This window comes from Bacillus sp. MBGLi79, from assembly GCF_002953915.1.
In genome coordinates, this window is sequence record NZ_CP026521.1 from 3928652 (window position 1) to 4025275 (window position 96624).

At 45.4% G+C, this 96624-nt stretch carries 88 protein-coding genes, 1 tRNA gene, 2 pseudogenes and 1 other annotated feature; of the genes and pseudogenes, 18 read left to right on the top strand and 73 right to left on the bottom strand.

Features of this window, described 5'->3' with window-relative positions; translation table 11 throughout:
• The 7 genes and pseudogenes from eno to araE form a co-directional block, all read right to left on the bottom strand.
• Positions 1–642: pseudogene (gene eno, locus C1T29_RS20120) on the bottom strand (phosphopyruvate hydratase); the annotation flags it as partial.
• 29 nt (positions 643–671) lie between these two features.
• Complete coding sequence (gene gpmI / locus C1T29_RS20125; protein WP_071582418.1) at positions 672–2207, bottom strand: 2,3-bisphosphoglycerate-independent phosphoglycerate mutase; 1536 nt, start codon at positions 2205–2207, stop codon at positions 672–674.
• Positions 2200–2961: a triose-phosphate isomerase gene (gene tpiA / locus C1T29_RS20130; protein WP_103749369.1), complete on the bottom strand. Its 762-nt coding sequence runs from the start codon at positions 2959–2961 to the stop codon at positions 2200–2202. Before tpiA ends, gpmI begins: the two co-directional genes overlap by 8 nt.
• Positions 2962–2991: 30 nt before the next feature.
• Positions 2992–4176 carry a phosphoglycerate kinase gene (pgk, locus tag C1T29_RS20135; RefSeq protein WP_040081789.1) on the bottom strand — a complete coding sequence of 395 codons (1185 nt, stop codon included), beginning with the start codon at positions 4174–4176 and terminating at the stop codon, positions 2992–2994.
• A 317-nt stretch (positions 4177–4493) separates the two neighbouring features.
• Positions 4494–5501: a type I glyceraldehyde-3-phosphate dehydrogenase gene (gap, locus tag C1T29_RS20140; RefSeq protein WP_003219957.1), complete on the bottom strand. Its 1008-nt coding sequence runs from the start codon at positions 5499–5501 to the stop codon at positions 4494–4496.
• A gap of 46 nt (positions 5502–5547) precedes the next feature.
• A complete protein-coding gene (cggR, locus tag C1T29_RS20145) occupies positions 5548–6570 on the bottom strand; it encodes a gapA transcriptional regulator CggR (protein ID WP_103749368.1) in 1023 nt (340 codons plus the stop codon).
• Between the two features lie 297 nt (positions 6571–6867).
• Positions 6868–8262 (bottom strand): arabinose-proton symporter AraE, encoded by a 1395-nt coding sequence (gene araE, locus C1T29_RS20150; protein ID WP_014665419.1) that lies wholly within the window; start codon positions 8260–8262, stop codon positions 6868–6870.
• A gap of 204 nt (positions 8263–8466) precedes the next feature.
• Here araE and araR point away from each other — a divergent pair, with 204 nt between their 5' ends.
• Positions 8467–9555, top strand: coding sequence for an arabinose utilization transcriptional regulator AraR (araR, locus tag C1T29_RS20155; RefSeq protein WP_142393702.1), 1089 nt, complete (start codon positions 8467–8469; stop codon positions 9553–9555).
• A gap of 48 nt (positions 9556–9603) precedes the next feature.
• On the opposite strand, the gene C1T29_RS20160 is transcribed toward araR, so the two are convergent.
• Both C1T29_RS20160 and C1T29_RS20165 read right to left on the bottom strand, forming a co-directional pair.
• The gene (locus tag C1T29_RS20160; protein WP_103749367.1) at positions 9604–10614 is read right to left on the bottom strand and encodes an LLM class flavin-dependent oxidoreductase; all 1011 of its coding nucleotides are present in this window, start codon (positions 10612–10614) and stop codon (positions 9604–9606) included.
• A gap of 156 nt (positions 10615–10770) precedes the next feature.
• Positions 10771–11649 carry a LysR family transcriptional regulator gene (locus C1T29_RS20165; RefSeq protein ID WP_095431916.1) on the bottom strand — a complete coding sequence of 293 codons (879 nt, stop codon included), beginning with the start codon at positions 11647–11649 and terminating at the stop codon, positions 10771–10773.
• A 99-nt stretch (positions 11650–11748) separates the two neighbouring features.
• On the opposite strand from C1T29_RS20165, the gene C1T29_RS20170 reads away from it, so the two are divergent.
• Positions 11749–12666, top strand: a complete 918-nt coding sequence (locus C1T29_RS20170) for a DMT family transporter (protein WP_095431917.1) — start codon at positions 11749–11751, stop codon at positions 12664–12666.
• Positions 12667–12706: 40 nt separating this feature from the next.
• On the opposite strand, the gene C1T29_RS20175 is transcribed toward C1T29_RS20170, so the two are convergent.
• From C1T29_RS20175 to C1T29_RS20225, 11 genes are all read right to left on the bottom strand, one after another.
• Positions 12707–14050 (bottom strand): amino acid permease, encoded by a 1344-nt coding sequence (locus tag C1T29_RS20175; protein WP_014665424.1) that lies wholly within the window; start codon positions 14048–14050, stop codon positions 12707–12709.
• A 68-nt stretch (positions 14051–14118) separates the two neighbouring features.
• Positions 14119–14354 (bottom strand) — a binding site (T-box leader).
• 97 nt (positions 14355–14451) lie between these two features.
• A complete protein-coding gene (locus C1T29_RS20180; RefSeq protein ID WP_103749366.1) occupies positions 14452–15486 on the bottom strand; it encodes a glycosyl hydrolase family 18 protein in 1035 nt (344 codons plus the stop codon).
• Between the two features lie 109 nt (positions 15487–15595).
• Complete coding sequence (gene lutC, locus C1T29_RS20185; protein WP_103749365.1) at positions 15596–16318, bottom strand: lactate utilization protein LutC; 723 nt, start codon at positions 16316–16318, stop codon at positions 15596–15598.
• Positions 16318–17757: a lactate utilization iron-sulfur protein LutB gene (lutB, locus tag C1T29_RS20190; RefSeq protein ID WP_014665427.1), complete on the bottom strand. Its 1440-nt coding sequence runs from the start codon at positions 17755–17757 to the stop codon at positions 16318–16320. The genes lutC and lutB overlap by 1 nt, the downstream gene beginning before the upstream one ends.
• A gap of 26 nt (positions 17758–17783) precedes the next feature.
• Positions 17784–18500 (bottom strand): lactate utilization iron-sulfur protein LutA, encoded by a 717-nt coding sequence (lutA, locus tag C1T29_RS20195; protein ID WP_014665428.1) that lies wholly within the window; start codon positions 18498–18500, stop codon positions 17784–17786.
• A gap of 174 nt (positions 18501–18674) precedes the next feature.
• Entirely contained in the window at positions 18675–19292 is a 618-nt protein-coding gene (locus C1T29_RS20200) for a DUF2812 domain-containing protein (protein WP_103749364.1), read from the bottom strand.
• Complete coding sequence (locus tag C1T29_RS20205; protein WP_041333190.1) at positions 19289–19618, bottom strand: PadR family transcriptional regulator; 330 nt, start codon at positions 19616–19618, stop codon at positions 19289–19291. The genes C1T29_RS20200 and C1T29_RS20205 overlap by 4 nt, the downstream gene beginning before the upstream one ends.
• A 122-nt stretch (positions 19619–19740) precedes the next feature.
• On the bottom strand, positions 19741–20343 hold the full coding sequence (yvfU, locus tag C1T29_RS20210) for a two-component system response regulator YvfU (RefSeq protein WP_095431918.1): 603 nt from the start codon (positions 20341–20343) through the stop codon (positions 19741–19743).
• Between the two features lie 16 nt (positions 20344–20359).
• Positions 20360–21475, bottom strand: a complete 1116-nt coding sequence (yvfT, locus tag C1T29_RS20215; protein ID WP_141237722.1) for a two-component system sensor histidine kinase YvfT — start codon at positions 21473–21475, stop codon at positions 20360–20362.
• 3 nt (positions 21476–21478) lie between these two features.
• Positions 21479–22216 (bottom strand): ABC transporter permease, encoded by a 738-nt coding sequence (locus C1T29_RS20220; RefSeq protein WP_014665431.1) that lies wholly within the window; start codon positions 22214–22216, stop codon positions 21479–21481.
• Positions 22217–23122 carry an ABC transporter ATP-binding protein gene (locus C1T29_RS20225; RefSeq protein WP_095431919.1) on the bottom strand — a complete coding sequence of 302 codons (906 nt, stop codon included), beginning with the start codon at positions 23120–23122 and terminating at the stop codon, positions 22217–22219.
• A 284-nt stretch (positions 23123–23406) separates the two neighbouring features.
• Between C1T29_RS20225 and rsbQ the strand changes: the two genes are divergently transcribed.
• Together rsbQ and rsbP are read left to right on the top strand one after the other, a co-directional pair.
• Positions 23407–24216 (top strand): sigma factor SigB/phosphatase RsbP regulator RsbQ, encoded by an 810-nt coding sequence (rsbQ, locus tag C1T29_RS20230; RefSeq protein WP_095431920.1) that lies wholly within the window; start codon positions 23407–23409, stop codon positions 24214–24216.
• A 34-nt stretch (positions 24217–24250) separates the two neighbouring features.
• The gene (gene rsbP / locus C1T29_RS20235) at positions 24251–25462 is read left to right on the top strand and encodes a phosphoserine phosphatase RsbP (RefSeq protein ID WP_103749363.1); all 1212 of its coding nucleotides are present in this window, start codon (positions 24251–24253) and stop codon (positions 25460–25462) included.
• 53 nt (positions 25463–25515) lie between these two features.
• Here rsbP and ganB read toward each other — a convergent pair whose 3' ends face one another.
• The 7 genes from ganB to lutR all read right to left on the bottom strand — a co-directional run bounded on the left by ganB (position 25516) and on the right by lutR (position 34420).
• A complete protein-coding gene (gene ganB, locus C1T29_RS20240) occupies positions 25516–26805 on the bottom strand; it encodes an arabinogalactan endo-beta-1,4-galactanase (protein ID WP_103749362.1) in 1290 nt (429 codons plus the stop codon).
• Between the two features lie 78 nt (positions 26806–26883).
• On the bottom strand, positions 26884–28947 hold the full coding sequence (gene ganA, locus C1T29_RS20245) for a beta-galactosidase GanA (protein ID WP_103749361.1): 2064 nt from the start codon (positions 28945–28947) through the stop codon (positions 26884–26886).
• Between the two features lie 18 nt (positions 28948–28965).
• Positions 28966–29817: a galactooligosaccharide ABC transporter permease GanQ gene (gene ganQ, locus C1T29_RS20250; RefSeq protein WP_103749360.1), complete on the bottom strand. Its 852-nt coding sequence runs from the start codon at positions 29815–29817 to the stop codon at positions 28966–28968.
• A 3-nt stretch (positions 29818–29820) separates the two neighbouring features.
• The gene (gene ganP / locus C1T29_RS20255; protein WP_103749359.1) at positions 29821–31077 is read right to left on the bottom strand and encodes a galactooligosaccharide ABC transporter permease GanP; all 1257 of its coding nucleotides are present in this window, start codon (positions 31075–31077) and stop codon (positions 29821–29823) included.
• A 39-nt stretch (positions 31078–31116) separates the two neighbouring features.
• Complete coding sequence (gene ganS / locus C1T29_RS20260; RefSeq protein WP_103749358.1) at positions 31117–32382, bottom strand: arabinogalactan oligomer ABC transporter substrate-binding protein GanS; 1266 nt, start codon at positions 32380–32382, stop codon at positions 31117–31119.
• Positions 32383–32523: 141 nt separating this feature from the next.
• Entirely contained in the window at positions 32524–33516 is a 993-nt protein-coding gene (gene ganR / locus C1T29_RS20265; protein WP_095432028.1) for a galactan degradation operon transcriptional regulator GanR, read from the bottom strand.
• Between the two features lie 181 nt (positions 33517–33697).
• Entirely contained in the window at positions 33698–34420 is a 723-nt protein-coding gene (gene lutR, locus C1T29_RS20270; RefSeq protein ID WP_095431925.1) for an L-lactate utilization/bacilysin biosynthesis transcriptional regulator LutR, read from the bottom strand.
• Between the two features lie 227 nt (positions 34421–34647).
• Here lutR and lutP point away from each other — a divergent pair, with 227 nt between their 5' ends.
• Positions 34648–36339: an L-lactate permease LutP gene (gene lutP / locus C1T29_RS20275; protein ID WP_014665442.1), complete on the top strand. Its 1692-nt coding sequence runs from the start codon at positions 34648–34650 to the stop codon at positions 36337–36339.
• Between the two features lie 26 nt (positions 36340–36365).
• Here the strand turns inward: lutP and rpoN are convergent, their stop codons facing one another.
• On the bottom strand, positions 36366–37676 hold the full coding sequence (rpoN, locus tag C1T29_RS20280; protein WP_040081761.1) for an RNA polymerase factor sigma-54: 1311 nt from the start codon (positions 37674–37676) through the stop codon (positions 36366–36368).
• 78 nt (positions 37677–37754) lie between these two features.
• Between rpoN and yvfG the strand changes: the two genes are divergently transcribed.
• On the top strand, positions 37755–37973 hold the full coding sequence (gene yvfG / locus C1T29_RS20285; RefSeq protein WP_003219905.1) for a protein YvfG: 219 nt from the start codon (positions 37755–37757) through the stop codon (positions 37971–37973).
• Positions 37974–37982: 9 nt separating this feature from the next.
• Here the strand turns inward: yvfG and C1T29_RS20290 are convergent, their stop codons facing one another.
• From C1T29_RS20290 to C1T29_RS20360, 15 genes are all read right to left on the bottom strand, one after another.
• On the bottom strand, positions 37983–38951 hold the full coding sequence (locus tag C1T29_RS20290; protein WP_103749357.1) for a polysaccharide pyruvyl transferase family protein: 969 nt from the start codon (positions 38949–38951) through the stop codon (positions 37983–37985).
• The gene (locus C1T29_RS20295; protein WP_103749356.1) at positions 38930–40096 is read right to left on the bottom strand and encodes a DegT/DnrJ/EryC1/StrS family aminotransferase; all 1167 of its coding nucleotides are present in this window, start codon (positions 40094–40096) and stop codon (positions 38930–38932) included. Before C1T29_RS20295 ends, C1T29_RS20290 begins: the two co-directional genes overlap by 22 nt.
• Positions 40097–40100: 4 nt before the next feature.
• Positions 40101–40751, bottom strand: coding sequence for an acetyltransferase (locus tag C1T29_RS20300; RefSeq protein ID WP_095431929.1), 651 nt, complete (start codon positions 40749–40751; stop codon positions 40101–40103).
• Positions 40748–41356 carry a sugar transferase gene (locus tag C1T29_RS20305; protein ID WP_014480945.1) on the bottom strand — a complete coding sequence of 203 codons (609 nt, stop codon included), beginning with the start codon at positions 41354–41356 and terminating at the stop codon, positions 40748–40750. The genes C1T29_RS20300 and C1T29_RS20305 overlap by 4 nt, the downstream gene beginning before the upstream one ends.
• Positions 41353–42870 carry an MATE family efflux transporter gene (locus tag C1T29_RS20310; protein WP_103749355.1) on the bottom strand — a complete coding sequence of 506 codons (1518 nt, stop codon included), beginning with the start codon at positions 42868–42870 and terminating at the stop codon, positions 41353–41355. Before C1T29_RS20310 ends, C1T29_RS20305 begins: the two co-directional genes overlap by 4 nt.
• Entirely contained in the window at positions 42867–43901 is a 1035-nt protein-coding gene (locus C1T29_RS20315; RefSeq protein ID WP_103749354.1) for a glycosyltransferase, read from the bottom strand. The genes C1T29_RS20310 and C1T29_RS20315 overlap by 4 nt, the downstream gene beginning before the upstream one ends.
• Positions 43898–44974, bottom strand: coding sequence for a polysaccharide pyruvyl transferase family protein (locus C1T29_RS20320; protein ID WP_103749353.1), 1077 nt, complete (start codon positions 44972–44974; stop codon positions 43898–43900). The genes C1T29_RS20315 and C1T29_RS20320 overlap by 4 nt, the downstream gene beginning before the upstream one ends.
• Positions 44975–44978: 4 nt before the next feature.
• Positions 44979–46013 carry a glycosyltransferase family 2 protein gene (locus C1T29_RS20325; protein WP_095431934.1) on the bottom strand — a complete coding sequence of 345 codons (1035 nt, stop codon included), beginning with the start codon at positions 46011–46013 and terminating at the stop codon, positions 44979–44981.
• 24 nt (positions 46014–46037) lie between these two features.
• Positions 46038–47141: a biofilm exopolysaccharide biosynthesis protein EpsG gene (epsG, locus tag C1T29_RS20330; protein ID WP_095431935.1), complete on the bottom strand. Its 1104-nt coding sequence runs from the start codon at positions 47139–47141 to the stop codon at positions 46038–46040.
• A complete protein-coding gene (locus tag C1T29_RS20335; protein WP_103749352.1) occupies positions 47138–48292 on the bottom strand; it encodes a glycosyltransferase family 1 protein in 1155 nt (384 codons plus the stop codon). Before C1T29_RS20335 ends, epsG begins: the two co-directional genes overlap by 4 nt.
• Entirely contained in the window at positions 48285–49121 is an 837-nt protein-coding gene (epsE, locus tag C1T29_RS20340; RefSeq protein ID WP_071582394.1) for a glycosyltransferase EpsE, read from the bottom strand. The genes C1T29_RS20335 and epsE overlap by 8 nt, the downstream gene beginning before the upstream one ends.
• Positions 49118–50263, bottom strand: a complete 1146-nt coding sequence (locus tag C1T29_RS20345; protein WP_103749351.1) for a glycosyltransferase family 4 protein — start codon at positions 50261–50263, stop codon at positions 49118–49120. The genes epsE and C1T29_RS20345 overlap by 4 nt, the downstream gene beginning before the upstream one ends.
• A gap of 11 nt (positions 50264–50274) precedes the next feature.
• Positions 50275–52095: a polysaccharide biosynthesis protein gene (locus tag C1T29_RS20350; protein WP_189396844.1), complete on the bottom strand. Its 1821-nt coding sequence runs from the start codon at positions 52093–52095 to the stop codon at positions 50275–50277.
• Positions 52096–52329: 234 nt separating this feature from the next.
• Entirely contained in the window at positions 52330–53013 is a 684-nt protein-coding gene (epsB, locus tag C1T29_RS20355) for a protein tyrosine kinase EpsB (protein ID WP_040081747.1), read from the bottom strand.
• Between the two features lie 5 nt (positions 53014–53018).
• Positions 53019–53723, bottom strand: a complete 705-nt coding sequence (locus C1T29_RS20360) for a YveK family protein (protein WP_103749349.1) — start codon at positions 53721–53723, stop codon at positions 53019–53021.
• Between the two features lie 245 nt (positions 53724–53968).
• Between C1T29_RS20360 and slrR the strand changes: the two genes are divergently transcribed.
• Positions 53969–54427: an HTH-type transcriptional regulator SlrR gene (slrR, locus tag C1T29_RS20365; RefSeq protein ID WP_095431939.1), complete on the top strand. Its 459-nt coding sequence runs from the start codon at positions 53969–53971 to the stop codon at positions 54425–54427.
• A 75-nt stretch (positions 54428–54502) separates the two neighbouring features.
• The gene (locus C1T29_RS20370) at positions 54503–55972 is read left to right on the top strand and encodes a para-nitrobenzyl esterase (protein WP_095431940.1); all 1470 of its coding nucleotides are present in this window, start codon (positions 54503–54505) and stop codon (positions 55970–55972) included.
• 166 nt (positions 55973–56138) lie between these two features.
• Here C1T29_RS20370 and padC read toward each other — a convergent pair whose 3' ends face one another.
• The 4 genes and pseudogenes from padC to C1T29_RS20390 all read right to left on the bottom strand — a co-directional run bounded on the left by padC (position 56139) and on the right by C1T29_RS20390 (position 59284).
• Complete coding sequence (gene padC / locus C1T29_RS20375; RefSeq protein WP_069838674.1) at positions 56139–56624, bottom strand: phenolic acid decarboxylase; 486 nt, start codon at positions 56622–56624, stop codon at positions 56139–56141.
• 22 nt (positions 56625–56646) lie between these two features.
• Positions 56647–57103 (bottom strand): annotated as a pseudogene (locus C1T29_RS20380) (DUF3237 domain-containing protein).
• 129 nt (positions 57104–57232) lie between these two features.
• Positions 57233–57913 carry an aspartate/glutamate racemase family protein gene (locus C1T29_RS20385; RefSeq protein ID WP_071582389.1) on the bottom strand — a complete coding sequence of 227 codons (681 nt, stop codon included), beginning with the start codon at positions 57911–57913 and terminating at the stop codon, positions 57233–57235.
• Positions 57914–59284 carry a serine hydrolase gene (locus C1T29_RS20390; protein ID WP_095431941.1) on the bottom strand — a complete coding sequence of 457 codons (1371 nt, stop codon included), beginning with the start codon at positions 59282–59284 and terminating at the stop codon, positions 57914–57916.
• Positions 59285–59822: 538 nt separating this feature from the next.
• On the opposite strand from C1T29_RS20390, the gene sacB reads away from it, so the two are divergent.
• The 6 genes from sacB (at position 59823) to C1T29_RS20420 (ending at position 65958) form a co-directional block, all read left to right on the top strand.
• A complete protein-coding gene (sacB, locus tag C1T29_RS20395) occupies positions 59823–61241 on the top strand; it encodes a levansucrase (RefSeq protein ID WP_103749348.1) in 1419 nt (472 codons plus the stop codon).
• 79 nt (positions 61242–61320) lie between these two features.
• On the top strand, positions 61321–62871 hold the full coding sequence (gene levB / locus C1T29_RS20400) for a 2,6-beta-fructan 6-levanbiohydrolase (protein WP_095431942.1): 1551 nt from the start codon (positions 61321–61323) through the stop codon (positions 62869–62871).
• Positions 62872–62978: 107 nt separating this feature from the next.
• On the top strand, positions 62979–64541 hold the full coding sequence (aspP, locus tag C1T29_RS20405; protein WP_103749347.1) for an aspartate/proton symporter AspP: 1563 nt from the start codon (positions 62979–62981) through the stop codon (positions 64539–64541).
• 95 nt (positions 64542–64636) lie between these two features.
• Entirely contained in the window at positions 64637–65221 is a 585-nt protein-coding gene (locus C1T29_RS20410; protein ID WP_103749346.1) for a TetR/AcrR family transcriptional regulator, read from the top strand.
• An 81-nt stretch (positions 65222–65302) separates the two neighbouring features.
• Complete coding sequence (locus tag C1T29_RS20415; protein WP_095431943.1) at positions 65303–65638, top strand: DMT family transporter; 336 nt, start codon at positions 65303–65305, stop codon at positions 65636–65638.
• Complete coding sequence (locus tag C1T29_RS20420; protein ID WP_069150367.1) at positions 65638–65958, top strand: DMT family transporter; 321 nt, start codon at positions 65638–65640, stop codon at positions 65956–65958. Before C1T29_RS20415 ends, C1T29_RS20420 begins: the two co-directional genes overlap by 1 nt.
• A 35-nt stretch (positions 65959–65993) precedes the next feature.
• Here C1T29_RS20420 and C1T29_RS20425 read toward each other — a convergent pair whose 3' ends face one another.
• Complete coding sequence (locus C1T29_RS20425) at positions 65994–66506, bottom strand: DUF3231 family protein (RefSeq protein ID WP_069838667.1); 513 nt, start codon at positions 66504–66506, stop codon at positions 65994–65996.
• A 151-nt stretch (positions 66507–66657) separates the two neighbouring features.
• Positions 66658–66733, bottom strand: a tRNA-Arg gene (locus C1T29_RS20430).
• A 269-nt stretch (positions 66734–67002) separates the two neighbouring features.
• Between C1T29_RS20430 and clpP the strand changes: the two genes are divergently transcribed.
• Complete coding sequence (clpP, locus tag C1T29_RS20435; protein ID WP_014665471.1) at positions 67003–67593, top strand: ATP-dependent Clp endopeptidase proteolytic subunit ClpP; 591 nt, start codon at positions 67003–67005, stop codon at positions 67591–67593.
• Positions 67594–67638: 45 nt separating this feature from the next.
• Here the strand turns inward: clpP and pgmB are convergent, their stop codons facing one another.
• From pgmB to C1T29_RS20485, 10 genes are all read right to left on the bottom strand, one after another.
• The gene (pgmB, locus tag C1T29_RS20440; protein ID WP_095431944.1) at positions 67639–68313 is read right to left on the bottom strand and encodes a beta-phosphoglucomutase; all 675 of its coding nucleotides are present in this window, start codon (positions 68311–68313) and stop codon (positions 67639–67641) included.
• Positions 68310–69995, bottom strand: coding sequence for an oligo-1,6-glucosidase (malL, locus tag C1T29_RS20445; protein WP_095431945.1), 1686 nt, complete (start codon positions 69993–69995; stop codon positions 68310–68312). Before malL ends, pgmB begins: the two co-directional genes overlap by 4 nt.
• Complete coding sequence (locus C1T29_RS20450) at positions 69988–72261, bottom strand: glycoside hydrolase family 65 protein (protein WP_095431946.1); 2274 nt, start codon at positions 72259–72261, stop codon at positions 69988–69990. Before C1T29_RS20450 ends, malL begins: the two co-directional genes overlap by 8 nt.
• Positions 72239–73123 carry a DUF1189 domain-containing protein gene (locus C1T29_RS20455; protein ID WP_103749345.1) on the bottom strand — a complete coding sequence of 295 codons (885 nt, stop codon included), beginning with the start codon at positions 73121–73123 and terminating at the stop codon, positions 72239–72241. Before C1T29_RS20455 ends, C1T29_RS20450 begins: the two co-directional genes overlap by 23 nt.
• A gap of 4 nt (positions 73124–73127) precedes the next feature.
• The gene (gene mdxG, locus C1T29_RS20460; protein ID WP_095431948.1) at positions 73128–73964 is read right to left on the bottom strand and encodes a maltodextrin ABC transporter permease MdxG; all 837 of its coding nucleotides are present in this window, start codon (positions 73962–73964) and stop codon (positions 73128–73130) included.
• Complete coding sequence (gene mdxF, locus C1T29_RS20465) at positions 73965–75272, bottom strand: maltodextrin ABC transporter permease MdxF (protein ID WP_103749344.1); 1308 nt, start codon at positions 75270–75272, stop codon at positions 73965–73967.
• A 38-nt stretch (positions 75273–75310) separates the two neighbouring features.
• A complete protein-coding gene (mdxE, locus tag C1T29_RS20470) occupies positions 75311–76564 on the bottom strand; it encodes a maltodextrin ABC transporter substrate-binding protein MdxE (RefSeq protein WP_103749343.1) in 1254 nt (417 codons plus the stop codon).
• 95 nt (positions 76565–76659) lie between these two features.
• Positions 76660–78429 carry a maltogenic alpha-amylase gene (gene mdxD, locus C1T29_RS20475; protein WP_103749342.1) on the bottom strand — a complete coding sequence of 590 codons (1770 nt, stop codon included), beginning with the start codon at positions 78427–78429 and terminating at the stop codon, positions 76660–76662.
• 112 nt (positions 78430–78541) lie between these two features.
• On the bottom strand, positions 78542–79492 hold the full coding sequence (locus tag C1T29_RS20480; protein ID WP_103749341.1) for a LacI family DNA-binding transcriptional regulator: 951 nt from the start codon (positions 79490–79492) through the stop codon (positions 78542–78544).
• 199 nt (positions 79493–79691) lie between these two features.
• Positions 79692–80267, bottom strand: coding sequence for an LOG family protein (locus tag C1T29_RS20485; RefSeq protein WP_103749340.1), 576 nt, complete (start codon positions 80265–80267; stop codon positions 79692–79694).
• A gap of 116 nt (positions 80268–80383) precedes the next feature.
• Between C1T29_RS20485 and C1T29_RS20490 the strand changes: the two genes are divergently transcribed.
• Complete coding sequence (locus C1T29_RS20490) at positions 80384–80704, top strand: MazG nucleotide pyrophosphohydrolase domain-containing protein (RefSeq protein ID WP_103749339.1); 321 nt, start codon at positions 80384–80386, stop codon at positions 80702–80704.
• 27 nt (positions 80705–80731) lie between these two features.
• On the opposite strand, the gene C1T29_RS20495 is transcribed toward C1T29_RS20490, so the two are convergent.
• Positions 80732–82324, bottom strand: a complete 1593-nt coding sequence (locus C1T29_RS20495; protein WP_103749338.1) for a SulP family inorganic anion transporter — start codon at positions 82322–82324, stop codon at positions 80732–80734.
• An 18-nt stretch (positions 82325–82342) separates the two neighbouring features.
• Positions 82343–82936, bottom strand: coding sequence for a beta-class carbonic anhydrase (locus C1T29_RS20500; protein WP_103749337.1), 594 nt, complete (start codon positions 82934–82936; stop codon positions 82343–82345).
• Between the two features lie 382 nt (positions 82937–83318).
• Between C1T29_RS20500 and C1T29_RS20505 the strand changes: the two genes are divergently transcribed.
• On the top strand, positions 83319–84296 hold the full coding sequence (locus tag C1T29_RS20505) for a 2-hydroxyacid dehydrogenase (RefSeq protein ID WP_103749336.1): 978 nt from the start codon (positions 83319–83321) through the stop codon (positions 84294–84296).
• 36 nt (positions 84297–84332) lie between these two features.
• On the opposite strand, the gene psdB is transcribed toward C1T29_RS20505, so the two are convergent.
• The 4 genes from psdB to psdR all read right to left on the bottom strand — a co-directional run bounded on the left by psdB (position 84333) and on the right by psdR (position 88887).
• Entirely contained in the window at positions 84333–86273 is a 1941-nt protein-coding gene (gene psdB, locus C1T29_RS20510) for a lantibiotic ABC transporter permease PsdB (RefSeq protein WP_103749335.1), read from the bottom strand.
• Positions 86248–87027 carry a lantibiotic ABC transporter ATP-binding protein PsdA gene (psdA, locus tag C1T29_RS20515; protein WP_103749334.1) on the bottom strand — a complete coding sequence of 260 codons (780 nt, stop codon included), beginning with the start codon at positions 87025–87027 and terminating at the stop codon, positions 86248–86250. The genes psdB and psdA overlap by 26 nt, the downstream gene beginning before the upstream one ends.
• 82 nt (positions 87028–87109) lie before the next feature.
• Entirely contained in the window at positions 87110–88180 is a 1071-nt protein-coding gene (gene psdS / locus C1T29_RS20520) for a two-component sensor histidine kinase PsdS (RefSeq protein ID WP_103749333.1), read from the bottom strand.
• The gene (gene psdR, locus C1T29_RS20525) at positions 88174–88887 is read right to left on the bottom strand and encodes a two-component system response regulator PsdR (protein WP_103749332.1); all 714 of its coding nucleotides are present in this window, start codon (positions 88885–88887) and stop codon (positions 88174–88176) included. Before psdR ends, psdS begins: the two co-directional genes overlap by 7 nt.
• 146 nt (positions 88888–89033) lie before the next feature.
• Here psdR and C1T29_RS20530 point away from each other — a divergent pair, with 146 nt between their 5' ends.
• Complete coding sequence (locus tag C1T29_RS20530; protein ID WP_014665489.1) at positions 89034–89243, top strand: hypothetical protein; 210 nt, start codon at positions 89034–89036, stop codon at positions 89241–89243.
• 35 nt (positions 89244–89278) lie between these two features.
• Here the strand turns inward: C1T29_RS20530 and C1T29_RS20535 are convergent, their stop codons facing one another.
• The 8 genes from C1T29_RS20535 to cwlO all read right to left on the bottom strand — a co-directional run bounded on the left by C1T29_RS20535 (position 89279) and on the right by cwlO (position 96525).
• Complete coding sequence (locus tag C1T29_RS20535) at positions 89279–90043, bottom strand: arylamine N-acetyltransferase family protein (RefSeq protein ID WP_103749331.1); 765 nt, start codon at positions 90041–90043, stop codon at positions 89279–89281.
• The gene (locus C1T29_RS20540; RefSeq protein ID WP_003219835.1) at positions 90044–90301 is read right to left on the bottom strand and encodes an HPr family phosphocarrier protein; all 258 of its coding nucleotides are present in this window, start codon (positions 90299–90301) and stop codon (positions 90044–90046) included. It lies immediately after the preceding gene.
• Between the two features lie 23 nt (positions 90302–90324).
• Positions 90325–91275, bottom strand: coding sequence for a DNA-binding protein WhiA (gene whiA / locus C1T29_RS20545; RefSeq protein ID WP_003243775.1), 951 nt, complete (start codon positions 91273–91275; stop codon positions 90325–90327).
• Between the two features lie 22 nt (positions 91276–91297).
• A complete protein-coding gene (gene mgfK / locus C1T29_RS20550) occupies positions 91298–92251 on the bottom strand; it encodes a gluconeogenesis morphogenetic factor (RefSeq protein WP_103749384.1) in 954 nt (317 codons plus the stop codon).
• Between the two features lies 1 nt (position 92252).
• Positions 92253–93140: an RNase adapter RapZ gene (rapZ, locus tag C1T29_RS20555; protein WP_003235371.1), complete on the bottom strand. Its 888-nt coding sequence runs from the start codon at positions 93138–93140 to the stop codon at positions 92253–92255.
• 24 nt (positions 93141–93164) lie between these two features.
• Complete coding sequence (locus C1T29_RS20560) at positions 93165–93641, bottom strand: 8-oxo-dGTP diphosphatase (protein ID WP_080478281.1); 477 nt, start codon at positions 93639–93641, stop codon at positions 93165–93167.
• A 318-nt stretch (positions 93642–93959) separates the two neighbouring features.
• A complete protein-coding gene (gene trxB, locus C1T29_RS20565) occupies positions 93960–94910 on the bottom strand; it encodes a thioredoxin-disulfide reductase (RefSeq protein WP_003228139.1) in 951 nt (316 codons plus the stop codon).
• 205 nt (positions 94911–95115) lie between these two features.
• On the bottom strand, positions 95116–96525 hold the full coding sequence (gene cwlO, locus C1T29_RS20570; protein WP_103749330.1) for a peptidoglycan DL-endopeptidase CwlO: 1410 nt from the start codon (positions 96523–96525) through the stop codon (positions 95116–95118).
• Positions 96526–96624 lie beyond the last annotated feature (99 nt).

Below are 96624 nucleotides of genomic sequence, written 5' to 3' on the forward strand. Positions count from 1 at the left end.
AGAACCAAGGTTTGGAGCGAATCCGCCTTCATCACCTACAGCTGTGTTCATTCCTTTAGCAGAAAGAACTGATTTCAGGCTGTGGAAGATTTGAGCGCCCATGCGAAGTGCTTCACGGAAGTTAGGAGCACCTACAGGCATGATCATGAATTCTTGAATATCCACGTTATTATCAGCATGCTCTCCGCCGTTTACGATGTTCATCATCGGTACAGGAAGAGTTTTTGAGTTGAATCCTCCAAGGTATTGGTAAAGAGGAATCTGTAAGAAATCAGCAGCAGCACGCGCACAAGCCATAGATACGCCAAGGATTGCGTTCGCACCAAGTTTGCCTTTGTTTTCAGTGCCGTCAAGCTCGATTAAAAGCTGATCGATTGCGTTTTGTTCAGTTACATCAAAGCCAAGAAGCTCTGGAGCAATGATTTCGTTTACGTTGTTAACAGCTGTTAACACGCCTTTTCCAAGGTAACGGTCTTTGTCGCCGTCACGAAGCTCAACCGCTTCGTATTCACCTGTAGAAGCTCCGCTTGGCACTAACGCGCGGCCGAAAGCTCCTGTTTCTGTATATACTTCAACTTCAACTGTTGGGTTGCCGCGGGAGTCTAATACTTCGCGTGCATAAACATCAACAATGTATGGCATGAGTTTTGTCTCTCCTTTTGATTTTCAAATTATTTTTGAATTAAAGATGTTCCTGTCATTTCTTTCGGTTTTTCAACACCGAGAAGGTCTAATAACGTTGGTGCAAGGTCTCCTAGGATTCCGCCTTCACGCAGCGTAACGCCTTCTTTCGTTACAATCACAGGGACTGGGTTTGTTGTATGCGCAGTGTGCGGTTCGCCTGATTCTGTAATCAGAATGTCAGCATTACCGTGATCAGCGGTAATGATGGCGTGTCCGCCTTTAGCGAGAATCGCGTCAACGACTTCGCCTAAGCATTCGTCCACTGCTTCAATTGCTTTAATTGTTGGTTCAACCATTCCGGAGTGGCCGACCATATCAGGGTTTGCGAAGTTCAGAATGATCGCGTCATGCTTGTCAGCTTCAATTTCTTTGACAAGCGCGTCTTTCACTTCATACGCACTCATTTCAGGCTTCAAGTCATACGTTGCAACTTTAGGCGAGTTGATGAGAATACGCTCTTCACCCGGGAATTCAGCTTCACGGCCGCCGCTCATAAAGAACGTGACGTGCGGATACTTTTCAGTCTCTGCAATTCGAAGCTGTTTTAATCCGTGCTGAGATAATACTTCTCCGACTGTGTTATCAAGATTTATCGGTTTAAACGCTACATAGCCGTCAACTGTTTCACTAAAGTGAGTCAGGCAGACGAAATACAGGTTCTTTGGATAATTCTCGCCGCGGTCGAAATCGCGGAAGTCTTTGTTTGTGAACGTGTTGGAAATCTGGATGGCGCGGTCCGGTCTGAAATTATAGAAAATCACAGAATCGCCGTCTTGGATTTTCGCAACAGGCTCACCGTTTTCTTTTGTGATGACAGATGGAATCACGAATTCATCGTAGATACCATTTGCATATGAATCATCAACAACATCCAGGGCGCTGCGGTAAGATGGGCCTTCGCCGTACGCCATTGCGCGGTACGCTTTTTCTACACGGTCCCAGCGTTTGTCGCGGTCCATAGAGTAGTAACGTCCGGAAATGCTGGCGATTTCACCCACACCGATTTCCTTGATTTGATCGTTCAATTGGTTGATGTACGTTTTCGCTGTCTGCGGACCAACATCACGGCCGTCAAGGAAGCCATGGATATAAACCTTTGTCAGCCCTTCTTTTTTCGCAAGCTTTAACAGTGCGAATAAATGGTTGATATGGCTGTGCACGCCTCCGTCAGATAAAAGACCGAACAGGTGCAAGGCTTTGTTGTTTTCTTTCGCGTTGCTGATCGCGTCAAGGAATGTTTGATTGCGTTCGAACTCTCCTTCACGAATGGCAACATTTACGCGTGTTAAGCTTTGGTACACAATACGTCCCGCACCGATATTTAAGTGACCTACTTCGGAGTTCCCCATTTGCCCTTCAGGAAGACCTACAGCCTCGCCTGAAGCAGTCAATGTTTGATGAGGATACTGGTTCCAATAGCGGTCAAAATTCGGTTTTTTCGCTAAAGCGACAGCGTTCCCTACTGTTTCGTTACGTAATCCGAACCCATCAAGAATGATGAGTGCAGCTGGTTTTTTACTCATATTGACCTTCCTCCAATAATTGAACGAATGACTGTGGCTCAAGGCTCGCGCCGCCGACCAAAGCACCGTCAATATCGGACTCTGCCATATATTCTTTAATGTTTGCAGGCTTTACGCTTCCGCCATATTGGATGCGAAGCTTGTCTGCAGCTTCTTGGCTGAAGCTTTCAGCGACGGTTTTACGGATATGCGCACACACGTCATTCGCATCTTTCGCTGTAGAAGATTTGCCTGTTCCGATTGCCCAGATTGGCTCATACGCAATAACAGAAGCAGCAACTTGTTCTTCAGAAAGGCCAGCAAGGCCTTTTTTCACTTGGTCAGCAACAAGATCATTTGTTTTGTCGGCTTCACGCTCTTCAAGCGTTTCACCTACACAGATGATCGGCACAATGCCGTGTTTGAAAGCTGCGTGTGCTTTTTTGTTAACTGTTTCATCAGTTTCAGCGAACATTTCACGGCGCTCAGAGTGGCCGATGACGCAGTAGTCAACGCCAAGGTCTTTCAGAGCAACCGGGCTGATTTCGCCTGTGAACGCGCCGCTTTCTTCGAAGTGCATGTTTTGAGCGCCGACTTTTAGGTCAGTGCCTTTAACAGCAGAAGCAAGCTTTTCTAAGAAAAGTGCTGGCGCGCAAACAACAGCTTCAGCTTTGTCTGCTGCTGGAATGGAAGATTTCACTTCTTCAACGAAGCTGACAGCTTCGCCGAGTGTTTTGTTCATTTTCCAGTTACCGGCGATAATTGGTTTTCTCATCTGTTCCACTTCCTTATAGCAGTTTTGAGATTATTTATCGTTCAGTGCAGCTACCCCTGGAAGCTCTTTGCCTTCCATAAACTCAAGGGATGCGCCGCCGCCTGTTGAAATGTGGCTCATTTTGTCAGCAAGGCCGAATTTTTCAACCGCTGCCGCAGAGTCTCCTCCGCCGATGACAGAGTATGTATCTTTCGCCTCTGCCAATGCTTCCGCAACCGCTTTTGTTCCTTGAGCGAACAAGTCGATTTCGAATACGCCCATCGGTCCGTTCCACACGACAAGTTTGCTGTTTTTGATGACGTCAGCATACGTTTCGCGTGTTTTCGTACCAATGTCGATAGCTTCTAAATCACTAGGGATTTCAGAGATCGGCACAATTTTCACGTTTGCATCGTTAGAGAAATCATCTGCAACGAGTACATCTTCAGGCATGTAGAAGTTAACGCCTTTTTCTTTAGCGCGGTCCATAAATGATTTCGCAAGCTCGATTTTATCTTCTTCAAGAAGAGATTTACCGACTTCATAGCCAAGCGCTTTTACGAAAGTATAAGCAAGACCTCCGCCGATGATCAGGTTGTCTACTTTATCAAGAAGACTTTCGATAACACCGATTTTATCTTTTACTTTCGCTCCGCCGATGATCGCCGTGAACGGGCGGTCAGGGTTAGAAACCGCTTTTCCGAGTACATCAAGCTCTTTTTCCATTAAGAAACCTGCAACTGCTGGCAGATGCTCGGCAATTCCAGCTGTAGATGCGTGAGCACGGTGGGCAGCACCGAATGCGTCATTTACATATACATCTGCAAGCTCAGCAAATGCTTTTGCAAGCTCAGGATCATTTTTCTCTTCACCAGGATAGAAACGTACGTTTTCCAATACAAGAACGTCTCCGTCCTTCATCTCGGAAATTTGTGCTTTTACAGCATCGCCGTAAGCTTCATCCGCTTTTTTCACTTCTTTGCCAAGCAGTTCGCCGAGACGTGCAGCGACAGGAGTTAAACGAAGCTCCTCAACTACTTCGCCTTTCGGGCGGCCTAAGTGGCTCGCAAGAAGGACTTTTGCGCCTTGTTCTGCAAGGTGTTTGATTGTTGGAAGCGCAGCACGGATACGTGTATCGTCTGTTACTTCCCCGTCTTTCATTGGAACGTTAAAGTCAACGCGGCAGAATACAACTTTGCCTTTTACGTCGATGTCTTTGAGAGTTTTCTTATTCATGCCTAGGAGATCCTCCTTCAAAATGGTTTGCATACAGCACGAAAAACGTGAAACCGTCTGGTCAAGCGATAACGCCGCTAGGGCAGTTCGCAGTCTTTTTTCGGCACAGGGCAGTTCGTCTAAAAGCCAGGGCAGCGGCCTTAGGCGAAAGCGCCGGCAAAGCTGCTAAAAACGCGGTCGTTTCTCTTTCACAGAGCGTTTTCTGAAAGCCGGTCTTCATGGAAAAAGGGAAAGGGAGTCCGTCCCCTTCCCTTGTCCGCTTTCATTATAGCGCTTCTATTCAAAAGAACCAAGTCAGGTCCTTTTTCAGCTATAAATTAAAGACCTTTTTTTGCGATGTAAGCTGCAAGGTCAACAACGCGGTTAGAGTAGCCGCTTTCGTTATCGTACCAAGAGATTACTTTTACCATGCTGCCTTCCATAACCATTGTAGAAAGAGCATCGATTGTAGAAGAGTTTTTGTTTCCGTTGTAGTCGCCAGAAACTAATGGCTCTTCGCTGTAGCCAAGGATTCCTTTAAGGTCGCCTTCAGCTGCTTCTTTAAGAGCTGCATTTACTTCTTCAGCTGTTACTTCTTGGTTCAGTTCAGCAACCAAGTCAACTAGAGAAACGTTTGGAGTTGGAACACGCATTGCTCCACCGTTCAGTTTGCCTTTTAGTTCAGGAAGAACTAGAGAAACTGCTTTAGCAGCACCAGTTGATGTTGGGATGATGTTTTCAGCTGCTGCACGCGCACGACGGTAGTCTTTGTGCGGAAGATCAAGGATTTGCTGATCGTTTGTGTAAGAGTGAACAGTTGTCATCATACCGCGTTTGATGCCGAATTTATCGTTAAGTACTTTTGCAAACGGCGCAAGGCAGTTTGTTGTGCAAGATGCGTTAGAGATAACATCGTGGTTAGCCGCATCGTATTTATCTTCGTTAACACCCATAACGATTGTGATATCTTCTTCGTTAGCAGGAGCAGAGATGATTACTTTTTTCGCGCCAGCTTCTAAGTGTTTCGCAGCGTCTGCGCGTTTTGTGAAGAAACCAGTAGATTCAACTACGATTTCAACGCCTTGTTTGCCCCAGCTAAGTTTAGCAGGATCGCGTTCTGCAGAAACTTCAATTGTTTTGCCGTTAACAACAAGGTTGTTACCGTCAACTGAAACTTCAGCGTCTAATTTTCCGTGTACAGAATCATATTGTAAAAGGTGAGCCAGCATGTTAGCATCTGTTAAATCGTTAACCGCTACTACCTCAACTTCAGGATTGTTTAATGCTGCGCGGAATACGTTACGTCCAATACGACCAAAACCGTTAATACCGACTTTTACTGCCATGATTGTTTCCTCCTTTAAATAAGTGAGAGATATTTATATTGAGGGATTATTCATCCCTTAATAACTTCTTTGCGGCTCCTTCGTCTGTGACGAGAACCGTGTTGCGCGGCTTTTTAAAGTAAGCCTCGATCGCCTCGGCTTTTGATGATCCGCCCGCTACCGCAATAATATCGGGAATGGCGTCTATGTCATCCAGCTGCATTCCGACAGAATGCACTTTGTGGACCACTTCGCCGTCCGCATTAAAATAGTAGCCAAACGCTTCAGTCACCGCGGCGTTATCATCTATTTTCTTCAAGTCTTCTAAAGGCGTGTTTCTGCGCTGAGCCATAGTTTTAGCTTCGCCGATTCCGTGAACCAGCATACTCGCCGATTTAATGGTGTTCAGCACCTCTTTGACAGAAGGCTCTTCAATAATAGATGAATAGGCGCCTTGTGACAGCTGTCCCGGAACAAACAAAAGCCGGTAAGTGCCTGAAGCCTTCTCCGCCATATGCGCGCATATGGTGTTCGCCTGGTTTTTCACGTCTTCGCCTAAACCGCCTCTTGCAGGCACAAACAAAAGCTCGCGGTTTTTAGAATCCGGCGTCATCATTTCGGCGACAGCTTCAATTGTCGTACCGCCAGTTACAGCGACGATATTTTTGCCTGAAAATCTTTTTTTCATACATGCGACAGCCGCTCTACCCATTTCTTTTTTGACCCATGGAGAGTGATCGCTGTCTCCGGATACGATAATGACATCCTTTAGATTTAAACGTTCTTTTAATGTCTTTTCCAAAAGCGTCAAACCTAAAACATCTTTCATCGTATCTTCCAGAACAGAAAGCAGTTCATAGCCCTCTTCTGTCAATGTCATGCCGTTTGTCTTAATATCGACCAGGTTCTGTTCCTTTAAAAACTGAACCTCGCCCCTCAGCACACGCTCGCTGATTTCGAGACTGGCAGACAGGCTTCTTCGCCCGATGGGTTCTGTCAGCCTGATATACTGCAAGATTTCAAACCTCTTTTGCATAACGAGCAGAAGATCAGGCAATAATTTTTTTTGAGCTTGTATTAACTGGTTCATGACTCAAACGTTCCTTCCTTTTTTGCTGGACATTATATGTCCCGCTATGACAAAAAACGTCCCATCATAGCCAAAAAAAATCATTTCTGCTTTCTTTAATTATTTTAACAGGGTGGAATTGTTTATTCAACTGTTAAGAGCCAATTCATCGACAATATTCGCAGAGTTTTCATGCCGCGGCGTTTTAACTAGCACTATTTTTTCCTATATATCTTTATCTTATACAGAAATCGCCAAATGGTGCATCCCAATATAAACAGCCCTTCTCATAGAAAGGGCTGTTCTTTTAAAGCGTTTTCATTTTATCCAGAGCTTTTCAATTTCTTCAAGCGATTTGTTCTTCGTTTCCGGGCAGATTGTTACGACAAACAGGAAGCAAAGGATGTTAATCACCGCGAAGATCCAGAATGTATAGGCGAGCCCGAACGAATCAATCATCATTGGCACAAACTGTCCGATCGCCCAGTTTGCTCCCCATAAAAAGATGGTCGCAATGCCCGCGGCCCGCGCACGCAGATGGTTCGGGAAGATTTCAGAAATCATAATCCATGTGATCGGTCCAACCGAAACACAGAAAGCAGCGACAAAACCTAATATAAGGATGATCATCATGATCCCGCTTGTTAACTCAAAATAAAACGACGTCCCGATTAAAATCATAAAAATAGCCATAAAAGCAGAACCGATGGACATCAGTTTTTTCCGTCCGACTTTATCAATCAGCAACACCGCAATAACGGTAAAGATGACTTCTACAACTCCAACGATACAAGTCGTCACGAATCCGGCGTTTTGCCCGAATCCCATCATTTTAAAGATTTCCGGCCCGTAGTAAGTAATGGCGTTCATGCCGATGACTTGGTTAAACAGCGCCAGCAGGATTCCAATGACAAGCGCCTTTCTGAGACCCGGCTTAAACAGCTGGGAGAGCGACCCCATTTGTTCTATTTTTAAAGAGTTCTCAATGTTCTTTAATTCTTCTTTTGCAACAGTTTCTCCATTAATACGTGTCAGAATCTTTAAAGCTTCGTTTGTTTTGCCCGCTTTCGCCAGCCATCTCGGACTTTCCGGGACGACGAGCAGGACAAGGAAAAAGATGACGGACGGCACCATTCCATAAGCAAGCATCCATCTCCAGCCGGTGTGGACGCCCCATTCGTATGTTCCGGACCGCTGCACAGCCAGATTAATAAAGTATGTTGCGGAAATACCCAGGATCGTAAAGAGCTGATATAAGGATGATAAACTTCCGCGTATGGCGGGCGGCGCTGCTTCTGTAATGTACGTAACAGAAAGCGATGATCCCATCCCGATTCCCAGGCCCCCGATAATCCTTGCAATGATCAAAGTGGACACGTCTTGAGAAAGCGCTGAAACGATTGCTGATATCGCAAATAACAAAGCGGCTGTCATTAAAATTTTTCTCCGGCCGAATCTGTCACTTAAAAATCCGGATATCCCGACGCCCACAACTCCTCCAATCATAATGCTTGAAATGACAAGTCCCTCCATAAACGGACTCAGGCTGTATAAATCTTTCAGAAAACCAATGGCGCCAGAAATCACTGCCGTGTCATAGCCATACAATAAGCCGCCAAGCCCCGCCGCGCATGAGATTAAAATAACAAATCCCATTGAATGGCTTCTTGTTACAGGAACATTTGGTTCTAATTGAGTTGGAGTATTCTTCATTTCCCTGCCCTCCCGAAATGTTGAGTAAAGCGTTTTCATTTCAATCTGCAATTGTACGTACTTATATTAAAATTTAACGAAAATTACATTTAATTAGTACGTACAAATATAGAATAATCTTGTTTGCATTTTCTGTCAATGTTTTCTTACAAAGAACGCTGTGATATACTAAAATTTGTCCGTATACATTTTGGAGGAATGGATATGTTACCAAAATACGCGCAAGTAAAAGAAGAAATTAGTTCATGGATTAATCAAGGCAAAATACTGCCCGATCAAAAAATCCCTACCGAAAACGAATTAATGCAGCAATTCGGCGTCAGCCGGCATACCATTCGCAAAGCGATCGGAGACCTCGTATCACAAGGTCTGCTGTACAGCGTGCAAGGCGGAGGCACCTTCGTCGCTTCACGCTCTGCGAAGTCAGCGCTGCATTCCAATAAAACGATCGGTGTTTTGACAACCTACATATCAGACTATATTTTCCCGAGCATTATTAGAGGAATCGAGTCCTATTTAAGCGAGCAGGGATACTCTATGCTTTTGACAAGCACAAACAACAACCCGGACAATGAAAGAAGAGGCTTAGAAAACCTGCTGTCCCAGCATATTGACGGACTCATCGTAGAACCGACAAAAAGCGCCCTGCAAACCCCAAACATCGGCTACTATCTAAACTTGGAGAAAAACGGCATTCCCTTTGCGATGATTAACGCGTCATATGCCGAGCTTGCCGCACCGAGTTTTACCTTGGATGATGTGAAAGGCGGCATGATGGCGGCGGAGCATTTGCTTTCTCTCGGCCACACGCACATGATGGGTATTTTCAAAGCTGATGACACACAAGGCGTGAAACGGATGAACGGATTTATACAGGCGCACCGGGAGCGTGATTTGTTCCCCTCTCCAGATATGATTGTGACATTTACAACGGAAGAAAAAGAATCAAAACTGCTGGAGAAAGTGAAGGCCACACTGGAGAAAAACAGCAATCATATGCCGACAGCCATTCTTTGTTATAACGATGAAATTGCGCTGAAGGTGATTGATATGCTGCGGGAGATGGATTTAAAAGTGCCGGAGGATATGTCTATCGTCGGGTATGATGATTCACATTTCGCCCAAATCTCCGAAGTGAAACTAACCTCTGTCAAGCACCCGAAATCCGTGCTCGGTAAAGCGGCGGCGAAATATGTGATTGACTCCCTTGAGCATAAAAAGCCAAAGCAAGAGGATGTTATATTTGAGCCTGAGTTGATCATTCGCCAGTCCGCACGAAAACTGAATGAATAACAAAAGCAATGTATGGGTCTCCCCGCTACATTGCTTTTGTTATAGCTGTTATCTGTTTTTCCAAACATCAGCGATGATTTCAAACGAACGCATTCTGTCAGCGTGTTCATAGGTTTCTGAGTTAACCATAATTTCGTCAGCCTGTGTCGTTTTGACGAAGTCTTCAAGCTTCGCCTTCACTTCTTCCGGCCCTCCGACAATCGTGGAGCTTAGCTGCTCATTGACCATCGCTTTTTCATACGGGCTCCAGATTTGGTCCATATCCTCAACAGGCGGCTTCAGCTGGTTCGGCGTACCGCGGACAAGATCAAGAAATCTTTGATAATGTGAAGTCGCAAGGTGCTGCGCTTTCTCGTTTGTATCTGCCGCGATAATGGTGACACCGACCATTGCATACGGTTCGTCGAGCACGTCTGACGGCGTGAAGGAATTGCGGTACAGCTCCAAGGCAGGAACCGTATTCGCCGGCGAGAAATGAGCGGCGAAGGCAAACGGAAGACCTAGTTCACCTGCAAGGCGGGCGCTGAAGCCGCTTGAGCCCAGCAGCCAAATCGGCACATCTATGCCCTCTCCGGGAATGGCGCGGACTTGATTGCGCACATTTCCTTTCGGTTTAAAGTAATTGCGGAGTTCCTCTAATTGTTCAGGAAAATCTTCACCGCTGTTGATGTTTCTGCGGAGCGCTCTTGCTGTCAATTGGTCCGTTCCCGGCGCACGTCCGAGCCCCAGGTCAATCCGCCCGGGATACAATGTTTCGAGTGTGCCGAATTGTTCAGCAATGATTAATGAAGAGTGGTTCGGGAGCATAATGCCGCCGGAACCGACGCGGATTTTCTTAGTGCCTCCGGCAATATGGCCAATCAAAACTGCGGTGGCAGAGCTTGCCACACCTTCTATATTATGATGCTCAGCAAGCCAGTAACGGTGATAGCCCCATTCCTCCGCACGGCGCGCCAAGTCCATGCTGTTTCGGAATGATTCCGCGATCGTTCCTCCCTGAACAACCGGAGATAAATTCAAGACAGAAAGCAAGGTATCTTTGCGTTGGTTGTTAGACATATTGTTCTCCTTTGCAAATGTGTTATCAGGAAACAGCCCAAAGCTGTCAGGTCATGATCGAATGTACTTCTATCACACCATAACACAACTGCATTCAGGAATAAAAGAATTTGATTCGATGAAATTCGAACAATATAAAACGTACGGTTTGGGACGTTATTCTGCTCCAAACAGCTCCTTAGCCATCTCAATAAAGAGCTTAGCCGCCAGAGAAGCCTCCTTCAGCGACGGAACAGCAAGCTGCACATCACGGTATACCTGCGGGTCCAACTCTCTGGTCACCACATGCTCCGGCAGCGGCATGTGCGACATGGACATTTCTGATAAAATCGCGAGACCCAGTCCTTCTTTGACCATACTGATCGAGGTGTTCATGTTATAGACCGTGAAAGCGGCGTTCAGCGTAGCGCCCGCTTGCCTGAACATATCGTGAAAAGGTGATTCATAGCCGCCGTCGCAGACGATCATCGGTTCATCATCGAGATCTTTCAGCGTAATGGCTGAACGGCTGCAAAGCGGGTGATCATCCCTGAGCACGACTGCCATTTTGTCTTTTTTCAAATGAATGTACTCCATCTCCTCTGTTGGATACAGAAGAATGCCGACATCTATCATCCGCGTGTGAAGCCACTCCTTGACTTCATTTACAGTTCCCTCGTGCAGCACAAGCTCCAGTTTCGGATATTTTTGTTTAAATTCACTGATCAGCTTCGGCATAAAATAAGCCGAGGCAGTTGAGAATGTGCCAATATGGATTGTACCCAGTTCAAGCCCTTTTTCCGCGGCTGCGACCTGCTCAACTTTTTCAATGCCTTTTAAGACTTCCCTGATGTGTACTAAGATCTGTTTTCCCGTATCAGTCAGCATCAGGCCATTGCGGCGGTCACGAATAATCAGCTTTACATCAAGCTCAGCTTCGATTGCAGAAATCGCATGGCTGACAGCCGGCTGTGTCATGTTCAGCGCCTGACCCGCTTTTGTAAAGCTTCCCGTTTCAGCTATTTTGACGAAAACCTTTAATTGTGTAATAGTCATAACAATTTACTTATGCTCCTCATAAAAAAGATTCATTTTATTTATCTTATGTTCTACCGTATCATATGATGGAAAAGTTCTACAAGGAGTGAATGAACAATGAAGCAGCTCTCAAAAACGCGGACAGCTCTCCTGCTCGCATTTCTCGTCATCATGTGGGGCGTCAATTGGCCGCTGTCCAAAGCCGCGCTCGCCTATTCGCCGCCCTTATTATTCGCGGGCATCCGAACGCTGATCGGCGGGCTTTTATTAGTCATTGTCGCACTGCCGCGTTTTCATAAATTACGTTTAAAAGAAACGTGGCCGATTTATCTTGTTTCTGCACTTTTAAATATTACGTTATTCTACGGCCTGCAAACGATCGGGCTGAATTATCTTCCGGCCGGCCTGTTTTCTGCAATCGTCTTCTTTCAGCCTGTTCTGATGGGGGTATTTTCTTGGCTGTGGCTCGGCGAATCTATGTTTGTATTGAAAGTGATCGGGCTCATCCTCGGTTTTGCGGGAGTAGCCGTCATTAGTGCCGCGGGCTTTGACGGGCATATTTCTGTCATTGGGGTTCTGCTGGCGCTTGGCTCCGCAATCAGCTGGGCGCTCGGAACAGTATATATGAAAAAAACAGGCAGCCGCGTCGATTCCATCTGGATGGTCGCCTTGCAGCTGACGATCGGCAGCGTGTTTCTGCTTATATCCGGTCTTTGGACAGAAAGCTTTTCCGCGATCCAATGGACAGCTCCGTTTATCACGAGCCTGCTGTTCATCTCTGTATTCGTTATCGCACTCGGTTGGCTTATCTTTTTTACACTTGTCGGTTCAGGAGAAGCAAGCAAGGTCGCATCTTATACGTTTTTGATTCCGCTCATATCGATCGTAGCCAGCTCCATTTTCCTGCATGAACCGCTCACCCTTAGCCTCTTGGCAGGGCTGCTGCTGATTGTCACAAGCATCTGTCTCGTGAATACAAACTCAAAAGCGCAGAAAGCAGCGGCGATTGGCATAAATGAGAAAGCTGCACAATAATAAAAACCCTCTTGCCGGATGCGGCGAGAGGGTTTCTTATTTACTGATGCTTGCGCCCTTTGACCAAATATGCAACGGTAATCAAAAGGTAGATCGCCGCAGTAATGCCGGTAATGACAATTGACGTTGTCATTACGACCCCGATCAGAATGGCGAGTAATGCCACAATCGCAAACCATGTCGTGTACGGGAACCATTTTACATAATAAGCCGGTTTTTCCGTTTGCTGTTTTCTCGATTTCAAATGAGCGAATCCGATGATCAGCCAAATGAATAAAACGGTATATCCCAATGATCCCATTAAATAATTAAATGTTTGGCTTCCCGCGAACAGAGAAATCAACACTCCAATATAGAGAGAAGAAGTGCACATCAGAATTGCAAACATCGGTACGTTTTTTGATGAAAGCTTCGAGAAGACCTTCGGAAGCCTTCCGTCACTTGCCTGTGTATACAAAATGCGTGATGATCCGTATAAACCTGAATTCATAGAAGAAATGATCGCCAGCAGGATAACTGCGTTCATGATATGATCAGCGCCCGGAATGCCTACCATTTTAAAGACCATCACGAAAGGACTTTCCGGAACGGAATTGACTTGGTTCCACGGAATCAGGCTGACGATGATGAAAAACGGCAGCAGGTAAAACGCGACAATCCGTGTCAGTGTGCTGCGGACAGCTTTCGGGACAACCTTTTCTGGATTTTTTGTTTCAGCAAGTGTCACTCCGATAATTTCTGTACCGCCGTAAGAGTAGATGACGACAAGCATCGCCGTAATCAGCCCTGTGCCGCCGTGCGGGAAAAATCCGCCGTGCTCTGTCAGGTTTGAAAATCCGGCAGCTGTATGATCACCGAATGATACGAATAAAAGCAATAACCCTAAAATAATAAAGACAATAATAACGGTAATCTTGATCATGGCCAGCCAATATTCAGTTTCGGCGAAGATTTTAACAGAAAGCAAGTTTACGATCGTGACGATAAGAGAAATCCCCAATGCCAGCACCCAAATCGGGCAGCCCGGGAGCCAGTATTGAATAAAGATCGCAGCTACAACAGCTTCAGCCGCAATGTTGAGCACCCACATTTTCCAGTATATCCAGTCCAAGAAATAAGCGGCGTAATTCCCTAACACCTGCTGGACAAGGTCCCTGAAGGTTCTGGCGTTGCGGTTTCGAACAGCCATTTCCGCGAGCCCCTGCATAATAAACAGCAAAATAATTCCGCCGAGCAGGTATGCGATAATGACAGATGGCCCTGCCACATCGATCGCTGAGCTGCTCCCTTTAAATAAACCTGCGCCGATTGCTCCGCCCAGCGCCATCATCATAATATGGCGGGACGTCATCGTGCGTTTTAACGTTTGATTGTCGTTTTTCATCCTCTTCTACCTCTCCTTCTCGTTTTCAAAAACAAAAAAGCCCGCCGCCCCTTATCTAATCTAATAGATAAAGAGACGACGAGCCTTCGGCTGACCGCGGTACCACTCTTGTTGATTCTTCATGAAGAATCCTGCTTTTGACCTGTAACGAAGGTTAGCCGTTAAAACATAGGGAATATTCAATCTATTCCGTTCCGTCTTACCACTCCCGGGCGAGTTCAAAGAAAAATCAGGCTGCGTCGCACCACCCCGCAGCTCTCTGTTCTGATTACTTTCTTTTACTGCTCCCAATCTATGCGTTTTAGTTTTCTGAAAAACTCAAATTTTATGATCTGAATATATTAACATAATATACGTGCTTCTCTTTTCCCTGTCAATAACTTCAGAGAAAAAAGAAACTGTTATTTTGTCCCTTTTTGAATGGCTTTCCAAAAGGATTCTGACTCGTTTCCTAATGCGTAGACTGAAACACCTGCTATTTTATATTGCTTTGCCAAATGGCTTTTCGTTTGAACGGTTTTTTCGTTTTCATACCACACGACATGTTTATGCTTCTTTTTGTCAACATAAGAGAACGTCATCGAACCTGTTTTTTTGTTGAATGCAGGCTTTGCTTTTTGCTTTTGGATGAGGGATTTGAGTTCATTCCATTCCCTCACAGAGCTTCCGCTTCCGTCTTTTACATCCCAATCATAGCCGTACGCGGGGATGCCCATGATGACTTTATTGGCTTTGATCTTTTTGACTGAAAACTGCAGAGAGCTTTTGATCCAGTTTGTGCTTGCCACTGATCCTGGCTCACCCCAAATGCCGTGTTCGTCGTAGGTCATGACTTGTACGAAGTCGGCATATTTGCCGATTTTCGCATAATCATACGGCCAGCTCCAGTCATCATTTTTATCATCAGTGCTTTTGGCAGGAACGGATACCATTGTTTGAATATGTTTCTTTTTCAAAGCCTGTGAGACATCTTGAATAAAACGTGAGTATTTAGATCGGTCTTCTGGATTCACTGCTTCAAAATCGATATTGATACCGTAGTATGAGTGCTTTTTCGCCAAAGATATGAGCTGATCAGTGAACCGTTTTTTCGCTGTTTTATTACTCATGACCCGACTTGCCAAATCTCCGTCAAAGTCATAAATGGCATCATTATAGTTTGAAATGACAGCCCATGTCTTGATTTTTTTCTTTTTCGCATATGTCAGCTGCTTGCTTGGCGCATCGCCAATGATTTGTCCGTTTTTTTCAAACGCAAATGTATCGGTTGCGATGGCATTCATGTATGTATGATATTTCGTAAGAGAATTGTATGAAGCCGTATCCCCAGTCGTGTAGCCTAATGTCATACCGGCTGCCTTCGCTTCTCCTTTTGTATACATAAACAGAACAATCGCAATCGCCAGTGAAACCGCTATGATCAGCCATTTTTTCATCACATTTCCTCCTGTATCAAGTCATACTCTTCTCATCGGCCAAAAAATTGGAAGTTGAAGTTTTTTTTCAAGCAAAAAGCCCGGCATATGCCTGCCGGGCTTCCTGAGTTTAGCGGTCAGAGACGAGAATATAGGCTGCCTTTACTGGTCCGTGCACTCCTACAACTAAATCCATTTCAATATCGGCTGAGTTGCTCGGTCCGGTAATGTAGTTGATACATGAAGGAACAGTGACACCGTCTGCAATGTTTTGGCGGATGATATCACTGGCTTGTGTCATTCTTGGCACAATGCTTGATTTCGGCACGATCGCAATATAAGTCGTAGGCAGAAGACTGACAGATCGGCCGATGTCTTTTGAGGAGAAGAGGACAACCGTCCCCGACTCAGCCAATGTAATTTCGCTGAATGTAATCCCTACATTGGCTTGCTCCGCTTTTTTGATATTTTCCTCGCCTTTGTCAGCATCCCACTCCCAGACTGGCGTTCCCTCACTCGGCAAGTCCTTGGTGAGCAGGCTTTTCAGTCCGTATGCTTCAAAGCGGGGGTCCTTCGGAATGATGACAGGGCCTCCGGAGAAGCGGCTGACTTGCTCGCGCAGGGCATCGTAAAGGCCGGTTGAATCCGTTTCAATCAGCTCTGTATGGATTTTGACACAATGGTTTTTGAGCACTGTGACTAAGTCATCCGCTGAATATCCTTCAAGTGTTTTATATTGCGGCTGATGCGCCCACTCAGGAACTGCCACGCCCCCTGTTCTTCTTTCACGGCCCAGGCTGGATGCGATTCGGTTTAAAAAGCTCTCTTGATTCTGAATGGTTCCCTTCGTCATCACTGCTCCTCCTTCGTGCGTTCACTTGTTTCTCTGTCTGCAAACCAGTCTCTGAATCTCGATTTATGCGGTGCCGGGAAGTCGCGGATCTGTGTCCAGCTTTTGAGCGGGCCGGGACCCTTCGAAATTTTTTCGTCCTCTGTAAAAGGTGTCATGGCGGCCGGCGCCCATTTTGAGCCCATTTTGTATAGTGACAAGGAGGATGCGCCAAGTCCGAACGCTTTCATCGCAAGCTTTTCACTGATCGGCGCTCTGCCTTCTTTTTCGACGATGTTTTGGCGATGCTTGAGAAGGAGCTCGTGCAGCGGAATTTTGACCGGGCAGGCTTCTGTACAAGCAGCGCACAGTGAAGAAGCGTACGGCAGCTCCTTATAATCGTCATAACCGCCGAGCAATGGCGATAAAACCGCTCCGATCGGCCCCGAGTAGATTGAGCCGTATGAATGTCCGCCGACATGGCGGTACACAGGGCAGACATTGATACAGGCGGCACAGCGGATACATTGCAGCACAGACTGGAATTCCGTTCCTAGGATGTTGGATCGCCCATTGTCAACGATGACAAGATGGAATTCTTCTGGACCATCCACTTCACCTTCCAGCTTCGGACCCGTCAAAGCTGTAATATAACTTGTCAGCCGCTGTCCGACAGCACTTCTTGTCAGCATGCTGACAAGCACTTCAAATTCAGAAAATGACGGGACAATCCGTTCCATTCCCATGACGGTAATTTGTGTTTTCGGCAAGGTGCTCACAAGCCGTCCATTTCCTTCATTGGTCACAAGGCTGACAGAACCCGTGTCCGCAATGGCGAAGTTACAGCCGGTAATGCCGATATCCGCTTCCAGAAACTTTTTCCGGAGAATGGCACGCGCATGCATGACAAGCTCTTCCGGTTTTTCTGTATGTTGATAGTCCAGCCTTTCTTTAAACACATCGCGTATCTGCTCTTTATTTTTATGAAGGGCGGGCGCGACGATATGTGACGGCGGATCGTGATCATCAATCTGCAAAATATACTCGCCGAGGTCGGTTTCGACGACTTCACAGCCTTCCTTCTCCAGCACCTCATTCAGATTGATTTCCTCTGTAACCATTGATTTTGATTTTACGATTTTCTTCCCGTTCTTCTTTTGAATGACGTCGCGAATATAAGAAGACGCCTCTTCCGCTGTTTCCGCGAAATAGACATGTCCGCCTCTTTTCGCCACATTTTCGGCAAGCTGTCCGAGATAGAAATCAAGGTTTTCAAGGACATGCTGCCTGATTTCCTCTGATAAAGAGCGCCACTCCTCCCAGTTTCCCAGTTCTTCTGCCGCCTCTAGGCGCCGCGTCCGCAGACGCTCCTGTGCACCTGAAACAGCGCCTCTCATAAATTCATTATCAATCCCCTGTGATACCCGCTCTTTAAAAGCGTCAGTACCGATTTTCATCGCCATGATCCTTTCCCCCTCTGAATCCAGTTTTATCTGCTGTTGAGCACTTCGGCGATGTGCATCACTTTGACATTCTTATCTTTTCGGTCAAGCCGTCCCCCGATATTCATCAAACAGCCGCAGTCAGCGCCGATCAGCACCTCTGCTCCCGTTTCCTCCACACATTCGACTTTTTCATCAACCATCTGCTCTGAAATCTGCGCCATTTTGACGGAGAACGTTCCTCCGAATCCGCAGCAGTTATGTTTGCCTGGAAGCTCTGTAAACTGCAGTCCCTTTACATGGCTCAACAGCTTCATCGGCTCCTCCCGAACCCCGAGCAGCCTTGTCATATGGCACGACGTATGTAAGGTCGCTTTTGTATGAAGGGTCGCGCCGACATCCTCTACCCCAAGGACGTTCACGATAAAATCTGTCAGTTCATACGTTTTATCCGCCAGCTTTTGCGCTTTATCGGCCCATTTCGGATCATCCGCAAACAAGTGCGGGTATTCCCGGAACATCGTTGTGCAGGAACCGGAAGGACTGACAACATATTCGGAATCCTGAAACGTTTCGATCATCCGTTTCATTGCTTTTTTGGCGTCATGTACATAGCCGCTGTTGTAAGCCGGCTGCCCGCAGCAAATCTGCCCCTCCGGAAAATCAACCTCGCACCCAAGCCGCTCCAGCAGCTCAACCGTTGCTTTTCCGACATTTGTTTGAAACATATCAACAAGACAAGTGACAAAAAGTGAGACTTTCATGATGAACCCCTCTCTCATCCCCAATATATGATCAGGTCATCTGATGACCTGAGTTAAAATAACTATATGAATATCGTACACTATTCTGATAATGGAAGGGAAGGGTTTTCTAAACATCTAGGCAATAAAAAACGCCTGTTCCACTGGACAGACGTTCATAGCACTACACACTTTTTAATGGCCATACAGGCACTTTCTGTATTTTTTAAATGTTTTTACAAATGAATAAAAGAAGCTAAGAGCGCTAAGGAGAACAATCCAGCCCGCTCCCCCTCTCATCAGTGCAATAGGTGTTTCAAATAAAAAGGCTTTGATAAAAGCTGCTCCCGTCTTATCCCACAGGCCCGGCGTATAATACAAACTCTGGGGACTGATAAATAAATCAGCAGTCAAACCATTGGTAGTAAAGAGGATCAGGATGAAGGATAAGAATATAAAAGAAAGTGCAAAGTACAATTGCAATAGGCGTTTATATCTTCCCGCTCTGGATTCTGTATCAGAAAAAATATCGTCTGATGCACTGGCTTTCTCTTTTCTAAAATAATGCAGCCCTTGTGAACTGAAAAGATGCTTCCATCCGCTGTCTTCAAAGAGAGTTCGATAATCAGTAAAATCTCCCGGATGTTTAAAGGTGCGATAGTCTATTTTGACGGTAGAATTGTCAGACGATGTTTCATCTGAAAAACAATAGGATAAAAAAACTTTCCCTTTTAATTCGCACCCCTTATCTGCCATCTTATTCAGCCATTGTTCCTCACGGTCTATGTCCATAAAATATCTGTATTTCTTCATATGGTCTCCCCCTTTTTATTTACTTCCTGCCTCGTTATGTCAACCAGCCGCTCCATCCTCTCCATATCCTTCCACAACACATTTCTTCCGAGTTCAGTGATGATATATGTTTTTCTGCGGCGATCTTCACTTGGATAAGGCTCTATCAATTGATGCTTCAATAAGTTTTCGATTGCGCCATAAAGAGTTCCAGGCGCCATTTTAACTCTTCCGCCGCTAAGATCTTCAATATTTTTCATAATGATGTAGCCGTGAGCAGGATGTAACAAAGATAAAAGAACATAGTAAACAGTCTCAGTCAGCGGCAAATGCTTATTTTCATTCATATAACAGCCTCCAATATTCAGTATAACTGTATAATCCCATCATATACAGTTATACTGAATATTACAATCATAAATGACCAGATAAACACAAAAAAACCTGGCTATAAATAACCAGGTTTCCATTAGATCCAGCCCTTTTCCTCAGCAATGCTGGCGGCTTCTGTCCGATTTTTCGCATGAAGCTTTTGGATGATTTCTGAGATATAGTTTCGGACTGTGCCTTGAGATAGATAGAGCTCCAGCGTAATGTCTTTTGTTGTCTTGCCTAAAGCCGCAAGCCTCAGAATTTCTTGCTCTCTAGCGGTTAGCGGATTTTCGTCTCGCATCATATTAAACGTAAGCTCGGGGCTGAAGACACGTTTTCCCTCTACACATTTTCGAATGGCATCGGCCAGATCGTCAATTTCTCCGTCTTTCAGCAGATAGCCATGCGCACCGGCTTTTACCGCACGTTCAAAATATCCGGGGCGGGCAAAAGTAGTTAAAATTATGACCTTGCTGACGCAGCCTTTTTTCATTAATTCCTCTGCCACATCCAGTCCGCTTCGAACCGGCATTTCAATGTCCATGATGCATACATCCGGCTCCAGCTTCAAAATAGCATGTAGCGCCTCTTCCCCGTTTAATGCTTGTCCGATGACTGTCATATCCTCTTCTAAATCAAGCAAAGATCCCAAAGCGCCTAAAAGCATTCGCTGGTCCTCAGCAATAAACAGACGAATCATTCTTTTCGTCCTCCAATCATTCTGCTTTTTTAATCAGCGGAATCGTCAGAGTCACAACCGTTCCGTTATGATCTGAAACTGTTAATCCCCCTTCAATGAGCATGAGCCGTTCTTCCATTCCCCGCAGGCCATTCCCAAAGGTTTTCTCCTTCGCTGCTCCCTTTCCGTCATCCCGTATCACGATCCTCATTTTGCCAGCAAACTGAGAAATGGTGATGGCGCAGTGAGTTGCTTTGCTGTGCTTGATGATGTTAGTCACTGCTTCCCGCATACACATACTGATAATATTTTGAGTGACGGGAGATATCGCTGAAAAGTCGTCGGCTCCTTCGTATTGAAAGGTAATGTTCCCCGCCCTTAAAATGTGCTGAATGTTTACGAGCTCCTCTGTTATCGTGACCGTCCTCATATCAGAAACCAGCTCTCGGACTTGCTTGAGTGCGGCTCGCGAGCTGGTTTCCATTTCTTTTGCCTCATGCTTGGTCCGTTCTGGATCAGATGCAGCCAACCGCTGAATGAGCTGGCTTTTTAATGTAAGCAGCGACAAGGTATGGCCAAGAGTATCGTGAAGATCACGGGCGATTCGAACACGCTCCTCTCTTTTAGAGAGTTCTTTTATCTGTTCGTTGGCTTGTGCCAGCTTAGCTTCAAGCTCAATTCTCCGAAACATAGAACGAATGCCGAATGGAGAAATGAGCATGATGACGAGAAACGGGAGAACAGAAAAAAGCTCCCGGAGCGTGACTGAATTCACGATAAATTGGTATAGGCATGGAAAAAGCAGGATAAAGATTAAAGCGCAGAACGCACGGTTAAAATTCGTTTTCTCTTTGTAATAACCAACAAAGTTTGCCGGGAAAAAACCTAAGTATATATAGGTGATATTGTAAAACACACTATATATCAAAATAACCGCCATTTGCATGATAAGCCAATACGTAAACGAAGCTCTGCCCACGCAGCAGAATAACTGGCGATATGCCGCGATAAATAGAAGCAGGATGCCATATCCAATGACCTGTTTGATGCCTGATTCTTTCAATAAAGAGAGGAACGGCATAATGGTGTACACCAGAAAGATATAAGGGAAAAACCCGAATTGCTTCGGGAAAATTGATATTGCCTTTTTCATGTATTACACCGCTTCTTGTTTTCTTCTAATATATTTAGATAGTAGCATGAAGAACATCATATAAGCGATTAATATCAGGATATTTTTCCAATCCGGACTCCCGCCCCGCACTAGTTCCCACGCGCCGCTCCCGAAATGATAAGACGGAAGCCACTGGCCAATGTTCTGCATCATGTCAGGCATGACCTCAAACGGCATCCACATCCCCCCGCCTAAAGCCAGCAGCATATAAAGCACATTACTGATTCCGGCCGCTGTTTCTACTTTTCTCATGAGGCCGATTAGTGTGCCTAATGCTAAAAAAGGCAATGCGCCAAACAAAATCCACAGTCCGCTCATCATCCATTCAAACGGTGACAAGGCAATGTCATTGATCATTGCGCCGAACAGAAAAATGACGGTAATCGATAAAACGTGAATGACACTTTGTCCGATCATCTGAGCTAATAAATAGATATGATCTGGAAGAGGTGTAAGGCGGATAAAGGCAGTCCAGCCTTGTGACCGTTCTTGAACCATACGGATGCCCAGTGTCATGATAGAGGAACCCATCACGCTGAAGACTGTCATTGACATTAAGTAATGGGCGTCCCATGCACGTTGGTCGGGAACGTTGGTATTCACTACATTGGTAAAGAGATAATAAAAGACTATTGGCATGATCAGCGACCAAAGCACAAAATACTTGTTCCTAAGCACCCTTTTCATTTCAGCTATGCTTTGCTTCTGCAGCATGTTCACTCACATCGCCTCCCTGTTTCCGTCAGCCAGCCGGCGAAATGCCTCATCGAGCGTCCCGTGTTCAATTCGAATATCCCGTGCTGGGATGTTTTCTTGAAAGATCAACGCCAACACTTTGTCTGTATTTGATGTTTGGATGATGATTCTTTGATGCCTGCGGAACACTCGCTCTACTTCCGGGTGCCGAGACAGCTTTTCCAACGATTCATCTGAATGGAGCGCAAAGGAAACAGACTGTTTTTGAATTCTTGAGCGGATTTGCATCGGTGAGTCATCTGCCACAAGCCGTCCATCAGCAAAAAATAAGATTCGCTGTGCGGCATCGTCTGCTTCCTGTAAATAATGCGTTGAAAAAATAATCGTTTTTCCTTGGTCCGACAGTCCGTGAATGGTCTGCCAGAATCGATGTCTTGATGAAGTGTCCATGCCGACTGTCGGTTCATCAAATATAAGCAGCTCCGGATTCCCGGCAAGAGCCAAAGCAAAGCTTAAACGGCGTTTTTGTCCTCCGGATAATTTTTCTGCTTTTGTTTTCAAATCTTCTTTTGTGAGTGCTGTTAACGAAACGAGTTCGTTCAAGGACAATGGATTCGGATAATAGCTTCGAAAGAGTTCGAGAATTTCATTCACCTTGAGGCCCGGCATGACACTTACTTCCTGAAGCATCACGCCTATTTGTTCGCGAACCTGTTGATCATCGGGAACCCGGTTAAATAGTTTGATTTCTCCCTCGCTTGGTTTCAGCAATCCTAATATCATAGAGATGACAGTCGTCTTCCCTGCCCCATTCGGTCCGAGAATGGCTGCGATTTCTCCTTTTTTCATGCTGAAGCTGATGTTGTTTACAGCTGTTTTATGCTGGAACTGTTTTGTCACATTGCTTACTGATACTGCCTCATTCATCACTTGAGCACCTCCTGATGGCTTACATTGATTGTAAAATGGCTGAGCAGCTGTTGTTAGTATGGGGTGTCATGATGATAGAGTGACAAATGTCATATTCTTTCTCACCGTTAGTGTCTAGGCAATCCATCCTCTGCATCTTCCAATTCAATCACCTTTTCTATGCCGCATGTCCCCTTTCTTTTAAACTGCTATGACTTTCATAGAAAGTACACTCTTCAAACCGTCCGAGTGTTATGATAGACACATTGAACTTTATATTACTTTCCGGCTGAAAGGAGCCAATCATGAACGAAGCGATTTTGTCTAGAAATCATGTGATGGTGAAAGGCAGCGGCAAAGCATCTATCATGTTCGCACCCGGTTTTGGATGCGATCAAAGCGTGTGGAATGCCGTGGCACCGGCCTTTGAAGAAGAGCACCGGGTCATTTTATTTGATTACGTCGGTTCGGGACATTCAGATTTGCGCGCATATGACCTGAATCGCTACCAGACACTTGACGGCTATGCCCAAGATGTCCTTGATGTTTGTGACGCTTTAGATCTGGAGGAAACCGTGTTTGTGGGGCACTCCGTCGGAGCCGTGATTGGGATGCTTGCATCCATCCGCCGCCCGGAGCTTTTTTCCCAACTGGTGATGGTAGGGCCTTCTCCTTGCTATTTGAATGATCCTCCTGAGTATTACGGAGGATTTGAAGAGGAGCAGCTCCTTGGTTTGCTGGAGATGATGGAGAAAAACTATATCGGCTGGGCAACTGTATTTGCGGCAACCGTTCTGAATCAGCCAGATCGGCCTGAAATTAAGGAAGAGCTTGAAAGCCGTTTTTGTTCTACTGATCCTGTCATTGCCCGCCAATTCGCGAAAGCGGCGTTTTTTTCTGATCACCGGGAGGATCTTTCGAAGGTAACGGTTCCCTCTCTTATTCTCCAGTGTGCAGATGATATCATCGCACCTGCAACAGTAGGTAAGTATATGCATCAGCATCTGCCTTATAGCAGTCTGAAACAAATGGAGGCTCGCGGTCATTGCCCTCATATGAGCCATCCAGATGAGACGATACAGCTGATCGGCGATTATTTAAAAGCACACGTGTGATAGCGGAACGAAAGGGATAGAGGTGACCCTCTTAATGGACAAACAATTGAATGATGCACCATGCGGTTTCCTCACTTTGTCAGAAGAGGGGTCGATCTTAGCTGCCAACCGTACCCTTATCAAGATTCTGGGTTATGGGGCGGAGCAGGTTATCGGCCAGCATATGAATACGATGTTGACCGTTCCCGCACAGCTTTTCTGCCAGCTTTATTTTTTTCCGCTTTTGAAATTGGAGCATCACATCGAAGAATTATACATTTCCCTGAAAGCAAGAGATGGAGAAGAAGTCCCCGTCCTTATCAATGCTATTGCGAGACACAGTAGCGGGGCTTCTGTCTTCGATTGTGTTCTCATTCCAATGCGGAAGCGAAATGAATATGAAAATGAGCTGCTGATAGCCAGAAACGCGGCTCAAGAAGCTTTGCTTGCTAAACAGAAAGCCAATGCGGAGTTAGAAATTGCCTTGGAAACGCTGAAGGCAAAACAAGAAGAGCTTCTTGAGATCAACAAACAAAATCAACAATTTAAATTAAACACCAAAAGAGAGCTTGAACTCGCCAGAAAGATCCAGAAAAACTCGTTGACTGAACCGATTGTAAACGATCAGGTTCAGATTGGATCTTATTACAATGCATCGAGTGAATTGTCAGGTGATCTTTACGGATTTTATCAAATCGATGAACACCGTTACGGCATTATTATCCTTGATGTGATGGGGCACGGGATTTCATCGGCATTGATTACGATGTCACTTCATCCTTTGTTTCAGCGCCAGATCACGCAAGGTCTCAGTCCCGTTAACGTCATGAAAGAATTAGACCGGCACCTTCACAGCTTGTTTCAAAATGATGAGGAAGCAAGACATTATTGCACTGCTATTTATCTTGAGATTGATATAGCAAGGCAAAGCATTGATTATGTCAACGCAGGACATCCGCCGGCACTATGGCAGGACGACAGCGGAACTCAACAACTGCTTCACGCGACCTCGCCTCCGATCGGGATGTTTGAAGACTTAGTGTTTCAGTCAAGCAGCCTTTCATATACAGATGGCGGAAGACTGCTTCTATACACAGATGGCGTGATGGATCCTACGGCTTCATGCTATTTATTTGATTTACTAAAAGAGCATCCTGATTCGCCGATCACTGACCTGAAGGAGAAAATCCTTACATCACTCCAGCATCAAAAGGAAGCTCATCATAAGAGTGATGATGAATGTTTTATATTAGTTGATGTAAAATAAAATGATCCATGAGACATAACAATGAATTGTTACATCTCATGGATTTTTTTGTTTCAGCGTTTCTTTGGAATATGGCCTGATTCCGCATATTGAAACACCTGCAAGGAAGGCAGCGGATGTCCATTAAAATCAAACAAAGCTTGATTATCTACAGCACTTCCCCCATACCACTTCCCAGCGTCTTCAGGGTCATATTCAGCAGCATAGCTGGAGGCCCACCCTGACCCGTATGTTTCCCATAACACTTTGTTTTTCTCTATCTGTGTCTTCGGCCCGACTGGAATCCACGCCGGCTCCCAATAGAAAACGCCAAGTCCTGCTTTGCCCGTATTCGCCACTGCCTCCATTACATCTCTTACTGCAGTTGCCTGGCCTTGAACAGAAATGGGATATGGCAGCGTCTGTCCGCTTTTTGGCGCTGTATTTCCATGCCCATCGCCATCCTCAGCGGTATAGGTGTACGACGTCTCCGCCACCATGACTTTTTTGCCGTACGTATCGGCAACAGCCTTCAGCACGGAGGTCAAATTTTGTAATGTGCCATGCCAGAAAGGATAATAGGAGCTCGCGAACACATCATAATCTACTTTGTTTTTGCTGAGTGTTTCTGCAATAAATGAATACCTTCCAGCCGTTTCAGGATTGGTAAAATGCAGGGCGACCAAAATGCCTGAATTTGTCTCCCTGACCGCTCGGCTTCCTTCTTTAAATAATTGGCACATCTTCGTCCAATCGGTTTCGCCGGCAAATCCTCCTGTTGTTTCATTTCCGACCTGAACCATGCCGATGTCAACGCCTTCCTTGATCATCTTTTGCAGACTTTGTTTCGTATACTCATAGAGCTTGGCTTTTTTTGCTTCAAAGCTGAGATTCGCCCAAGCTTTAGGCACCTTTTGTTTCGCGGGATCTGCCCAAAAATCAGAATAATGAAAGTCGGCAAGCACCTTCATTCCGTTCGCTGTCGCTCTTTTTCCGATTTCGATGGCTTTTTGAATATCATTGTTTCCTCCGCCATACCCGTTGCCATTTGAATCATACGGGTTATTCCAAATGCGGACGCGAACATAGTTGACCCCAGACTGTTTTAAAGTTGTAAAGATGTCCTGTCGTTTTCCGCTTGTATTGTAAAAGTTGACACCGCTGTTTTCCAAAGCAATAACGCTGGACACATCTGCCCCTTTAATAAAGTCTTTGTTCATTCCCTCTACTTTTTTAACAAAAAGATCCTCTGCCCGAAGCTCTGGCACATGCTTCTCCTTCTCAACGGCAGCGGCAGATCCCGGTGAACTGAATGCACTCCACACGATGGCAGCCGCTAAGCACATTTTCACTCCATTCCTCATGATTCCACCCCTCACGATTTAGTAAGCGATTTCTTAATACAGAAAAAAGAATCCGCCCATATCGAGCGGAGCATCAGGCTAATGAGTGTTTACTACGATTCTTACTTCATACTTTTCCATCGTCAGGTCGCCTGACAATATCTCTCCTGTCATCATGTCCTTCACACTCTGATCAAACGTGACCAGCTGTTTTTCTTCCGTAAAATTCATGACAAAAATATAATCATTGTCCTGATCCTGCCTCGCTTGTACGGAGACGCCTTTTCCGTGCCGAACCGGAAAAACAGGTGAAAGAGAAAGGTCTGTGATCAGACCCTCATAGAAATCACGGTGAAATTGATCCTCCAAACGCGCGCCGATAAAATACGCCTTGCCCTGCTGATATTGATGGCTTGTGACAGCTGGCGTACGGGCGTAAAAATCCTCTTGATACACCGCTTCTGTTGAAGCAGTTTTTACATCAATCACGGTTGCATAATCCTTCATTTCGTATGTTTTGCCGCGGTAGCTGACAGCATTTCGATCCTTCGGATACAGCGTGTCCGTTTCAAGAGGCTCAATTCCGAAAATTGCTTGAAGATCCGGATGCCATCCGCCTGTGTATGTTAAGTCATGCTCATTCACAATTCCGCTGATATACGTCATGACTAAGATGCCGCCATCAGCTGTAAACGCTTTTAAACGGGAAATGGTGTCCTCGCTGATTAAATAAAGCATCGGGACGATGAGCAGTTTATATGGTGAAAAGTCTTGTTCTTTCGTGATGACATCGACAGGGATATCGTGTTCCCAGAATGTGCGGTAATGCTGCTGAAGCGTTTGCGGATAACGTTTTGTCGCCTTCGCAAACCCCTGAGCATCCTCGAGCGCCCAATGATTTTCCCAGTCATATAAAATAGCGGTTTGTGCCGGCCTCTTCGTTCCGACAACCTCGGACAGCCGTTCCAATGTCTCACCGACCTTGGCCACTTCTTGAAAGACGCGGTTCTTCGGGCTGTTGTCATGATCCACAACCGCCCCATGCAATTTTTCTGATGACCCGCGTGATTTGCGGTATTGGAAATAGAGAACGCTGTCCGAGCCGTGGGCTATCATTTGCATAGATGACAGCAGATTCATGCCCGGGCGCTTCGCCTTATTGACGTTATGCCAATTGACCGCGCTTGGCGTACACTCCATTAATAAGAAAGGCTGCTGCTTCAAGCTTCGGTACAGGTCATTGATAAAGCCGACCTTCATCGCCAAATCAGCTGTGCTTTCCCAGTCATTGTGCCAGACAGGATAAGCGTCCCAGCTGATGGCATCGACATGTTTCGCAAATTTGCTGTAGTCGAGGCCCTGATATGGAATTAAATCCGGCGTGTCAGCCATAAAGTTCGTTGTGATAGGGACATCAGGCGTCAGTTCTTTCAGCGGAACGATTTCATTTTCATAAAACGAAATCGTTTGATCGGTGACGAACCGGCGCCAGTCTAAGTTCAAGCCGTGCAAGCCGTTTTCACCGATCGGCGAAGGGCTTTCAATTTGTGACCAGTCATTGAATGTATGGCTCCAAAAAGGAGTCCACCACGCACGGTTCAATGTTTTGAGGCTGTTGTCGTATTTCGATTTCAGCCACTCCCTGAAAGCATGCTGGCATAGATCACAGTGGCAATCTCCCCCGTATTCGTTTGAAATGTGCCACATTAACAGCGCCGGATGATTGCCGTATCGTTCTGCTAATAGGCGGTTGATGTGCCGTGTTTTTTCTCGGTAGACTTTAGATGAGAGACAGTGGTTGTGCCTTCCGCCGTGCAGCTGTTTGACGCGGGAGGCATTGACGCGCAAAACTTCCGGATAGGCTTGCGACAGCCAGGCCGGACGGGCTCCGCTTGGCGTTGCTAATATGACCCGGCCGCCTATACTGTGAATCCGCTCAAAAATATCATCCAGCCAGTCAAATTGATATACGCCCTCCTCCGGCTCAAGTGCACTCCATGCAAAAATGCCGACAGAAAACGTATTCGTATGAGAAAGCTTCATCAGTTTGATATCGTCAGCTAAAATATCAGGCCGATCCAGCCACTGATCGGGGTTGTAGTCTCCCCCATGAAGCATAAAATTTGCTTCGGTTACGTGCGTTTTTTCAAGCTTTGACATCACATTCTCCTCCTTATTCTCTTAGCCTTTTGTTCCGCCTGCGGTTAATCCGGACACAAAATTCTTTTGCAGTATGATAAAGATGACGGCAACCGGAATGCTGATAAGCAAGGCTCCGGCCGCAAATGTCGTATAGCTGGCCCCCATAACATCATTCACTAAATTGAATAGGCCGACGGGCAATGTATATGATTCAGGCGTTCTCAATATCGTTGAGGACAGCACAAAATCTCCGAGCGGGCCTGTAAAGCTGTTCATGGCCACCACTGCCGCCATCGGTTTTGATAATGGCAGAATGATTTGGAAGAAGATTCGGGTGCTGCTGGCCCCGTCAATCTTGGCGCTTTCGTCTAAATCCATCGGAATCGAATCCATGTACCCTTTCATCAAATACGTATTCATCGGGATCAGGCCGCCGATATAAAGCAAGATTAACAGCCAGTGGCTATTGATCATGCCCAAGATTTGCGCCAATACAAACAAAGCGATTAAAGCCGAAAACTGAGGAATCATTTGCAGCAATAAAAAGAGGATTAAAGCGTATTTCCTCCCTTTGAACCGAAAGCGCGAAAACGCATAGGCCGTAAACGTCACACAGAGCAAAGACCCTGCCATTGTAAACAGGCTGATCTTCATTGAGTTGACATACCACTGCACATATTGAAGGCTTTCCTTGCCCGCAAATAATTCCTTGTAATGATCGAATGTCGGATGCTTCGGAATGATGGATGTGCTGATTAAGCTGTTGCCGGGGTTAAAGCTTGCGCCTGCCGTCCAAAGGAGAGGATAAACAATGATGACCGCCATAAAGGCTAACAACAAGTAAGAGAAAAGGAGACGGAAATATTTTCTGACCTTCATATCTGCCAGCATGCCTCATGCCTCCTCTTTAAAAGACTTTGTCTGTCTGAACTGCCACAATGCGATGGAGATGACAAACACAGATAATAAAATCGTTAAAGCCGCAGCAAGTGAATATTGACTGGACTGCATTGTCAACTTATAAATCCATGAAACGAGGATGTCTGTCCCGCCGGCTGTCGATCCGGTTACAGCCGGACCTCCGCCATTAAATAGATAGATAATATTAAAGTTATTAAAATTAAACGTAAACTGAGTAATGATAATCGGAGCCATGGCGATGAACACCATTGGAAGCGTAATGTATCTCAGCTTTGAAAAGACAGAAGCGCCATCAATCGTAGCTGCTTCATACAGATCGTCCGGGATGGATTGCAATACGCCTGTTGAGACGAGAAAGATGTACGGAAATCCGAGCCAGCCCTGCATGAGAATCAACGCAAGCCTCGACCAATTGGCATCTGTCATCCACGGAAGCGGATCTATCCCGAAGAAAGCCAAGATGTCGTGATTCATCGCACCAAAGCTATCATTAAACAGCCCCGCAAAAATTAAAATCGTCACAAAACCGGGAACGGCCCATGGCAAAATCAGTATCGTCCGGAAAAAGCGTTTAAACCGAAGGTCTTTCTGGTTGACAATGATCGCGAGAAAAATCCCCAAGCTGACTTGCAGTGTGGATGCAGCAAGTGTCCAAACCACCGTCCAAGCCAGTACATCAAAAAAGGTCGACCTCCAAATATCAACTGTGAAAATATTTGCGAATGTTTGAAAACCGACCCAATCAATTAATTTTGCAGGAGGAGAATGATACAAATCATAGTTTGTGAACGCTAATGCAAAGCTGAATAAAATAGGGAAGATCACGGCGAAAATTAGAATAAACAAAGATGGGCCGCTGACGACATAAGGATAGCCCTCAGAAATGATATGCCGGTATTGTTCTTTTAAGGAACTTAATGGCTTGTTTTCATCACGCTGCTTTCCGCTTTGGAACGCATCGCGAAGATTTACATAATACACCGCAAGGCCAAAGCAGGTCACGATGACAGCGATAATTCCTTCCGCCAGCAGAAAAACGGAATTATCCCGCGGCACTTCTGTTCCCAGTGTAAAGATTCCCCAAAACCCCATATTGAGCAGATCTCCAAAGACCGCAAAAAACGATGCGCCTAAGAAAAGAAAGACAATACCTTTTATCCATTGCTTGTTATAAAATTGCCCGAGTCCCGGAATAATAGAAAGCAACAAAGCGACTTGACGATGCTGCACCGTTTTCACCTCTCTTACAATACAAATCTAGCTTTCTCTTTATTTACCGCTGTGCTTTGCCTTAATTTGTCCTTTGGCCGTTTCAGCTGCTTGATCCAATGCTTGTTTCGGACCCGCCTTCCCTGTTGCAACTGTCTGTAATGCAGAATCAGCCGGCGTCCATATTTCATTCATTTCCGGAATATTTGGTGTTGGCTCTGAGAAACGGGATTGTTCAGTAACAGCCCGTGCCGCCTCACTTTTCATAATAGCCGGGTCATTGGCTAGAGATTTTACAGCAGGAACTTCTTTCGTCTCTTCATATCGTGTTTTAGAATTCCTTTCATTTGCCAGGAATACGGCTAATTCTTGCGCCAGCTCCGTATTCTTTGAAAATGCGCTGACGTTGTAGCTTTTAACGCCGATAAAGGAACTCATGTTTTTCCCATTTTCCAGCTTCGGCAGTTTCGTAATGCCATAATTGATTCCTGCTTTCGAGAAGGCTTCTACATTCCATGGGCCAGAAATAATCGCGGCGGCTTTTCCTTCTGTGAACAGCGATTCCAACACGTTAATCCCTTGTTCTCCAATAATGCCTGCCGGGAATAAGCCCTCTTTGTAAAACTTCTGCATCAGCGCCGCACCTTTGACAGCGCCTTCATTATTGATTCCAATGTCTGACGGGTTATAGTTGCCGTCTTTGTCCTTTCCAAAAATGTATCCGCCGTATCCGCTCATTACACTTTCCGCATAATAAATTTGATCGAATAAGGCTAAAAAGCCAAATTTGCTGCCATCAGCAGTCTTTTTGGAATAGTCGTACCACTCTTCCAGCGTTTTGGGCAATTCCTTTTCTGAGATGAGATCTTTGTTGTAAAACAGCACAGTCGTTTCAACTGCTTTTGGCAGTCCATAAAGCTTTTGATCGACCATTTGAGACTGAATGGAAGCGTCAGTATAAAGTGATTGAACGTCTTTTTTGACATGTAATTCCTTGAGTAATCCTTCCGTGACAGCCGTTCCGATTTGGTCACCTGGCATTGTTAACACGTCAGGGCCTGTGCCGGCCGGTCCGTCCATTCGCAAATCTTCAATCTGCTTGGCATACGGTTTTTCAACGACTTTGACCTTCACATCGTGCTCTTTTTCAAATGCAGCCACGGCGTCTTTAATGCCGTTGCTCTTTTCTTTATCCTCCCATACAACAAGCTCTGACCCTTTTGAACTCGATTTGGCGCTGCTGCTTTCCTTTGGGCCGCAAGCCGCCAAGGATAAACTGACAGCTGCACAGAGCATGAATACGGAACACTTTTTTGCCATTTTCATTGATTGTCACCCTTTCGGTATGAATGAAAGCGCTTTAAAAATAATATAGCACGCTTGAGAAAATGTGTAAACAAACTATTTACTACTTTAGGTAAATTAATTTACCTAATTAAAAAAACGGCTTAGTATCCCAAGCCGTTTTTAATTCATACTCTTTCTGACGATTAATTCCGCGCCCACATATAAAGTTTTTACCGTCTTTCTCTTGTCCTGCACTTGTTCAAGCAGCAATTGAACAGCGTTTTTACATAATTCATGTATATCAATATGAAACGTCGTCAGAGGAGGTGAGACATACTTCGCGAAGCTGATGTTGTTGATACTCACAATACTGACCCTGTTCGGTATGGCAATTCCTTTTTCGTTCAGGGCTTGCAGACAGCCCACTGCAATCGGGTCCGCTGCGATCATAAAAGCAGTCGGAAGCTGGTCGCCTAATGTCTCGATCGCCGCTGACATCAGGCGGTAGCCGTTTTCTACAGAGAATCCGCGATGACAGAAAATATACCGCTCGTCCAGCATGCCTTTTTCCCTCATATAGGATCTGAAGGTTTCTTCACGGATGTCCATTTCATCCTGGTTGGTGTTCGGATTTTTGTATGTGCCGCCGATAAAACCGATGCTTTTATGCCCCTTCTCAGCCAGGATGTTTACCGTCTTCCTTGTCATTTGTGCTAAGTCAGGCCTTACCGAGTCAAAATGATCGGGATCAGGAGTTGAATCGATAAAGACGCCGTTTTCAGTGAGATTTCTAAGGAAAGCCAGCTCTTCATCTGAAAATGTGCCGACGGCAATAAACCCTTCCGTATGTTCAGGAATGCACTCGATTCCATCTGATATTTTATAAGTGGTTATATCGATATTGAATGCTTTCGCCAGTTTCTCTATTTCCAATCTCATCGTTTTAAAATAGACATCTTCCAATTCTTCTTTATCTGTCAGCCAATATAAAAACGCAATATGTTTCACCAGCGGCCTTACTGTTTTTTTGCGGTAATTGAGTTTCTCCGCCGCTTCATAGATTTTCTCCCGTGTCTCATCAGGAACAGAAAGGCTTTCATCGTTATTTAAAACGCGGGAAACGGTTGAGATTGAAAATCCCGCTTCCTGCGCGATATCTTTAATTGTCGCCATTGCATCTGCCTCCATAATGCAGCTCGCATTCATTTTAGTAAAATATTTTACTTTCTTTTTCAAAAATGTCAAGCGTACAAAGCCCCTGGCTGCCTCATGTAAAAAGACTGAACCATTTGCGGCTCAGTCTCAGTTGTTCGTATCATCCGGAACCAGCAGAATTGCCCGGGAAATGAGTTGGTTATTGCACATTTTCCTCGAAATATCCCGAAAGCACATCTTCCACATTCGTCAAGTGCGCCAGCATGGCGGCTTCCGCCTGTGCACCGTTCCCGGCAGCCACGGCATTGTAAATCCGTTCGTGCTCCTCATACAGCCGCTGAACTGAGGTCTTCTTGGAAAACAGCCAGATTTTCCGCGTTTCTCTCATTGTTTCCAGCAGCAATGATGATACGTGATTCATCAAGTGTTTAAGAAGTTCATTTTGAGAAGCGTTCGCAAGCGCCAGATGAAATGCAAAATCTGCTTTCTCTCCCAACTCCCCGTCTGCTTCAATGCTCCCCATTTCCTTTAGTGCATCATGAATTCTTTCGAGATCTGCTTCTGTCCTTTTTTCAGCAGCTAATGACGCCACGCCGAGTTCAAGCAGTTTTCTGACCTCGAGCAGCTGCTTGACGTCCTCTTTTTTCATGAGAAGGGCGGCTGAGAGCGGCTGAGAAATTTGATTGAGCTCAAATTCCTTCAGGTACGTGCCTTCCCCCTGTTTCATTTCGACAAGCCCCATCGCTTTTAGCGCAGAAAGTGCTTCTCGAACCGCTGAACGGCTGACTTGAAAGCTCTCAGCAAGCGCCTGAACAGAGTCCAGTTTATCTCCAGGCTTCAATTCGCCGTTTTTGATCATATCTAATAGTGCATCCGCTACTTCTTCATATATTTTTTTTGTTTTAATCTGTTTGTATTTCAATGCAATTCACCCCGTAACTTGTAGGTCTGGCTGTTTACGATCTATTATACTCTGTTTTATGGGCCGCCAAAAGATTTTGACTATTTTGTCAAAAAGTCTTGTACTTTGATTTTTTTCAAAATATAATGCTAGGTAACTGGTCTTATTACCCAGTCATCAGATGATCATATCATCTATAGAAACCGCTTACATACAACGCCAGTTTATGTTTCAAGGAGGGGTTTGGGATGCAATGGACACAGGCATATACGCCTATAGGGGGAAATTTGCTTTTATCAGCGCTTGCCGCACTTGTACCGATTATTTTCTTTTTTTGGGCACTCGCGATTAAACGGATGAAGGGGTATACAGCGGGCTTGGCCACATTGGGGATCGCCCTTGTCATTGCTGTATTGGTTTATCGGATGCCTGCGGAAAAAGCGCTGATGTCGGCGACACAAGGAGCCGTTTACGGAATATTGCCGATTGGCTGGATCATTGTGACATCTGTTTTTTTGTATAAAATCACTGTGAAAACGGGGCAGTTTGATATCATCCGCAGTTCGGTTCTCTCGATTACTGATGACCGGCGGCTTCAAGCCCTCTTGATCGCTTTTTCATTCGGGGCTTTTTTAGAAGGGGCAGCAGGCTTCGGAGCGCCTGTCGCCATTTCTGCCGCGCTTTTGGTCGGTCTCGGCTTTAATCCTCTTTATGCGGCGGGGATCTGTTTGATCGCCAATACGGCGCCTGTCGCCTTTGGCGCAATTGGAATTCCAATTACAGCCGTAGAAGGGCCGACAGGGATTCCGGCGATGGAGATTTCACAAATGGTCGGGCGGCAGCTGCCGTTTTTATCCGTATTTATTCCTCTTTATTTAATCATCATTATGAGCGGGTTCAGGAAAGCCTTGGAGGTCTGGCCGGCAATTCTCGTATCCGGTGTTTCCTTTGCTGTTGTTCAATATCTCAGTTCCAATTTTTTAGGGCCTGAGCTGCCTGATGTTTTGTCAGCGCTTGTTTCAATGGCTGCGCTTGCTGTGTTTTTGAAATGGTGGAAGCCGAAAACAACATTCCGGTTTGCCGGTGAACAGGAATCGGCCGCCGCGATTGAAACGGCGCGAACGAATCCGACAGCGCCTGCGTACAGCGGCGGACAGATTTTCAAGGCTTGGTCGCCATTTCTACTGCTGACGGTGATGATTTCCGTATGGGGCATTCCATCTGTCAAATCCGCGCTGACCGGGCATTATGAAGGCTCTGCTGTGTTCTTGACATGGCTGAATGCTGTTGGGGAAAAACTGACTTTTGCCCCTGGTGTGCCTTTTTTGAACAATCAGATTGCCAATGCTGACGGTACGCCGATTGAAGCGGTTTACAAGCTTGACGTGCTCGGTTCGGCCGGCACCGCCATCTTGATTGCCGCTGTGCTGTCAAAATTCATCACGGCGATTTCGTGGAAAGACTGGGGAGCCGTTTTTAAAGAAACGATCCAAGAGTTGAAGCTTCCGATTTTGACCATCGCATCTGTGGTTGGTTTTGCCTATGTCACAAACTCCTCAGGAATGAGCACGACACTCGGGATGACACTCGCGCTGACGGGTTCGATGTTTACCTTCTTTTCACCTGTTCTCGGCTGGCTCGGCGTCTTTATTACCGGCTCGGATACTTCTGCCAACCTGCTGTTCGGCAACCTGCAGAAAGTCACCGCGTTATCGGTCGGTATGGACCCTGTTCTGTCTGTCGCCGCCAACTCTTCAGGCGGTGTCACAGGAAAAATGATTTCGCCGCAATCGATTGCGGTGGCATGCGCCGCGGTAGGACTCGCCGGAAAGGAGTCAGATCTTTTCCGCTTTACCATTAAACACAGTCTGTTTTTGCTGCTGCTCGTTTGTATCATCACCTTTTTGCAGCATCATGTGTTCAGCTGGATGATTCCTTAAAAAAAACCTCCCAACACGGGAGGTTTTTATTTATACCGTTTTCTCGCTGCCGAAGACGGAATATTCATCTGATCGCGGTATTTTGCCACGGTGCGTCTCGAGATTTGGATGCCGTGCTGTTCATATAGCAATTCGGCAAGCTTTTGATCTGAGAGCGGTTTTGTTTTGTCCTCTTGATTGATCAGGTCTTCAAGATGCATTTTGACTGCATAATTCGACGCATCTCCATCTCCTGAAGCCTCGGCTTTTGCTGAGAAAAAGAGTTTCATCTCAAACAGCCCGTAAGGCGTTTGGATCGTTTTTCCTTTAATGGCCCGGCTCACAGTTGATTCATGAAGGCTTAAGCAGTCTGCTATCTCCCTGAGAGTCAGCGGTTTCATTGCGCTTCGCCCTTTCAGAAAGAAATCCTTTTGGCGTGTGATCAGCTCATTGATTATCCTCGTGATTGTCTGTTTTCGCTGCCGCAGCGCGCGGCTCAGCCAGCGCCATTCCTGATATTTGGCGGATAAATAAGAGACAGTGTCCTGACAGGAGCCGGATGATAAAAGCGTACTGTACTGCGGATGCAGATCGATCTCGGGAAACGAGCGGGTATTCAGCTCCGCTGCAATGTGCCCGTTTTTTACAGTGATAAAAATGTCAGGCTCGATATACACATCTTGCTCTGGTCGGGCAAACAGAAGACCCGGTCTTGGATGAAGAGCCGCTATATCATCTGAGATATCCTGAATGGTATCAAGCGGAATTCCAGTCTCCACTGAAAGCGCTTTCCACTTTTTTTGCGCAAAAGCATCAAAATGAGCAGAAACAAGCATTTCCGCGTGTTCATTTCTGTTCGGCAGCCGCTGTAATTGAAGAAGGATGCATTCCTGCAAAGATCTCGCGCCGATTCCAGCCGGCTCTAGTGACTGGAGTTTTGCCAAAACAGCCTCTGTTTCCTTGGCCGATACAGATAAGCGCTGTGCCGCCTCCTCAACATCTTCTTCCAAGTATCCGTTTGAATCAAGCGAATAAATCAGATAATTAAAAATCTTTTTTTCAGTGTTTGACAGATTCATATCGAGTGACTGCTGTTTTAACGCATCCTGCAATGTTTTTTGCGGATCACTTAATTGAAGGCCCGCTTCCTGTGCATTCATCCTGTTTTTATTTGTTTTATGGTAAGATAGTGGCGGTGTGTCTGTTTCCTTTCGTTCAATAAGAGGGTTTTCCAGTGAGAGCTCATCAATGTACTCGGCAAGCTCTGCCGAATGATAGCCAAGCAGCGTGATGGCCTGCCTGAGCTCCTGTGTCAGTTGAGGCTTTAATACTTGTACTTGCTGAAGTTTCATATCCATCTTGCTCACTCCCCTTTCTTCATTGTACATGATTGAGATCACACCGTATACATTTATGAAAAAGGAGCTGCCAAAGAAATGTCTGAACTTTTTTCCGTCCCTTATTTTATTGAGAATTTAAAACAGCATATTGAAATGAATCAGTCTGAGGATAAAATCCACGCGATGAACAGCTACTACCGTTCCGTCGTCTCAACGCTCGTGCAGGACCAGCTGACGAAAAACGCTGTCGTCTTAAAGCGGATTCAGCATTTAGATGAAGCATACAACAAAGTCAAACGTGGAGAATCAAAATAAACCTTCCGCTCACACGTGAGCAGGAAGGTTTTCCTTCTTTGAGGCGTCCTGGATGAGCCGGGTGCTTGGCACTCCTTCCATCCAGGTATGAAAGTAATTGGCGTTTTTCCCATAGGAATTATCAATGACCGTGTTTTCTTTTTGAAGAAGAGAAGACAAGATGTGGCCGTGCAGCCTTGATGTTTCCACCGATTCGTAACGGCTGAAAAACCGAATGGCTTTTTTGACGATATAATCCGAGTATTTTCCCCATATATACGCAATAGGCAAAGGGTTGCCCGCTTTTTTGTTCAGGACGTTGAGCGTTTGCAGAAAAGCGATCGTCCGGCGGTCTGAAGCTGACAGGACCGTGCGCCAGTCGTGGCTATCCGCTTTTGCGTGTTCCTGAAGCTCCTGGTTTGCTTCATGATCTGTTCGGATAAATCTCAGCTTTTGATTAGACGGCTGCTGCGTGGGAATGACGGGAAACAGCTGATGAGCCATATCAGGCAGAAGCTGAATGTGATTTCTTGAAAAATAAGCCTGTGCCGTAGCATAGGAGGCTTTTTCCCTTATCATGATGTGGAGATTCGCATGCTTAGAAAATATCTCCGCCGTCCGCTTGAGGTTGTCTTTGTTTTGAAAATAAATCGATTGCGGCAGGATCACAATTTTGTGGTTCGGATAGGTTTGGATAATTTTCTCTCTAAAGCCTTGATAATACGGATACAGATCCCCGAAGTTTCCGCCTCCCTGGCAGACGATGATGAGATTAGGATCCAGCTTTCGCCCGACTGGAAAACTGTCAGGATTCCAGCGTTTTCTGACCCGAATCCCGTGTTCTTTAAAGAAGGCTTCTGTTCCTTTCATAATAAATAAATCCCCTACATTCCCATATAGAGGATAGTCAGCATATACGATCTCAGATTGTTTCGGAATGACGTCGAGCAGCCCGGACAGTTTCTGTTTCAGGCTGATCATCGAATGCTTGCTGTCCATTTCTTCACCTCGGCAGTTTGGAATAAGTGCAGTAGCACTTCAATGACCCGGTCTTGCTCATCTTCTGTCATATTGGACCCCGATGGGAGACAGATTCCTCGCTTGAACAAATCTTCGCATACGCTTCCTGTATCTTCATGAGAATAAAATAAAGCCGGATCGAATAGCGGCTGGGTATGGAGCGGCTTCCACAGCGGACGGGCTTCAATGTTTTCTTCAGCAAGACGGTGAACTACGTCATAAGGGCTGAGCCCGTTATCAAGTGTGAGCGTGGTGAGCCAGCGATTGGATATGCCTGCTGCGTACTCCGGCATAAAGCGGACGCCGTCTATGTGACCGAGCGCATTTTTGTATCTCGTGAAAATGGTCCTTCTTTTCTCTACGCGCTCATCCAGCACCTCAAGCTGAGCAATGCCGACACCGGCTAAAATATTGCTCAGCCTGTAATTATGCCCCATTTCACTGTGCTGATAATGAACAGCCGGCTCTCGAGCCTGCGAAGCGAGAAATCTTGCTTTTTCAATTGCGGCTTCATCATTTGAAACAAGCATCCCTCCGCCTGATGTGGTGATGATTTTGTTCCCGTTAAATGAATAAATGCCGAAGCGCCCGAATGTCCCGCTATGCTTCCCTTTGTAGACTGTTCCGAGAGATTCGGCTGCGTCCTCAATGACAGGAACTCCGTATGCATCACACAGGCTTACGATGTCATCCATTTTCGCGCTCTGCCCATATAGATTGACGGCAATCACCGCTTTTGGCAGAGTGCCGTTTCTTTTCGCTTCCTGCAATGCTCTTTCAAGGGCTTTCGGCGACATATTCCATGTGTCAGGCTCAGAATCAATAAAGACGGGCACCGCTTTTTCATATAAAATCGGATTGGAGGTTGCTACAAATGTGAAGGACTGGCAAAACACGCTGTCTCCTTCTTTTACCTCAAGCAAACGCAGCGCCAGATGAATCGCAGCCGTTCCAGAGCTGACCGCAGCTGCTGCTTTTACACCGACGCGTTCTGCCAGCTGTTCTTCAAATAAATTCACGAGCGGCCCAAGCGGCGCGATCCAGTTTGAGCGAAAGGCTTCCGAAATATAGTGCTGCTCCCTGCCGCTCATGTGAGGGGGAGATAAGTAGATTTTTTTATGCATAGAATCATCCTTTGTTTGATGTTTGAATGGCAGAAATGATGCGTGCCGGTGCCCCGGCCGCCGTTACCCTGTCCGGTATGGAACGGATTACCGCAGAGCCGGCGCCGACAATGCTCCAAGCCCCGATTGTGATCTGCGGTATGACGGACGCACCGGTTCCAACGTGAGCGCCTTCCTGAACGGAAACCGCTCCTGACAGTGTGACACGCGGGGACAGATGAACGTAATCGCTGATTTGATTGTCGTGCTCTGCCACTGCGCCCGTATTGATGATGCAGTGGGCGCCGATGCGCGCATCCGCCTGAATGATTGCGCCCGCCATGATCACTGTCCCTTCCCCGATAGCAGCCGACTTGCTGACGATGGCTGACGGGTGAATCAATGTAATAAAATCATCTTTCTTCAGTCCCAGTCGTTCAGTCAGCTGTTTTCTGACACTGTTATTTCCAACAGCAATCAAAAACAGCACATCGGGAATGAGCCTGCGCAATTCACTAATGGCTTCCGGCGGGCCTGTGTACCATTCTTTTCCGCCTTCGAACGTTTTGAATTTATCATCCAGCACCGCGGCTAAACGCGTATCTGTGCGGGCGTTTATCAGCTCCCTGATCACCTTTCCGTGTCCGCCGTCACCCACAATGGCCACGTTTTTCATGAGGACACATCTCCGCTTCCGGTAAACCGTTCCGCGGTCACATGGTTGGTTTGCTGAATCCCTTCTGAAACAAGAACCTTTCGCACCGTCAAACATAGAATTTTCAAATCGAGAAAAAATGATCGGTTGTCAACGTACCAAACATCTAATTCAAATTTCTTTTCCCAGGAAATCGCGTTTCTGCCATTGATTTGCGCCCAGCCTGTGATACCCGGCTTCACCTCGTGGCGCCGGGCCTGTTTTTCTGTATAAAGGGGCAGATAGTCCATCAAAAGCGGCCGCGGCCCGACAAGGCTGAGATCGCCCTTCAGAACATTCAGAAGCTGCGGAAGCTCATCAATGCTTAGCTTTCTGATCAGCCTGCCTGTTTTCGTCAACCTAACTTCATCGGGCAGCAGATTTCCTTCACTGTCCCGTTCATCCGTCATTGTCCGGAACTTATACAGGGTGAACGGTTTGCCGTGCAGGCCCGGCCTTACTTGCTTAAAGAAGACAGGTGATCCTATTTTCAGCCTGACAACGGCGATGGTGAACAGAATGATCACACTCGTACAGCACAACAAAAAAATGGCGGCCGTCAGATCAAAAAGTCGTTTCAGGATCAAAGATTCACAGCTCCTTTCGTTTTTCGAAACCGTTTTAGTATCAGCTGTCTTTCCTCTTTTGTACAAACGAGCATAAAAGCGAAAACAGCGTAGCAAAAGCTGACTGTCACTCCCGTCGCTATCAGTGACGTCCAGCCGTCAATCTTCACAACAAACTGCATGGCCTTACAAACCGTCCAGGCAAACACAGCGGCTGAAAGAGGCCCGATGATGCCTTTAAAGAACACGTGCTTTTTGCAGCCTGTAATGCGGGATACGTAAAGCGGCGTAAAGATGGCATTCTTTAAAATAAGGGAAATCGCCCCGGCCAATGTTATGCCGTACAGACCGAGATGAGCCGGCCCGCTCAGCGTGACGGCCAGCACCACATTCACTGCGCCTAACAGCAGGGTAACAATCGCCGGTGTTTTTTGTTGATTAAAAGCGGTCCAAATATAAAACAGCGGCATAAAGGCGAGGCTGATCACCAAGTATCCGGCATGAATAAATAAAAGCGGTGCTATCGACGAAAAGGACGGTCCGAGCCAGATTGTCAGAAAAGGCCCCGCCAATCCGCCCAATAAGGCAGCAGGAAGTGCAAGCAAAAGGCCATTCAGCCTCACTGCCTTATTGGCGTAATTCATCAATCCGTCCATATCGCCTTTTGAATAATATGAAGTCATGATAGGCGCAAACAGGGATGCGACCGTTCCGGCCAAGCTGCGCAAAAGCAGCGGAAACTGGATAATCGCCGCGTATTTCCCGGATGCGGACGCTCCAAGCATCAAATTGGCGGTTAACAGATCAATCTGCAAAAAAAGCAGGACGCCGATTTGATTGACGGAGCTCCATGCGCCCGCTTGAAACAGCTCCTTGCTTGTGCGGAATGAAAGATCCTTCATACGGAACGAAAACCATGGAATCAGCTTTTTGAAGAAATAGAAAGACAGCACAGACGCGGTGACAGCACCAGCTAAAGCGGCAAGCTGGATCTGCCAGATTTTTGGCGCAAAGCATGCAAACAGGAGCAGCACAGACAGCACGCGTACAAGCATTTGCACCGCCTGAATGGAGCTGGTGATGTAAAGGCGGTTGGCATAAAATGGTGCAGCCCCGAAACCAGCCGTCAAAAACGTTAAGATAAACAGCAGACTGCCGATCAAAATCGACACACGCACATCAGCCAAAAGCGCTTGCGGCACATTCATGACGCGGTCAACAAAAAAAGCCGAGCCCGCAAGCGGCAGCAAGAGAAGCAATGAAATCAAAACAGAGGCCGCTAAATAATTGCTGATATACGCATTTGCTTTCTCCCGCTCTCCCCTGTGGGCAGCAACAGAAAAGAAGCGAACGACAACCGAGCTGAGAGCCACGGTGATAATCGAAAAGTAATTAATCACATTTTGTGTCAAGTGAACAAAGCCGAACGCTTCCACACCGAGCGTTTTGACAATAAAAGGCGTCATCCAAACCGACAGGAAAACAGACAAGAGAAAAGCCGTAAGATTCGCGCTAAAGTTTATCGTGAATTTCATGCCTGCTTCGCACTGCCTTTCATCGTCCTCCGCTGCTCGAAAAACAGCTTGATGAGAAAAGCGAGCCGCCATTTACACAGTGCCAATATCAAACGCTCTCCTCTTAATAATTTCTCATGCTGAAACGGTGTATGTCTGACAGCCTGCCGCACCATGTCATAGGACAAAATCTGTCTGATCTTCTTTTTGATGTCTTTGGACGAACGCGAAGAAGCACAGGCATTTGCCAAAAGCATCGGAAGCTGGTGCCTGCAAATGTACACATTCAAATCTTCTTGGCATGCGCCTGCTAAGCCATAGTGATTGTAGAATGCGATTTTAGCCTGATATTGTTTTTGAAGATGTTCATCCATCGCCGGCTTATAAGGAGTTTCTGTCAGGCTGTTCGGGTTTTCACGATAAATGTACAATCCTTCATCAAGCATTTTCACCCGCTCCGCTTCGCGAAAAGCGGACAAATTGAAGGGAGAGTCTTCAGCAAAACGGATGTCTTCCTCAAACATCAGATTCGCCCTATCAAAAAGCTCACGACGGTAAAGATAACGCCATACATACCAGATAAATCTCGTTTCGTGAGCATATTTAAGCCATTCAGTCATTTCTTTTTTTGTCAGCACGCGGTTTGCCTCAAGCTGCGGCGCCACATATGTCCGCCTGTCCGGTGACTGCTTGTAAAAACCGCATCCGGCGATGTCGAGCCGATTTTGCTCCGCTTCTTCAGCCAGTCTCTGGAACATGGCGGAAGATACATAATCGTCTCCGTCTACAAAGCCAATGTAAGTGCCCCGCGCGGCCTTTATTCCCGTATTTCGTGCTGAACTAAGCCCACCGTTTTTCTGATGAATGACCCGGATTCTCGCATCCCGTTTTGCATAGTCCTCTGCAATGTCTCCTGACCGATCCGGTGTTCCGTCATTCACGAGGATGATTTCAATATCAGAAAGCGTTTGGCCAAGCAAAGAATCAATGCACTCCCCTATAAATGGTTCAACATTATACATCGGGACAATAATGCTGACAAGCGGGGTCATTGCGCTTCACCGCTGATTTTGTCACGCAGACCTTTAAAATACACATCTCTCGGAAAGCCGGCACGGAGTGTTTCTTTTGTTAAAAGCTCATTGACTGCGGCTGTTACACGCTCCGGCTCCGGATGTTCAATCAGCTTCATGAATGGGATGTCTTTCAGCCATTGATAGCCTTCCATCACCTTATGGTCAAAGGAGCGAATAACAACACACGGCGTTCCTGTCAGCGCGCAAAAAATCATGCCATGAAGCCTGTCAGTGACGACGGCTTCTGCGCTTTGCAGCTTAGACCACAGCGCTTCAAGCTCTTGTTCCCGTGTATCGCGGCTGACCCGGCGCCCAATAGTTGTCGTAAAGGAATTGATCTCGCCGAATTCCTCATATAGCGCAGCTTTGAGCCGGTTTCTCTGCTCCTCCTGAAGCACGCTTTCCCGGTCCTCGCGCAAACACATATAAACCCCTTCGCGCTCTGCGGGGGCCTTGCTTCTGTCTAAATACAGCACCATGTCCGGCTGCTTCAGAATTGTTTTTTCTTGAAAATGCTGTTTCATAAATTGATACGTTGTTTCATCCCGTGCCATCAGCAACAGGTCCGGGTGCGAATTATAAATTTTCTGTGCCCGCTTCAGCTCTTTCCGCCCTTTTTTCGTGTCGGAAAAATGAGTCGTTGCCGGAAGCTGGACAACCCGATAGTCATGAAATGTTTTAATGATGAAGCGGCGAGTCCATTCCTCATAACGGTATAAATCCCCCATGTTTCCGCCGCCGATGATAAAGACCATATCCTCCGGGTGGCGCGAGCGGATCAGGTTTTTTGCTGATTTGTAAATGTCCTTCATATCGACCTCGATGATGTCAAAGTCCGGGTATTCTTGCTCAAGAAATGCCTTGCTGGCATAAGCAATTGCGTGATCTCCCAAATTGTCATGGGACGGCAGCAGGGTCAGTATGATTTTTTTCTGATGTGCTGCGGCCTTTACCGGCTGGTCTGCCGCTCCCAGCCAATATTGGGACGGGTATTTGACCTTAAGCAGCAGCCATTCTGCAAAATTAATTTTCAACGATTGTAACGACATGTCCTCACCCTCTGTTTCTCATTTTGTACTCGATCACCCGCTGATACACAGCCGATGCCATCGCGACGAACGGAATCATTCTGTATTTCGCCATCAGAAGCAGGCATGACCGTTTTGCGTCAAAAGGCGCTGTTCCCGTTTTTGAAAGACTTTCTTGAAACACCGGGTCCGCGCATATCATGCCAACATTTCTAAGCTTTTCAAACAGCCGGCGGCTGCCGCTCGTTTTCCATTCATTCAGCATACAGAGGCTGCTGTGAAGAATGATAAAGGTATCAAGCTCCTTGCGGTACTCCTCCAGTTTGTTGTTCTCCTGTAAAAACGCCGCATTCGCCTCATACAGCGCAAGCCCTGATTCAAACAGTTTTTTCTGATAGCGCTGCACAATGGAGGAAAGGTGAATTCGGTAATGATAGAGCGGCGCTTTTACATAGGATACCGAGCGGGCGAAAAAATGAGCCCTGAAGCTGAAAAACTGATCCTCGACATGCTCCAGCTCGCCTCGGAGCGGAAACGACAGCCGATGGGCTTCAATCATGCTTCTTCTGTACAGTTTGTTCCATGAAAACCCTCTGACCTTTCCTTCGAATAATGCCTTGATATAATGCTCCTTCGGCTGATCCTGATAGGTTTGGGCAATGTCTGAGTCCATGGTTTTGCCAGTATCCTCAAACTCCGCGGCGTAATTGCAAATGACCAGATCAGTTTCATCGCCTGCTGCGCGGAGCATCTGCTCGCAATAATCAGGCTCGATCCAATCGTCTGAATCGATAAACGCGATAAATTCGCCGCGTGCAGCTTCAATGCCTTTATTCCGAACCGCACCGAGCCCCTGGTTTTCCTGATGAATCACCTTAAACCTGTTGTCCATTTTGGCGTATTCTTCCGCGATATCCGGGCTGGCGTCAGCTGAACCGTCATTGACGATGATGATTTCAATATTGTCCACTGTCTGGTTCCGCAGTGATTCGAGACACGTTCTGATATATGTTTCTGTGTTATAAACAGCGACTAACAGACTAACCGCAGGTGTTTCCATAATGACCGGCTCCTCGTGCATAAATTACCGGGAAAAAATCGTTCTGTAAGGCAGAACCGATGAATCAACCGGCATAAGCAAATAACTGTAAAGAAAATAACAAACAACGATAGCAATATAGATAAGAGCGTTCGATTTTTCATCAAATATCCTGACGAAATAAGGGACTAGGATCATTTGATACAGACCGAAATAAATATTGAATCTGGCAAAAATCACGTCCTTTGTGGCCAAAAGGCCGAACAAAAAACCTAGCAGGCACAAATTGACGACAATATCAATTTGCGGCCACAGACTCCGCAGTCGTTCTTTATAGCAAAATGCAAGGAACAGCGGCAGAACCAAAACAGCGATTTTGATCACATTCATTCCATTTGTGTTTGTCATAAGCCATTTTTCATAATGGCTGTATGAGCTGTTTTCAAGTACAACGACAAACACAGAAATAAATTTTTGATATAAAAAGGTCATGCCGAGAAATAAAGCGGATAGGCCGAATATCGCCGGAGACCAGGCTTTTCTTCTGACAATAAAGTACACTGGAATCATAATCAGCGCGGACGAATGAAAGAGCGAGCTGACCAGCACAATGAGAAAATATCGCTTCCAGTTCCCGCTGATGATATAACGGAGCGCCCAAAACAAAACAGCTGCCACCATGTATTGCCTGATGCCGTTAAAAGACGCGTAATAATGAAAGGTTCCCAAAAATAAAAAGACACTCAGCTCAAACGGCCTGCCATAATCGGCGAGTGTCTTCATAATAAAGCTATAGGTCACGGCCGCAACCGTAAAATACATGATTTGCGGATCTTCCGTGATAAAATTCATCAGCCAAAGGAGTGCGGTAAACCCCGGATCTGTCGCCGTTTTTGCTGTGCCGAAACCGAATATCTGCCACACATTTTGATAATCGCCCGCCAATTCGTACAGCAGTGTGTACGTCTGAAAATCCGTGCCAACTCGGTAGCGGAGGCCTGACACGAGCACAAGTGAAGCGAGCGGAATCCAGATCAAAAGCTTATTCGGCCGATACCCCGTGGCAAGCGAATCGTCACGGCCGCCGCACATTTTAGCGAACCAAGACCAAACAAATACAATCCCCATATTGACGGCATATACAATCATCGGTTATTGTCCTTTTCCGTACGGATGTTGTATACATTCAGCAGCGCTCCTACATTTTGCTGTGCATCGTAGCCAAGTTGGGCGAGTGTTTCCTTGATGAGCTCGCGCTTCGGCCTGCCTGCGGCGGCCGCTCTTGCAATGGTTTCAGCCCAAATGCTGATCGGCTCAGAGAGACTTAATCTTGTGACAAGCCCGAGCCCGGCGTCGACTTTTTCTGTAATGCTGTCTGAAATGATGCATGGAAGCCCCGACGCCTGCGCTTCCACAAGCACAACCGGCAAGCCTTCGTACAGAGACGGCATGACAAATACATCGAATGTACGCATCAATTCATGAATGCGGTCTTCAGTGCCTAAAAAGAGAACCTCTGACAACAGATCCTGCCGCCGCGCCTCCTCTTCCATTTTCTCACGCAGCGGCCCGTCACCTGCGAGAACAAGCTGAAAGCGAACGCCTCTTTCTTTGAGATGTGCGGCAAGCTTCAGGAGAAACGCATGGTTTTTCACTTCATGAAACCGGGCCACATGGCCAATGATGAGCCGGTCAGCTGCAATACCGCGGGCTGTTTTTTCTTCATCAGCCGCCTGCCCATTTGGGGCGAACAGCTCAAGATCAATCCCGTTCGGAAGGAGGTGAACACGCTCCCGCTCCATGTTGGACTGTCCAAATAAAAACCTGCCCGCATCCTCTCCGCAGGCACACAGCGCTGTCGCATTCGCCAAGATGAGCCTCCTGAACACCATCAGCTGCAAGCGATCCTTCCAATTGAAGCCGGTCTTCCAAGACGTATTGTGGGAATGGCAGACCCTAATCGGCACTCCGGCGAGCCTTGCCGCAAGGGCGATAAAACCCGTTTGGAAATCTGTATGCGCATGAACGGCGCTGAACGGCCCGTTTTCTTTTATCGCGTTTCTCACATTCCTCACAAATGTAAGGGGATTGCTTTGGCCAATGCTCGGGACATAAAAAAGCCGCCCGCCTAAGGATAAAATCTCTTCATCGTAAGCGCACGGATCATTTCGATACGTTAAAAAATCAAATTGTACTTTGCTTTTGTCCATCTTCCGATATAAATTCATCACCATGGTTTCCGCGCCGCCCCTGTTCATGCCGCTGAGAACATGGAGCACGCGTTTTTGGCCGCTATTCATGCTTGACAAGCCCTTCCTTTTGGTTCATTACTCTTTTTTTGTGGTAGCGATTCATCACGGCTGGAGGCATAAACGCGCGGATTAACGGTTTTGCGATATATATGTAATTAGATACAGGAAGCTTCAAGCGTCTGCACGCCTGATAGACAAGAATGGCGTTGTCAATCGAATACGTAAATGACCGCCGTTTGAATGCATCGCTGTCTTCCCTCACTTTATACAAGGCTTCTTGAAGATTATAGCCCCTGAAGCCCTCTTCAAAAAAGCGAAGCCACAAATCGATATCCTCCATTCGTCTCGTCCGCCGCACCGACCGGTAGCCTTTCAGCGTGCGATAGGCACTCGCTCTCATCATAATCGTGCCGTGGCAAAATGGGGTCCCTTTTGCCATGACGCCCGGCTCCGGAACAGAAGGCAGGATGCGGGTGCCTCTTACGCCAAATTCATCAAACACAAGCATGCCGGTGCCAACCACCTGATAGTGGCGGTGTTTTTCTAAAAACGCGACCTGCTTTTCCAGACGGCGCGGAAACGAAATGTCATCTCCGTCCTGACGTGCGATATAATCGCCTGTCGCATGCGAAAGACAATGATTTAATGATGCGGCAAGCCGCTTGTTTGTTTTGTTTCGAATCAGTTTGATGCGGTCGCTGTAATGCGCGGCATACTGCTTCGCGATGCGGAGCGTGCCGTCTGTTGACGCATCATCGCACAAAATCAGCTCCCAATTTTTATAGGATTGGCTGAGTATGGATTCTATGCTTTCTGCCAACGTGCGCTCGCAATTATAAATGCCCATAATGACAGAAACTTTCGGTCCTGAGTTCATACGCTTTTCTCCTTTGTATCCATATCCATGTACGCGGAATAAATATCTGCCATTTCTTCCACCGTTCGCGCCTCCGAAAAGCGCAAGGCTGTTTTTCGGCCTTCCTGTCCCAGCTTTCGGCAGAGTTCCGGCTTATGGTAAAGCTGTTCAATCCGGCGGGCAAAAGCAGCACTGTCACCGATTTTGACCAGAAAACCGTTTTCTCCGTCGCGGATGATTTCCCGATGCCCGCGGTTATCTGTGGCGATCGCCGGTTTTTCTGCCGCCATTCCCTCAAGCACATTCATGCCAAGGCCCTCTCTCATGCTGGATGCGACAGATACATCTGCAAGCTGAATCAGCTCATGTATGTCGCGGTAAAAGCCGTAAAAACTGACATTGGCGGAAGCGCCAAGCTTTTCAGCTAACGTTCGATACGTTTGTTCCATTGCCCCTTCCCCGGCAAACACAAGGCGTAGCGAAGGAATGTTTTCTTTTAGCAAGGCTGCGGCTTCAATTAACAGCTTCTGATTTTTGTTCACATTGAGCTCAGCCGGATAAACCAATATAAAATCATCTTCACGGAATCCGTGTTTTCCTCTGAGTCTTTGCTGCTCTTGCGGGCCAACAGGCCGGAAACGCTCGGTATTGACGCCAATGCCGTGAATTTTCTGCGTCCTTCCGCCCGGCCTTTGAAGTCCTTTCGCCCGTGTGTAATCCTCTTCATTGATCGTGATCAGGCAGTCCGTATATGCTGAAAGCCACTTTTCGACCGGATAGTATAGAAGCCAATTTTTCATCGGCGCCCCTTTGCAGAAGTGAAAGCCGTGTGCTGTGTACAGCACCTTCGTTCCGCACCGCCGCGCCTGCCGCGCCGCCAGCCTGGCGAGAACGCCGCCTACCGGTGTATGGCAATGAACCATGTCGTATTCATGGGTGTCGATCACTTTCTTCAGCTGCCTATAAACGGACAGATTCTGAGGGTGAAAAGGTGACCTGCGAATCGGGATGGAGAATTTCTCATCCACATACGGCAGCTTGGTTTGTCCGCTCGCGGCGACATGAACCTCCCAGCCCATTCGCTTGAACCATTTAAAATAAGGGAGGTGAAAGGCCTTAAAGTGATAATCAACAGTCGCGCAAAACAATATCTTTTTCGTCATTTTCACTCCCCCTAATGAACAGTGGCAGCCGTCATGTTGTCTGATGTATTGATTGCCGCAAACAGCCTCGCTCTCAGGTCGGCTTCCGACAGTTCAGTGAAATCCTCGATAAAGCGCATCAGCACCGGCCAATCGCCGTCTACTGCTTTACCAATATGAATTTTTGGAAAGACTTGTTCAGCGTGGACTTCATTTTTGTTCAGTAATTCTTCATACATTTTTTCGCCGGGACGAATGCCTGTGAATTCGATTGGAACCTGCTCAGTCGTGTAGCCGGACAAATGAATGAGGTTTTTGGCAAGATCCACAATCTTTACAGGCTCTCCCATATCGAGAACGAAAATCTGACGCCCTTTCGCCAGTGCCCCAGCCTGAATCACAAGCCTTGATGCCTCGGGAATCGTCATGAAATAGCGGGTCATTGCCGGATGTGTTACTGTCACAGGGCCGCCTTTTTCAATTTGTTTTTTGAAAATCGGAATGACGCTGCCGCGGCTCCCGAGTACATTGCCGAAACGGACAGCGACAAATTTGGTACTGCTGACTTTTCCAAGATTCATAATAATCATTTCCGCGAACCGTTTTGTCGCCCCCATTACATTGGCTGGGTTCACCGCTTTGTCTGATGAAATCAGCACGAATGTCTCAGTTCCCGACATATCGGCTGCTTCCGCGACATTTTTTGTTCCGATGATATTGTTTTTGACCGCCTCTTCAGGATTGTGTTCCATTAAAGGGACATGCTTATGGGCAGCTGCATGGTAGACAACATGCGGCTCGTACTTTTTCATTAAGGTAAACATTTTATCGCGGTCCTGCACATCAGCGATTTCCGTATGGAGCACAATGTGTTTGCCGAATCGTCCATTCAGCTCTGTATAAATCGAATGAATGCTGTTTTCCCCATGGCCGAGCAGAATGATTTCCTTAGGCAAAAACGCGCTGATCTGCCGGCAGATTTCCGAGCCGATTGATCCGCCCGCTCCTGTGACGAGAACTGTTTTTCCTTTGATGCGGTTCGAAATTTCGCTAGTGTCGAGGGTCACTGGCTTTCTGCCGAGCAGATCCTCAGCTTTTACATCTCTGATTTGTCCGGCAGTTCGTGTGCCGAGCAGCATTTCATCAAAATGAGGCATAATTTTAATGCTTACTCCGGTTCGCACACATTCTTTATATAACACCTGAAGCTCATGGGTGCGGAGTGAAGGAATGGCAATAATAATATAGTTAATTTTGAGCTTTTGCACCGCAGGCATGATACTTTCTTTTCCGCCGATTACGGGCAGCCCCATGATTTCTAATTTATGTTTCGTTTGGTCGTCATCAATAAAAGCGACAGGTATGATATCAGGTTCATCTTTGGAAAGCAGCTGCCTGACCATCAGAGTCCCGCCTGAGCCCGCCCCGATAATCAGCGCGCGGGATGAGGCGCAGCGTTTTTTTCTAATGCTTTCGTTTAATACTCTGGATAAAATACGCGTCCCTCCAATGGACAAAAGCTGAAGCACCCAGCACGCGGTTAACAGACGAAAGAACATCGTATGATACACAGCATACTGAATGACGCCGGTCACAGCGGCGGAAAGCGTAATGCCTTTAAGCAGGACAAGCAGCTCGCCGAGCCCGGTGTATGTCCACACCTGTTTATACTGATTGAACAGGAAAGCACACACATGATAGCTGAGGAGCAAGCTGACAGCGGTAAGCAGTAATGCTCCGGAGTCATAAAATTGATAGGAATCTTTTAAAAATTGATATCCTGCAATAACTGAATTTAAAACGAGGTAAGTATCCAGCGCAATAATCATTGATAGTCTTCTCCGGTAACTCAACCTATTCCCCCCTAATTCTTTTATCGGTTTAGCTGCGGCGGTTTTCGTCTCTCCAAAACATCGGCAACAGCTAAACCGACAACACGTCCTATGTATATATCAGATAAGTGGGCATTTAACCCATCCTCACGCCCCGCCAGCGACGACCAGCATCTAAGGCAGCAACTTCAGCTGCCCACAGCAGAGCCGAGTGCCTCCATTGATACAGGTCAGGAGACATCACCTTTCCAAAAACTAGTAGGAATAGTGTTCCGATTTTTTCATTTTCTTTTTGTTTAAAAGAGCGCCTAACAGCTTCGCATTGGATTGTTCCAGTGCATCTTTTGCTTTCAGGACGGTATCGGTTTTTGTTTTTCCGCTTAAAACGACAAGCACGCTGCCGTCTGTTTGATTTGCTAGAATCTGAGCATCGGCAACAGCCAAAAGCGGAGGGGAATCAAAGATGACGAGGCTGAATTGTTCATAGATGTCAGATATTAAATCTCCCATTGCTTTTGAAGACAGCAGTTCTGCCGGATTTGGCGGGGTCGGGCCGCTTGTCAGTATGTATAAGTTATCGATCGGCGTCTTTTGCACCGTCTCACTGAGTGAAGCATTACCGACCAGCACATTTGTCAGCCCGGTTACATTCTCAACCTGAAACGTCTGATTGATGGTCGGCTTTCTTAAATCGGCATCCACTAGCAGTACTTTCTTTTCCTGCTGCTGCGCAAAGACAGCCGCAAGATTCGCTGCACTGAACGATTTACCTTCACCAGGCACAGAGGAGGTGACGAGGATGGATCGCAAGTTGGTCTGGACAGATGAGAACTCAATGTTTGTCCGGATGGTGCGATATTGTTCCGCAACAACTGATTTATTGTGTAAAACAGATATTTGAGCCAAACCTCGCCTTGCTTTCTTTTTTCTAAAGATCACTCGCTTCACTCCCCGAAATGTTTTATCCCGCGATTCCGCCCTTTTTGAACATCAGGAACGGAGCCTAGGCATGGCAATCCGGTTCTCTCGCTGAGCTGCCGTGCGCTTTTGCACGTATCATCGAGAAAATGCAGAAAAAATGCCAGTGTAATGCCGCCCATGACAGAAGCTCCAAAAGCCATGACCATATTTCGCAGCCGGGCCGGCTTGATCATCGGGCTTTCCGAAGCCTTCGCCTCTGATAATATATGTACGCCTTGTACATTCATTCTTTCATCTACTGCTCTTTCAAACTTGTTCACTAATGTGTTCGCAATCTCAGCCGCTTTCGCCGGATCGTGATCCTGGACGGCAACGGTGATAATTTCTGATTCATTTTCACTGCTGGTGATTACTTTTCCTTTCAGCGAGGAAGCCGATTCAGATAGGTGCAATTCCGCCTTGACCTCTTCCATCAAGGCAGTGCTTTTCATAATCGATTGGAACGTGCTGCTATACTGAAGATTTCGCTGGATGTCACTGAGATTCGAGTTTTCTTCACCGTCTGATTCATGAATCAGCACCTGTGTCGACGCCTGATAGGTCGGTGAAATAACCTTAAATTGCACAAAACCCGTAATCAGGGTAACGCCGATTGTGATGAGCAGAATCAGCACGAATCTGTGTCTGACAATCGCATATAATTCTTTAAAACTCATATTCTCATTCATGTATTCATAGCCTTCAGCCTTCCCGCGGCTGGCTTCCCGCGCCCCTTTCTGTTAATGATTGGATTATAAAAGAAAATAGTATTATTTAAAAATTGCAAAATAAGCCAATAAGTTCTCTTTAGAGAACAAAATCATGATTTTCCTCTAATTTACTGCACTTCCCTTATTATTTTAAATTTTATAAAGAACGAATTATTCCTTATAATGAACAAAATAACGACAGGAATAGAGGAGAATTTCACATTATGATTGGAAGAATTATCCGTTTGTACCGAAAAAGAAAAGGCTATTCTATTAATCAGCTGGCGATTGAGTCAGGCGTATCCAAATCGTATTTAAGCAAGATTGAAAGAGGGGTTCACACGAATCCGTCCGTTCAATTTTTAAAAAAAGTTTCGGCGACACTTGATGTGGAATTAACAGAATTATTTGACGCAGAAACAATGATGTATGAAAAAATCAGCGGCGATGAAGAGGAGTGGCGCGTACATTTAGTGCAAGCCGTACAAGCCGGAATGGAAAAGGAAGAATTGTTCACTTTTACGAACAGACTCAAGAAAGAACAGCCTGAAACGGCTTCTTACCGCAACCGTAAACTGACGGAATCCAATATAGAAGAATGGAAAGCGCTGATGGCGGAAGCAAGAGAAATCGGCTTGACTGTCCATGAAGTCAAATCCTTTTTAAAAACGATGGGAAGATGATGATCGGCTAGAGGGCTAACGTTCGCATCTTCAGGGTAAATCTGTTTATAATGGGGGAAAAAGGGAGAGGACACAATGACTCATCAAACAGTAACGACTCAATACGGCAAAGTAAAAGGCACAACGGAAAACGGCGTACATATATGGAAAGGCATCCCCTTTGCCAAGCCGCCTGTCGGACAATTGCGTTTTAAAGCACCTGAGCCGCCTGAAGTGTGGGAAGATGTACTTGATGCTACAGCCTATGGCCCTGTTTGCCCGCAGCCGACTGATTTACTTTCACTATCGTATGCTGAACTGCCGCGCCAGTCCGAGGATTGCTTGTATCTCAATGTATTTGCGCCTGACACTCCAAGTCAAAACCTGCCTGTCATGGTGTGGATTCACGGCGGCGCTTTTTATCTTGGAGCGGGCAGTGATCCATTGTATGACGGATCAAAACTTGCGGCGCAGGGAGAAGTCATTGTCGTTACACTGAACTATCGGCTGGGGCCGTTTGGCTTTTTGCACTTGTCTTCATTTGATGAGGCGTATTCCGATAACCTTGGGCTTTTAGACCAAGCCGCCGCACTGAAATGGGTGCGGGAGAATATCTCAGCGTTTGGCGGTGATCCCGATAACGTAACAGTATTTGGAGAATCCGCCGGCGGCATGAGCATTGCCGCGCTGCTCGCAATGCCAGCGGCAAAAGGCCTGTTCCAGAAAGCAATCATGGAAAGCGGCGCTTCTCGAACGATGACGAAAGAACAAGCGGCGAGCACCGCGGCAGCCTTGTTACAGGTCCTTGGGATTAACGAGAGCCAACTGGAGAAATTGCATACGGTTTCTGCAGAAGATTTGCTAAAAGCGGCTGATCAGCTTCGGATCACAGAAAAAGAAAATATCTTTCATCTGTTTTTCCAGCCCGCCCTTGATCCGAAAACGCTGCCTGCTGAACCAGAAAAAGCAATAGCAGAAGGGGCTGCTGCCGGCATTCCGCTATTAATCGGAACAACCCGTGATGAAGGATATTTATTTTTCACCCCTGATTCAGACGTTCATTCTCAGGAAACGCTTGATGCTGCACTCGAGTATTTATTAGGGCAGCCGCTGGCCAAGAAAGCCGCCGATCTGTATCCGCGTTCTCTGGAAAGCCAGATTCACATGATGACTGATTTGTTATTTTGGCGCCCGGCCGTTGCCTATGCATCCGCACAGTCCCACTACGCCCCGGTTTGGATGTACAGGTTCGATTGGCACCCGGAGAAGCCGCCGTACAATAAAGCGTTTCACGCATTAGAGCTTCCTTTTGTCTTTGGAAATCTGGATGGGTTGAAGCGGATGGCAAACGCGGAGGTTACGGATGAGGTGAAACAGCTTTCTCACACGATACAATCAGCATGGATCACGTTCGCCAAAACAGGAAACCCAAGCACCGAAGCTGTGAATTGGCCGGCGTATCACGAAGAAACGAGAGAGACGCTGATTTTTGATTCGGAGATTGTGATCGAAAACGATCCGGATTCTGAAAAAAGGCAGAAATTATTCCCTTCAAAAGGAGAATAAACTGGGGAAATATGATACATTGGCGCTGTCATTGTTGTGGCGGCTTGTATCATCATTTTGTCGACCGTGGTACAGCCTATGCGCTGGGCTGGAATCAGATTGTTTTTGCAGCAAAAAGAAAACCCGGAAAAGAGAAGTAAATCTCTTTTCCGGGTTTTGATGTTTCTTATAATTTTCCCGCACGAATATCGTCTGTCATTCCTTCATAAGGAGCCTTCGAAATCACTTTTTCATTGTCGACTCCCTCATTTTTCAGAAATGTAATTTCCGCAAATTCAGGTACAACGTATTTTGGATACGTTTCATATTTTTCGCGTGATTCTTTCATCAAGTCAATGTGGTCATTTTGGTAGCACACTGTAATTTCAGGATGTTCATGCACCCATTTCGGGAAGAAAATAATGCCGTGCATGCGTTTTTCATTTGGCATAAAGTTTAATGAAACATCCGTGCCAGTCGGCTCTGTCCAAGACACTTTATATACGCCTTCTGTCAGTTTGACAATATTCACTTCCTGATCCCGAACCCAGCGTCCGGCAACCATTCCGCTATGAATTCTATAATCAATTGTATGGTCGTTTTTAATATAAATCTCGTATTCCCATCCGTTTTCATACGTATAAATCATGTGGCTTCCGATAAAGTTTTCCATCTTTCACACTCTCCTTAGTCTTTTACTGTACTTCATAAATGTCTAGTCGAACGTAATCAGAGGTTCTTTCTGCGGAACCGATAAACAAGCGGTCATGCAGCCATTGATAGGCTTCACTGCCTGTTTCAAACGTCGGTACCGTACGAAAATAAACATGCTCCGGATCAATGATTTCCCCGGCTGCCGCTTGTTTTCGAAACGGCTCGCTGACTTGCCGTATTCCATTGGTTTTCAATGTAAATCAGTTCATGATCTGCTGTTTCGATTACATACCTGGCAGATAAATCGGTTCTGCCGTCAGCACGAATCATTTGCGAATCGGCACCGCCCGGCAAAATACGTCCCTTTACTTCCCCGGTTATTGTTCCCGAACGAATCGGAATAAATCGTCTCAGTCCCAGGCCTGTCTCACCAATTGTGATAGGCGGATCAACCTTGATTTCTAAAGAGGCGAATGGTTTTAAAACCGGCTTCTTCAAGGGCACCACCTCACCTTCAGAAAAAATCATGTAACTATTTACATGTTTACTTTAACACCATTGCAGTTAACTGTCAAACAATAGGAACATAAAAAACAAGGACTGTTTGAAGACAGTCCTTGTCTTAAGCTAGCTTTGATACGCAAGATATGTGCTGACAGTGCTTTTTGCCAGACAGGCAGAGGAATCTATCATCGGAATCTCACTTTGAAAATGATCTAACACCGCATTTAAATCCGTGCAGGCTGAAATGATGATGTCTGCATGCTGACTGATTTCTTCATATAGCGTCTGCCACAATGCTTGTGTATGCATATGATTTGGCTGTTTGATTGCGGCAATAAGCCGGTTCACAGCGTGCTGCCAAAGGTCCTTGTGAACAACTTCTTGTCCATTTGCCTTCAGCCCATTTTGGTAGATGGCGGATTGGATGGTTGGCTCTGTTCCTAACACCACCGCTTTTTTTGCAGGATGCGGAATCGCTTTTATCGTTTCCTCAACGATATTTAACAAAGGAACCGACAATGACTGCTGAATCTCTTCATAGTAGACATGCGCCGTATTACAAGGCAGCGCAATGAAATCAACGCCTGTTTTCTCGAGCTTTACCGCTCCGTCGATAATCGCTTTCTTCATCTCATCATGGTCAATCGGACGATCTGCATAGAAGGGAGTCGGGCATGAATAGATCATCATGTGCGGATAGTCAATGTCGTTTGAAGCCCCATACAGCTTCTGACAGTAATCAATCACCTTATCGATAAACGGCGAGGTCGATTTCGGTCCCATTCCGGCTAATATTCCGATCATCTAGTTCATTCCTTTCTCATTCGTACGGACCGCTTCTTCCTCTGAGCCATCCTCATAAAGGATAAAGCTTTTCGCAGCATCCTCGCCTAACATAAACTCGACTTCAACAGACAATGCTCGCAGAAAAAAACGCGTTTCCGAGGAAGGGAATAACTCCAGTCTCAGCTGCCCGGTGATCTCCAAATAAAGCCGTTCATTCTCGGCTGTCACCTGTGCAGCCGTCCCATCCTGAAGCAAGTAGCTGCCAACATAGCGGCTGTATATCGCCGTATCAATTGCTTTTTTCTTTTTATCAGCAGGACGTTCCGGGACCTCATATGGCTGGCCAAATAGAATATGTTCCGCCGCCTTCAGAATCGCTTGTTCATATTCAGTATCCTCTTCCTTATTACTCAAATAGATCAGCGTTTTACGATGATCGATATATCGGATCATCATCGTTGAATAGCCGGGCCATCCTCCGCTATGGCTGACAACCCGCCCTTTTTCAGGACTGTTTTGCAGTACCCAGCCAAAGCCATAATCAATTGTTTCTCCGTTGTTGAGGCGTACTGGAGAAAACGCGGATTCCTTAGAAGCCTTGCTGATGAAATCGTTCTGATATAAAGCCTGATCAAAACGAAATAAATCGCTTGTGACAGAGTTCACCGTCCCATCCCCTTGTATGCCATCAAGGTACACAACATAGTTCGTTTCCTCCAAATCGTCTGGAAGGACGTATGTTTCGGAGTGTACATCATACACATATCCATATGAATAATGATCAATTCGCTCAGGCAAAAGCCTCCTGTTATACACTCTTGTTTCATTCATGCCGATCGGTGAAAAAATACTTGTTTTCATAAAATCCGCATAACTCATGCCAGATGCTTTTTCAAGGATAACCGCCAGCAGAACATACCCTGTATTGCTGTACAGCCAGCCTTCATTCGGCTCAAAATAACCGGGCAGCCCCTCATTCATCAGCATATCGACAATATCCTGATTCACCGCAATCTTGTTTTGATCCCAATTGGCAAAAAACCAACCCATATAATCAGGAAGCCCTGACGTATGGTTCAATAAATGCCGAATCGTTACACCCTGATACGGAAAACCAGGCAGCCAGCGACCCACTTGGTCTTCATAGCTAAGAATCCCCTTCTCCTCCAGCAAGATGATTCCCAAAGCTGTAAAAGGCTTCGACAGAGACGCTAACTCAAACAAAGAGTTGGTTTGCAACGGGCGTTTTTCAGTCATTTCCGCATAGCCAAAAGAGTGATGATATAAAATATCACCCTCTTCCGCAGCCAGAACCGTCCCGTTAAACTGATGTTTTTCGCCTAATGTCTCAAATAACGTCTGAAGATGCTTTCTTTTATTCTGCTTCATTCCTCCACCTCCCATAGCTTTGTACGTTACCAGGCTATGAACGTTTCAAATATTTTGAAATATCCCTCAGTTAGAGATCCTTTTTAATCGATCACATATACACGCTGTATACTTTTATTTAGTGGAATGAAATCTTGTGCAATTTTCTGAATGATTTTGAAAAAGGCAACTTTATGCCTATGCGAAAGAGGCAATAAAAAATGCAGAGAACGAAAAGAAATCGATAGATATTTTAGTTCCTTAGACCTGTAATATTTACATCCGTTTATGTTTTTCTATCAAACAAAAGAGGAAAATAGACCAGTTGCAATCCAAACGAGAGTCTAATAGAATGAGGTCGAAAAGTAAATCACGCAGGTTTGTTACTGATAAAGCAGGCAAGACCTAAAATGTGTAAAGGGCAAAGTGTATACTTTGGCGTCACCCCTTACATATTTTAGGTCTTTTTTATTGTGCGTAACTGACTTGCCAACTTCAAACAGGAGGGCTGGAAGAAGCAGACCGCTAACACAGTACATACAAAAAGGAGACATGAACGATGAACATCAAAAAGTTTGCAAAACAAGCAACAGTACTAACCTTTACAACTGCACTGCTGGCAGGAGGCGCAACTCAAGCGTTTGCGAAAGAAACAACTCAAAAACCATATAAAGAAACTTACGGCATTTCCCATATTACACGCCATGATATGCTCCAAATCCCTGAACAGCAAAAAAATGAAAAATATCAAGTGCCTGAATTCGATTCGTCCACAATTAAAAACATCTCTTCTGCAAAAGGCCTTGACGTTTGGGACAGCTGGCCATTACAAAACGCTGACGGCACAGTCGCAAACTATCACGGCTACCACATCGTCTTTGCATTAGCCGGAGATCCTAAAAATGCGGATGACACATCTATCTACATGTTCTATCAGAAAGTCGGCGAAACTTCTATTGACAGCTGGAAAAACGCTGGCCGCGTCTTCAAAGACAGCGACAAATTCGCTGCAAATGATTCAATCCTGAAAGAACAAACACAAGAATGGTCTGGCTCAGCGACATTCACATCTGACGGTCACATCCGTTTGTTCTACACTGACTTTTCCGGTACACATTACGGCAAACAAACACTGACAACTGCACAAGTTAACGTATCAACATCAGACAACTCTTTGAACATCAACGGTGTAGAGGATCATAAATCAATCTTTGACGGCGACGGCAAAACGTATCAAAATGTACAGCAGTTCATCGATGAAGGCAACTACAGCTCAGGCGATAACCATACGCTGAGAGATCCTCACTACGTAGAAGATAAAGGCCACAAATACTTAGTATTTGAAGCAAACACTGGAACTGAAGATGGCTACCAAGGCGAAGAATCTTTATTTAACAAAGCATACTATGGCAAAAGCACATCGTTCTTCCGTCAAGAAAGTCAAAAACTTCTGCAAAGTGATAAAAAGCGCACTGCTGAATTAGCTAACGGCGCACTCGGCATGATTGAGCTAAACAATGACTACACACTGAAAAAAGTGATGAAACCGCTAATTGCATCTAACACAGTAACAGACGAAATTGAACGTGCGAACGTATTTAAAATGAACGGCAAATGGTATCTGTTCACTGACTCCCGCGGGTCAAAAATGACGATTGACGGCATCACGTCTAACGATATTTACATGCTTGGCTATGTTTCTAATTCTTTAACTGGCCCATACAAGCCGCTGAACAAAACTGGCCTTGTGTTAAAAATGGATCTTGATCCTAACGATGTAACCTTTACTTACTCACACTTCGCTGTACCTCAAGCGAAAGGAAACAATGTCGTGATTACAAGCTACATGACAAACAGAGGATTCTACGCAGACAAACAATCAACGTTTGCGCCAAGCTTCCTGCTGAACATCAAAGGCAAGAAAACATCTGTTGTGAAAAACAGCATCCTTGAACAAGGACAATTAACAGTTAACTAATAAAAACGCAAAAGAAAATGCCGATATCCTATTGGCATTTTCTTTTATTTCTTATCAACATCATAAAGGTGAATCCCATATGAACTATAAAAAAACAGGCAAATGGCTAACCGTATTCCTGAGCTTTTTAGGAATATTGCTGTTTATCGACTTATTTCCAAAAGAAGGACATGACCAAAAAACAAAATCAACACAGAAGCCGGACTACCGGGCGGCATATCATTTTACGACGCCGGATAAATGGAAAAATGACCCTCAAAAACCGATCTATTTTGATGGCAAGTATCATTATTTCTATCTATATAACCGGGATTACCCAAAAGGCAACGGCACAGAATGGCGCCATGCCGTCTCAGAGGATTTGGTGCACTGGACCGATGAAGGCGTGGCGATTCCGAAATATACAAACCCGGACGGTGATATTTGGACCGGTTCCGTCGTGGTGGATAAAGAGAACACAGCCGGCTTCGGGAAAAATGCGCTTGTCGCGATTGTGACACAGCCCTCAGCCAAAGATAAAAAACAAGAGCAATATTTGTGGTACAGCACAGACAAAGGAAAATCATTCAAATTCTACAGTGGCAACCCCGTTATGCCTAATCCGGGCACAGACGATTTTAGAGATCCGAAAGTGATATGGGATGACCAGGATAACAAATGGGTCATGGTCATGGCTGAAGGAGCAAAAATCGGCTTTTATGAATCCGATAATCTTAAGGACTGGCATTACACAAGCGGATTCTTCCCAGAGCAGGCGGGAATGGTCGAATGTCCTGACCTCTACATGATGCGGGCAAGCGACGGAACGAATAAATGGGTTCTCGGTGCGAGCGCGAACGGTAAACCGTGGGGCAAACCAAATACGTACGCCTACTGGACCGGAAGCTTCGACGGAAAAGAATTCACAGCGGATCAGACTGAAGCCCAATGGCTTGACTATGGTTTTGACTGGTACGGCGGTGTGACGTTCGAGGACAGCAAAAGCACAGATCCATCAGAAAAGCGGTATGCGCTTGCCTGGATGAACAATTGGGATTATGCCAACAACACCCCGACAATGAAGAACGGCTTTAACGGCACAGATTCTGTCATACGCGAACTCCGGCTGCAAGAGCAGTACGGAACATACAGCCTCGTCTCACAGCCGATTGAAGCTTTGGAGCAGCTGACTGTTTCAACTGACAAAATAGAGGATCAGGATGTGAACGGATCAAAAACACTGTCGATAACAGGTGATACGTACCAGCTTGATACGGATCTTTCTTGGTCAGAGCTAAAGAATGCAGGCGTCAGGCTCAGAGAATCAGAAGACCAAAAACGCCATATTGATGTCGGCATTTTCGCTGAAGGCGGCTATGCATATGTCAATAGAGCAGCCACAAATCAGCCTGACAAAAGCAATACCTATGTCGAAAGCAAAGCTCCTTATGATGGAAGCAAACGTAAGGTGCATTTGAAAATACTTGTTGATAAAACAACGATAGAAGTATTTGTTGGCGACGGGAAAACCGTTTTTTCAAATGAAGTCTTCCCAAAGCCTGAAGATAAAGGCATTACCCTTTTTTCTGATGGCGGCACAGCCTCCTTCAAAAATATAACAGTGAAACACTTTGATTCGATTCATAAATAAAAACAGGTGCAGCGCAGGCTGCGCCTGTTTTTTTATTAAGGGCGGTATTCTCTGTTACATATTGGGCATTGTAAGGAATATAAGGCTGGTTTCGAAGGAGGAAGCGAATGTCTAAACAAGGAAATTTTCAGAAATCAATGTCTCTGTTTGATCTGATTTTAATTGGGATGGGAGCCATCTTTGGATCAGCGTGGCTGTTCGCTGTCAGTAATGTCGCTTCAAAAGCTGGGCCCTCCGGCGCTTTTTCCTGGATCCTCGGAGGAGCCATTATTTTGTTAATCGGGCTCGTATATGCAGAGCTCGGAGCTGCTCTGCCCCGTACCGGAGGCATCATTCGATACCCCGTTTATTCACATGGCCACCTTGTCGGCTATTTAATTTCGTTTGTCACGATTGTCGCTTACACAAGCTTGATTTCCATTGAAGTGACCGCTGTGCGCCAGTATGTGGCTTATTGGTTTCCCGGTCTAACCATTAAAGGATCTGATTCACCGACCATTTCCGGCTGGATCTTGCAGTTTGCCTTATTATGCTTGTTTTTCCTGCTGAACTATTGGAGCGTCAAAACCTTCGCTAAGGCGAATTTCATCATATCGATTTTTAAATACATTGTGCCGATTACCATCATTATCGTGCTGATCTTTCATTTCCAGCCGGAGAACTTATCCGTTGAAGGATTTGTACCGTTTGGATTTACAGGTATTCAGGCCGCCATTTCGACAGGCGGCGTGATGTTTGCGTATCTCGGCCTTCATCCAATTGTATCTGTAGCAGGTGAAGTGCAAAATCCAAAGCGTAATATCCCGATCGCTTTAATCATTTGCATCATCGTTTCAACCATCATTTACACTGTTTTGCAGGTCACCTTTATTGGTGCAATTCCGACAGAAACGCTGAAACATGGCTGGCCGGCAATAGGCCGGGAGTTCTCATTGCCGTTTAAGGATATTGCGGTCATGCTCGGGTTAGGCTGGCTTGCAACGCTTGTCATTTTAGACGCCATTCTGTCTCCCGGGGGAAACGGAAATATTTTTATGAATACGACATCTCGGCTCGTTTACGCCTGGGCGCGCAACGGGACATTATTTGGCATATTCTCAAAGGTCAATAAAGAAACGGGGACACCCCGCGCTTCACTTTGGCTTTCGTTTGCCCTGTCCATTTTCTGGACACTTCCCTTTCCTTCGTGGAACGCGCTCGTCAATGTCTGTTCAGTCGCGCTCATTCTTTCATATGCGATTGCACCTATTTCTTCTGCTGCGCTGAGGGTTAACGCGAAGGACTTAGACAGGCCGTTTTATTTAAAAGGAATGAGCATTATCGGTCCGCTTTCCTTTATATTTACAGCGTTTATCGTGTACTGGTCAGGATGGAGAACAGTCTCCTGGCTGCTCGGTTCACAGCTCGTGATGTTTTTGATCTATCTCTGTTTCAGCAAATATACGCCTAAAGAAGATGTCAGCCTCGCTCAGCAGCTGAAATCAGCCTGGTGGCTTATCGGGTTTTATATTATGATGCTGATTTTTTCCTACATCGGTTCTTTCGGACATGGCTTAGGGATCATCAGCAATCCCGTCGACCTCATTTTAGTCGCGATCGGCTCACTTGCGATTTATTACTGGGCCAAGTATACCGGGCTCCCAAAAGCCGCCATTGATTATGATAAATAAAGAAGCAAGAGGTTTTCTTGCTTCTTTATTCTTTACAAACACATATACACGCGATAAAATGAATGAGAGTCAGTCATTTCTAGGAGGTGTTCCTTATGCCAAAACAAACATCAAGCAAATATGAAAAAATTCTGCAGGCAGCCATAGAAGTCATTTCTGAAAAAGGCCTGGATAAGGCTTCTATTTCTGATATTGTCAAAAAGGCTGGCACTGCACAAGGAACATTCTATTTGTATTTCTCATCTAAAAATGCCCTCATACCGGCTATTGCAGAAAATCTTCTCACCCATACACTTGATCAAATCAAAGGCAGGCTACATGGGGACGAGGATTTTTGGACCGTTTTAGATATATTAATTGATGAGACGTTTCTCATTACAGAACGCCATAAGGATATTATTGTCCTCTGTTATTCCGGTCTTGCGATCGACCACTCCATGGAAAAATGGGAAACGATCTATCAGCCTTATTATTCCTGGCTTGAAAAAATCATCAATAAGGCCATTGCAAACCATGAGATAACGGAAGGAATCAATTCAAAATGGACGGCCAGAACGATTATCAACTTGGTCGAGAACACTGCGGAACGATTCTACATCGGATTTGAACAAGATGAAAATGTGGAAGTGTATAAAAAAGAAATCTTTACTTTCTTAAAACGAAGTTTAGGTACTGCTTAAAAAATGACTGGGTAACACCGCTCATTTTTTAACGCCCTGAAAATGACTGACGTTCATTCATAAATTACAGAGGTGTTTCATTTGTACTGGGTTCTTGTTTTGATTGCAGGACTTTTAGAAGTTGTTTGGGCCTCTTCCCTCAAACATGCCGATTCGCTTTTGGATTGGGTCATCATTTTTATCTTGATCGCGATCAGCTTTCTCCTGTTGATCCGCTCTTATCGAAAAATCCCGATGGCCGCCGCGTACACTGTGTTTGTCGGAATCGGAACCGTCGGAACATATATGACCGGAATTGTTCTGGGCGAATCCTTCTCAGCAGCCCAGATGTTCTTTTTAGCTTTGTTGCTGGCTGGCATTTTAGGAATGAAATTATTTACGAAAGAAAACAAATCTCAGCCGGGAGGTGAACAATAATGGCATGGTTTTTATTAGTGATTGCCGGCATAGAAGAAATTATAGCTGCCGTTGCCATGAAATATATTGATGGGACAAGAAAAAAATGGCCGATCATTGTGATGACGCTTGGATTCGGCTTATCCTTTTACTGCCTGTCCCAAGCGATGATCGTCCTGCCTGCCGGAGTCGCTTATGCCGTCTGGACCGGCATTGGCAGCATTGGCGTTTCGGCGGTCGGGCTCATTTGGTTTAAGGAGCGGTTTCAGCTCTCACAGGTGATTTCTCTTTGCCTTATCCTAGCCGGCGTCATCGGCTTGCGTCTTACGTCTTCTTCATAAAATAAAGGCATATACAGCTGTATATGCCTTTGCCATTAAGCGTCGTGATGTTTTTGAAGATGAAGCGGCGGCGGGATGAGCCAGCCTTTGTTTTTTAGCAGCCTTAAGTATTTTGCGCCGGTTGCCGCTTTCGATATATGAAATTGCCCAAACATCATGGCAATATCCTCACGAATCGATTGCCCCATCATTTTGCTGCATGTCACAAGACCTGCAGCATTTTCCGCTGCCGCGGAGGCCGCCACATCCGGATCGAGAAACCGTGCACCAGGCGGAATATCGTTAAGATCTGCTGTCGGCGGTTCAGGAGAAGCCGGCGGCAGCGCCACCCCGTTTTCTTTCAGGATCGTGCTGACCTGTTTGATTTCATCTTGGCATTTCTCAATAGACTCACGTAGCAGCTTCTTCAGGTCGTCATCACCGACATGATGCAATAGCATCTGGTAATTGCCGACCATTTTATTGCCCGCCATCACATAACTCCACAAGCCGAATATCTCACCATAATGCATCGGTTCATCCTGCGGGTTTCCGCTTAAAATACCCATGTTCATCCTCCTCGGAAATTCAATATCGCACATCTCATAAACTGCCCGAGAGGAGGAAAATTTATGTTGCAGCAAGAAAGATTTTTAAACAAACAAAAAAGACAAGAGCGGTAAAATGGCAAACCCTTGTCTTTCCTGTTGTTCTATTGGACGCGCTCGGAGGGATTCGAACCCCCGACAGACGTGGTACCGGAAACCACCGCTCTATCCAACTGAGCTACGAGCGCATATGGACTGCGTTATGAGAACGTCAGCACAACTAATTATACGATAATTCCATTCAAATAACAACCCTCTATTTCGAGAGGCCGCTTTTTAAATAGACACAGCATCTTAATTGGAAATCTGACATACGATGGTTTGAACCCCTGTATTTTTGGGGAAAATGGGAAAAAGAGACGACTTTGCATATCAGGCCAGCTTTTTGTTTGACCTTTATTGACCAAAAATGTATCATGTAACTACATACTTACCTAAAAGGTGAAGGAGGAGCATTATGAATTTAATACCTACAGTCATTGAACAAACGAACCGCGGGGAAAGAGCGTATGACATTTATTCTCGTTTATTAAAGGATCGTATCATCATGCTTGGATCTGCGATTGATGACAACGTTGCGAACTCCATCGTGTCACAGCTTTTATTCTTAGCAGCAGAAGACCCTGAAAAAGAAATTTCTCTTTACATCAACAGCCCGGGCGGCTCTATTACAGCCGGTATGGCGATCTATGATACCATGCAGTTTATTAAACCGAAAGTATCTACAATTTGTATCGGTATGGCTGCGTCAATGGGCGCGTTCCTGCTTGCAGCCGGTGAAAAAGGCAAACGCTATGCGCTTCCAAACAGTGAAGTCATGATTCACCAGCCTCTTGGCGGTGCGCAAGGTCAGGCGACAGAAATTGAAATTGCCGCGAAACGCATTCTCTTGCTTCGCGACAAATTAAACAAAGTCCTTGCTGAACGTACTGGCCAGCCGCTTGAAGTGATCGAACGCGACACAGACCGTGATAACTTCAAGTCTGCTGAAGAAGCGCTTGAATACGGCCTGATTGACAAAATTTTGACTCACACAGAAGACAAATAGTCACAACAAAACCTGCAAGAGCTGCGTCTCTTGCAGGTTTTTTATTTAAACACTTTTGATTCTATACTGCTCCCATTCCCCGTGTAACAGCTCAAGTGTCAGATCACTCGTCTGCCTCACAACCAGATCAGCACCAATCATCGACTGTTCTTGACCGACTCCAACCGCAAACATCCCTGCGGATTTGATTGCGGAAATGCCTGCTTCTGCGTCTTCTATTGCCGCGCAATCAGCCGGGGAAACATCGAGCAGCGCTGCAGCTGTTAAAAAGATTTCAGGATCGGGCTTCCCCTTCGCAAGAGCTGCCGGGTCAACAATGGCATGAAAATCATCACTAATCGCCAAACGTTTTAAGATCGCGCGGGCATTGCGGCTAGAGGATGCTAACCCGATTTTTATATTTTCGTTTTTTAATTGACATAGAAGCCTGCCGATTCCCGGCAAAAGATCTTCCGGCGTCAATTTGCTGATCAATGTTTGATAATATTGATTCTTTTGATGCATGAGTTCTTGTTTCTCAGCATGTGTATACTTTTTTTCCACTCCGCCAAAAATAAGTATCCTTTCTAGTGACGCTTCTCGGCTGATTCCTTTTAGCCTTTCATTCATGTCTCTGTCAAAGGGGATATTGATTTGTTCTGCAATGTGCTTCCACGCAAGAAAATGATATTCAGCTGTATCGGTTATCACTCCGTCTAAGTCAAAAATGACCGCTTTCATATGCTAATGCCCATCACAGCTTCATAAGGTTTGAGGCTAATACTTTTCAAGTCAGCCGGCTCCTGCGGATAGTTCGAAATCAGCACTTTCCAACGCTCATGAATCAGTTCCGGAGGCGCTTCGAACAGCGCCTTTTCTTCCGACAAATTCACAACGACGAGAAGCTTTTCCCCTTGATATTCTCGGAGGTACGAAAAAACTTGCGGATCATTTTCCTGCAGCAACTGATAATCGCCATATATGATGATCTTATATTGCTTTCGTAATTGAATGAGCTTCTGATAGTAATAGAAAATGGAATCTTGATCTTCCAAGGACTCTTTCACATTGATAGCTTGATAGCGGGAATTTACCGGTATCCACGGGTCTCCGGCTGTGAATCCCGCATGTTTTCCGGCATCCCACTGCATCGGTGTTCTCGCATGGTCCCGTCCTTTTGTCATCACGGCTTTGAGAAACTCTTTTTCTGACATCGTTTTGTTTTCAACGACTAGCTCACGATAAGCATTTTTGATTTCAAGATCGTCATACATCTCCAGCGGCATATCGCTGTTAACCATACCGATTTCTTCTCCCTGGTAAATAAACGGCGTTCCTTTCATGCCGTGCAGAACCGTTGCAAATGCCTTCGCACATTCCTTACGCAGCTTCCCGTCATTGCCCCAGCGGGAAATAACCCTCGGCTGGTCATGGTTTTCAAAATACAGGGTATTCCAGCCGACATTCATTAACCCAGTCTGCCACCTTGTCATCGTCTTTTTTAAAGCAACCAAATCGAACGGTTTGATCTGCCATTTTCCATTTGGCGAGTTTTGTTCTGTATCAATATCCATATGTTCAAATGTAAAGATCATATTCAGCTCTTGCCTGCCTGCGTCTGTGTACTTTTTCGCCTCTTCAATATCAGAGCCGTTTGCCTCTCCAACCGTCATGCAGTCGTAATGAGAAAGCACTTCCCTGTTCATCTCTTGAATAAACTCATGAAGTCGGGGGCCGTTAGAGTGATAACGGCCGACGATATAGCTGCGGGTGTGATCCGTTTCGTAGTCCGGAAAATCGGTGTGTTTGGAAATGGAGCCGATCACATCCATTCGCCAGCCGTCAACGCCTTTATCCATCCAGAATCTCATTACATCATAAACTTCCCGGCGAACGGCGTCATTTTCCCAATTTAAATCAGGCTGTTTTTTCGAAAAGTAGTGCAAATAATACTGTCCTGTCCTTTCATCGTATGTCCACGCCGAGCCTGAAAAGATCGATCCCCAATTATTCGGCTCTGAGCCGTCCGGTTTAGGGTCTTTCCAAAAATAATAATCCCGGTAAGGATTGTCCTTCGATTTACGGCTTTCAGCAAACCAGGCATGTTCATCCGACGTGTGGTTCACAACCAAATCCATGACGATTTTCATTCCGCGTTTATGGACTTCATCTATCAGCTGAAACATATCTTCATTTGTCCCAAACTTTTCGTACATGTTTTTGTAGTCACTGATATCGTAGCCGTTGTCATCCTGCGGGGAATCAAACACCGGAGAGAGCCAGATGACATCCGCCCCGAGATTTTTGATGTAATCCAGCTTTTGAATCACACCTTGCAAATCTCCGAATCCATCTCCATTGGCATCATAAAAACTGCGCGGGTAAATTTGATAAACGACAGCTTCTTTCCACCATTCACTCATTAGGGATTCTCCTTTCACATCGTCCCTTTAGGACAACCGGTTCCTCATAAACTTTCATATGCAGCGGCTCGCCTTTTACAAGCTCAAACACGGCGCTCCTTTCGTCAACCGTCACATTGAGTAATCGGTTTCTATAATTGATGTTGAATGAATAGCCGTCCCATTCCTTCGGCAAAAACGGATGAAATGACAGCGTCTCATTCGCGGTGCGCATGCCCGCAAAACCGTGAACAATTGCCAGCCAGCTTCCCGTCATTGAAGTAATATGCAAGCCTTCTTCCGTATCATGATTGTAATTATCAAGATCAAGCCTTGCTGTGCGCTTATATAATTCGAGCGCTTTTTGTTCCAGCTTGAGTTCGGCTGCGAGAATCGCATGGACAGATGGCGATAGGCTTGATTCATGAACAGTCATCGGTTCATAAAATTCAAAGTGTCGCCGTTTTTCTTCCATTGTAAAACGGTCATTAAAAAAATACATGCCTTGGAGAACATCTGCCTGCTTAATAAAATTGGAGCGGAGAATTTTGTCCCATGACCAATTCTGATAAAGAGGCCGATCAGCTGGATCTAATTCATCAACTGTTTGCAGGTCTTTGTCCAAGAATGTGTCATGCTGAACGAAAATCTGCAGTTCTTCACTATACGGATAGTACATGTGCTGGATGATTTCTCTCCAGACGCTCAATTCTTCTTCCTGTATATCAAGAAGGCGGCGTTTCTCCGCTGAGATACTTTCGAGATTTTCTAATGTATACTCCAACGTCCAAGCCGCAATGACATTTGTATACCAATTGTTGTTGACGTTGTTTTCATATTCATTCGGCCCTGTGACGCCATGGATCATATACTTGTTTTTTCGTTTCGAGAAGTGAACGCGATCGGCCCAAAATCTGCTGACTGCCACAAGAACGTCTATCCCATATTCCTCCATATAGCCGCGGTCGCCTGTATAATTGATATAATTGTAGATTGCATAGCAGATCGCGCCATTGCGGTGAATTTCTTCAAAGGTGATCTCCCATTCGTTGTGGCATTCATCCCCTGTGAACGTCACCATCGGATAAAGGGCCCCCTTCATCCCCAATTTTGCGGCGTTTCGTATAGCAGGCTCCAACTGATGATAGCGGTACAAAAGCAGGTTCTTCGTCACCTCTGGCTCGGCTGTCGCCAAATACATCGGAACAGCGTAAGCCTCTGTATCCCAATATGCGGCACCTCCATATTTCTCGCCAGTAAATCCTTTTGGCCCGATATTCAAACGGGCATCGCCCCCGTAGTATGTCGAGAATAACTGAAAGATATTGTAGCGGATTCCTTGCTGAAGCTCCTCATCCCCTTTAATCTCAATGTCCGCTTTTGACCATCTTTCCTTCCATTGATCAGTGTGCCTCCGTTTTGCTTCTTCGTAACCGTTCTCAACAGCATTCGCCAAAAGCTCCTTAGCTTTCGTTAACAATTCTTCTTCCCGAAAATCACGAGAAGTCGTGACGATAATAAACTTTTTCAAAGATGCCTTCGTTTGGTAACTGTAGCGATTCTCAACATACATCCCGGCTGTTTGAGAGCTTTCACTGACAAAGCCATCTGTCACGTTTGCCATTGCGGCTAAAACAGTAAAACGCGGTGTTCTAAATGGATTTTCGATCGTTTTTGCCGCTAAATAGCCGCTGTGGGAATCAGCCCCTTTCACTTCTTCCTGCCAAAACTGTTCTTGGTAGTTAGAATCTTCATTTGCCACATTTCCATCCAGGTATGGAACAAGCGTAATGACAGCATCTCCCGTCAAACACTCCGCTTCATAATGAATCGCGCAAAGTTCTTTTACAGCAAGGCTAAGAAATCGCTCCGAGCTGATTCTGACGGTTTTATCCTGAATGCGGACAACAGCGCTTCGCCGCAGAATCCCCTCTTTCATATTGAGTTCCACCTCAAATGATTCGATTTGATTTTGATAGAGATCAATTTTTTCACCGTCAACATATAAGCCTATGCCCATAAAGTTCATCGCATTGATTACTTTACCGAAATATTCCGGATACCCGTTTTTCCACCAGCCTACTCGCGTTTTGTCAGGGAACCACACGCCTGCAATATATGTGCCTTGGTGACTGTCGCCTGAATAGCCTTCTTCAAAATTCCCTCTGACCCCCATATAGCCGTTGGCAAGAGACGTCAGGCTTTCCAGCAGCCGCATGTGCTCCTTTTGAAATGTATTTGTTTTGATTTTCCATTCATCAATCTCAAATAACCGCTGATTTATCATCATTTCCTCCCGAATGTAAGTTTCCATTATCACGGCGGGTTTTTGTCAAATATCTAAATGCCAAAGTGATCATCAAAGTGACGCCGCACGAATGGATCATCAATATAGTAATTAAGTCAAAATGAACCAGACCGATAGCAGCTGCCGCAAATGCCGGCAGTGCTGAAGCGCAAATCGCTATAGATGCCGCTTCCTTGAATGACGCAATAGAGACCATGTTTGATCTTTTTGTGATCCAAAGGCCTCCGGCAAGAACAACCGTTACAAACAGCTGGATCATCAAAATCACCGCATATGCCAGGAGCATAATCATCGGCTTATACTGCGCCAACCACAATGTATCGATCAAAACCTCTACATCATGGGCGTTTGGATTCTCGAGCTTAACGTCCATTTTTGCATAGCCAACAGAAAACCCTGCTCCGTTTTGATCGGTCATTACCAGTCGATCAGGCTGAAATACGATGGCGTTGTCAAATCCCTTCACTTTCAATCGCCCATTTTCACCGTTTGTCTCATATTCATGCTTCATATCGACCGCCATCACATTCTGCCCATCTTCAATCCTCTCAGAGCTCTTCACGCCTGTTAGTTTTCCGTTTCTGATTTGAACACCTTGTAATTGATCAGCAAATGTATCATTCACCTTTTGAATCGCTGACGGCACGAAAGATGCAACGCTGAAACGATCCATTTTCAGAAACGAAACTGTCAACGGTGCCATCAAGGAGGCCGTTACAAACATAAAGAGAAAAGAGAGCTGCAGCCAGCTGAAGGTATTCCCGCAGCGGCAAACACCTGATGGAGATGCAACTGCCTTCAGGCAGCGGATGATAAAGCTTTTATTCTCCAGATTCTTCATTGAATTACCCCTTTGTTCCGCCGGCTGTCAAACCAGACACAAAGTTCTTTTGGAGAAAAAAGAATAGAACGCATATCGGCAGTGCGGCAAGGATGGCACCAGCCGCAAATAGAGCAACTTTTTGCTGCTGCGGATTTGAAATAAAGGACTGCAGCCCTACAGCAATGGTCAGCCTTTCCGGTGAGCGAAGCAAAAACTTTGCCAGCAAATAATCGCCAAACGGTGCCATAAACGCCCAAAGCGCTTGCACCGCGAGCATTGGCTTAACAAGCGGCAGAACGATTGAAGCGAAAATCCTCATATGGCCCGCTCCGTCAATTCGCGCGGCTTCATCAATTTCTCTCGGCACAGTATCAAAATAACCTTTCATCAGCCACGTGTTCATCGGAATTCCCCCGCCGATATAGATGGCTGTCAAAAACCAGTATTGATCGAGTGCGCCTATCAGCATCGCCAAGACATAAAAAGCAGTCAGCGCTGCCATCGTTGGCACCATTTGAATGATTAAAAAGAATATCAGGCTCTTTTTTCTGCCTGCAAACCGATAGCGGCTGTACGAGTACCCGGCAAGCGTCACGATTGTAACCTGTAAAACCATAACCGATAGCGCGATGACGAGTGTATTGCTGTACCAATTGAGATAAAGCGTTTCGTCAAATAGCCGCTTAAAATGATCCAATGTCCAAGCCCCTGAAAAATCGAGCTGAAAAGCCGCCGAATTCCCCACACGGAAGGCTGATGAAGCCGTAATCAGCAACGGATATATAATGACAATACTTAAAAGCGTCAAAAAGAAATACGTACAGATTCTATTAAGTAATCTGGCAGTTCTCGCGTTCACCTACATAACCTCCTCATTGCCAAAAGCATTCGATTTTTTGAAAGCAATCAGTGAAATTCCAATGACAATGAAAGAAATTAACAGTGTCACAGCCGCCGCAACAGAATATTGGGGTGATGTGCCTGTTGTCAGTTTATAAATCCACGAAATTAAGATATCGGTCGATCCGGCCCCGGCTCCCGCACTGCCTGGCCCTCCCTCATTAAATAAGTAGATGATCGAGAAATTATTGAAATTAAACGTATACTGAGTAATCATCACGGGTGCTGTCGCAAATAAAATCATCGGAAATGTAATATGCCGAAAACGCTGAATAAAAGTGGCCCCGTCAATCTTTGCCGCTTCATATAATTCACCTGGAATCGCCTGAAGCACTCCCGTTACCATGACATAAATATATGGAAAGCCGAGCCACGTCTGAATCATAATGAGGGCTGTCTTTGTCCAGAAAGGATCGGTCTTCCACGCGATCGCAGGCAGCTCAACAAACGGCAGATGATTGAATAGTGGAATCACCTGTGCATTCACCGCTCCTATGCTGTCGTTAAACATGTTGGAAAAACTCATGATTGTAATAAACGCCGGAACAGCCCATGGAAATAAGAAAATCATTCGAAATATCCGCTTGCCTTTGATAAAATCCTGATTGACGAAAAGGGCGGTCACAATACCTAAAATGATTTGCAGCGTTGTTGCGCAAATGGTCCAGATGACCGTCCAGCTGAGTACATTTACAAATGTTTCACGATAGGAGCCGAGGAAAAAAATATTCAAGAAATTCTTGAATCCGACCCAGTCAATCAGATGATTAGGCGGTATATGATAAAAATCATAGTTTGTACATGCAACAAACAGAGTCACCAAAACCGGAAAGATAATCACAAATACCATCATGATATATGCCGGCAGTGTAAAGAGATATGGAAACCCTTTATCACCCGCATAACTGAGCATATCCTTGGCCGATGTATTGATCTCCAAACCCGCCGCTTTCATTGCGGCGGTCTTACGCGAATCATGAATATTAAAGATATAGAACATGAGGAAAATCACCGTCACGATCAATTGCAGCGTGCCTTCAATCAGCATAAACAGCGAGTGGTCTTCACCGGGAACACTTCCCAATGTCATCAATCCGGTTAGCGCCTGAATACCGAAAACGCATAATTCAAAAGCAAACAAGCCTGTGATGGCAAGAAATAAGAGCCCCTTTGACAACTGCTGATTCGCAATCTGCCCAAGTCCTGGAATGATCGATAAAAGCCCTGCCTTTCGTTTTTGCTTTGTAAGTGTGTGATGTTTATTCATTTTTCCGCCCTCTATTCTCCGGACGCTATCCCGCCGTTTTATTTCACATACTTTTCTTTAATATTTTCCTTTATGGTGTTTACAGCATCATCCGCTGCTGTTTGTGTGGATTTTTTTCCTGAAGCTGCATCAAAAATCAAGCTTTCCGCTCCTGTCCATACCTCAGCCATTTCCGGAATATTTGGAGTCGGCGTTGCTGTTTCATATTGTTTAATCACAGCTGACGTCAGTTCATTCTTTTGCTCATCGGCTTTCTTCCTTGCAGCAGTGTTGGCTGGAACTTCGTTTGTATCCTCATAAAAAGCGTAAGCATTGGCATCATTTGCAGCATACTCAATCCATTTTTCAGCCAGCTCGGGTTCTTTTGTATATTTCGAGGCAACCCAGCCCTTCCCACCGGCAAAAGGGGCGTATTCTTCTCCATTTGGCAATGTCGGAATGGGAGCTGCTCCGTAGTTCAATTTAGCTTCTTTATAGTTGGCAGCTGACCACGGTCCGCCAATGATCGCAGCCGCTTTGCCTTCTAAAAACATCTGCTGAATAAAGTCGTCTGCGCTTGAATTGTCTTGCATTCCTTTCGGCCAATAGGTTTTAAACCATTTCTCTGCATATTTCGCCGCTTCCACAGCCCCTTTGTTGTTCAGGCCGATGTCCCCGGAATCTGTGCCGTTTTTCCCAAATACATATCCGCCGTATCCAGCCAATAAGCCGTACGACATATAAAAGTCAGTCCATTTCGCTAAAAATCCGGTTGATTTTCCTTTTTCCGAAACAAACGCGAATCGAGGATCCTTCATTAACTTTTCAAGGTCTTTAAATGTTTTTGGTGCTGTTTTTAAAAGATCTTTATTGTAATACAAAATAAGTGTCTCAATGACTAGCGGCATTCCGTACACTTTGCCGTCAACTGTCACCTGCTGCATTTCTTTCTCTCCAAAGCTCTTTGTATGAGAGGGCTTAATGTCGAGCAAATGCCCCTGCTGTCCCAAACCGCCGATCCGGTCATATGCAGCAAGCATAACATCAGGCGCGTTACCCGCCGGGCCATCAAGAGGAAGCGCTTCCAACTGTTCGAACATTTGCTTTTCAACAATTTTTACTGTGACATCATTCTCTTTTTCAAACTTTGCTTTGATGCTTTCAATGTATTCTTTATACGTTTCCTCGACAGACACAGTCAGCACCTTTTTGCCATCAGCGCTTGCTGGATTTTTTGAACTTGAGCAGGCGGCAAGGCTGATTGCCAGAAATGATGCCGCCAATATGGCGAACCCCTTTTTAAAAAGAACCATCTCTTTTCCCCCTTCTATTTATGAAACTATAACAATTGTATTGTCCTGCAGAAAGCGGTTACAACAACTTTCGATTTGTTACCGATAACAGAATGTTATACTGGGGCGGCAGCACTCAAAATCAAAAATTCCCCCGGCTGAACGGCAATGACATCGTGATGATGAAGCGGCTGCTCTGTCCATGCATCGCAGATTTTCTTATTCCTTTCAATATTCAATTCTCGTAAACTGACGTGTTGAACCGAATTCCCCTGATTAAAGAAATAAATCAGTATTTTTTCATCGAGAGTCCGCGAAAAGCTGATAAAATCATTTTTGTCATCCAGCAGATTCCACTCAAGATGTCCTTCAGTCAACAAAGTGTTTTCCTGCTTGCGTAAAGCAATTAACCGTTTCATAAATCGCAGCATGTCCTGGTTTTGCTTTTCCGTTTCCCAAACCATACATTTCCGGCATAATGGATCATTTTCGCCGTCCAGCCCGATTTCCGTTCCGTAATAGATGCATGGTGAGCCTGTCTGGGCAAACATAAAGGCCAGCAACGCGCGTGCTTTCTTCTCATCATTGCGGCATCTGGTCAAAAGGCGCTTTGTATCATGGCTATCCAGTAAATTAAACATCACCTCATTGGCCTGCTTCATCCCATTCATCAAATGTGCATTGACACGGTGGGCCATACGTGAGGCTGGGATCGTCTGGTCAGCAAAGTATTCATTCATAGGTTCTGTAAAAGGGTAGTTCATCACCGCATGAAATTCATCCCCTCTAAGCCAGGGTTCAGCAGAATGCCAGATCTCACCTAAAATATAAACATCAGGCTTTTCTGCTGATACAGCCTTCCTGAATGTCTTCCAAAACACGTGATCCACTTCATTTGCGACATCCAAACGCCAGCCGTCAATGTCAAATTCCCGAATCCAGTACAAAGCAATATCAAGCAAATATTTCTGCACCTCGGGATTCGCCGTGTTTAGCTTCGGCATATCAGCTGTAAAAGCAAACCTGTCATAATTGTCTTCTGTGACAGGAAAAGAGTGAATATGGAACCAGTCTTTATAGCGGGATTGAGCTCCGTTTTTGAGGACATCCTGCCATTGCGGAGATGCGCTTCCTATATGGTTAAAAACCGCATCTAGCATAATTCTCATCCCCCGCTGATGAAGCTGGCTGACCAATGTACGAAAAAGCTCGGGATCCCCAAAATGAGTATCAATAGAAAAGTAATCCAGCGTGTCGTATTTATGATTAGAAGGCGCGGAAAAGATCGGCGTCAGATAAATGCCGTTCACCCCTAAATCCTCTAAATAATCAAGCTTGTCAACAATCCCTTGCAAATCTCCTCCAAAAAAATCATTGACGCCCGGGTCCTTGCTCCCCCACGGCAATGCATTCTTCGGTGACAAGTCTTCTCGTCCATTTGCAAAACGCTCCGGAAAAATTTGATACCAAACCGTTGACTTAACCCATTCAGGCGCTTGAAATGTATCAGCCTCATGAACAAATGGAAATTTAAAATAATAATGAATCGTCTCCAATGTTTTTTCGTTATAAGGGCATACACCCGAGCTTCCGAAAAAGATGTCTTCATGATCGTCTGTTACAACAAACGCATATTGTAAACGCCTAAATGGCGGCACCACGTCAGCAAACCAATAGTCATGCACGTCTGTTGCCGCAATTTTTTTCATCGGCTGCTCGTTTGCAGACCAGCTGCCGTCGTTGTACTCATAGGGATCACCCCAAATGACGCGAATGTGATCTGCATCATCTTTTTTCGTCCGAATCTTGATATGCACTGTCCGCCCATCATAAGAATAAGCATCAGTACTGAATGGCTGATGGTGAATCGCTGCATATTCCATCATGTTTCCCCCTTTGATTTCCGTGTTATTGAAGCCGGCTCATAGTTTGAAAGTATCATGATGGAATAGCAGGAACAATCCTTTTCCCCCTGTTACCGATAACAGAATAAGGCGCTTACAGCGTTGATTCTCGTACAATTAACTCTGGTTCAAAAAATAGGCTTCCTTGAGCAGCACCGTCTTCATTCATTTTTTTCAGCAACATTTTCGCACAGGCTTCTCCCATTTCAACAACAGGCTGTCTGACCGTAGTCAACCGCGGTGAGGAGATGCGATCAAGAAACACACCATCATTCCCGGTAACCGCCACATCTTCTGGAATTCGCTTTCCAAGCGATTGTGCCGCACGAATGACGCCGAGTGCGATTCGATCAGATGCGCAGACAAATGCCGCCTGATTGTCCATGGATCTCAGCAGTTCTCTTGCAAGGCCTTCACTTTTCGTAGAACTGTTGTCAACCCGAAACATATTCGTCTTTTTAAAGCTTTCATTCATCGCCCGTATATACCCCTGTTCTCTTGCACGTTCGAAAGGCTCATCTAAATCAATGCCAAAAAAGACCACTTCCCGCTCACCCAGCCCCATCACATGTCGGGTTGCCATAAAAGTGCCTTTCTCGTTATTCACATCGATAAAGTCATAGCCCATTTCATTTTGCCCGAATACGACGAGCGGCTTCTCAAACGCTTTTATTACACCTTCAAAATCAGTCCTTCTCAAGCCGGTGGCAATAATGCCGTCACATTGGCCAATATTGAGAGAATTTCTTGTCACAAGCTGGAGAGCATAGTGATTGCGATCCAGCTCCCTGCTGATTCCGGTCAGCAGGTTCATGTAATATGGTTCTGTCGTATCCATTTCCTCAAGAATCAATAGTTTCACAACCTGTGTTCTGTTTTGCACGAGCGCTCTTGCCGCATAATTAGGGATGTAATTCAGCTCTTTCATCGCAGAATGAACGAGCTTTTTCAATTCATCTGTCACCGTCTCAGGGTGATTGATCACTCGTGATACCGTCATTTTCGAAACATTGGCTTTTTTTGCCACATCTGACAACGTTGCCATCTTCATCCCCTCCTTATCTGTGCTTATTATCCAAACTAGTGAAAAAGTCCTCTTTTACTGCTAAATATACAATGCAAGCAAAAGAGAAATAAAAAAGAGATTTCCTTCAGGAAACCTCACATTGTTAAAAAACTCGATTTTTAATACATTCTCTGCCCGGCAATTAGACCAAATACGCTATTCACAATAAAGGATCTTTTTAAATTTCCGTCCACTTTTTCTCTAAAATCGGATAAGAATAATTTTGCATTTGCTCAATTAACTCATCCGGCCGTGACGAGCTGTGAAGCAGTTTTAGGTGCGAGTCGTTAGAAAACCCTTCTTGTATGCTGTATTTCACCATTTTCATCATCGGTTCAAAATATCCGTTTACATTGTACAGTCCGATTGGTTTTTGGTGGATGCCGATCTGTGCCCAGCAAAGCACTTCAAATAATTCTTCATATGTACCGAACCCTCCCGGCATTGAGATAAAGCCGTCCGCCAGCTCGCTCATTTTAGCCTTTCGTTCATGCATCCCGTTTACTTCAATCAGCTCAGTCAGGTTTTGATGAACAACCTCCCCGCTGAACAAACCGCTCGGCATGACCCCGATTGCAGTTCCGCCGTTTTCCATAATCGCGTCAGCAATCGTGCCCATCAAGCCTACGCGGGAGCCCCCATAGACAAGGCCGATTCCCTGCTCAGCCATGTACGTGCCAAGCTCTGCCGCTTTTCTTTTATACGCTTCATTTCCCCCTGGGTTTGACCCCGCAAATACACAAATGGTTTTCATCTTGTCATCTCCGCATCTATATATCGTGTTAAATATCCCGAAAGACACTATATATTGTCCCATCTTCATGTGATAATATCAATATGAAATACATAAAGAATGCAGGAGTGATGATGTTGCAGCTGGCTAATGCAGAAAAATGGATGAAAGAGTTTTACGAAAAAAGAGGCTGGACAGAATACGGGCCGTTTATTCGGATCGGCTTTTTAATGGAGGAAGCCGGAGAACTGGCCCGGGCTGTGAGGGCGTATGAAATTGGCAGAGACCGGCCGGATGAGAAAGAATCGTCACGCGCTGAGAAAAAACAAGAATTGATCGAAGAAATGGGAGATGTCATCGGAAATATCGCCATTCTTGCTGATATGTATGGTGTCTCTTTAGAAGACGTCATGAAGGCCCACCAAGAAAAACTGACAAAACGATTTGAGCATGCATAAAAAAAGCGGCCGCAATGGCCGCTTTTTTTAACCTGTGATTTCATCATGGTGATCAAAGAAATGCTGTTTTCCTATTTTGTGAAAAAGGCCTGTTTTATGCAGCAGCTCCTTCGGCTGCGATTGTAATCCTACAATCATCAGCTTTCCATTGTGGCGCTTAATTCGATTCATAATGTTCCCTAGCACCGCTTCAGCTGACGTATCCATATAGTGCACCTTATTCATGAGCAGGATGAGGGTTTTCGGTTTTTTCTGTACATGCTCCAGCAATGACGATTCAAGCGAATCAATTGATCCGAAAAACAGCGGCCCTTCTATAGCATACATGCTAACAGATGGATCTTCTTTCTTCGCCAGAACAGGATGCGATTCCTGATTGTGGATGCGGGTCGCTTCGCTCATTCTTCTGATAAAGAACACGAATGCAAGCAGCAATCCGGTTGCCACACCGATGATTAAGTCAAACAGAACCGTGAGGGCGAAGGTCGCCGCCAAAATAAAGGAATCAGCGTTTTTCAGTCTCAGCATATTTGCGACTTCCTTGCGCTCACTCATATTCCACGCGACTACCATGAGAATCGGTGCCATACTGGCAAGCGGCACATGGGAGGCATAAGGCGCGAATACAAGCAGGACAAGGAGAACGACTACACCGTGAACGACGCCGGAAACGGGGGAAACCGCTCCGTTTTTTATATTGGTCGCCGTTCTTGCAATCGCTCCTGTAGCCGGGATTCCGCCAAACAAGGGCGCTGCCATATTCGCAATCCCCTGGCCGACAAGCTCTTTGTTGCTGTCATGCTTTGAGCCCTTCATGTTATCAGCGACCATTGCCGACAAAATCGACTCAAGTCCTCCAAGAAGCGCGATGACAAGCGCTGCCGGAAACATCATGACCATTTTATCCAGAGTAAGCTCAGGAAACTGAAATTCAGGCAAATGGCGGGGGATTTCTCCATAAGTTGACCCGATTGTTGCCATGCGGTCAGGGAAAAAGACAACCGCGACCACTGTGGAAATAAGAAGCGCCAACAAAGCGCCCGGCACTTTAGGCATCACCTTGGCGGATACAAGCAAAATGACGAGCCCGATCACAGCTGTCAAAATGGCATACACGTTAAAGGTGCCGAGCTGCTGCACAATTTCAAACATGTTGTGATGAAAGTTCTCATGTTTTTCAACATTTCTCAATCCGAGAAAATTAGCGATTTGTTCCGTAAAGATCAGCACGGCAATTCCGGCTGTAAAACCGACGATAACGGGTTTCGGCACAAATTTCATTATTTTTCCGAGCTTAAACAGCCCGAACAGCACCAGCATCACTCCTGCCATAAACCCCGCAATCAGCAGATTTTCCAAGCCATACTGCATGATAATGCCGAATAAAATTGGGACAAAGGCACCCGTCGGACCGCCAATTTGATATTTAGATCCTCCAAACAAAGAAATACAAATCCCAGCTATAACAACAGTGTACAGCCCATATTCAGGCTCGACTCCCGAGGCAATGGCAAACGCCATCCCTAATGGAATTGCCACGACACCTACTACGATACCTGCAATTAAATCTTTCTGAAATTTCTGTAAATTGTATCCCTTGAATCTCCCTGAGAATTGCATATTTTGCTATAACCTCCCTTATAAATGTGTGTTTATGAGCTCAGTTTCATAACCGTTAATGACCACATCTAGTTTTCCTGTTTCAGGATGAATGACAAGCCCGTGTACCGGCACCTTTTTCGGCAGCAACGGATGGTTCTTGATCAGATTCACGCTGTGGGAAACGCTTTCTTCCACGCTGTGAAAACCGGTCAGCCACGTTTTCAAATCAAGTCCGGCGCTCGTCAGCAAATTCAGGCAGCTTTCCTCTACTCCGCGTTCCTTTGCTTTCTCAAGAATTGAGGAAGCATTCAGTCCTGACATTCCGCATTCATGATGACCGACAATGCACACCTCTTCAGCCTGCAATTCATAAATCGCGACCAGTATGCTTCGCATCACGCTTCCAAATGGGTGAGAAACGATGGCTCCCGCGTTTTTTACAATTTTAGCATCACCGTTTTTAAGCCCCATTGCTTGCGGAAGAAGTTCTGTAAGCCTTGTATCCATACAGGTGACAATGACGAGCTTTTTTGAAGGAAACTTAGTCGTTTTGTACGGTTCATACTTCTTCTCTCTGACAAACCGCTGATTGTGTTCCAAAATTGATGTTAAAGAAACCATTTGATTCATCTCCCATCCATATGATTTTGCAAGCCTTCTTCCCCAGCTTACAGTAAGGAATTATAGCATAGGAATTCACTGCGAAAAGGCTTTCAAAAAAAGACACTATAATTGGACTGTAGAATCAAAACATAAACATTTATATCTTTCAAAGATAATAAAATTTATATTTATTGAATCCTATAATCTGGCTCCAACTCGATATTGATGATTTGTCTGACAAAAAATATAGGTGAATTCTGATAATTAAAAAACTTTTTTAAGCGAATTTAGCTGTCCGATCTCCATTTTAAGTTCAAAAGAACCAGAAATTAAAATGGACGCAGCCATATTTTTAACATCTATTTATTTCCGATATAATAAAATGGACAACAGCAATAAAGGGGGAGCCTTGTTGAAACCATTTGTATTTATCACAAAACCGATTCCTGAAGAGATTGAAGCATTCATCGGTGAACATTGCCGTTATGAAGTATGGCAGGAGGATACGCTTCCGAGTGATGTGCTATTTGAGAAATTAAAAGATGTGGAAGGGCTTTTAACGTCAGGAACGTCCGGACCGTCAATCAATCGTGAATTGCTGGAACACGCGCCTAAGCTCAAAGTGGTCAGCAACCAATCAGTAGGCTACGATAACTTCGATATAGAAGCAATGAAAGAAAGAGGAGTCGTCGGCACTCATACACCTTATACACTGGATGACACAGTAGCAGATCTGGCCTTTTCTTTGATTCTGTCTTCCGCCAGACGTGTTGCCGAACTGGACCGTTTTGTCAGAGCGGGAAAATGGGGAACCGTTGAAGAGGAAGCGCTTTTCGGCATTGACGTTCATCATCAAACGTTAGGCATTATCGGCATGGGCAGAATTGGCGAACAAGCAGCGAGACGCGCCAAATTTGGTTTTGATATGGAAGTGCTTTATCATAACCGCCATCGCAAACAAGAAACGGAAGACAGCATCGGCGTTAAGTACGCTGAGCTTGATACATTGCTGGAGCAATCTGATTTTATTCTGCTCATTACGCCGCTAACAGATGAAACGTACCATATGATAGGCGAACGTGAATTTAAGATGATGAAGGATTCAGCAATTTTCGTCAATATTTCCCGGGGAAAGACAGTTGATGAAAAAGCGCTGATTCGCGCCCTTCAGGAAGGCTGGATCAGAGGAGCCGGCTTAGACGTATACGAAAAAGAGCCTGTTACCCAAGATAACCCGCTCCTCCAGTTGGATAATGTCACGTTGCTTCCGCACATTGGTTCAGCAACAGCTAAAGTGCGCTTCAACATGTGCAAACAGGCTGCCGAAAATATGATCGCAGCCATTCAAGGACAAACACCGAAAAATCTCACAAGAGAATTTCAATAAATCAAAAATCCGGTCTGATACAGACCGGATTTCATATTACATACGCTGAAGAACAGCACGCTTATAAATATGGCGGGTAACGATATAATAAACAGCCTGGAACACAAAATAAATGAAGATGACAATTACTGCCTCAAAAAATAAGTTGGAATTCAGCATATTGCTTAACGCAGCATACGCAAAGCCGGCGTGAATTGTGCCCGCAATAAATGGGATGAAGAACAAAAATCCAATTTGCTTTCCAAGGATCGAGTGAATCTCTCTGTCCGTAATTCCCATTCTCTTTAATGCTAAAACTTGCACTCTTGTATCTTCTATTTCTGTAAACATCCGCAAATACAGCATGCTTCCTTGCACGATAAAAAACAGCACGCTGACAAACAGACCAATAAACAGCATTAATGCAACTCCCTGCTTCACGATTTGATAGCTTGGAGCACGCGTTTGAAAATCAGATATATGTTCTTTCGGCACCATGTTTTCAAGCTTTTCAGAGACATCCACCGTCTCCTGCCAATGCTCAAGCTCATAACCTACCACTCTCATCTGTTCCTTCAGCGGCACATTCTGTGACAGACTGTCAAAGCTCTTTTCGCTGACAACCAATAAACGGCTGACTCCATCGACTGACATCAATATCCCTTTGTTTTGCTGCTTTTTCATTGTGTAGGAAAGTGTCTTTCCTGACTTCATATGAAATGCCGCTGTTTCCCCTTCTCCAAATGTGTCTTTCACCATCATTTGAAAAGGAACATTAATAAATGCTTCATTTTCTTGTAAATGAATAACTGGAAACCCTTTTTCCTTTGCGACTAGATTATAGATATTTGCTGGAATCAGCAAGGCTTCCGCTTCCATTTTCTTATTTCCATACGGCAAATCGGATTGGAAAGTGACCGGAATCCCTGTTGTATCCACCTTATACTTGATAACAGCATGAGCTTTTTTCAATGTATGCTCAGCCGTCTCAGGCTTCATGACCTGAAATCGCGACGCGTCTTTTTCCACCCAGGAAACAGACTGAGGAATGCTTTGCTCCTCCTGCGTTTGTAAATCGGAATAAAACATATAGATGACACCTGTAGCTGTGAGTATGACCGCCGTAATGACAGAGGTTAAAAACAGCATGCGTGCATGATCCTTCAGCCTGAATATCATGTTGGAACGCACAATAATATTCGTGCCTTTATAGAAGCTGTTTTTCTTTCTGTACAGCACGCGGAAGAACGCCACACTGCTTTGGGTAAAAAAGAAATACGTCCCGATTAATACTAAAATCAAAATTGGAAAGACACGAAACATCATATCGATCGCATTGGCTGTTGCAGATAAGTAATAACCGCTGCCAAGACAAAGCAAAGACAGCACAGTGAGCCATTTCGAATAGACCGGCAGGCTTTTCGGCTTTTGGGCCGATTTAATCAGTTCAATGATTTCCAGCTTCCGAATCCGCCCCAGTGATAAAATGAGCAGCGTCTGAAACAGGATGAGAAAGCCGACAGCTGTCATCACAAACGCTTTCGGTACAATGGCAAATGAAATCGGCACCTTCACACTGAGCATCCATGTCATGATCATAAAAAACAGTTTTGAAAATAAAAGACCTGCTCCAATGCCGGCCGCAATCGCTGCAAGAGAAATGAGTGATTGCTCATAATAAATCATTTTGCGAAGCTGCTGCTTTGATGTGCCAAACAGCGTCAGCAGGCCAAACTCTTTCTTTCTTGCCTGCAAAAAAGCCGAATTGGAATATGTGATGAAAAATATACAAAACACAATGATGACGACAAGAGCTGCACTCAAGCATGTTTTGACAAGGCTTCCGCCATATATATTGTCTTCATTGACATCAGGATGAAAAATAAAAGATGTGAAGACAAAAAACACTGAAACGGCAAACACACAGCTTAAAAAGTAGGCGACATATCGTTGCAGATTCCCAAGAATGTTTTTACGGGCGATGGTTCTCAAATTCATGAAAATCGCCTCCCAACACACTCAAGGTATCCAATATACTTTGATAAAACACCTGCCTGTTTGTTCCTCTGTGAATCTCTGAAAAGAAACGTCCGTCTTTAATAAACACAATCCGTTTACAGAAGCTTGCCGCTGTGGCATCATGCGTAACCAATAAAATCGTCGCTTCCTTTTCTTCATTCAGCTGAGCCAGCGTGTTCATCACTTGCTTTGCCGATTTTGAGTCGAGGTTTCCTGTCGGTTCATCTGCAAGAATGAGGGCCGGATTGTGAATAATCGCTCTGGCACAGGCTGCCCGCTGCTGCTGCCCGCCCGACACCTCGTATGTCCGGTGGTCAAGAATATGCTTGATTTGCAGCGTATCCGCCAGTTCATCCAAACGGGCTTCCATTTCTTTCAGCTTTACCGTATCCAATGCGAGCGGCAAGAGAATATTTTCACGTATCGTCAGCGTATCAAGCAGATTAAAGTCCTGAAAGACAAAACCGAGTTCTCTTCTGCGAAACATAGCCAGGTCCTGGTCCTTTAACGTTTTCGGCTGAATGCCGTTGATCATCATCTCGCCCTGCGTCGGCTTATCAATGGTAGCCAGCAAATTCAGAAGCGTGGTTTTTCCGCTTCCCGACGGCCCCATAATCCCGACAAATTCTCCTTTTGCCACACTGAGATCAAAGCCGCTGAGCGCTTGATATGAGATTGTCCCTTTATTTGAATAGTACGTTTTCGATAGGTTCGTTGTTTGCAACACGTTCATGTTCTGCTCCTCCTTTTTCTTTATTATAAAAAGGAAGTCAGCATCCTCCCATCGAACTTTCTTGCAATTCCGCTCCCCAACCTTACAATGCTGTCACATTCACGAGGGTGTCACTTGAAAACACGATGGTCATCACAGTGCCAGCCCCTTCTTTTGATTCCGCATACAGCTTATGGCCGAGACGGCTGCACACCTGTTTTGCTAAATAAAGGCCCATTCCAGTTGCCTCTTTCATGGTTCGTCCGTTTTCTCCGGTAAAAAACGCGTCAAAAATCCGCGGCAGATCCTGCGGCGGTATGCCGATTCCTTCGTCGGCAACCGACAATCGTGTCTCATGTCCCTGTGCTTCAATCCGAATTGTAATAGAGTCTCCCACACCTTGCTTTGAATATTTTAAAGCGTTGAAAAGGATTTGCTCGACAATAAAGGAAAGCCACTTTTGATCACTGGAAATCTGAACGGCATTTGGCGGCACATGTAATGTTGGAAAAAGGCGCCGTTTAATAAACTGACGTTTTTCCTGATTGATCAGTGAACGAACCATTTCTGCCAAATCAAAGGTTTGCGGCTGTACATCAAAGGCGAATTCCTCCAGCCGGGCCGTTTGCAGCATCATATCAAGACCGTGGCGAAATCTCTCATTCTCATCCTCCAGCTCCTCTAAAAACGTCGGAAAAGAGGGTGCGGTTCCGCTTTTTCCTTCCTGAATCATTAAGGAAATGACGGATACCGGTGTTTTCATATGGTGGACCCATTGATTGGTGAAGGTATAATGCTGCTTTTGCTGATTGATATATTGTGAGAGCCTGCTTTCGTATTGCTGCCCGAGCGCGTTGATCATTTTCGTCCAAAGCGCTTGCTCTCCTGTTCTTGGCTTTCGGGCTTTCAAAGACTGTCCGATGTCATTTGCAGCAGACGCTTGCTCTGCAAGCTTTTTGACATAGGTGAGAAAGGAATATTGCCGAACGTAATCAACTGCAAAACCGGCAGCTAGAAGAACACCAGGCAAAATCCATATATACACCATATTTTCTTTAGATGGTTCTGCGCCGCTCTCTACAATGCTTAAATACGCAATCAGCATGGCGGACCCTATCCCTAATAATGAAAATAGAATAATGGCTAAGCGGTCGATGAGATAAGTCTTTAACACTCCGCTTCATCCTTCCGATTGACTTGAAATTGATAGCCTTGTCCTCTGATTGTGGAAATGCAATCTTTCAGTCCTGCATTCTCCAGTTTTCTCCGCAGCCGGTTGACATTGACCGTTAACGTATTGTCATCGACAAAATCAACGTCATCCCATAACGCCTCCAATAGTTCATCACGAGAGACAATTTTTTTATGCTCCCTCACAAAAATCGAGAGAAGCTGGAATTCTTTTTGGGAAAACAAAATCCGGACACTGTTCCACTCCGCTTCATTCTGATCAGGATAAATCGTCAGCCCGCCAAGTTCCACTATTCTTGATTCCTGCGGCAAAGAGGGCGAATATTCACCATATGTGCGGCGCAGGACGCTTTTGATTTTGGCCATCACTACCTCTAGATGGAACGGCTTTGTGATATAATCATCGCCGCCATTTTCAATCGCCATTACCTGATTCAGCTCATCGGTCCGTGCTGACATAAAGATAATCGGCGCATTAGAAATCGTACGTATTTGCCTGCACCAATAAAACCCATCAAAAAAAGGCAGGTTGATGTCAAGCAGGACAAGATCAGGCTTCATTTCTGCAAATTCCAATTTTATATCATTTAGCTGTTCAGCAATTTTTACTTCATATCCGTATTTTTGAAGATGACCGCCCAGCAAAGAAGCAATCCGCTCATCATCTTCCACAAGCAAAATCTGATACACGTTGATCCCCCTTATATGTACATCACGATGATTTTTCTAGAAGATTCCAAAATTATTATAGCATGTGCAGAATAGTAAATCGGTCTTTTTCTTTTCGTTATGATAGAATGGTAAAGGTAAAATTTTCATAATAGGCAGGTGTCGTGATGAAGAAAATCATGCTGTTTCTGGCCATTACGTCAATTCTTTCAGCATGTCAGCCCAACTATACCGGGAAATACATAGAAATTGGGGATACACTAACTGACTATACCAAAGAGTGCTTTAAAGAGAATGAAATTCCTTATAAATACGAAAAGGGAAAACTGTATATCCCTGAAGACGCATTTGATACAGCAATCTACACTTGCTCATAAGAAAAAGCTTGCAGATAACCTGCAAGCTTTTTACGTTACAAAAAATGAGTATTTAATTTCTCTTCAAATTCTGTAGGGCCGATATCCCTTTTTTGAATGTCACCGCCGTTTTCATAAATCGTAAAATGGCGGTCTGACATGACCATCCTTCCGCTCGGTGTCAGCTTTGAGGCAAGCGGTGATTTGTTAAAAGGAGATTTTTCATGAGAGTGAATCATGCCCTTCATGTTATCTAAATCACAGAGACCGCTCTCTTCAAGGGTAAAGGCGTATCCAATTTGCCAGCCTTCTCCTTTGTCCATCAGCAGGACATGGCTGCCCATTTCTGTCTCTTCTTTTTTGATTCGGAATGACCCGACTGGTGACTGTACCGTTTCTCCGGAAAGCGGTATCGGCTGAAGCGCCAGGTTGATGCCGAAGCCAATATCAACGAGGTAATCGCCGTTTTCCGCAGACAGCAATACAGCAGCATGCGTCCCTTCTAGTGCCCATCCCTTTTGATTGCCTGCATAAACCGTTCCCCGAATGAGCTTCACATGAAACCCGGCCTCACGCAAGACAAAATAAAGAAAGCCATTTAAATCGTAGCATAGGCCGCCGTGCTGTTCTTTGACCAGACGGCGCCATAGATCTTCTTTTGTTACCCTATAATTCTCTTTTGCAAGTACGGCGCGGTTTTCAAATGGAAAACGGTATGCCATTGCTTTGAGAAAAAGAGGAAGATCGCCGAAGCTGACATGGTCTTTCTCCCAGCCGATTTTCTGAAAGCAGTCTTTTAGAAAGTCACTCATTTTTATCACCTAAACTTCTTCTTGAACGTAAGCAGCCAGCTTCTCCAGCGCCTCTTGTTCATCTTCTCCCTGGGCAATCAAGGTAACCTCAGTGCCTGTGCTTACCGCCAGGCTCATCAGCCCCATGATGCTTTTGGCGTTTACTTTTTTCCCATCCTTCTCAAGAAACACATCTGACGTAAACCGGTTTGCTTCTTGTACAAACAAAGCAGCAGGACGTGCTTGCAGTCCTGTCTTTAATCGAACTTCCACTTTCTGTTGAACCATAAGATCTCCCCTTTTCTTTACGGTTATTTTAAAGTGACGGTTTGCCCTGTCCGCAGCTGTTCTGCGATTTCGTCAAGTTTTCTCAGCCTGTGATTGATCCCTGATTTGCTGATTTTCCCGCTTGCTACCATTTCCCCCAGCTCTTTCAGCGTCACTTCCTGATAATCAATCCGCAGCTGCGCGATTTCCCGAAGTTTTTCAGGAAGCGCCTCCAGGCCGATTCTTTCATCGATGTATTTAATATTTTCCACCTGTCTCAGCGAAGCGCCGATCGTTTTGTTTAAGTTGGCTGTTTCACAATTGACGAGGCGGTTGACCGAATTTCTCATGTCCCGGACGATTCTGACATCCTCAAATCGCAGAAGCGAGTTGTGAGCGCCGATTACGTTCAGAAACTCTGTAATCTTTTCAGCCTCTTTTAAATAGGTGATGTAGCCTTTTTTCCGTTCAAGCGTTTTGCTGTTTAACTGAAACTCATTTAACAGGTCACATAATGAATCGTTATGCTCCTTATAAAGAGAGAAGATTTCTAAATGATATGAGGAGGTTTCCGGGTTATTGACCGAACCTCCTGCCAAAAATGCTCCTCTCATATAAGAACGCTTGCAGCATCTCTTTTTGACCAGCTCTTTCGAAATACTTCGTTCAAACACAAAATTCTCCCCGAGTATTTTTAAATCCTCTAAGATCGCTTTTGCATTTTCTGAAAAACGCACAATATAGACGTTGTTCTTTTTCAGCCGCATTTTCTTTCTGACCAGCAGCTCGACCGACACGTCATATTGTTTTTTCAGCAATGTATAGATGCGGCGGGCAATCGCCGCGTTTTCGGTTTGAACATCGAGTACGAGATGGCGGTTTGTAAATGATAAAGCTCCATTCATCCGGATGAGTGCAGACAGCTCGGCGTTAATGCAGCAGTCTTTCACTTCCAGATTGGTTAATTCTTTTTTTGTTTCTGATGCAAATGACATATAGCCACCTCATTTCAAGGCTTCATTCTTTCAGTAAATCAACAAGAAGAGAGGCCACTTTATGTGTATCGTGACGAATTACGTCATTTTTATACGTTACGATTTGGTCTCTGATGACTTCAAGCCCCATCGCTTTCAGCTCATCGATATCAAAATCAACAGGACGTGCAGATTCCATTTCGTACTTACGCTTTATTTCGTCGGGAATGTCTTCACTGTTCACTAATATCGTATCAATAAAACCGCAGCCCATATGCTGATTGAGCGCTTTCACATGATCAGCAGCGGTGTAATGGAGCGTTTCACCGGGCTGAGTCATCACGTTGCAAATGTATACTTTTTTCGCCGGCGCCTTTATCACTTCTTCCCCGATTTTTGGGACGAGCAAATTGGGAAGAATGCTTGTATAGAGGCTTCCCGGGCCAATAATAATCAAATCCGCTTCCCTGATCACGTCTATCGTTTCCGGCAGCGGGTCAATCTGTTCAGGCGTGAGAAAAACACGCTTAATGCGCTGTCCGTATGCCGGAATCGTTGACTCGCCTGAGACCACGCGGCCGTCCTCCATCTCAGCATGCAAAACAACACTGGCATTGGCAGCCGGCAAAACCTTTCCTCTTACATTCAGCACCTTGCTCATTTCAGTGACAGCGTGAAAAAAATCACCGGTTATATTTGTCATCGCTGCCAAAATCAAATTCCCGAGAGAATGGCCTGTTAAGTCATTCCCTTTATTGAAGCGGTGCTGAAAAAGATCTTCAACAAGCGGCTCCACATCGGATAAAGCGGCAAGCACATTTCTGATGTCTCCGGGAGGCGGAATTTTCAGTTCATTCCGCAGACGGCCAGAGCTTCCCCCATCATCGGCAACTGTTACAATGGCCGTGATGTCAACGGGTTTATGCTTTAGGCCCCGAAGCAATACAGAAAGGCCTGTACCGCCGCCAAAGATTGCGATTTTCGGTTTTTGTCCCATCTTATTTCCGGCTTCTCTTTTCAATGTCCCGGTGAGTAACATGAGTATAGTAATCCTTTTTGAAATAATCAGCTAGATTCTCGGCAAGTGTCACAGAGCGGTGCTGGCCCCCTGTGCAGCCGATCGCAATGACAACCTGGCTTTTTCCTTCTCTTTTGTAAGATGGAAGCATAAAGCTCAACAGATCAATTAATTTCTCATTGAACTTTTGCGTTTCATTCCACTTCATGACGTAAGAGGAAACCTCTTCATCCTTGCCAGTCAGCGGCCGCATGCTTTCGATATAGTACGGATTCGGCAAAAATCTGACATCAAAGACGAGATCTGCGTCAATCGGGATACCGTATTTAAAACCAAATGACATCACATTTACGGTAAATGTCTCTCCTTGGTTTGAGGCAAAGTGCTTTACAATTTTTTCGCGCAAATCACGCGGCTTCATGTCAGATGTATCGTAAATGATTTGAGAACGGCCTTTTAATTCCTCAAGCAGCTCTCGTTCCAGCGCAATGCCTTCAAGCGGCAGGCCAGTCGCTGCCAGCGGATGCGAGCGTCTCGTTTCTTTATATCTCGTGACGAGAATGGAATCCTTCGCGTCCAAGAATAAAATTCGCGGTGTGATCCACGGATTTTCGGCCATTTCATCCAGCGCTTCAATTAGCCTGTCAAAAAATTCGCGGCCGCGCAGATCCATCACGAGCGCAACTTTGCTCATTTTCGAATTTGATTCCTTCATCAGCTCTAAAAACTTCGGAAGCAATGAAGGCGGAAGATTATCGACGCAGAAATAGCCGAGATCTTCAAAGCTTTGAATGGCGACAGTTTTCCCCGCTCCCGACATTCCGGTTATAATGACAAGCTGAATATCATGTGATTCACTAACACTCATCTTTCTCCCCCCTGACTTGTCTTTCTATTTGATGTGCTGCGGGTCTAAACGATAACTGAGCAGCTCAAAGTCCGGTGTATACGTAAATGTGCCGTGCAGCAGCCCTTGTCCCTTCATCATAAAATCAAGGATATGGCCGTCTCCAGGGGCCATAGGCAGGCTCTGAATGTCATTGACATCGTGCCACTGCAGTTTGCCTTCCTCTGATTCTGATACATTTTGTCCTGTATAAGAATCAGCGACAAACGTAAACATCATCCACTCGGAGACAATGTGGTCACCGTCTTTAATAATAAAGGTAAAAACGCCTTTTAATTGAGGATTTATGATATAGATACCAGTCTCTTCTCTGTACTCTCTGATGACGGAGTCTCTGACTGATTCTCCGCTCTCCATCTTGCCGCCCGGCGCGACCCACCAGCCGCGTCTCGGCTTTTGCAGCAGAAGAACTTTGTCATCCGTCTGAAGCACACAATTTGTCACTCTTTGCAAGTACGTCACCTAACCTTCGTCCTGTCATCGTCTCTTTATTATACCGCTTCAAGATGCCTCCCACAATGAAGAGACATTGACAATCTTTTCTTCTATTTTACAGCATATTCTTTCGTTAATTCAGATGATTTTGCTGTAATCGGCATTCATCTTTTATTTTTGGACAAAAAAAGGACACGGATAACTGGAGAATCCGTGCCAAAAAAGTGTATTCATTATAAAAAGGGGGTCAATTACTTTATTAATCATAACCGAAAAGCATTACACATGTGTTACAGCGGAATTAAAACCCAGTAACGTAATGTGAAACTCGTATGACAACCCTTTTTATTTTAAGGTTTTCAGCGTTTCTTGAAGCTCTTCGACATAATGCTGAACGCTTTGTGCCGCAATGCTTCCGTCTCCTGTAGCAGTTACGATTTGGCGCAATGATTTTTCGCGAATGTCTCCGGCAGCGAAAATCCCTTCAACCTTAGTTTCCATACGGTCGTTTGTTTCGATGTAGCCTTCTTCATTCGTAATGCCCAGGTTTTCAAACGGTTTAGATAGAGGAAGCATGCCGATGTAAATGAATACGCCGTCTGTTTTGAATTCACTTTCTTCACCGGTTACTGTATCGACAAGCGTTACGTTACCGACTTTGCCGTTTTCCTCATGAATTTCTTTCACGGTTTTGTTCCATAGGAAGTCAACTTTTTCATTATCAAATGCTCTCGCTTGAAGAATGCTTTGCGCACGGAGTTTATCACGTCTATGAACGATCGTTACTTTGGAAGCGAAACGTGTCAGGTACACACCTTCTTCAACAGCAGAATCTCCGCCGCCGACAACAACAAGCTCTTTGCCTTTAAAGAAAGCCCCGTCACATACCGCACAATAAGATACACCGCGTCCGCCCAATTCCTTCTCGCCAGGCACACCGATTTTTTTATACTCCGCACCTGCAGCAATAATGACGGCACGCGCTTTATATTCTTTTGAACCGGCTTTGACCACTTTGTACTCTTTGCCGTCAACGACTTCTTTAATATCGCCATAAGCGTATTCAGCGCCGAATTTTTTCGCGTGTTCAAACATTTTGTTAGAAAGCTCAGGCCCAAGGATACTTTCGAATCCAGGATAGTTTTCTACATCTTCTGTATTGGCCATTTGTCCGCCGGGAATTCCTCTTTCAATCATTAATGTCGATAAATTCGCTCTTGATGTGTATACAGCGGCCGTCATCCCAGCAGGGCCCGCGCCGATTATAATCACGTCATAAATTTTTTCTTCTGACACACTATTCACTCCTTAAACCATCTTTTCAAGTTTGGGCTCTTTCTTATAAGATAAGAATCCCCATCAAACGTATTCCTTACCCATATCCTATAAAATCTCATGGTGATACGCTATTTTTTTGCTCAACACGATTAAATGTATTCGAAAAGGGTATATGTTAATAAAGAAAGAGCCTTCTGTTTATAGAAGGCCCTTGTCATATTTATTATTGAACAACACGTCTTACAACGCCTTTAAATGCTGCTTTCCAGTAAGGATTGCTCATAGAGTCAACAGATACGCCATGAGATGTATTGTCGTTTAGGAAAGTACCATTTCCTAAGTAGATTCCTACGTGTCCGTTTGTTTTGTAAGTGTCAAAGAACACAAGGTCTCCGCGTTTCATTTCAGACGCGCTGACAGCTTGTCCTCTGCCAACTAACGTATCAGTTGTTGTTCCGCCTACAGGTCCAAGGTTAACACCTGCAGAAGCGTATGCCCAGCGTACGAATGATGAGCAGTCAAAAATACGGTTGTTGATATCAGATTGGCTGCGTCCGCCGCCAAACTTGTAAGGAGATTGTCCTACAATGCTTGAACCAACGCTGATCGCGCCTTCAATTCCGCCGGAGTTGCTGATAACGGTGCCGCCTGAATTGCTGTTTGAACCGCTGCTCTTCTTAGAAGATGAGCCGTTAGACGAACTGTTTGATGAACCGTTAGAAGAATTGTCTGAAGAATCATCAGATGAGCTTGCTTTCGCTGATTCAGTTGTAGCCGTTTGGCTGTCATCTGTTTGTGTTTCATCAGATGCTTTTTGTGCTTCTTCCTGCTTTTTGATCAAAGCAGCAGCTGCTTCTTGTTCTTTTTTGATGCGAGCTTGTTCAGCTTCAGTATTTGCTTTTTGATTTGCAAGTTCAGACGCCTCTGATTTTAATTCAGAAATCGCTTTAGCCGTTTTCTTCTGGCTTGCTTTTGCTTCGTCGAAAAGCTTGTCTTTTTCATTAAGCTGTTTATCAAGGTCTTTTTGCATTGTTTCTAATTTAGCCAATGCAGCTTGAACTTCTTTCAGCTTGTTATTCAAATCCGCTTCAGAATCTTCGAGCTTCGCTTTATCCTGCTCTTGCTGTTTGATTAAATCTTTGTCTGCGTCCACAATAGATGAAACCGCAGTCGCACGAGAGATAAAGTCACCAAAGCTTGTTGATCCTAAAAGAACATCTATGTATCCTTGAGATCCGCCGCTTTCCTGTAAAGAACGAACGCGTTTTTTCAGGATTTCATTGCGTTTTTCGATGCGTGCTTCTGTTTCTTTAATCTCTTTTTTCAGTTTTTTGATTTCTTCTTTTGTTTTATCATTTTCTTCTTTTTTATCTTCGATTTTGTTGCTTGTATCAAGCGCCTTATCGTTAATGTCTTTCAGTTCTTTTTCAATCTTTGATTGACTTTCCTGAAGCTCAGTTAATTCTTTTTCCTTCGCTTCAATGCTGGAAGCAACCTCAGATTGCTTGCTTTCGATTTTTTGTTTCTTTTCATCTAATGTTTCCGCCGATGCAGTTTTACTTGTAAATGGGATCAAAAAACTGCTTGTCCCGATGACGGAAGCCAAACCAAGTGTAATTAAACTCTTTCTCACTTTTTATATCCTCCCTTTTACTGTGAACCTGTCCTCATTTGGAATCGTATTTTGAACATCAAGTTTCGTTCCTCATACTCTACGAGGAATGATGGTTGT

Excerpts from the sequence above, each read along its gene's own strand:
- C1T29_RS20325 (WP_095431934.1), bottom strand. The coding sequence starts at position 46,013 with ATGGAAACACCTGCGGTTAGTCTGTTAGTCGCTGTTTATAACACAGAA.
- C1T29_RS20425 (WP_069838667.1), bottom strand. The coding sequence starts at position 66,506 with ATGGGTATTTTAAGCGGAAACCCGCAGGATGAACCGATGCATTATGGT.
- C1T29_RS20290 (WP_103749357.1), bottom strand. The coding sequence starts at position 38,951 with ATGGACAGCAAGCATTCGATGATCAGCCTGAAACAGAAACTGTCCGGG.
- mdxF (WP_103749344.1), bottom strand. The coding sequence starts at position 75,272 with ATGAATAAACATCACACACTTACAAAGCAAAAACGAAAGGCAGGGCTT.
- yvfG (WP_003219905.1), top strand. The coding sequence starts at position 37,755 with ATGTCTGAACTTTTTTCCGTCCCTTATTTTATTGAGAATTTAAAACAG.
- lutB (WP_014665427.1), bottom strand. The coding sequence starts at position 17,757 with ATGGCGATGAAAATCGGTACTGACGCTTTTAAAGAGCGGGTATCACAG.
- C1T29_RS20390 (WP_095431941.1), bottom strand. The coding sequence starts at position 59,284 with ATGAAGCAGAATAAAAGAAAGCATCTTCAGACGTTATTTGAGACATTA.
- slrR (WP_095431939.1), top strand. The coding sequence starts at position 53,969 with ATGATTGGAAGAATTATCCGTTTGTACCGAAAAAGAAAAGGCTATTCT.
- C1T29_RS20335 (WP_103749352.1), bottom strand. The coding sequence starts at position 48,292 with ATGAATAGCGGCCAAAAACGCGTGCTCCATGTTCTCAGCGGCATGAAC.
- tpiA (WP_103749369.1), bottom strand. The coding sequence starts at position 2,961 with ATGAGAAAACCAATTATCGCCGGTAACTGGAAAATGAACAAAACACTC.
- C1T29_RS20500 (WP_103749337.1), bottom strand. The coding sequence starts at position 82,936 with ATGAATCAAATGGTTTCTTTAACATCAATTTTGGAACACAATCAGCGG.
- C1T29_RS20530 (WP_014665489.1), top strand. The coding sequence starts at position 89,034 with ATGAAGAAAATCATGCTGTTTCTGGCCATTACGTCAATTCTTTCAGCA.
- gap (WP_003219957.1), bottom strand. The coding sequence starts at position 5,501 with ATGGCAGTAAAAGTCGGTATTAACGGTTTTGGTCGTATTGGACGTAAC.
- pgmB (WP_095431944.1), bottom strand. The coding sequence starts at position 68,313 with ATGAAAGCGGTCATTTTTGACTTAGACGGAGTGATAACCGATACAGCT.
- C1T29_RS20310 (WP_103749355.1), bottom strand. The coding sequence starts at position 42,870 with ATGAAATTCACGATAAACTTTAGCGCGAATCTTACGGCTTTTCTCTTG.
- C1T29_RS20200 (WP_103749364.1), bottom strand. The coding sequence starts at position 19,292 with ATGAAGAAATACAGATATTTTATGGACATAGACCGTGAGGAACAATGG.
- psdB (WP_103749335.1), bottom strand. The coding sequence starts at position 86,273 with ATGAATTTGAGAACCATCGCCCGTAAAAACATTCTTGGGAATCTGCAA.
- C1T29_RS20315 (WP_103749354.1), bottom strand. The coding sequence starts at position 43,901 with ATGACCCCGCTTGTCAGCATTATTGTCCCGATGTATAATGTTGAACCA.
- cggR (WP_103749368.1), bottom strand. The coding sequence starts at position 6,570 with ATGAACCAGTTAATACAAGCTCAAAAAAAATTATTGCCTGATCTTCTG.
- malL (WP_095431945.1), bottom strand. The coding sequence starts at position 69,995 with ATGAGTGAATGGTGGAAAGAAGCTGTCGTTTATCAAATTTACCCGCGC.
- C1T29_RS20455 (WP_103749345.1), bottom strand. The coding sequence starts at position 73,123 with ATGAAGAATCTGGAGAATAAAAGCTTTATCATCCGCTGCCTGAAGGCA.
- C1T29_RS20540 (WP_003219835.1), bottom strand. The coding sequence starts at position 90,301 with ATGGTTCAACAGAAAGTGGAAGTTCGATTAAAGACAGGACTGCAAGCA.
- C1T29_RS20165 (WP_095431916.1), bottom strand. The coding sequence starts at position 11,649 with ATGACTATTACACAATTAAAGGTTTTCGTCAAAATAGCTGAAACGGGA.
- rsbQ (WP_095431920.1), top strand. The coding sequence starts at position 23,407 with ATGAACGAAGCGATTTTGTCTAGAAATCATGTGATGGTGAAAGGCAGC.
- C1T29_RS20370 (WP_095431940.1), top strand. The coding sequence starts at position 54,503 with ATGACTCATCAAACAGTAACGACTCAATACGGCAAAGTAAAAGGCACA.
- C1T29_RS20385 (WP_071582389.1), bottom strand. The coding sequence starts at position 57,913 with ATGATCGGAATATTAGCCGGAATGGGACCGAAATCGACCTCGCCGTTT.
- rapZ (WP_003235371.1), bottom strand. The coding sequence starts at position 93,140 with ATGAGTGTTAGTGAATCACATGATATTCAGCTTGTCATTATAACCGGA.
- lutA (WP_014665428.1), bottom strand. The coding sequence starts at position 18,500 with ATGAAAGTCTCACTTTTTGTCACTTGTCTTGTTGATATGTTTCAAACA.
- C1T29_RS20170 (WP_095431917.1), top strand. The coding sequence starts at position 11,749 with ATGAAGCAGCTCTCAAAAACGCGGACAGCTCTCCTGCTCGCATTTCTC.
- levB (WP_095431942.1), top strand. The coding sequence starts at position 61,321 with ATGAACTATAAAAAAACAGGCAAATGGCTAACCGTATTCCTGAGCTTT.
- yvfU (WP_095431918.1), bottom strand. The coding sequence starts at position 20,343 with ATGATTCGTCTGTTTATTGCTGAGGACCAGCGAATGCTTTTAGGCGCT.
- ganR (WP_095432028.1), bottom strand. The coding sequence starts at position 33,516 with ATGGCGACAATTAAAGATATCGCGCAGGAAGCGGGATTTTCAATCTCA.
- C1T29_RS20485 (WP_103749340.1), bottom strand. The coding sequence starts at position 80,267 with ATGAAAACCATTTGTGTATTTGCGGGGTCAAACCCAGGGGGAAATGAA.
- C1T29_RS20345 (WP_103749351.1), bottom strand. The coding sequence starts at position 50,263 with ATGACGAAAAAGATATTGTTTTGCGCGACTGTTGATTATCACTTTAAG.
- C1T29_RS20420 (WP_069150367.1), top strand. The coding sequence starts at position 65,638 with ATGGCATGGTTTTTATTAGTGATTGCCGGCATAGAAGAAATTATAGCT.
- epsG (WP_095431935.1), bottom strand. The coding sequence starts at position 47,141 with ATGATTGTATATGCCGTCAATATGGGGATTGTATTTGTTTGGTCTTGG.
- mdxE (WP_103749343.1), bottom strand. The coding sequence starts at position 76,564 with ATGGTTCTTTTTAAAAAGGGGTTCGCCATATTGGCGGCATCATTTCTG.
- mdxD (WP_103749342.1), bottom strand. The coding sequence starts at position 78,429 with ATGATGGAATATGCAGCGATTCACCATCAGCCATTCAGTACTGATGCT.
- yvfT (WP_141237722.1), bottom strand. The coding sequence starts at position 21,475 with ATGAAAAAGGCAATATCAATTTTCCCGAAGCAATTCGGGTTTTTCCCT.
- epsE (WP_071582394.1), bottom strand. The coding sequence starts at position 49,121 with ATGAACTCAGGACCGAAAGTTTCTGTCATTATGGGCATTTATAATTGC.
- aspP (WP_103749347.1), top strand. The coding sequence starts at position 62,979 with ATGTCTAAACAAGGAAATTTTCAGAAATCAATGTCTCTGTTTGATCTG.
- C1T29_RS20300 (WP_095431929.1), bottom strand. The coding sequence starts at position 40,751 with ATGAAAAACGTGGCCATTGTGGGTGACGGCGGACACGGAAAGGTGATC.
- clpP (WP_014665471.1), top strand. The coding sequence starts at position 67,003 with ATGAATTTAATACCTACAGTCATTGAACAAACGAACCGCGGGGAAAGA.
- lutP (WP_014665442.1), top strand. The coding sequence starts at position 34,648 with ATGCAATGGACACAGGCATATACGCCTATAGGGGGAAATTTGCTTTTA.
- mgfK (WP_103749384.1), bottom strand. The coding sequence starts at position 92,251 with ATGGGACAAAAACCGAAAATCGCAATCTTTGGCGGCGGTACAGGCCTT.
- sacB (WP_103749348.1), top strand. The coding sequence starts at position 59,823 with ATGAACATCAAAAAGTTTGCAAAACAAGCAACAGTACTAACCTTTACA.
- ganB (WP_103749362.1), bottom strand. The coding sequence starts at position 26,805 with ATGAGGAATGGAGTGAAAATGTGCTTAGCGGCTGCCATCGTGTGGAGT.
- C1T29_RS20295 (WP_103749356.1), bottom strand. The coding sequence starts at position 40,096 with ATGCATAAAAAAATCTACTTATCTCCCCCTCACATGAGCGGCAGGGAG.
- rsbP (WP_103749363.1), top strand. The coding sequence starts at position 24,251 with ATGGACAAACAATTGAATGATGCACCATGCGGTTTCCTCACTTTGTCA.
- lutC (WP_103749365.1), bottom strand. The coding sequence starts at position 16,318 with ATGACGAAGGGAACCATTCAGAATCAAGAGAGCTTTTTAAACCGAATC.
- C1T29_RS20410 (WP_103749346.1), top strand. The coding sequence starts at position 64,637 with ATGCCAAAACAAACATCAAGCAAATATGAAAAAATTCTGCAGGCAGCC.
- psdA (WP_103749334.1), bottom strand. The coding sequence starts at position 87,027 with ATGAACGTGTTGCAAACAACGAACCTATCGAAAACGTACTATTCAAAT.
- pgk (WP_040081789.1), bottom strand. The coding sequence starts at position 4,176 with ATGAATAAGAAAACTCTCAAAGACATCGACGTAAAAGGCAAAGTTGTA.
- whiA (WP_003243775.1), bottom strand. The coding sequence starts at position 91,275 with ATGTCATTTGCATCAGAAACAAAAAAAGAATTAACCAATCTGGAAGTG.
- C1T29_RS20495 (WP_103749338.1), bottom strand. The coding sequence starts at position 82,324 with ATGCAATTCTCAGGGAGATTCAAGGGATACAATTTACAGAAATTTCAG.
- C1T29_RS20205 (WP_041333190.1), bottom strand. The coding sequence starts at position 19,618 with ATGAATGAAAATAAGCATTTGCCGCTGACTGAGACTGTTTACTATGTT.
- araR (WP_142393702.1), top strand. The coding sequence starts at position 8,467 with ATGTTACCAAAATACGCGCAAGTAAAAGAAGAAATTAGTTCATGGATT.
- C1T29_RS20180 (WP_103749366.1), bottom strand. The coding sequence starts at position 15,486 with ATGAAAAAATGGCTGATCATAGCGGTTTCACTGGCGATTGCGATTGTT.
- C1T29_RS20480 (WP_103749341.1), bottom strand. The coding sequence starts at position 79,492 with ATGGCAACGTTGTCAGATGTGGCAAAAAAAGCCAATGTTTCGAAAATG.
- C1T29_RS20160 (WP_103749367.1), bottom strand. The coding sequence starts at position 10,614 with ATGTCTAACAACCAACGCAAAGATACCTTGCTTTCTGTCTTGAATTTA.
- C1T29_RS20450 (WP_095431946.1), bottom strand. The coding sequence starts at position 72,261 with ATGATAAATCAGCGGTTATTTGAGATTGATGAATGGAAAATCAAAACA.
- C1T29_RS20360 (WP_103749349.1), bottom strand. The coding sequence starts at position 53,723 with ATGAATGAGAATATGAGTTTTAAAGAATTATATGCGATTGTCAGACAC.
- gpmI (WP_071582418.1), bottom strand. The coding sequence starts at position 2,207 with ATGAGTAAAAAACCAGCTGCACTCATCATTCTTGATGGGTTCGGATTA.
- C1T29_RS20320 (WP_103749353.1), bottom strand. The coding sequence starts at position 44,974 with ATGTCGTTACAATCGTTGAAAATTAATTTTGCAGAATGGCTGCTGCTT.
- C1T29_RS20175 (WP_014665424.1), bottom strand. The coding sequence starts at position 14,050 with ATGAAAAACGACAATCAAACGTTAAAACGCACGATGACGTCCCGCCAT.
- araE (WP_014665419.1), bottom strand. The coding sequence starts at position 8,262 with ATGAAGAATACTCCAACTCAATTAGAACCAAATGTTCCTGTAACAAGA.
- rpoN (WP_040081761.1), bottom strand. The coding sequence starts at position 37,676 with ATGGATATGAAACTTCAGCAAGTACAAGTATTAAAGCCTCAACTGACA.
- padC (WP_069838674.1), bottom strand. The coding sequence starts at position 56,624 with ATGGAAAACTTTATCGGAAGCCACATGATTTATACGTATGAAAACGGA.
- ganQ (WP_103749360.1), bottom strand. The coding sequence starts at position 29,817 with ATGCTGGCAGATATGAAGGTCAGAAAATATTTCCGTCTCCTTTTCTCT.
- ganS (WP_103749358.1), bottom strand. The coding sequence starts at position 32,382 with ATGAAAATGGCAAAAAAGTGTTCCGTATTCATGCTCTGTGCAGCTGTC.